The sequence below is a fragment of the Streptomyces sp. NPDC088097 genome (assembly GCF_044741845.1).
In the GTDB taxonomy this organism is placed as follows: domain Bacteria; phylum Actinomycetota; class Actinomycetes; order Streptomycetales; family Streptomycetaceae; genus Streptomyces.
The window spans coordinates 167,776-280,439 of the sequence record NZ_JBIUTJ010000003.1 but is presented as its reverse complement, the minus strand read 5'-3'; the positions used below and the strand labels follow the sequence as shown (position 1 = coordinate 280,439).

The window sequence follows — 112,664 nt, the reverse complement described above, 5'->3', positions numbered from 1 at the left end:
GCCCAGGCGCTGGTCACCTCCCGCTCCACCGCCCTGCGGTCGGCGGCGCTGACCGCCTCGGGCGTGCTCGCCAACTTCGGCGGGGTGCCGCTCGCCTTCGCGTTCATCGCCACCGCCGGGATCTCCGGGGTCGTCACCCAGCTCGCCGACCTCACCGACCTCGGCTGGGACCTGTACTCCTTCACCGGCCTCAGCGTGGTCTACCTCTACTTCCTGACCCCGCTGATGGTGCTCGTGATCGTCCCGGCCCTGGACGGACTGCGCCCCCAGTGGCGCGAGGCCGCCCAGAACAACGGCGCCACCACCTGGCAGTTCTGGCGCCACGTCGGCCTGCCGGTGCTCGCGCCCTCCCTCCTCGGCGGGTTCGTCCTGCTCTTCGGCACCGCCTTCGCCGCCCACGCGACCGCCGCGGCCCTCGTCGGCGGCTCCGTGCCGCTGGTCACGCTGAAGATCGCCGACGCCCTCTCGGGGAACGTGCTCACCGGCCAGGAGAACGTGGCCCTCGCCCTCGGCCTCGACATGATCGTGATCGCCGGCCTGGTCATGGCGGTCTACCTGCCCCTCCAGCGACGGAGCGCCCGATGGCTGCGATGACCCCCACCGCCCCCGAAGCGGACCTCGCCCGGGAGGCCGTCCCCGCTTCCCCGGTCAAGGCCCGCCGGCCCCGCCCCCGGGTGTGGCGCGGCGCCGTACTCGTCCTGGCCGGCGCGTACTTCCTGCTCCCGCTGCTCGCCTCCTTCGTCTTCACCGTGCACGTGCCCGGGCAGGGCGTCACCTTCGAGGCGTACACCGAACTCCTCGCCGCCGACGGGTTCACCCGCAGCCTGCTGCTCTCCCTCGGCCTGGCCGCCGCCACCATCGCGCTGTCCCTGCTGCTGGCCGTGCCCGCGCTGGTCGCCGTACGCGTCGGCTCGCCGAGGCTGCGCCCCGTGGTCGAGGTCATGTGCATGCTGCCGCTCGTGGTGCCGCCCATCGCCCTGGTCACCGGGATCACCACCGTGCTGCGCTGGGGCCCCGACCACCTGTCGCGGACCCCGCTCTACCAGACCTTCCTCGCCGTCCAGAACGAGGACCTCCCCATCGTCCTGGTCCTCGCGTACACGGTCCTCGCACTGCCCTTCGTCTACCGGTCCCTCGACGCGGGACTGCGCGCCGTCGACGTCCCCACCCTGGTCGAGGCGGCCCGCAGCTGCGGTGCGAGCTGGCCGTACGTGGTCCTGCGCGTCCTGCTCCCGAACCTGCGGGCCTCGCTCGCGGGCGCTGCCTTCCTCACGCTGGCGCTGGTGCTCGGCGAGTTCACCATCGCCTCCCTCCTCGGCTTCCAGCCCTTCGCCGTGTGGATCGTCTCCATCTCCGGCGCCCAGGCCCGCATGTCGGTGGCCGTCTCCATCCTCAGCCTGCTCATCACCTGGCTGCTGCTGCTCGTCCTCTCGCGGGCCGGGACCACGCCCTCCACCGTGTCCCCCGCCCCCGCCACCTCCCGCAAGGAGTCCTGACCCAGATGTCCACGACCCTTCCCGCGGCCCGGAAGCCGTCGGACCCCGAGGCTCCCGCGGGCGCGCGCGTCGAATTCCGCGGCCTGCGCCGGGCCTTCGGCTCCACCATCGCCCTCGACGGGCTCGACCTGACCGTCGAGCCCGGCGAACTCCTCGCCCTCCTCGGCCCGTCCGGCTGTGGCAAGACCACCGCCCTGCGCGTGGTGGCCGGCTTCGAGACGCCCGACGCCGGCGAGGTCCTGGTCGACGGCGAGGTCATCACCCGCGTCCCGGCCAACCGCCGCGACGCCGGCATGGTCTTCCAGTCGTACAGCCTCTTCCCCAACCTCAACGCCCGCGACAACGTCTCCTTCGGGCTGCGCGTGCGCAAGGTCGGGGCCGCGCAGCGTCGCGAACGCGCCGCGGAACTCCTCGACCTGGTCGGCCTGCCCGACCACGGGGACCGCTTCCCGCACCAGATGTCCGGCGGCCAGCAACAGCGCGTCGCCCTCGCCCGCGCGCTCGCCCTGCGCCCGCGCGTGCTCCTCCTCGACGAGCCGCTCTCCGCCCTCGACGCCAAGGTGCGGGCCAACCTCCGCGAGGAGATCCGCCGCCTCCAGCTCTCCCTGGGCATCACCACCGTCTTCGTCACCCACGACCAGGAGGAGGCCCTGTCCATGGCCGACCGGGTCGCCGTGCTGAACGCCGGAAAGCTGGAGCAGTGCGCCGCCCCCGCCGAGCTGTACGAGCGGCCCGCGACCCCCTTCGTCGCCGAGTTCGTCGGCACCATGAACCGGCTCCCCGGACGGCTCGCCGACTCCGGGCTCGTCGAGGTCGCCGGCAGCCGGCTGCCCATCGACGGCCCGGTCCCCTCCACCCCCGAGGTCGAGGTCCTGGTACGCCCCGAGAACCTCACCGTGGCCGCCGACGCGGAGGGCGCCGCCACCGTGGTGTCGGCTTCCTTCTTCGGCTCCGTCACCCGCCTCCACCTCGACCTGCCCGGCGGCACCCGGGTCAAGGCCGACCTGCCCTCGCGCGACGCCGGACCCCTCACCCCGGGCGCCCGGGCCACCGTCGGCCTCGCCGAGCGGCCCGTGCTCGTCGTGGCGAGGACCGCGTGAGCGCCCCCGCCGCCGGCCTCGGCGCCGTCCTCTTCGACATGGACGGCACCCTCGTCGACACCGAGACCCTGTGGTGGGAGGCCACCGCCGAGACCGCGGCCCGCCTCGGCCACGCCCTCGGTCCGGCCGACGCCCCCGAGGTCGTCGGCCGGGCCGTCCGCGACACCGCCGCCCACCTCGTACGGGTCACCGGGCGCGGGGAGCCCGCGGCGGTGGGCGCCGAACTCACCGAGGGCTTCCACCGCCGGGTCGCCCAGGGCGCCCCGATCCGCCCCGGAGCCCAGCTCCTGCTGACCGCCCTGGAGGCCGAGGGGGTCCCCTTCGCCCTGGTCAGCGCCTCGCCCCGGGTGATCGTGGACCAGGTGGTCGGGGGCGCCCTCGCGCACGTCCCCTTCGCCTTCACCCTGTCCGCCGACGACACCGTACGGACCAAGCCGCACCCCGACCCCTACCGCGAGGCCGCCGGCCGGCTCGGGTTCGCCCCCGAGCGGTGCGTCGCCGTGGAGGACTCCCCGGACGGCGCCGCCTCGGCCGAGGCCGCCGGCTGCGCGCTCCTCGTGGTGCCCTCGCTGCTGGACGTACCGCGCTCGCCGGCGCGCACCTTCGCCGCCTCCCTGGAGGACGTCACCCCGGAGTTCCTGCGCGACTGCCTGGACGCCGGGCAGGGGGCCGGCCCGGACCGCGATCAGGTCGACAGGACGAGCAGCTCCAGGATGCCCTCCGCGTAGGCGCCCGACACCGAGCCCGGCCCTGCCTCCAGCAACGACACCAGCAGCGGCAGGCCGCCCCGTACGTGGGCGGCGACCTGCCCGTACAGGCCGGCCCCGTACGCGTCCCCGTCGTCCTCGGCGCTGAGCAGCGACAGCAGCGTCCACAGCAGCGCCTCACGGGTCGCCAACCGGGGCGGCCCGGCCGACCACACGGCCATCAGCACCGCCCCGGCGGCCGGGGCGGGCGGCCACAACCGGGTCCCGGTGAACACGTGCCCCTGCAACGCGTGGAAGGCGGCCGGATGTCCCTCGGCCACGTCCCACACCATGTCGGCGAGATGCCCCGCCGAGCGCCCGCAGCCACACACGCCGGCCGCCCAGTCGTGCCGCGCGATCTCGGCGGCCACGGCGTCGGGCACCAGCGGGCTGCTGCGCGGTCTGTCCGTCCCTCTCATGGGGCCAAACTATGCGAGGCCGCGGACATCGGGTCCAGGCGGGCGTCCGACCGCCTCATCCGCATGGCAGGCTGGGCCCCGTGAACCAGCCACCAGCGGCCGGTCCACCGGCCCGGCCGCAGCGGCCGGCGGGCGGCCGGACCCCCCTCTACCTCGCGGTCGCGGCGGACCTGCGCACCGCCATCGGCGCGGGGGAGTACGGCTCCGGGGCCCGTCTCCCCGCCGAGGACGAACTCGCCCGCCGCTACACCGTCTCCCGGGGCACCGTCCGCCAGGCCCTCGCCGCGCTGCGCGCCGACGGCCTCGTCACCTCGCGCCGCGGCACCCGCAGGGTCGTCCTCGCGGGCCCCGGGGAGCGCCGGGACGCCACCGAGCTGCGGAGCTTCACCCGCTGGGCGCGCTCGCTCGGGGAGGACCCGGGCGGGCGCACCGTCCACGTCGAGCCGGGTGCGGCGGACCCCGAGGAGGCGGCGGAGCTGCGGATCGGGCCCGGCGCGCCCGTCTACCGGGTGCTGCGGGTGCGGACCCTGTCGGGCAGGCCCGTGATGGTCGAGCGGACCACCTATCCGGACGCGGTCGGCGCCCTGGTGGCGGCGATGCCGGCGGACACGGTCTCCTACTCCGAGGAACTGGCCCGGCACGGGGTCCTCTTCACCGACGCCCACCACACCATCGACATCGCCTTGGCCGACGCACGGGACGCGACCCTGCTCGGCTGCCCGCAGGGGGCGCCGCTGCTGCGGGAGCGCCGCCGCGCCACCGATCCGACGGGCAGCCCCGTGGAGTGGTCCCAGGACCGCTACCTGCCGGGGACGGTGGCCTTCACCGCCCACTCCACGGCGACCGGCGCGCTGGGCCGCCGCCTCGGACCGCCCGACCCGGCGGTCCGCTGAATCCGGCGGTCGGTTGACGCCGGCGGTCCGCCGATCCCAACCCGCCCGCACCCGCGCGCGGAGCGGTTGGCATACTCCGCCCCGTGGAGGGGACGTGAAGCGGATGACCATGGGGAACACCGGCCGGTGGACGCTGCGCCCGGCGGCGCCGGCGGACGTCGAGACGATCGCGGAGCTGCGCGCCACGGTCATGCGCGCCGATCTGGAACGCCTCGGGCGCTACGACGAGCACCGGGTGCGACAGCGGCTGCGGGACGCGTTCTCCCCGCGGCACACGTCGATCATCGAGGTCGACGGGGAGACCGCGGGATGCGTCACGGTCCGCCCCGCCGACGGCAGGCACTGGCTGGAGCACTTCTACCTCGCCCCGCGCCACCAGGGCCGAGGTCTCGGGTCCGCCGTCCTGCGCGCGGTGCTGGGACGGACCGACGAGCAGGGCGTGACCGTCGCCCTGAACGTCCTGCGGGGCAGTTCCGCCCGCCGGCTCTACGAACGCTACGGCTTCGTCATGGAGACCGAGGACCCCGTCGACGTCTTCATGGCGCGCCCGCCGGCCCGCTCGGAGCCCTGAGCAGGAGGCGCTCCAGCACCGGCCGGAAGTGCCCGAAATCCGGGGTCGTGAACTCCGGGTCCTTGGCCCGCTCGTCCCAACGCCGGACGGCCACCGCGTCGGCGGCCCCCGGCAGCCCCTCGAAGGCCCGCGCCTGCTCCGCCGTCATCGGGCCGCCCTGGACGCCCAGGGTGTGCACCGAGGCCTCGGACAGCAGGGCGAAGTAGCCGGGCTCGGCCGCGCACAGGTACCGCTTCGCGGCCACGTGCAGCCGGACGGGCCCGGTCACCGCCGGTCCGAACCAGCGCGCCAGCCAGTCGGCCCCCGTGTGGCTGTGCCGGTTGTCCAGGCCGCCCTCCATCAGGTCGCGGCCGGTCACCGTCCCGTGGAAGTGGCCGATGTCGTGCAGCAGGGCGGCGGCCACCAGGTGGTCGGGGGCGCCGGCCGCCTCGGCGAGGGCGCCCGCCTGGAGCATGTGCTCGGCCTGCGTGACGGCCTCGCCCAGGTACTCGGCGGAGCCCTCTCCCGCGAACAGCTCGGCGAGCAGGTCCAGGGGCCGAAGGTCGGCGTCGGCGCTCACGCCTGCGCCCCCTCGCCCCGCCCGGCGCGGCGCAGTACGGCGAGGGTGGAGGCCAGCCCGTCCAGGTCGGCGTACGCCCCCTGGAGGTGGCGGCCGCCGGACTCGGAGAAGGCCGTACGGGCGTGCAACAGCCGGGTGTTGTCGAAGACCAGGCAGTCACCGGGGGTCAGCCGGAAGTCCAGGCGCAGCTCGGGCCGCAGCAGCAGCTCGCCGAACGCCCGGTAGGCGGCGTAGAACTCCTCCACGACCGGGGCGCTCGCGCGCAGCGCGGCCAGGGAGCGGTTGTTGAACCGGATCCCGCGGATCCGTCCGAGCGGGTCGACCTCGATCAGCGGCCGTTCGGCGCGCAGCTCGGTCCGCGCGTCGCTGAAGGCGAACTCGACGGGGACACGGGTCAGGGTCTCGAAGGCCCGCCGGTCCTCGGAGCGCAGCAGGGCGGCCGCGTGGAAGCCGTCCACCAGCCCGGAGTCCCCGCCCACGGCCTCGTTGCGCAGGCAGTGCAGCAACTGCACGGTGGGCACCGGGTCCCGGTAGGGGTTGTCGGTGTGCGGGGTGATCAGGGCGCCGGTGAAGGCCAGGTTGTTCGGGTCGGCCTCGACCCGCACCTCGAACAGCTCCCCGTAGTTGGTGCGGCGCACGAAGCCGAAGGTCTCCGCGACGTCGAGCACCATCCGGTCCCGGCAGGGCACGTCGCGCAGCAGGAAGAAGCCGAGCGAGCCGACGGCCTCCAGGGCGCGGGCGCGCACCTCGCGATCCCCGATGTAGGCGTCCCAGCCGGCCTCCGGGAGCCGTCCGGCCAGGTCGGCGGCGGCCCACAACTCCTTCTCCGCCTCGGTGCGTCCGTCGCCTCCGGCCGCGTACGAGGTCGCGGGGGCGTGGGCGGCGAGCCAGGCGGCCGGGTAGAGCGAACGGTGCCCGTCGGGCTCCCAGCGCACCTCCCAGTGCGTCGCGGACCCCCCGTCGGCGGCGGGGACCTCGCGGACGGCGCCGAGCGTCAGGTCGGCCGGCAGGTCGGTGATCTGGAAGAGCTTCTGGCCGGTGCGCGGATCGCGGCACGCGGCGCAGGGACAGTTGTCGCGCAGCCAGGGCGCGGGCGAATCGGTGATCGCGGTCGAGGACATCGGTACCGGGGCTCCCGTCGTCGGGTGGGGCGGTGGGTGAGCGGGCCAGGAGGGGGATCGTCGAAGCAAGGTGTCAAAGTTGTATGTACAACTCTGCTCCGCCGGCATGCTGACAGCCCCGCGTGGCCGCGAGGTGACGCGGAGGTGACCGGAACCGGATCCCGCCCGTCCTCGTCTGACTCCCCGTGTCGACGAAGCCGAGAACGAACGTCCGCAGGATCTGGGCCCTGCTCTGCGCCCTGCTCGCCCTCCAACTGGGCTCCCTGATCAGCCCCGCGTACGCCTGTGGCTGCGGGGCGATGGTCCCCGACGGGACCTCCCGGATCGGAGTGGACCGGGAGGTGTCCGTGGTGCGCTGGGACGGCCGCAGCGAGGAGATCGTGATGCGGTTCACCGTCGGCGGTGACGCCCGGCGCGCCGCCTGGATCATGCCGGTGCCGAGCCGGGCGGACGTCAGCCTGGGCGACCCGGACCTCTTCCCCGAACTGGACGCCCTCACCCGGCCCGAGCACCGCACGGACACCCACTTCTGGCCCGGCGCCGGCGACTGGCCCTTCTCCTCCGGCGGCCGCGACAGCGTCGGCGCCGCCCTGCCCGGCGCGGGTGCGCCCCGGGTCGGCGTCATCGGTCGCGAACGCCTCGGCGACTTCGACGTGGCCCGACTGACGGCCACCGACCCCGACGCCCTGCGCACCTGGCTGGAGGCCAACGGCTTCAAGCTGCCCGAGCGGCTCGCCACCGAACTGGGGCCCTACGTGGACCGCGCGTGGGAGTACGTCGCCGTCCGGCTCGTTCCCCGGGAAGGGGGCGCGCCGCTGCGCGGCGAGCTGGAACCCCTGCGCATCCGCTTCGACAGCGCCCGGCTCGTCTACCCCATGCGCCTGTCCCGCCTGGCCCGCACCCCGCAGTCCCTCGGCCTCTACGTACTGGCCGACCACCGCATGGAGCCCGTCTCCCCGATCGGCGGGAACATTCCCGAGGTGACCTTCGCCGGCCGGGTGGAGCCCGAGGGGGCGACCGCCGAACTCGCAGGGGACCGCCCAGTGTTCCTGACCGCGATCGAGCAGCGCTTCCCCGAGCCGTCCCGCATCGACGGGGACCACGAGCTGCGCGCCGCCGCCGACACCCCCTACCGGCGGGTCATCCACCACCGGGAACTCCTCACCGTGGGCGGCGGCGTCCCCGTCTGGCTGCTGACGGTCGGCGGCGGCGCCCTGGTGGCCGTCGCCGCCGCCCTGGCCGTATGGGTCCCGCGCCGGCGCCGGCGCCGCACCGCGCACCCGGGTGTGGGCGGGGCGAGCCAGGTGGGCGGGGCGATCTAAAGGGTTGGGGCGAGCGCCCGACGGCTGAGAGGGTGCACCCATGCCCCACCTCACCGCCCACGACGGCACCACGCTCGCCTACCGCGACTCCGGCGGCGACGGCGCCCCGCTCCTCTGCCTCCCCGGCGGTCCGATGCAGGACTCCGCCTACCTCGGAGACCTCGGCGGGCTGGCCGCGCACCGGCGCCTGGTCACCCTCGACCTCCGGGGCACGGGTGCCTCGGCCGTGCCCCGGGACGGCGCCACCTACCGCTGCGACCGGCTCGTCGACGACGTGGAGGCCCTGCGCGAGCACCTGGGCCTGGACACGGTCGACCTGTTGGCGCACTCGGCCGGAGCCAACCTCGCGGTCCTGTACGCCGCCGCCCACCCGACTCGGGTGGGCAGCCTCGCGCTGATCACGCCGAGCGTGTTCGCCGTCGGCGTCGAGATCACCGGGCCGCTCCGGCTGGAGACCGTCCGGGCCCGACGGGACGAGCCGTGGTTCCCCGAGGCGTACGCGGCCCTGGAAGCGGTCGTCGCCGGCCGGGGCAGGCCGCAGGTGTGGGAGGCCGTCCTGCCCTTCACGTACGGGCGTTGGGACGACGCGGCGCGCGCCCACCAGGCCGCCTCGGCCGGACAGCGCAACCAGGAGGCCGCGGGTGCCTACGGCTCCGAGGGCGCCTTCGACCCGGAGGCCACCCGCGCGGCGCTCGCCACCCTGGAGGTCCCGGTCCTGCTCCTGGCGGGAGAGGTGGACGTGTCGGCCCCGCCGCGGGCGATGGCCACGTACGCGGGGCTCTTCCCGCACGCGGAACTCCTCGTGCAGCCCGGGGCCGGCCACTACCCCTGGCTCGACGACCCCACCCTCTTCACCGAAGCCCTCGCGAGCTTCCCGTCCCGCCCCGGGGGCGTGTCCGCGCGGTAGCGCCGCACGCCCGGACCGGGGGAGCCGTCACTCCCAGTCGTCCCACGGCGGCTCCGTCTCGTCCTCGTCGAACGGGGGCTCGTCGGCGTCGCGGGGGGCGGGGTGGGCCGACGGGGCCGGAGCGGCGGACGGGGCGGGGGCAGTGGACGGGGCGGAAGTGGCCGGGGCGGAAGTGGCCGGGGAATCGGCCGGGTCGCGGTTCGCCAGGGTGGCGAGGACGCCTTCGGCGTACTTGGTGAGCTTGGCCTCGCCCACTCCGCCGACGGTGCCCAGCTCCTCCACGGTGGTGGGCAGCCGGGTCGCGATCTCGCGCAGGGTGGCGTCGTGGAAGACGACGTACGCCGGTACGCCCTGCTCCCGCGCCGTCTCGGCCCGCCAGGCGCGCAGGGCCATGAAGATCGGCTCGGCCCCGGCCGGCAGGTCGACGGGCACGCGGGCGCCCTTGCCGGAGCGCGAGGAGGATTCCTTGCGCGCCGGACGGGCGGCGGCCTTCTCCTTGCGCATCGAGACGCTGCGGCCCCCTCCCAGGACCTCGCCGCTGGCCTCCGTCAGCACCAGGGTCCCGTACTCGCCCTCCACCGCCAGCAGTCGCTGGGCCAGCAGCTGGCGCACGATCCCGCGCCACTCGGCGGTGCTCAGGTCCGCGCCCACGCCGAACACCGAGAGCCCGTCGTGGTCGAACTGGATGACCTTCGCGGTCTTCTTGCCCTGGAGGATGTCGATGATCTGGCCGGCGCCGAACTTCTGGCGCCGTTCCTTCGCCAGCCTCCAGACGGTGGACAGCAGCTTCTGGGCGGCGACCGTCCCGTCCCAGGACTCGGCCGGGGTCAGGCACGTGTCGCAGTTGCCGCACGGCTCGCCCGACTGCCCGAAGTACTCCAGCAGTCGTACGCGCCGGCAGGTCACCGTCTCGCACAGGGCGAGCATGGCGTCCAGGTGCATGCCCAGGGAGCGGCGGTGCGCATCGTCGCCCTCGGAGCCGTCGATGAGCTTGCGCTGCTGCACCACGTCCTGGAGGCCGTACGCCAGCCACGCCGTGGCCGGCTCGCCGTCGCGGCCGGCGCGACCGGTCTCCTGGTAGTAGCCCTCCACGGACTTCGGCAGGTCGAGGTGGGCGACGAAGCGGACGTCCGGCTTGTCGATGCCCATGCCGAAGGCGATCGTGGCCACGACCACGACCGCGTCCTCCCGCAGGAACCGCGCCTGGTTCTCCGCACGCGTCCGGGCGTCCATGCCGGCGTGGTAGGCCACGGCGTCGATGCCCTGTTCCACCAGGAACGCCGCGGTCTTCTCCACGGAGGCGCGCGAGAGGCAGTAGACGACTCCCGCGTCCCCGTCGTGTTCGGTACGGATCAGCTCCAGCAGCTGCTTGAGCGGGCTGTCCTTGGGGACGACGCGGTACTGGATGTTCGGCCGGTCGAAGCCGGCGACGAAGTGGCGGGCTTCGTCCAGGCCGAGCCGGGTCGTGATCTCGGCGTGCGTGGCCGGGGTGGCCGTCGCCGTCAGCGCGATCCTGGGCACCTTCGGCCAGCGCTCGTGCAGCATGGACAGTGCGAGGTAGTCGGGGCGGAAGTCGTGCCCCCACTGGGCGACGCAGTGTGCCTCGTCGATCGCGAAGAGCGAGACCTTGCCCCGGTCGAGGAGCCGCTGCGTGCCCTCGCCGCGCAGCCGCTCGGGAGCCAGGTAGAGGAGGTCCAGCTCGTCGGCGAGGAAGGCCCGCTCGACGGCCTGGCGCTCGTGCCCCTCCTGCGTCGAATTGAGGAATCCGGCCCGCACCCCGAGCGCCGTCAGCGCGTTGACCTGGTCCTGCATCAGCGCGATGAGCGGCGAGATCACGACGCCCGTGCCTTCTCTGACGAGCGCCGGGATCTGGTAGCAGAGCGACTTGCCGCCGCCCGTCGGCATCAGGACGAGGGCGTCACCGCCCCCGACGACCTGCTCGATGATCTCCTGCTGCTCGCCGCGGAAGGAGTCGTAGCCGAAGACGCGGTGCAGCACCTGGAGGGCGGCAGGGGTATCGGGGGAAGTGTCCGGAAGTGCCATCCGGGCAGCCTAACGTCACCCGCCGACACCCCGGTCCCATCCCCGCGAACCTGTGGACGACCGTCCGGGCCGGCGGCCGTGGTCAGAACGCGTAGACCGCGTTGCCGTTCAGGGTCGCCGACATGGCGCACGCGTTGGAGAACGTGTGCTTCCAGGCGACGCGGCTGCCGCGCCAGGTGCCGTCCGCGGTGACGGTGACGGGGTCGTAGTGCATCGGGCAGGCCCGGTCCGGGTCGGGGGCGGCCAGCAGGCGGTTGAACTCGCCGCCCGTGGTGGCGAGGGCGGCGCACGCCGCCTCGGGGGACGGGTGGGTCCCCTGGGCGGTCGGGGCGCAGCTGAGGACGGAGGCCCGCAGGACGGTGCCGGTGGACACCTGGCCGCCCTGGGTGATGGTGAAGACCATCGCGGACGGGGCGTACAGGGTCGAGGGCCGGGCCTCCGCGATGCCCGTGGCACCGGCCACGCAGAGGAGGGCGGCGGAAGAGGCAGCGGCTAAGCGGTAACGCACGACGAGACTCGCTTTCGATTCAAAGGTCATTGAGGGCACAACATCTTTTATGTGGTGCCTGAACGAGGTCGAGTCTTGCTGATCCAAAGGTTCGACGCACATGCGTGGTCGATTTACGGACAGTCCGTTCGGATAGCGGACTTCGGGGGAGGGTTCGCGCAGCTCGCGCGGGGTGTCCGCCCCTGCCGGGGCGCTCCTTCGCCCGTCCCGACGACCGTCCCGACCCGCCCTCCCACACCTCCCGCCCTGGTGACGGCCGCTCGCGGTTCACCGAACGGTCATTCGGTCTGGCCGGATCGAGCGGTCCCGCGCCCCCGATCGGGAGCCCCACCCCGGAGCCCGCCCGGGCCCCGACCCGCTCAGCCGCGCGGCAGGATCACCGTCACCCCGCGCCCCGCCGCCGAGCCCATCGCGGCGAGGGCGGCCGGGGCGGCGTCCAACGGGATCGACGAGGTGACCAGCAGGTCCGGCCGCAGCGCCCCCGAGCGGACCAGCTCCAGCATCGGGGGATAGGCGTGGGCGGCCATCCCGTGGCTGCCCAGCACCTCCAGCTCCCAGCCGATCACCCGGTCCATCGGCAGCGCCGCGGGCCCGGCCGCCGCCGGGAGCAGCCCGACCTGTACGTGCCGCCCCAGGCGGCGGAGCCCCGACACCGAGGCGGCCGCCGTCACGGGGGAGCCCAGGGCGTCCAGCGAGAGGTGTGCGCCGCCGCCGGTCAGCTCCCGCACCGCGGCCTCCGTGCCCCCGGGGCCGGCCGCGGCGGGGTCCACTCCGTGCATCGCCCCGAAGGACCTCGCCAGTTCCAGCGCGGCCCGGGAGGTGTCCACGGCGACGACCCGCGCCCCCGCCGCGACGGCGATCATCACCGCGGACAGGCCGACCCCGCCGCAGCCGTGGACGGCCACCCATTCGCCCGCCGCGACCCGACCCCGGTCCACCACCGCCCGGAAGGCCGTAGCGAAGCGGCAGCCCAGCGAGGCGGCCGTCGCGTACGAGAGCTCCTCGGGCACCGCCACCAGGTTCACGTCGGCCCGGTCCAGGGCCACGTACTCGGCGAAGGAGCCCCAGTGGGTGAAGCCGGGCTGCGTCTGACGGGCGCACACCTGCTGCCGGCCCGCCGCGCAGTCGGCGCAGCGCCCGCACGCGCACACGAACGGCGCCGTCACCCGGTCCCCGACCCGCCAACCCCGTACGCCGGAGCCCACCGCCTCGACCACCCCGGCCAGTTCGTGCCCGGGGACGTGGGGGAGGACGATGTCGGGGTCGTGCCCCATCCAGCCGTGCCAGTCGCTGCGGCACAGTCCCGTCGCCTCGACGCGGACCACCACCCCGTCCGGGTCCGGTACCGGGTCCGGCACCTCCCGTACCTCGGCCCGCTCCCCGTACCGTTCGAAGACCACCGCGCGCACGGAATCCGCCCTCCACTCGACTTCCCCGCACGCTACCGGCCCGGGCCCGCCGGGATGCGGAGTCGGTGGTGGGCCGTGGGGCCGTGGGGCCGTGGGCCGTGGGAACGGGCGGCCGGGCGGAGCGGCTCAGCGCCGACCGCGCGCCAGGGCCAGGCCGGCGAGGGCCTCGGGCGCCCCGGCCTGGCCCCGGACGCCGGGGAAGGCGTTGACGTCGACGATGAGCGGGCCGGCGTCACCGGTGTCGATGAGGTCCACCCCGTAGACGTCGAGGTCGAAGACCTCGCCCACCCGCAGCGCCAACGCCGACCAGGCCTCGGGCAGTCCCGCCGAGGCGCGGGCCGATCCGCCTTCGGGGGCGGCCAGTTCGGAGCGGCGCAGCGCCGAGAAGACCCGGCCTGCGATCACCCACACCTTGTGGTCCCAGCCGTTGTTCGGCGCGAACTCCTGCACCACGACCGGCTCCCGCCCCCAACGCCCCGTCAGCCCCGCCAGTTCGGCGGGAGAGTCCAGGCGGGCCACCAGGTCCTCCTTGCGGCTGGCCCGGCTCTTGACCACCATCGGCCACGGCAGCCCGGCCGCGCCCTCCACCTCGGCGAGCGCCCGGAAGGTCCGACCGGCGGCGAAGGGCAGCCCGGCCCGCAGGGCGAGTTCGGCCATCCCGGTGCGGTCCTGGCACCGCCGCGTGGCCGCCGCGGAGTTGAGCACGGGCGCGCCCCGCCGCTCCAGCTCCCCCGCCAGGGCCAGCGCGGCCGGGGTGCGCGCCTTCAGAAGGTGTACGTCGGCCCGCGCGCCCGCCGCCGCCCCGGGGCCCGCCTCCGGGTCCAGTACGTCGACCACGTGCCCGGCGCCGGTGAGCAGCGCGGTGGTGGCCGCCAGCAGCGGGTGCCCGGGATCCCGGGTGATCAGCCCGACCCTCACGCGCCGTCCCCCGCCCCGGCCGCGACCTGCAGCGGGATCGGGACCGGCAGCGTGAGCGGGAGCGCGGGGGCCGGGATCACGGCCGGGGCGCGCCCGGAGCCGGCGCCACGGGCCAGGTCCAGTACGGCGCGCGCCACCCGGGCGGCGGCGTCGGGGACCTGACGGAAGCTCGGGAAGTCGTTGACGTCGACGACCACGGGCCCGTCGGGGCCCAGCAGCACGTCCACCCCGTACAGGTCCAGGGAGTAGACCTCGCCCACCCGGGCGGCGACGGCCGCGACCTCCGCCGGCAGCGGGACCCGCCGTTCGCGGACCCCGGCGTCGGGGTGCAGCGGCGAGCAGCGCTCGGTGGCGAACAACTCCCCGCCCACGCAGTACACCTTGATGTCGGTGCCCCCGTTCGGCACGTAGGGCTGCGCGATGAGCATCCCCTCGCCGGCCAGGAGGGGCAGCAGCGCGGCGAGGTCGCCCGGCGAACGCACCAGGTGCACGGCCCGCCCGGAGCTGCCGTCGGCGGGCTTGACGACGAGGGGGTAGTCCCGGTCCGGTATCTCCGCGAGGAGTTCGGGCCGGGCCACCGCGTACGTCACCGGCAGGGGCAACCCCTGGGCGCGCCCGATGGCGGCGGCCAGCGCCTTGTCCCGCACGCCCCGGATGGAGCGGGCGTCGTTGACCGTGGTCATGCCGCTCGCCGCGGCGGCTTCGAGCAGGGTCAGGCCGGGCCCGCCGGAGACCGTCTTGAGCACCCAGGCGTCGTGCGCGCCCGTGCGCGCGATGTCGGTCATGCGGAGCAGCGAACCGCCGGGACGGACCACGTCCACCCGGTGTCCCCACGCGGTCAGCTGCCCGATCACCTCGTTCGGCATGCCGTCGTGGCGGTAGTGCTCCTCCACCAGGAAGCAGAGCCTCATGGACCTTCCCCATATTCCGGACGTCCGCCGCCGATACCGTCCGGCGAGTTGTGACGTCACAGGATGCCACGCCATAGCCCCGAAACCGCTCCAGAAGCAGCCTTAGTGGGCGCTACTGAGCGTAATATTCGTCAATACCTTTCCTAAACGATCAGTAATCCTCTTATAGTTGTGCCTCGTTGCCACAGGAACCCTGTCTTCCATTTACGCCCGGTTTGAGGCTCTGACTAATGACGGCGTCGCCCTCCCCCCTTCGCCCCTCCGCGCTGGCCCTGTTCGTCACGGCGGCGGCCACGGGCACCCTCTCCACGGCGGCGGTGGCCGCCGCCCCGCTGAGCGTGCAGTCGCCCCTCGGCTGGTTCGCCGGATTCGGATCACTGCTGCTGTCCTGCGCGGCCTGCGCCGTGACCTGGCAGACGAGCACCACCCGCAACCTGCGCGCCCGCTCCGAAGCGCTCGCCGGTGAAGTCGGCGCCCGTGACGGGTACATCGCCCGCCTCACGGCCGACGCCAACCGCGACATCGCGGCCCGCACGGCCGAGCGCGACCGGCTCGCCACCGCCCACCGCGCCGAGACCGACCACCTCACCACCGCGCACGCCGCCGAACTGGACCGCCTCACCGCGACCCACGCCGCCGAGGTGCACGGGCTGACCGCGACCGGGAACGCCGCCCGCGAACAGCTCACCGAGGAACTGCGCCGCGCCCGCTCCGGGCGGGCCGCCGCCATGGCCGCCGCCGCCAACGCGGCCGGCCGGATGCAGGCCCTCGCCACCGGAATGCTCGCCGACCTGCGGGACATGGAGCACCGGCACGCCGACGAGGACGTCCTCACCGACCTCCTCCACCTCGACCACCGCACCGCCCAGGCGGGCCGACTCGCCGACTCCATCGCCGTCCTGACCGGCGCCCGCTCGGGCCGCCGCTGGGCCAGGCCGATCGTCATGGAGTCGATCCTGCGCGGGGCCATGGGCCGCATCGGCGGCTACCAGCGGGTCCGGCTGCACTCCACCAGCGAGGCGGCCGTCGCCGGACACGCCGCCGAGGGCGTCATGCACGCCCTCGCGGAACTCCTCGACAACGCCGCGAACTTCTCGCCGCCCACCGCCGAGGTCCACGTGTACGTGGAGGAGGTCCCGGCCGGGGTCATCATCACCGTCGAGGACAGCGGCCTCGTCATGAGCGAGGTGCAACTGCGGCGCGCCGAACAGGCCGTGACCGCCGAGTCGCTGGACCTCGCCGGACTCTCCGGAACCCGCCTCGGCCTGGCCGTCGTGGGCCGGCTGGCCCGCAAGCACGGGCTGACGGTCTCCTTCCGGCCCTCCGCGCGCGGGGGCACCGGTGCGCTCATGATGCTGCCGCAGGAACTGATCAGCCGCAGCGCGGCCGATCCCGTGCCCGCCCCGGCGCTCCTCCCCCCGCCCGCGCCCCTCTCGGCCCCCGCGAGGGTCCCCGCCCCGCGCGCCGAGGTCGAGCCCGCGCACACGGGTCCCGGCGAAGGGCCCGGAGTCGACGCGGCCGAAGCGCGGGACCCCGAGGACTCCGAATCCACCGGACGCAACCCGGTGCTCGGCGAGAGCGGACTGCCCCAGAGGAGGCGCGGCCGGACCCTGGCCGCGGCGCAGCTCCAACTGGACCAGGAGCCCGACGCCACCGACGCGGCGGCCCGCACCCCGGCCGCCCCCGGCAGCGCGTCCCGGTCCGCAGCCCGCTTCGGCAGCTTCCGCCAGGCCGTGCGCGGCACCTCGGCGCAGCAGCCCACGAACACCCCGCACCCGGAAGGCAACACGCGATGACCGGCTCCACCACCGACGAGACGCTCAGCTGGCTCCTGGAAGGACTCCTGGAGCGGACACCCGGCGCGCGGCACGCCCTCGTGCTGTCCCGCGACGGCCTCAAACTGTGCCGCACCCCCGAGCTGTCCGTCGACCAGGCCGACCAGCTCGCCGCGATCGCCGCGGGCATCCAGAGCCTGTCCCACGGCGCGTCCATCGAGTTCGGCGACGGCACCGGGGGAGTCCGCTCGGCCATGGCCGAGTTCTACGGGGGGATCCTGTTCATCGTCGAGGCCGGCGAGGGCGCGCACCTCGCACTCGTCGCCGCCGAGGACTCCGACGCGGGCCTGGTGGGCCACAACATGTCCGAACTGGTGGAGCAGCTGAGCGAGCATCTGATCGCCAGGCCCAGGGGTTGAGCCGCAGCAGGCCGGGCCGGGACGACTCCCCGGACCGGCTCTACACCCTCACGGGCGGTCGTACCCGGTCCGGATCCGACGCCTTCGACCTGGTGACCCTGATCGTCGCCGAGTGCGACCCGGTCCCCGGCATGCAGTCCGAGCACAGCGCGATCCTGCGCATGTGCCACTTCCCGACGGCCGTCGTCGAGATCGCCGCCGACCTCGGCCTGCCGGTGTCGATCGTACGGATCCTCCTCGCGGACCTCCTGGACACCGGACGCATCAGCGCACGGCACCCGCGCCCGTCGACGTACAGCCTTCCCGATCCCGACATCCTGGAGCAGGTGCTCGTTGGACTCCGCAACCTCTGAACGGGTCGAACCCCGCCAGACCCTCAGCAGCACCGCCGACAACGGCCTGAAGATCGTGATCGTCGGCGGCTTCGGCGTCGGCAAGACCACCATGGTCCGCTCGGTCAGCGAGATCCGTCCGCTGAACACCGAGGAGACGATGACCAAGGCGGGCGAGGCCGTCGACGACACCGACGCCGTCGCCTCCAAGACCGCCACCACCGTCGCCTTCGACTTCGGCCGCATCACCCTCGACGCCCACAACGTGCTCTACCTCTTCGGCGCCCCCGGCCAGGAACGCTTCTGGTTCCTGTGGGACCGGCTGTTCTCCGGCACCCTCGGCGCGGTCGTCCTCGTCGACACCCGCCGGCTCGCCGACTCCTGGTACGCCATCGACCGGCTCGAACACCACGGCACGCCCTTCGTCGTGGCCTGCAACGACTTCGGCGGACCGGCCCACACCCCGGACCAGATCCGCCAGGCCCTCGACCTGCCGCCCGAGGTGCCGCTGCTGCTGTGCGACGCGCGTTCGCGCGACTCCAGCAAGCAGGTGCTCATCTCCCTCGTCGAGCACCTCCAACACCTGATGAGCCACCAGCTCGTACCGACTTCCCGGCCCGGCCGGCCGGACGCCCCGCCGACGATTCCGGAGCACACCCCGTGACCACCCCCGAGCACCCGCCCGTCTACCTCGGCGGCCCCCGCTTCCAGACCGACCCCGTCGAGCTGTACCGGGAGATGCGCCGCGACCACGGCGCCGTGGCCCCGGTCGTCCTCGACGGCGACGTGCCGGCCTGGCTGGTCCTCGGCTACCGCGAACTGCACCAGGTCACCAGCGACCCCCAACTGTTCTCCCGGGACTCCGACCTGTGGAACCAGTGGGACCGCATCCCCGCGGACTGGCCCCTGCTCCCGATGATCGGCCGCAAGCAGCCGTCCATCCTCTACACCACGGGCGAGCGCCACCGCGAGCGCGCCGCCGTCATCTCCGCCGCCCTGGAAGCCGTCGACCCCTTCGAACTCAAGGGGCACGCCGAACGCTTCGCGGACGAGCTGATCGACGGGCTGTGCGGCAAGGGCGAGTGCGACATCGTCGGCGAGTACGCCATGCTCCTGCCCCTGCGCGTGCTCGCCCGCCTCTACGGCTTCTCCGACGCGCAGGGCCCCGGCCTCGTCACCGCCATGAACGACATGATCAACGGCCGTGAGGGGGCCCTGGAGGGCCAGCGCCACCTCGGCGAGTCCATGTACGGCCTGCTCGCCGCCAAGGGCGCGGAGCCCGGACCCGACGTCGCCTCGCGGATGCTCGCCAACACGGCGGGCTTCACCCTCGACGAGGTCGCCCAGGACCTGATGGTGATGATGGCCGCCGGCCACCAGCCCACCGCCGACTGGATCGGCAACTCGCTGCACCTGATGCTCACCGACGACCGCTTCGCCGCCTCGCTGGCCGGTGGCCGGCACAGCGTCGGCGAGGCCATGAACGAGGTGCTCTGGGAGGACACCCCCACCCAGAACGTCGCCGGACGTTGGACCACCCGGGACACCAAGCTGGGCGGACAGCAGATCGGCAGCGGCGACCTGGTCCTGCTGGGCCTGGCCGCCGCCAACGGGGACCCGCACGTACGCACCGACGCGGGAGCCCTGACCGGCGGGAACAACGCCTTCTTCTCCTTCGGACACGGAGAACACCGCTGCCCCTTCCCGGCCCAGGAGGTCGCCGAGGTCATCGCGCGGACCGGCATCGAGGTGCTCCTCGACCGGCTGCCCGACGTGGACCTCGCCGGCGCCGCCGCCGGACTGACCCGGCGCCCCTCGCCGTGGCTGCGCGGGCTGAGCGGCCTTCCCGTGACCTACACCCCGACACCCGCCCTTGGAGCCATCAGATGACCTGCCCGATCGACCACACCGGCCCCGCCCCGATCGTCCTCGACCCCTTCGTCGCCGACCTCGCCGCCGAGAGCGCCGCCCTGCGCGCCGCCGGCCCGCTCGTCCAGGTCGTCCTGCCGGGCGGGGTACCCGTGTACGCCGTCACGCGCCACGCCGAGGCGAGAAGACTCCTGACCGACCCCCGCGTCGTCAAGGACATCGACGTCTGGGGCGCCTGGCAGCGCGGCGAGATCCCCTCGGACTGGCCGCTCATCGGCCTTGCCAACCCGGGCCGCTCCATGCTCACCGTCGACGGTGACGACCACCGCCGGCTGCGCACCCTCGTCGCCCAGGCCCTCACCGTCCGCCGCGTCGAGAAGCTCCGCGCCGGCATCGAGGACCTCACCACCGGGATGCTCGACAAGCTCGCGGCCCTCCCCGCGGGCGAGACCGTCGACCTCAAGGCCGGTTTCGCCTACCCGCTGCCCATGAACGTGATCAGCGACCTGATGGGCGTCTCGGCCGCCGAACACCCGCGCCTCAAGGCCCTCTTCGAGAAGTTCTTCTCCAGCCAGACCCTCCCCGAGGAGGTCCCCCAGATGATGGCGGACCTCGGCGCCCTGTTCTCCCGGATCGTGGAGGACAAGCGCGCCAACCCCGGCGACGACCTCACCAGCGCGCTCATCGCGGCCTCCGAGGACGGCGACCACCTCAGCACCGAGGAGATCACCAACACCCTCCAGCTGATCGTCGCGGCCGGTCACGAGACCACCATCAGCCTGATCGTCAACGCCGTCGTCGCCCTGGAGACCCACCCCGAGCAGCGCGCCCTCGTCCTCGCGGGCGAGGTCCCCTGGGAGAACGTCATCGAGGAGACCCTGCGCTGGTCCAGCCCCACCTCGCACGTCCTGATCCGCTTCGCCACCGAGGACGTCGAGGTCGGCGACCGGATCCTGCCCAAGGGCGAGGGCCTCATCGTCTCCTTCGGAGCGCTCGGCCGTGACGAGGCCCAGTTCGGTCCGACGGCGGGCGAGTTCGATGCCACCCGCACCCCGAACCGGCACATCTCCTTCGGCCACGGCCCCCACATCTGCCCCGGCGCGGCCCTGTCGCGCCTGGAGGCCCTGGTGGCCCTCCCGGCGCTCTACGCCCGCTTCCCGCAGCTGAGCCTCGCCGTCACCCGCGAGGAGCTGCGCAACAAGCCGATCCTCACCCAGAACGACCTGTTCGACCTGCCGGTGAAGCTCGCGACCACCGGGGTCTGACGGCCGCCCGCGTTCCGGGCCGGCCCACGGCCGCGCGGCGGGGGCCCGGGAGCGACACGCGCTCCCGGGCCCCCGAGGTCGCCCCCTACACCGGTACGGCGACGAAGGTCCGGCCCGCTTCGTTCTCCACCCGGACCTCCCTCACCTGCGAGGGGTCCACGGCCGCCGAACCGTCCAGCGCCGCGCCCTTGCCCTCGCCGTGCTCGGCCGTGCCCACGACCCAGCCGCCCGCCGTGGTCCGCGTACCGTCCTTCGAGACCACCACCAGCCGGCACCGCTCGCCGGCGGGCACCCCGGTCACCGCCGCGTGCACGCGGATCCACCGGGGCGCCGGGGTCACCTGCACGGTCATCCGCGTGCCCGAGTCAGGGTCCGTCGCGGACGCCACCCGGACCCCCGGCACCGGCAGCGCCGTCGAGGCGCTCGGGGACGGCGGCGCGGGCTGCGCGCGGATCGCCCCGTCGGAGCCGCCCCACTGCGAACCGGACCAGAACACGGCCGCGAGCGCCGCCGCAGCGGCCAGCCCCACCAGGGCCGACCTGCGCCGGGCGCCCGACGCCCGTTCCCCGCGCACCTGGCGCAGGGTCCGCTGGAGCAGCAGGTCGCCGCCCTGCGGAGGCCCGTCGAGGAAGGCCTCCTCCGGCACCTCGCCCAGGACGCTCTCCATTTCACGCAACGCGGCCACCTCCTCCCGGCACCGCACACAGTCGCCGACGTGCTCCTCCACACGCCGTACGTCTTCCTCGTCCAGGACGCCGAGCACGTACGGGCCGAGCAGTTCCTCCTCGTGCCGCTGCCGGTTCACGCCACCACCTCCCGCAGTCCGCCGGGCTGCTGGGGCGGCCGGCCTGATCGTCTGTCCCCCACGGCATCCCTGCCGCCGTCCGTGAACGCCTCGCGCAGCGCCTTGAGCGCGTAGTGCGAGCGCGACTTCACCGTGCCCGCCGGAATGCCCAGTCGGTCGGCGGCCTCGGCGACGCTGCGCTGGCGGTAGTACAACTCCGTGAGCACGTCCCGGTGTTCCGGCGAAAGCCGGTCCAGGGCGCCCAGTACCGTCATCGCGTCCACCACCGAGTCCGCGTGGTCCCCCTCCACCGGGGGAGCCGCCGCCGAACCGGACACCTCCGGGGGCCGGGCCGCCTTCGCCCGGTACCGGTCGGTGATGATGTTGCGGGCCACCGTGAGCAGCCAACCGCGCACCGAACCCTTCCCGTTGACCAGCACCTCGGAATGCCGCCAGGCCCGGATCAACGTCTCCTGGACGACGTCCTCGGCGGCGGCGCGGTCCCCGGTCAGTCGGGTGGCGTACGCGAGCAGGGCGTTGCCGTGTTCCTCGTAGACCGCCCTGATCAGTGCCTCGTCCGTCGAGCCCCGCCGTGCGCGGGGCCACAGTGGTCCGGCCATCTCACCCTCTCCGTCCGCCTCGTATCGCGTGGTGCGGTCGGAACACGCCCTGGGCACACCCGTGGTTCATGTGAGCTGCGTCACTGGGGGTTGGATTCAGGTCCGGCACGCGCGTCCCTCGTTGAGGCAGGCCACCAGTGCGCCCATCTGGGCATCGGTCATCACGTCGACGAACATCGCGTGGTCCGTCGCGGGACTGTGCCGTTGTTCGGGGAAGGAGTCCAGCGCGATCGGCACGCCGGGCGCGACCGCGTAGGAGAGCGTCAGGCGCAGTTCGGGCACGGGGAAGGTGTCCCGGGGGCAGACCCCGCGGTCGGAGGGGAAGCGGAGGTGGGAACGGTGGTCGGGGGCCGTCGTGTCCAGTCCGTTCCAGCAGCTCGGGAAGACGAGCGTACGGGTGACGGCCTGGCCGGCCGGGCAGCGCGGGTACCGCGTGGTGAACCGGTCGGGTGAGCCCGAGCACCCCCAGCGGGCGCGCACGTCGGCGCCGCTGCCCGCCGTGTACGCGACCGCGTCGCCGGTCATCGCGCGCAGGAAGCGGGGCATCGGCACGACCTTGCCGACGGGATTGCCCCGGAACTCCACCGCCACCGACTCCTCCGGCAGGATCTCGCCGGTGTTGCCGTGCCCGGCCGCGCCCTCGTGGCCGCGGTCGCCGGGCCGGTCCGTGCGGCGCAGGACGGGCCAGTAGTAGGTGGAACGGTCGCCGCCCACGCAGCTCGTCGCGGAGGCGGACAGGGAGGCGTCGGTGGAGAGGGCGTCGGTGGACAGGTTTCCGACGTAGGCGTGGGTGTGGTGGGCGCCCGCCCGCAGCCCGGGCGAGACCACGAGGTTGTCCTCGTTCCAGTGGCCCTCCGCGTTGCGGCCGCAGGCCACGCTCACCCGCCCCGCGGAGGCGTCCGGCCCGGCCGGGGCGGTGGGCACGACCTCGCGCGGGTCGACGCGACCGCCCGACACGGAGCCCTGGCCCGCCCGGTCGGCCCGGGTGGCGCCCAGCGCGGCGGCGGCCAGCCCGGTGCCGAGCACCAGGAAGACCAGCAGCGCGAGAAGTCGGTGTTCGTTCCCCATGACGGTCACGCTCGCCGTTGCCCGGCACGGTCGTCAACCCGGCGTCCCTACGAGGGGCACGCCCGTGTCCTGTAGGTGTCGCGGGTGCGGCGGGGCGCGGGCTCCACAAGCCGTGTCCCCGCCGACCGCCGCAGGGCCCCGCCCTGCCCGCCCTGCCCCCCCGCCACGCCCCCGGCCCCCCCGCCACGGCCCGCCCCCCGGCCCCCCGCCACACCCCCGCCACGGCCCGCGCGGCGGCCGTGCGTTGGCCCGGACCGTGCTTGCCCGGGCCGCCCGCCACCGCGCAGAGTTCTCCGTATGACACCGGAAGATCTGCTGCGCTCCTTCGCCCGCACCCGCGTATCCCTCGACGGCTCCGAGGTCACCTACTGGTGGTCCGGCGACATCCACTCCTGGGCCCCCGGCGAGCCCTACCGGCGCCTCTTCGGCTTCGAAGGCGTCAACGTCGCCCGGCTGGAGGCCGGCGAGGAGGGCGGCGGCTACCGGATGCTGTCCCGCGAGGCGGCCTTCTACCTGGACCCCGGCAGCCGGGAGATCCTGGAGACCTGGCAGGGCAAGCCCGTCGTCCACGTCTGGAACGACCCGGCCAACCAGAAGTGGCGCCCCTTCCCCGTCCCCCGGACCGAACTCGGCGACCAGGTCTGCTTCAGCCTGGAGATCCCCCTGGCCTACCCCTCCCCGCTCCCCGTCGCCGACTACCCGGAGAACTCGGCCGACGACACCTACCGGGCCCTGGAGCTCTTCCAGTTCTTCACCCCCGCCGCCGCCCTCGCCGGCGACGCCCCCAGCGTCCCCGCCACCATGTCGTGGACCCGGATGTCCCCCTGGCTGCCGTGGATGGAACAGGGGCAGGCGCCGGGCGGCCTCACCTTCCACTGCCGGGGCGTGAAGCTGGGCTCCTACGCCGAGGTGCCCGAGCGCACCCGGGCTTACATCGCCCACCACCACCCGGAATTCGCCCACGCCCCCGAGAAGTGGACCGAGCCCAACGAGTCCAGCTGGACCTGGTTCCGCAAGCTCAACCCGAGGTAACCCCGGAGCGGAGGGAGGGGCGGCAGGGTCCGGACAAGGGTTTTCCCCGTATCGGGTTCACCGCCGCGTTGCCTACTGTCTGCCCACCGGCGATCTTCCGCTCCCCGAACGGCCCTCGTACCCACCCCACATGGTGCGAAGCCGTACGGGGCGCGGCGGTCTCCGGCACGCCGTCGCCCAGCCCCGCCGACGCGGCCGGGCGACGCGGCGCGCGGCGGTGGCCGGGGCGGGTCTGACCAGCCCGCCCCCGGCCCCGCGGCCGCCGGTACACCTCCCACACTGCACCGACCGGCCGCTCCGGCCCGCCCGGAAGCGGCCTTTGAAGGGGAACCACGTGCACGCATCCAGACGACGGCTCATATCAGTGGTGGCCATGTCCGTCACCCTGCTCGCCGGCTCGGCCACCGCCTCCGTGGCCGTGACCGCCTCCGGTGACCCGGCCACCTCCACCCTCCCCGCCGCAGCGGCCCCCGCGAGCCCCGCCGCGGCCCCGGTGGAGAAGCTCATCGTCGGATACAAGTCCTCCGCCTCCGAGGCCAGTTCCAACACCGCGGCCGCCGACGACGCCGCCGCGAAGGGCAAGAAGGCGGGCAAGAAGGCGACGTTCGACCGCCGCCTCGGCACCGGCGCGGCCCTCGTCAACCTCGGCGGATCAGTCGCCCCCTCCGAAGCGGCCGGCGTCATCGCCCAGTTCCGGGCCGACCCGGACGTCGCCTACGTCGAGCCGGACTCCCGCGCCTACGCGATGAGCACCCCCAACGACACCGAGTACACCAAGCAGTGGGACCTCTTCGAGCCCACCGCCGGCATGAACGTCCCCGCCGCCTGGGACAAGACCACCGGCTCGGGCGTCACCGTCGCCGTCATCGACACCGGCTACGTGACCCACTCCGACGTCGCGCCCAACATCGTCGCCGGCTACGACTTCATCTCCGACTCCGCCGCCGCCCGCGACAACAACGGCCGCGACAACAACCCGGCCGACCAGGGCGACTGGAGCGCCGCCGGCGAGTGCGGCACCGGCTCCAAGGCCAGTGACTCCTCCTGGCACGGCACCCACGTGGCCGGCACCATCGCCGCCGCCGCGAACAACGCCAAGGGCGTCGCGGGCATCGCCTACAACGCCAAGATCCAGCCCGTCCGCGTGCTCGGCAAGTGCGGCGGAGCCACCTCCGACATCGTCGACGCCATCACCTGGGCCTCCGGCGGCTCCGTCGCGGGCGTTCCGGCCAACGCCACCCCCGCCAAGGTCATCAACATGAGCCTCGGCGGTTCCGGCACCTGCACCGCCGGCTACCAGAACGCCATCAACGCGGCCGTCGGCCGCGGCACCACCGTCGTGGTCGCCGCCGGCAACAGCAACGCGGACGCGGCCGGCTTCACCCCGGCCAGCTGCAACAACGTCATCAACGTCGCCGCCACCAACCGTACGGGCGACCGCTCCTTCTACTCCAACTTCGGCACCATCATCGACGTCGCCGCCCCGGGCGGTGAGACCCGCCGCGCCACCGACACGCCCGGCACCGTCACCACCCCGGAGAACGGCATCCTCTCCTCGCTGAACGCGGGCACCACCACCGCCGGCGCCGAGATCTACAAGCCCTACCAGGGCACCAGCATGGCCGCCCCGCACGTCGCGGGCCTCGCCGCGCTCCTCGTCGCCGCCAAGCCCTCCCTGACCCCGGCCCAGGTCGAGTCCGCCATCAAGGCGAACGCCCGCCCCCTGGCCGGCACCTGCACCGGCGGCTGCGGCACCGGCCTCGCCGACGCGGCCGCGACCGTCGCCGCCGTGACCTCCACGACGCCCACCACCCCCGCCTTCGAGAACACGGCCGACTTCGCCATCGCCGACAACGCGACCGTGGAGAGCCCCCTCACCGTCAGTGGTGTGACCGGCAACGCCCCGGCCGCCCTCAAGGTCGCCGTGAACATCGTCCACACCTACATCGGTGACCTCAAGGTCGACCTCGTCGCCCCCGACGGCACCGTGTACACCCTGCACAACCGCGCCGGCGGCAGCGCCGACAACATCAACCAGACCTACACCGTCAACGCCTCCTCCGAGGTCGCCAACGGCACCTGGAAGCTCCGGGTCAACGACAACGCCGGCGGCGACACCGGCAAGATCGACTCCTGGAGCCTGACCTTCTAGCCCGGCCCCCGGTCCGGCCGACCCCGATCCGGTGGAGCCCCCCAACTCCCCCCTGACGGGCCGATAGTACGGACCAAGCGGCCCCGCGGACCTGCCGGTACCTCCCGTACCGGCAGGTCCGTCGTGCTTTCCGGTCGGGTGATTGAATTCTGCGTCACAATCCGGGTCTCTCCGGCGGTCGACCTCGTATTGTCGCGTCTCACAGGAAAGGCACAGAACTGGGGCGCGAAAGGCTGGTGGCTGTGCGTGGCGGCGACGGGGCACGCTGACACCAACGTCGGACACGGCGAACTCATCGCCGCGCTCGACCGGGCGCTGACCACACACGGCCGCGCCGTCCTCACCGGACCCGCCGGCTCGGGCAAGACCGAGCTGGCCCGCGCCGTCGCCGACGCCGCCCACGGACGGGGCGAGACCGTCCTGCGGCTCACCCCCGAAGCCGCCGACCGGTCCATACCCGAGGCCTCGGCCGCCGCCCTGCTCGCCTCCGTCCCCGCGCACGTCCTCGACCGCCTCGCCGGCCCCCAACGCACCGCCATCGCCCTGCTGCGCCGCGAGGCCGACACCCCCCGCGCCGGCCGCGACCACGTCGCCCTGCGCCTGGCCCTCGTCGAAGTGCTGCGCATCCTCGCCGACCCCGGCCCCGTCCTGCTCGTCCTCGACAACGCCCAGTGGCTCGACGCCGAGAGCACCGACCTGTTCCGCTTCGCCCTGCGCCTGACCCCGCCCCGGGTCCGCGTCCTGGCCGCCGAATGCGTCCAGGGCGGCGCCCCCGTCGCCGAACCCCTCTGCGGCCCCGGCACCCCCGCCATCCGCGTCCCCCCGCTCGGCGCCGACGAAGTCGCCGAACTGCTCATGCGCCACGGCCTGCCCGCCCGCCTGGCCGGCCGCATCCGCCAGGCCAGCGGCGGCAACCCACGCCTCGCCCTCGCCCTCGGACACTCCCTCGCCGAAGCCGCCGGCCACCGCGACGGCGCCGCCCACCACGCCGACCCGCTCCCCGTCTCCGGCCCGGCCCGCGAGGTCGCCCGGCGGCTGCTCGCCGAGGTCCCCGACGGCACCCGCCGGACCCTGCTGCTCGCCGCCCTCGCCGCCCGCCCCACCACCGCCCTGCTCCGCCGCGCGGGCCGCCCCGACGCCGAAGCGGAACTCGCCCGCGCCGAAGGGGCCGCGCTGGTCACCGTAGGAGAGGACGGGGCCGTCACCTTCACCGCCGGAGCCCTCCCCACGGCCCTCGCCGCCGACGCCGGCTGGCCCGAGCGGGCCGCCGGACACGCCGCGCTCGCCGGCGCCGTCGACGACCCCGTCCAAGCCGTGCGCCACCGCGCCCTGGCCGTGGACGCCCCCGACGCGCCGCTCGCCGCCGAGATCACCGCGGCCGCCGACGCGTGCCGCCGCCGGGGCCGCCGCGACCTCGCCGCCGAACTCGGCCTCCTCGCCGCCGAACGCACCCCCGCCGGCCGGCCGCAGGAGCAGCTCGCCCGGCTCGTCGAAGCCGCCGAGGACGCGGGCTGGGCCGGCCGGGCCGACCTCGCCCGCCGCGCCACCCGCGCCGTCCTCGCCCGCGACGCCTCGCCCGCCCAACGGGTACGGGCCCGCCTCGCCGTCATCGACGCCGCAGGCCAGGCCCTCGCCGACCTCGACGAGACCTTCGCCCACGCCGTCGCCGACGCCGCCGAGGACCCCTCCCTACGGGCCGCCGTCCAACTCCGCATCGCCTGGAAGCACAACCTCAGCGACGGCGATCCCGTCCGCTCCCGCGACGCCGCCGCCGGGGCCGGAACCCTCGCCAAGGCCGGCGGGGACCAGGTCGCCGAGGCCATGGCCCTCACCGTCCGGGCCCGGATGGGCCGCATCCTCGCGGACCCCGACGCCGAGGAGATCCTCGCCGAAGCCCTCGCCCTGCCCGTCCCCGACGTACCCCTGGGCATGCGCAACGCCCCCCAGTACCTCGCCGTCCGACACGCCCTCTTCGACGACCGGCTCGCCGACGCCCGCGCCCGCCTCCTCACCCTGCTGCCCGCCGTCCAGCGCACCGGATCCGCCGAGGACGTCTTCGAGGTGCTGCGCAGCCTCACCGAGGTCGAACTGCGCCGGGGCCGCTGCGCCGCCGGCTCCGCGCACGCCCGCCGCGCCCTGGAACTCACCATCGAGGCGGGCCTGTCACCCGGCCCCGCCTGGTACGTCGCCGCCACCGCCGAGGCGGCCGGCGGCAGTTTCGCCCGCGCCGCCGGCTACGCCCGACGCGGCATCCAGGCCTCCGAGGAGGAACACGACCAGGTCTTCCTGTCCCGGGCCCTGTACGCGCTCGGCACCGTCCAACTGGCCACGGGCGAGGCCGCGAAGGCCGTCGCCACCCTCCGTCGGGTCGCCGCCCTGGAGGAGGCCCAGCAGGTGGTGGACCCCTCGATCCTGCGCTGGCACGGCGAACTCGCCGAGGCCCTGGTCGCCGCGGACGCCCCCGGCGAGGCCCTGGACCTCCTCGACTCCGTCACCCCCGTGGCCCGCGCCCTCGGGCGCACCGGTGTCCTCGCCGCCCTCGACCGGGCCCGCGCCCTCGCCCTCGCGGCGCGCGGCGGGGCCCAGGAGGCGGTCGCCCTGCTGGAGGACACCTCCGCCCGGTTCGCCGCCCTCGGCCTCCCCCTGGAACACGGCCGTACGCTCCTCGCGCTGGCCCGGGTGGAGCGCCGCCGCAGACGCCGGGCGCCCGCCCGGGCCGCGCTGGGGGCCGCCGCCGAGGTCTTCGGCCGGGCCGGTGCCGGCCCCTGGCGGGACCTGGCCCGCGACACCGCCCCCGAGAGCGCCGCCCCGCATCCCGGTCTGGCCGCGCTCACCGAGGCCGAGGCGCGCCTCGCCCTCCTCGTCGGCGGGGGCGCCAGCAACCAGGAGGCCGCCGCGAAGCTCTTCCTCAGCGTCAAGACGGTCGAGGCCCGCCTCACCCGGATCTACCAGAAACTCGACGTCCGCTCCCGCGCCCAACTGGCCACCGCCCTGCGCGGCCACTGACCTCCGGCCCCCGCCCCCGAGCCGGTCAGTGCGGGAGTTCGACCGTCAGGTGCGGGGCGAGCGCGCGCAGGAAGTCGGCCGCGTCGAACATCGCCCCGGCCGAGGCCACGCCCGTGGTCCGCGCCCGCCCCGTCAGGACCCGCCCGACGGCCTCCACCACCAGCGGGGCGGTGATCGCGTAGATGTCCCGGCCGCGGGCCGTGGCCCGGCGCTCCACCCCACCGGCGCGGACCCGGACGTCGACGACGAACGTCTGGTCGGAGCGCCCGAGTTCGTCGACCGCCTCCGGGGCCGGCGTGTCCGGGCCGGCCAGGTCCCCCGCGGCCTCGACCGTCATGTGGGTGCGGACCTCGGGCACCTCCAGGTGGCTGGGCACGGTGACGACGTCGGCCATGGTGAACTCGGAGACCACGGCGCGCCGGCCCAGCGGCTCCGGGAAGGTCCACGTCCCGCGCGTGACCTCGTCGTCGTGGTAGCGCAGCTCGCCCCCGGTGAACCTCACCCGCCGTCCCCCGCGCCGCTCGTGCGACACCTCGCCGGCGACCCGGGTCCCCGGCGTCGGGTGCCAGCCGCTCAACCCGTACGCGACCTCCACCTCGTCCACCGCGCTCCACCCGCCCATCGCCGCGGTCACCAGGAGGTCGCCCAGCCCACCGTAGAAGGCCATCGCCGGCACCACCGGCAGCTCCGCCTTCCGGGCCGCCTCCGCGTGGTCGGCGAACATCGCGGCGTTCGCCTCGATCTCCGCGGCGACGTCGAGGTACGGGATCCCCGCGCGCAGCGCCGCCTCGACCACCGGCCCCGCCGTCACCGCGAACGGTCCCGCGCAGTTGATCACGGCCGCCGCTCCGGCGAGGGCGCGGTCCAGCGAACCCGCGTCGTCCACGGCGGCCGGACGTACGACCACCTCCGGCCACTCGACCGCCATCGCCTCCAACCGTCCCGCGTTCCGCCCCGAGACGACGGCGCCGAAGCCGCGCCTGCGCAGTTCCGCGACGACGAAGCGCCCCGTGTGTCCCGTCGCCCCGTAAACCACCACTGTCGCCGTCGTACCCATCGTTCTCCCCGTCCCCGTCCCCGTCGTCGTCCTCGTTGCCGCTGTGGGTCAAGTCTCGGCGGCGGGGGCGCGCGACCGTGATGGTCCGGAACGACATCACCCGTACACTTTCGGACATGCCCACCGTCGCGCTCCCGGCCGTCGGCCACCTGCTGCACTTCGAGCTGGGTGTCGCCTACGAGATCTTCGGCAATCCGCCGCTCGAAGCCACCGGGGGCTGGTACGACGTACAGCTCTGCGGGCCGGGGCCGGTACGCGTCGGGCCGTTCACCATCGAGCCCGACCACGGTCTGGAGCGTCTGGTCGAGGCCGACACCGTGATCGTCCCCGCCTGTGCGGACGTGGACGATCCGCTGCCGCCCGAGCTGGTCGAAGCCGTCCGCGCGGCCCACGAGGCCGGGGCCCGCGTCGCCTCCCTGTGCACCGGGGCGTTCGTGCTCGGAGCCGCGGGCCTGCTCGACGGCCGCCGGGCCACCACCCACTGGGCCCACGCCGCCGAACTGGGCGCGCGCCATCCGCTGGCCGTGGTCGACGCGGACGTGCTCTACACGGACAACGGGAGCGTGCTCACGGCCGCGGGCAAGGCCGCCGCCGTGGACCTCTGCCTCCACCTGGTCCACCTCGACCACGGCGCCGCCATCGCCAACTCCGTCGCCCGCCGGCTCGTCATGCCGCCCCACCGCCCGGGCGGCCAGGCCCAGTTCGTCTCCACGCCGATGCACGTCAGGGGCGACCACGCACTCGCCCAGCTGCTCGCCTGGGTCCAGGAACGGCTGGACCGGCCGTTGACCGTGACCGACATGGCGCGCAAGGCCAACACGAGCCCGCGCCACCTCGGCCGGCAGTTCCGGTCGGTGACCGGGCAGACCCCGCTCCAGTGGCTCCTGACCCAGCGGGTGCGCCGCGCGCAGGAGCTGCTGGAGTCCACCGATCTGGGCGTCGAGGCGGTCGCCGTCGCCACCGGCATGGGTACCGCCACGACGCTCCGGCGCCAGTTCAAGCGGATCGTGGGCGTCCCGCCGGACACCTACCGCCGCTCCTTCCGCAGCGCGAACCCCGCCTGACCTCAGGTTTCCCTCTGTCGGTCCATGCCGTCGGGCGCGTCCTGTTTGACATGCAGGTATTTGCCTGCATGATGGAGAGGTGACAACCGAGGGCAGTGACAGCGGTGAGAGCACCGACGTGGACAAGGTCTTCAAGGCCCTGGCCGACCCGACCCGCCGGCTCCTCCTCGACCGGCTGCACCGTGACAACGGGCAGACGTTGGGGGAGCTCTGTGAGGGGGTCGCCATGTCCCGCCAGTCCGCGACCCAGCACCTGGGTCTGTTGGAGGCCGCGCAGCTGATCAGCACGGTCAGGCGGGGGCGCGAAAAGCTCCACTACCTCAATCCCGTACCGCTCCACGAGATCCAGGAGCGGTGGATCGACAAGTTCGAGCGACCCCGACTGAGGGCGCTCGGCGCACTGAAGAGAAGAGCCGAGGAAGCCATGAACGACAGGCCCGGATTCGTCTACACCACCTACATCGAGGCCACCCCCGAGGTGGTCTGGCAGGCCCTGACCGACGCCGACGCCACGGCCGCCTACTGGGGTCACGCCAACGTCTCCGACTGGCAGGCGGGATCCTCCTGGGAGCACCGCCGTCTCGACGGCTCCGGCACCGCCGACGTCGTCGGAACCGTGGTGGAGTCGCTCCCGCCGCGCCGGCTGGTCGTCACCTGGGCCGAGCCGGGCGTGGAAGACCCGGGCGGCCCCTCGCGGGTGACGTTCGACCTCGCGCCCCACGGCGGGAGCGTCCGGCTGACCGTCACCCACGAGAGCCTGCGCGACGAGACCGCCCTGCGTCAGATCACGGGCGGTTGGTCCATGGTCCTGTCGAACCTCAAGACGTACGTGGAGACCGGCAAGCCCATGGCCCTGGCCCCGTGGTCGGGCCGCGAGAAGTGACCCGCGCCCCGGTCAGCAGCTCAGGTTGTTGCCCGGGGTGACCCCCAGCAGCTGGGTGAAGGTCTGGTAGGAGTTCACCCGGCTCTGGACCTGCCCGGGGTTGCCGCCGTTGCACTCCAGGGAGCCGTTGATCGAGCGGATCGTCTCGCCGAAGCCCGCGCCGTTGACCATGGCGGCGTGGGCGGTCATCGTGCCCGGACCGTTCTGGGTGTTCCAGTACCAGAGCGCCGTCTTCATGGCGACCGCCGGGTCCTGCTCGACGAGGTACGGGTTGGCGAGGAGGTTGATGCCCAGGGCGTCGCCCGCCGCCTTGTAGTTGAAGTTCCAGCTCAGCTGGATGGGGCCGCGGCCGTAGTACGCGGCCTGGCCGGCGGGACAGCCGTAGGGCTGGGTGGCATCGCAGTAGTGCGGGTAGTTCGCGGTGTTCTGCTCAACTATGTACACCAGCCCGCCGGTCTCGTGGGAGACGTTCGCGAGGAAAGCCGCGGCCTCGCGACGCTTGGTGGTGTCATCGCCGGTCTGGGCGAAGGCCGGGTACGCGGACAGCGCCGCGACGAGCCCGTTGTAGGTGTAGAAGGGGTTCCGGTTCGGGAACATCTGGTTGAACTGGGCCTCGCTGACCACGAAGCCGGACGGGTTGCCCGTGCCCGGGTCGGTGCCGCCGCCGCTCCCGCAGGCGCCCTGGTCGGCCCAGACGCCCCACTGGCCGGTGGAGCCGGGCGTCTCGCCCTGGGTCCACCACTTCGCCGACCAGTTGTGGCCGCCGTACGAGGCGTTCGCGCCGCCCGTGTAGACGGCGCCGGAAGTCCAGGCGCTCGCGCAGGCGGGGGCCGCGGCGGCGGGGGAGGCGGGGAGGGCCACGGCGAGACCGAGGGTCACGGCGGCAGCGGCGGCGAGGGAGAGGGTCCGGCGGCGGAGTGCGCGTATCACGTAACTGCTCCTCATATGGGGGGAATTGTCGTGTGGGTGTGGGGACGACAACTACCGCCACTGAAGGCGACTGGTCTGGACCTGTCAAGGTCTAGACCAACACTCGGGGTACTTCGCGCGGCCGTACGGAGTGGACCGCTCCGCCCGCGGCGAGGTCGCGAACAGCGGAAAACGCCGAACCGGCGTGACGGTCGACACCGTCACGCCGGTCGGAATCCCGCTGAGGTCAGCTGCCCGCGGAGAGGTTGCCCGAGAGGACCGGGATGTTGTCCAGGATGTGCGAGGCCGTCTCGTCACCCTTGGCCTGGGTGGAGTTCTCGGCGCACTGCTGGTTCTGCGGGTTGGACGCGATCGGGATGTCCTGGACGCCGACGTTGACCAGGGCGAGGACCGACTGCACATTGGCCTTGGCCGGCAGGCCGATGCAGAGCTTGTTGACCGAGCCCTGGATGGCGCTGAGCTGCGGGCTCATCGCGCCGTCGGTCTCCTGGTTGCCGTAGATCTGCGCGGAACCGTTGCCGTTGACGGTGCTGACGCCGTTGTCGTTGCCGATGGCCATCGCCGGGGAGGCCGCGAGGGCTCCCGTACCCAGGATGGAGGCGGTGACCGCAGCGGTGGCCATGAACTTCTTGAGCATTGAGGATCCTTCTGTCGCATGAGCTGTCCCCGGCGGGACGTCCTGATCAACTGCTGCGAGAGCCAGGAGTTATCGCGGGTCACCCATGCGGCCCAATGATCCGGTCGGGCCGGCCGGCGGCGCGAAGGCCGCCGGCCGGTGGCCGACGGCCGTCAGCCGGTCTTGCGGCGGACCTTCTTGTTCTTGCCCCCCGGGCCGCTGCTGGAGCCCTGGACCTTGGCCCGGCTCTGGTGCGACTCCTGGGAATGGGCCTTCGCCGCGTTGCGGTCCAGCGCCTCGCGGAACTTGCGCTTGGCGGCCTCGGCCGGGGACTCGTCCTGCGCGGCGTCCGTCTGCGGGTCGTCCGTGTTTTCAGCCATGTGCCTGCCTCCTCGTGATAGTCACCCCAGTCTGTCAGGCGTGGGGACCGGAAACGATCGGGTTCCGCTGCCGGCGTGTGACTCCGCTTCCCCGCCGGCCCGCCCGACGGGTCCGCGGGCGGGCCCGGCCGGCGTCAGCCGCGCGGGGTCGTGGGCGCCTCGGCCCCGCCACCGGCCCGGACCGCCGCCAGGGCAGCGGTGTGCAGGGCGTGCGCGTCTCCGTGGGCCACCGGGCTGCCGGTGAGCCGGTACCACTCGTCGGCGTCGGTGTACTGGATCTCGAACCGGACCTCGCCGTCGGCCCCGGCCGTGGTCCGCAGGGTCAGCGGGCCGGTGATCACCCCGACCTCGTCCGTCATGGCCCCACCGGGACCGGCCAGCACCTCGTCCTGCCACGAGGAGGGCCGCTCGGGGTGCGGATCGCCGGGCGCGGTCATGAGGCGCAGGTGTCGAGCATGGCGGTGATCTTGGCCCTCTCGGGTTCGGTGACGGTCAGCCCGTAGTGCGATTTGACGGTGGTCCAAGCACGGCCGTACTGGCACCAGCTCGACTTGTCCGTCGGCTGCCACAGGTCGGGGCTCTGGTCGCCCTTGGAACGGTTGGAGGAGGCCGAGACCGCCAGCAACTGGGGCCGGGTCAGGTCGTTGGCGAAGGCCTTGCGCTTCGCGGCGTCCCAGCCGGCCGCGCCGGAGCGCCAGGCCTCGGCCAGCGGGACCATGTGGTCGATGTCCAGCTTGGCCGCGTCCGTGACGACCGCGCCGTCGTACAGGCTCTTCCACTTGCCCGACTGGGCGCGGCACTCGCCGTCCTGCGTGACGTCGGCGCCGTCGCGCTTGAGGACGACCTCGCGGGTGTCGCACTTGTTGCCCTGCTCGGCCCAGTGCGTGAACTTGTCGCGGCTGTAGCCGGCCATCGTGGCGGCCTTGCCGACCGTCAGCGCGGCCAGTTGGGTCCGTGCGACGGACACGCTGACCATGCCCGGCAGCACGTCCCCCGCCTGAGCGCCGCCGGCGCCGGGCTGGGACGCGGCGGAAGACGCCGCGTCGGTGGGGGACTTGCCCCCGGTCTTGCCGTCGCCCGGCCCGACCGGGCTCCCGCATCCGCTCAACCCGACCAGCAGCGCCACGGCCACCACCGCACCGAGCGCACCTGACTGACGACCCATGACCCCACCCCGAGAAGATTCCGCAGACTGTTCCGGGAAGCCTACCCATAACCGGACAACCAACCCTGAGGCCTCCCCGGGGGCTCGTCATCAGTCGTCGATGGCCTGGTAGAGGGTGGCCCAGAAGTCGTGGATGAGCCGTGGTGGATCCGGGGTGGACATCCCGACCTGGGTGAGCAGGACGCCCGTGAGGCCGTTGTCCGGATCGGCGTAGGCGCTGGTGCCGGTACCGCCGTCCCAGCCGAACTGGCCGACAGGTGCGTGGCCGTCGCGGCCGGTGCGCACCGCCATGCCGAAGCCCCAGCCGCCGTGCGGTCCCTGCCCGGCCGTCATGTGGGCCATGTTCCGGTACATGGCGTCCCGGGCGGTTCGTTGCCCGGTCGTGAGGCGGTTCGTGGTCATCAGCTCGACTGCGGCTCGGGTCGGCGGGCACGGGGAAGGCGGTGTCGCCCATCCCCAGCGGATCGAGGACGCGTTCGCGCAGGAACGTCTCCAACGGGCGGCCCGTGACCCGGGCGACGAGCACTCCGACCACCTCGTTGCCGAGGTCGTACTGCCACCGTTCGCCGGGCTGGTACGAGAGCGGAAGCTCGCCGAGGCGGCGCATCCACTCGTCCGGCTCGGGCGCCGGACCGGATGCCACGCTGTAGTCGGTCCGCTCGAAGGTCGCGGCCCTGATCGGGGACCATCAACTCGAAATCCACTCCGAGCCCGAACGTGGAGGTGAGCAGGTCCCGCACGGTGATCGGCCGCCGCGCCGGCACGGTGTCCTCCAGCGGGCCGTCGGGTCGGTTCAGCACCCGCCGGTCGGCCGGCTCGGGCAGCCAGGGATCCACCGGGTCGTCCAGGCGCAGCCGACACTCGTCCAGCAGGACCATCGCCCTCGGCGGCGGGGGTGGAAGGGGCGCGGGCTACCCTCGCTCGTGTGATCGTCCGGAACCCTGCCGCGACGGTGTGTTCGAGACGGCGGCGGCCCCGATCCGGCCCGCGACCAGGAGGTGTGCCGAGCCGATGGCAGACGGGCTCACGATCGGGCAGGCGGCGGTGTTCGTCGGCGTCACCATCAAGACCGTGCTGCACTACCACCGGCTCGGCCTGGTCGCCGAGCCGGGGCGTGACGCGTCCGGCTACCGGCGCTACCGGTCGGCCGACCTGCTCCGGCTCGTCCGGGCCCGGACCCTGGCCTCGGCCGGCGTGCCCCTGGCCGAGATAGGCGAGTTGCTCGACGCCGACCCCGCGCGGTTCGCCGCAGCCCTGGACGACGTGCACCGTCGGCTCACCGAACGGATCGAGGACCTGACCGCTCGCCGCGACACGCTGGACCGACTCACCAACGGCGACCGGGTCCTCCTGCCCGACCGGGCCTGCGCGCTGCTGGAGCGACTCGTCGATCTCGGCTTCGACCCCGACTACGTGGACACCCAACGGGAAGCCCTGGTGCCGGCCCAGGCGCTGATTCCGGAACTCTTCGACGGCTTCGTGACCCGGCTCCGACACGCGCTCGACGACCCCGAGTACGTCGCGCTGACCAAACGGGGCGCCGAGGCGGCGTCCTGGGAGCCCGACGACCCGCGGATCGAGGAGCTGGCCGCGCTGTTGACCGACAGGCTCCTGGCCGACCGCGCGCTCTTGACCATGCCCACCGGGTCCCGGCGCTCCGACACCGCCTCCCGGTACGGAGTGGTCAACCACCACCGCGAGGACGGGGCGCCGGCCATCGCCCGGCTGAACGCGCTGGTCGAGGCGAACCTGCGAGCGGCCGGCATCGACGTCCCGTACCAGTGACGGCGTTCCGGCCGGTGCCGGGCCGGTGTCCTTTCGCGAGGTCGGGTGAGCCGGCCGTCGACCGCGCGCGGTCAGGGGGACGCCCAGGGTGCGGGTGGGTGGTGGGGCGTCGGGGTGTTGAGGGCGCGCCAGCCTGCGGCGGCCGCCGCGGCCAGGGCCGCGGATACGGCCAGTGGCCAGCCTCCGGCCGGGGCGCCCCAGGCGGCCGCCGCCGCCCCGGCGAGCGGGACCGCCGCCACCGCGGCGGCGACCGGACCCCGCCCGGCCCTCGGGAGCGTCCTGTCCACCGGGGCGGGCGGCCGGTCGTGCTGGTGGCCCTCGTACGGCATCGGGTTCCCCTCGTTCTCGGCGCGCTTGCCTCCGGGGACGAGTCTGGTCAGGGCGGGGGCCCCCGCGTGAGGAATCCCGGCCGAAGGCCCGACCGGTGGGCGGGAACCGGCCAGGCGGCCCGGCCCGCCGCATCCGGCCCCGTTGGTACGGGTGCTCCCGGGCGCCGGACGGGGCGCCCCGATCGGGGCGGAGGGCCCGACCGGGGCGGTGAACCGTTTCGGCCCCGTTTGTACTTGGCCGGAAATGCGCGGGAGGCGTACGCGCCGTCGCGCGCGGGCGCCGACCGTCAGACCGACAGGCCCGTCAGGCCGTCAGCACCAGGACGCCGCCACCAGTGAGCGTTGCGCCGCCCCGAGGTGCGCGGCTGCGGCGAGCCAGGCCCACGCGTACCCGTCGGCCGTGGCGTCGACGAGGCGGCCGAAGACGTCCCGGGGCCGCCGGTCGGCCTCCAGTACCAGCGCCGAGGCCAGGTCGGCCGCCGCCGCGAACCCGGCCCGGCGCAGCGGTCCGTACGCGGCCGGGGCCTCCGGCCCCCGAGCCGATTCCGCCACCGCCCGGCGGCCGCCCGCGACCCCCGTCTCCAGCAGCCGCCGCACCCGCCACAGCGGGGACTCCGCGAGCGGATCCGGCCCCGGCGCGGGGTGCGCGGGGGCGCCGCCCGGGGCCGCCCCGCCGGGGAAGTGCTCGCCCTGGAGGCGGTCGTAGCCCAGGTCGGCCCGGCCCCGCCACTCGGGCGGCAGCCGCAGCGTGTACGCCGCCCCCGGCACCGGGCCCACCGCGAGGGGGCTCAACGTGGCCGCCCGGTCCGGGTCCGGGCGGCCGAGCACCCGTACGGCCAGACCCGGATGCCCGGCCAGGCGGCGCAGGTTGGCGGTGTGCGCCAGCTCCGGGTGGGGGTGCGCCGCGCGCAGCCGCAGCAACGGGGCGTGCGCCGGTACGCCGGCGTCCCGCGAAAGCTCCCGCACCAAGAGGTGCTCCCCGGCCGCGCCGACCACCTCCACGTCACACCCCAGCAGGCCCGGCTCGGCGTCCGGGGCGAGCAGCGCCGACACGGCCTCCGCCGCCGGGCGGGCGAACAGCGCCGCCAAGGGCTGCTCGTCCCAACCCGCCCCGGGGGTCGCGGTGGCCCGCACCCCCCGACCGGCGCCGAGGCGCCCGCCGGCGGAGACGGTCGCGCCGACGACGCGCAGACCGGCGCGGGACAGCCCCGCGTGGTCGAGGACGCCGCCGCCGAGGGCGACCGACGCGGCCCCGGCCCCCCGTGCCCGCGCGAGCCCGCCCGGCCGGACGTCGGAGAGGGAGTACGCGAAGCCGTCCGCGCCGAGCAGGTGGGTGACCACGCCCCCGTACCCCGTCGCCGTCAGCACCGGCTCCCGGCACAGGCCGTGGACCAGGAGGCTGCCTTGGGCCGCGTACGCGCGGCGCGAGGTTCCGGCCGCCGCCGCGCCCCCCGTTCCCGCCGCCAACAGCGCGGCCGTGCGCAGCAGTTCGGTGAAGGCGGCGGTCAGGTCGGCGAGCCGGTGCCCGGCGCCCCGCTCCCGGGCGCCGCGCAGCCCGCGGACCACCCGCAGGGCCGCGGCCTCGGCGCGGGGGGCCCCGGCGAGGCGCGCGGTGTGGGCGGCCCGCAGCAGCTCGGCCTGGACCACCGCGCCGCCCGCGACCACCCCGGCGGCGAGCGCTTCGGCCCCGGCCCCCCACAGGGCGACCCCGGCCCGCGCCTGGGCGGGGGTGGCCGGCTCCGGCCCGGCCGGACCGGAGCCCCCCGCGCCGGCGCGGGCCGGGGCCGCCCCGGGGGAGGCGCCGGGCGCGGGGTCCGGGGCCGCGTCGGGACTCGCGCCCGGCGCCCGGTCCGCCGCGTCGGGACTCGGGTCCGGCCCGGGGTCCGCCGCGTCGGGCGTAGCCTCCGGCCCCCGGTCCGCCGGGTCGGCGAGCGGGCACGCCCCCAGGGCGGCGGCCCGGTGTAGGCAGCGCGGGGCCAACAGGCAGCCGCACAATGCCTCTTCGGCCCGCTCCACCACGCCCGAGGGGCCCGGCCGCAGGGTCACCGCGGCGTCCTCCCCGAACCGTACGCTCACGCTCCCGTCGGCCCCGGCGACCGCGTTCGCCCCGCAGGCCGAGGTGGCGGCGTCGAGCTTCTTGAGCAGCCGGGCGCTCAGGCTCCCGACCGCCTCGGCGAGGACCTCCGGGGCGACCGGCGGCAGCGCCCCGGAACCGGTGGCGCTGGTGCTCGTAGGGCTCATCGGGGTTCTCCACGGAGTCGGTCGCCCACCCAGCGGGCGAGGGCGAGGGGGCTGAGGGCGGCCACCGGCATCCCCGCCGCGACGAGTTGCCGGGCCACCGGCACCGAGTAGCGCGGGGCGCCCGCGTCGTCCAGCGCGGCGCAGCCCAACAGGTGGGCGCCGGACGAGGCCAGGGCGCGCACCTCGGAGAGCAGCCCGCCGACCGGCGCGCCCTCCTCGAAGTCGCTGACCACGACCACCAGGGTCCGGCTCGGCACGGTGATCAGGGTCCGGGCGTGGGCGAGGCCGGCCGCGATGTGCGTACCGCCGCCGACCCGCACCCCGAGGAGCAGCGAGAGCGGGTCGTCCACCCGGTCGGTGAGGTCGACGACCTGGGTGGAGAAGGCCAGGAAGTGCGTGGACAGGGTCGGAACCCCGCCCAGCACGGCCGCCGTCAGCGCCGACCAGATGACGGAGGCCTCCATCGAGCCGGAGACGTCGACCACGAGGATCAGCCGCCAGTCCGCCTCGCGGGAGGCGCGGGTGGCGAACACCGGCCGCTCCGGGACCACGACCACCCGGCCGTCGGGCAGCCTGCGGGTGTGCGCGAGGTTCGCGCGCAGGGTGCGGGCCAGGTCGAGCGGGCCGCCCGGACGGTGGGTCGGGCGCGGGGTGGCCAGGCCCGAGAGGGCCGGCCGCAGCCGGGTGGCGAGTTCCTTGGCCAGCTCGTCGACCAGCCGGCGCACGAGGGGCCGCAGCCGGGCGAGTTGCTGCTCGGGCATGCCGCCGGCCAGCGCGAGCACCGAGCCCAGCAGCTCGACGGAGGGGCGCACGGACGCCGGGTCCAGTTGGGCCAGGACGTCGGCGCGGCCCGCGCCCGCGGCGTCGGCCAGCACCTCCTCCCGTACGTCGGCGCCGAACAGGGCCTCCAGCTCGGCGGCCCATTCCCGGGCCGTGGGGAAGGAGGGCCCGTCGCCGCCGCCCGTCCCGCTCGCGCCGCCCCGGTCGAGGTCGCCGGAGCCCTCGCCCCGGCCCGCGCCGTACAGCTCGTCGAGGGCGCGGGCGTAGGCGCGCGCCCCCGCCGGGAGCCGGTCGCGCTCGCGGCCCAGGAGCAGTCGCCACCGGTCGGCGGGCGAGAGCCGGGGCGCGTCGGGAGCGCCCGTCGCGTCGGGTCCGGCGTGTGCCGTGTGTGCCGCGGGCGCGGCGGGCGCTTCGGGCCGGCTCCGGTCGGGGGCCTCGTCGGCCGGCTCGGCGTGAGGGGGCCCGCCGGCCTCGGACGCGCCCGTCGGCGCCTGCGTACGGTCGGGCGGCGTCAGTTCCTTCAGGGCGGCCAGCCCGGCGGCGTCCGCCGCCGCCCACAGGGCGAGCAGGGCGGGGGAGGCGTCCAGCGACAGGTCGACCCGGTCGCCGAGCCGCTCGGTCACGACCGCCAGCAGCCGGTCCCGCGCCGCCGGGGAGAGCGTGTCGAAGCCGCCGCGCAGCGCGGGCAGCCGCTCCAGGAACGCCGCGTCGGGCAGCTCGTCCACCCGGTCCATCAGCGGGGCAAGGGCCTGCGGGGAGGCGCCCAACAGGGGTCCGGCGGCGCTGAGCAGCCCCGTGAGCCGGCGGGCCAGGGCGCGCCGGGTGTCGGGGGCGGTGGCGCCGTCCACCCAGGCGGCGGCGCGCGCCCCGAGGGCGGCGGCGGGATCCAGGTCCAGCAGCACCCGTACGGCGAGACTCGCGCCCCGCATCAACGGGCTCCCATGTGACGCCAGTTCGGCCAGGGCGGTGTCCATCCGCAGCCCCAGCCGGCGGGTGGCGGCCCGGTCGGCGAGGGCCACCAGGGCGCCGGCGTCGGCGGGGTCGTCGCTCCCGGTGAGCCCGGGCAGGACCCGTACGGCGGTGTCCAGCAGCTCTCCGACGAGGGCGCCGGCCGCGGCCCGCGCATCCTCCCCGGCGCCGGGCAGGTGCCCGCGCCGCAGCGCGTCCAGCAGGTCGACGGCGTCGAGGAGTTCCGCCAGCCCAGCGGTCCGCGGAAGGACGGCCGCCGCCTCCTCCAGTCGTACGTCGACCAGTTCGGGCAGGTCGCAGCGCGCGGCGGCGGCCAAGCCGGCCAGCACCTGCGGCGCCGTCGGGCCGCCTTCGACCGCCTCCCGGCGCGCCACCTCGCGCAGCGTCCCGGCGGCCGCCTGGGCGGCGCTCACGCCGCGGACCCCCGCCAGGTCGAGGCGGGCCGGGACCGAAGGGGTCCACGACAGGCGCCACTTGCTGCCCAGGGCGGTGCCGTCGCCGGTGGCGGCGGTGTCGAGGGGCTCCCCGTAGGACGCTCCGCAGACCAGCAGCCGCCGCAACAGCACCTCGCGGCGGCCGTCCAGCGGGGAACGCAGCGGGTCGAGGCGCATCTCCCGGGACTCCGGGGCCTCGGGCGAGGGCAGTCGCAGCGCCACCAGCTCGGCCTCCACGGAGGGGCCGAGCCCGGAACGCGGGGCATGCGGGGTGGTCCGGCCGCGACCGGTGCCGACGAAGACGACCTCCAACGCCCGGGCCAAAGCCCGTCCCCGGCCCAGGGGTTCGCCCTGACCCAGCACCGTCGTGACGGCCTCCAGGATCTCGCCCCGACCGGGGGCGGGCAGCCCGCGCAGCGCCGCCAGGTCGCAGGCGAGCCGCAGGGTCTCGGCGGCCTCCCCGGTGCCGGCGGTGTGCCCGGCCCGGCGCAGCTCACGGCAGACCCCGGTGACGGCGACCGACGCCGCCTCCCGCAGCCGTACGGGGTCCCCGGCGGCGGTGTGCACGGCCTGCTGCCAGAGCGGGTCCCGGATGCCGGCGGGGTAGCCGGAGCGGGAGTCGAGCAGGTCGAAGGAGTACGCCACGAACGAGGTGACCACCTCCGCCCCGTCACCCTGACCGGCGCCGTTTCCTTCCCCCGACCCGTCGCGGGCCCGCGACCCTTCGGGGGCGCAGTCCGCTGCGCCCGGGGCGGTCTCACCGTCGAAGGGCGCGAGCAGCGCCGGGGCGTGGAAGGCCCCGATCAGCGCGGCCACCCGGCGGCCCCCGGCCGAGGCGTCGGCGATCACCCGCCGCATGTGGGCCTCGCGCGCCAGGTCCGTCGCCGGCACGGCCCCCGCGTCGGCGCGCAGCGCCCAGCCGACGCCGAGGGCGGCGCGGCGTACGGATTCGGGCGCGCACCCGGGGGCCAAGACCTCCACGGCCCGGTCCCAGAGGTCGTCGCCCTCGCGCCCGGTGCCGGAGGCGGCGAGCGCCTCCGCGTAGGCGTGCGGCGGCCCCGCACTCCCCGTGGCCCCGGCCTCCGTCCGGGGTTCCGGGACGGGCGGGGTCGGTGGGGGCGTCGGCGTGGGCGTCGGCCGGGACTCCGGCAGGGGCTCCGACTGGGACCAGGCCGGGTCGCGGAGGGGGAGGTCGCAGCAGACGACCTCCACGCCGCGTTCCCGCGCCCAGCGGATCGCCGCCAGTTCGGGGGAGAAGTCCGCGAACGGGTAGAAGGCGAGGCGCCCCTCCCCGCCCAGGCCCGCCAAGGCGACCGGGGCCACGGTCTCGGGGTCGGCCAGGTGTGCCAGCCACGGTTGGAAGTCGACCGGCAGCTCCACGCAGACCACCTGGGGGTCCGCCGCGTCCAGCAGCGCCGGCACCATCGCGGCCAGCGCGGGACTGTGGTGACGTACGCCGAGCAGGTAGGGCTCGCGCGAGGCGGCCAGCGCCTCCACGGCCGCCCGGGGCCCGACGGGTGCGGTGAGCGTCAACGCAGGCTCCCGCGCAGGTCCCAGAGGCGGCGCCACATCGCCGAGCCGTCCTCGGCCCGACGGCGGACCGGGCCGTCCCAGTACCCCAGCAGCCGCCCGTGGTCGGCCGGATCGTCCTTGCGCACCACGCCCAGGAGGTGCCCCGGAAGCAGGTCCAGGACGTCACCGCCGGGCAGGTACGCGGCCGCGACCCCGAGGGAGGCCGCCACCTGCACCGCCTCTGCGGTGGACATGACCGTACCGGGCCGCTCCACGTCCCAGCCCTCGGCGGAGCGCCCCGAGCGCAGGTCCCGGAAGACGGTGACGAGCGCGTCGAGCACCGCGTCGTCGACGCCGAAGGCGGCCCCGGCGCGCTGGACGGCGGCCACGGCCTGCCGTCGGATCAAGGTGGCCTCGGCGTCGGCGTCGGCGATCGGCGCGACCGTCTCGAAGTTGAAGCGGCGCTTGAGCGCGGCGGACATCTCCGAGACGCCCCGGTCGCGCAGGTTGGCGGTGGCGATGACGGTGAACCCGGGGGCCGCCGAGACGAGACCGTCCTCGGTGGAGGTCAGTTCGGGCACCATGACCCGCCGGTCGGACAGGATCGACACCAGCGCGTCCTGCACCTCGGGCAGGCAGCGGGTGATCTCCTCGACCCGCGCCACCCGGCCGGTGCGCATCGCGGAGAGGACGGGGGAGTCCACCAGCGCCTGCGGGGTGGGGCCCTGGGCGAGGAGCAGCGCGTAGTTCCATCCGTACCGGAACGCGTCCTCGGTGGTGCCCGCCGTGCCCTGCACGGTCAGCGCGCTGGTGCCGGACACGGCGGCGGCCAGCAGCTCGGACAGCATCGACTTGGCGGTTCCGGGCTCCCCGGTCAGCAGCAGCCCGCGCTCGCCGGCCAGGGTGACCACGCACCGCTCCACGAGGGCGCGTTCGCCGACGAACTTCGGGGCGATCACCAGCTTGGTCGGCAGCCCCGCCCGCCGCTTCGGGAGGGCCAGTTCGGCGCCCTCGCTACCGCACACGAAGGTGACGACCGCGCGCGGGGTCAGCGCCCAACCGGGCGGCCGTGGCCCGGTGTCGTGGGCGGCGAGGAAGGCGAGTTCGGCGGCGTGCCGTTCCTCGGCCGGCGTGACCTGTCGTGCGGGGGCGGGCTGTTCGGTGAGGGTCATCCTCGGGTCCTCGGATCCTTGTCGGTAGGGGGATGGGGAGAGGGCGTGCAACAGGTGGAACGGGGCGGGCGGGCGGGGGCCGGCGGGCGATGGCGGGCCCCCGCCCGGTGTGCGGTCAGCGCCTGCGCGCGGCCGTCCGCCTGACCTTCAACTGCTCGAACCGGGGGACGTCGCCCTCCCGGACCCGCGCCCACGCCCGCCGGTACAGGTCCGCTGCCGGCTCGGTGGGCACCAGGACGCCGAGCACCGGATGCCCGCCCGGCGCCACGCCGTACATCGGCAGCTTCCACTGCTCCACGGGCAGCGCCGGGGAGGACGGCTCGGCCCAGGCCCCGGGCAGGAACAGGCCGCGCCCGGCCCGGGCGCGGACCGCTTCGACCACCAGGTCGGTGGCGGCCAGCTCCGCGCGGGCCGCCTTCGCCCGGGCCGGCTTCCAGCCCGTCCAGCGCGCCGTGTTGCGGTCGGTGGGGTCGGGCATGGCGAGCAGCGCCAGGTACAGGGCCGCGGCGTCGGAGCCCAGCCCGTACGCGGCGGACACCTCCGCCACCAGCTCCGGCACCGAACGGCCCGGGTCCTGCGGCCACCAGGTCCCTGCGGCGTCGGTCCCGCCGGCCGCCGGCGCCCCCGGATCGGCGAGGAACGCGGCGAAGGCCGGGTCGTGGGCGAGCCGCAGCGCCGTCTCCGTGCTTCCGGGCCGCTGGTCGGCGTCGCGCAGCAACGGCAGGTACGGGTCGGAGCCGGTCGAGTCGAGCAGCGAGGTCCGTACGGCCGGGTAGGGCCGGGTGTCGTGGGTGGCGAGCACCACCGCGCCGAAGCGCTCGAAACCCTCCCCGGTCTCGGTCGGGGTGCCCGCCGCCTGCCGGAAACCGGAGGCGTCGAGGTGGTGCCCGATGCCCAGCAGCAGTCCGGGCGCGGCCAGGCGGCGGCGCACGGCGGTCAACGCGGTCGGCAGGCAGGCCCGTACGGGATCGCCGGCGGGCAGCCGGTGCGCGAGCCAGGCCGTGAAGGCCACCGCCCCCGCCAGCACCGTCGCGTCGAAGGGCCGCGCGGCCGGGGTCAGGGGCTCGACGTGGTCGCCCTTGACCGTCCAGGCGAGGTCGGTGGAGAGCACCTCGGCCGCTTCCGCGTCCAGCAGCGCGGGCAGGGCGCGCTGCGCGGTCCAGGCGGAGCGCACCTCCTTGGAGGCCTCGGCGAGCAGCCACTCGGGTACGGGCGTACGGCGGCCCACGCGCCGGTTCCACACCGTCGCGGCGGCGGCCGCGTCCGGGCCCTCGGTCCACAACCGGGCCGGTTCGGCGGGCAGCAGCGCCGCGACCAGTTCGCGCCGCACGGCCATGTCCAGGGTCCGGAGGTCGTCGCGGGCGTGCGCGGCGGCCGTGGCCGTGATCCCGAGGGTGGCGCGCAGCTCGGCGGGCAGGAAGTTGCGCTCCCACGAGTCCAGGCAGGGCAGGCCGGCCACCACCAGGGCGGCCACCGCGGCGCTCACCCCGGTCAGCCGGCCGAACTCCTCGGCGGCCGGGGCGATCCAGGGCGCGGGGCCCCGGCTCGCGGCCTCCTCCAGGAAGGTCGCGAGCCAACCGGCACCGCGCTCCCGGTCGCCGGGCGCGGGGGCGGGACCCTCCGAGGTGTAGGGCGCGGGGACCTCGAAGCGGCCCTCCGGGTCGTGCAGCAGCGCCCCGAACTCCCGCCCCAGGGGCTTGCCCTCGACGGTGTCGGTCAGGGCGAGCAGGGCGCCCCCGCCGAGCGGCAGGACGCATCGGTGGCTGTCGCCGCGGCCCCGCTCCTTGCCGTCCGCCCCGATGAGGTGCGCCTCCTCGATCCGGACGTGCACCCGGCGCCAGCGCCCGGCGGAGGCCTGCGTCGAGCCGAGCCCGAGGGCGTCCACCTCGCTCAGGATCCGGCGCAGCGCGACCCGCCGCTCGTCGGTGGAGCCGGTGACGACGGCGCGGTAGGCCACCGCCGCCGGGGCGTCCAGGAACAGCGCGGTCCACGGGAACACCGAGCGGGCCAGGCCGGCCACGTCGACGTGCAGCCGTCCGGGCACGCCCACGGCCTCCGTGTCCGCGACGCCGGCCCGCAGCGTGCGCAGCAGACGGTACGTCACGTCGGTCTCCCCGCCGTAGCGGTAGCGGTCGGAGCTGACCAGGCCGTTCATGGCGCCTTCGAGCACGGAGTCCGCCGGGCCCCGGTCGACGGGAGCGCGCTCGGCGCGCGGGGCGGGCAGGAGGGCTTGCGCCAGCCTGTCCAGGGCCTTGCGCTGGACCAGCGCGGCGCGGACCCGGTCGACGACCCCGGCCACCAGGACGGGCGCGGTGACGCCGGGCAGGTGGGCGCGGACCATCGCCGCCCGGTCGGTGTCCTTGTCGGCCTCGGCGGCCGCCGCGAGCAGCGCGCCGGCGACGGCCGTGTCGATCCCGCGCAGGACGGCCGAGCCCTCGGGGTCCCGGGGGCGCAGGCAGTACCAGTAGTCCGACGGCGGGAGCGCCGCGCCCTGGACGCCGTACACGTGGTACTGCTGGTCGCAGGAGATCCGGGCGGTGACGGCCCCCTCCGGGTCGGTCAGGGTCAGTGTCCGCCAGTCGTGGGACAGGGCCCGGGGCCGGTCGTCGCCGGGCAGGACGACGGCGCCGTGCGGCGCGTTCGCCCCTTCGGGCACGGTGACCCGACGGCCCGTGTTGTCGGAGCCGTGCCAGCCCTGACCGGGTACGGAGACGGCGCGCCAGCCGAGCACCCCGTCGACGGGGGCGCCGAGCACCGAGCCCTCGACGCTGGGCGTCGGGCGCAGCCGGTTCGGCACGACACCGTTGTGCAGGACGCTGCCCGGCGGGTGGTCGCGCAGGGCGTCGGCGAGGAAGGCGGGCAGGGAACGCCGGCCGCGGGCCCCGGTGGCGGGGTCGTACTCGGCCCAGCCGGCCACCCCTTCCGGCGGGGCGTCCTCCCAGACCCAGTACGAGGTGCCGTCGGAGATGACGGGGCGCTCGGTGGGCAGCACGGTGTCGCCCCGGTGCAGGACGCCGCCGCCGGTGGCGCGGCCGCCGCCCGGGAGCGGGAGGGTGACGTGGGAGGAGCGCAGCGACCAGACGTTCGCGGTGGTGGCCAGGGTGAGGATCTCGTCGGGCGCGCCGAGCCAGTACCCCCGCACCGGGGAGTCGTAGTCCGCCCAGAAGACCAGGAGATCGCCGTCGGCGTAGTGGAAGCCGTGGTGGACGCCGTGCCCGGTCCGGGTGTCCGCGGGGATGCGGAGGTCGTGGGTCAGCACGGTGGAGTCGGGGCCGAGGACGCGTACCTGGACGGAGTTGGCGACGATGACGTACGGCCAGGCGTCCATCACGGTCAGCCGCTGGCGGCCCTGCCGGGGCGCCATCTCGGCGACGACCTCCTCCCACAGCGGCCAGGTCAGTTCCTCGAACTGGCCGCCGCGCAGGGTGCGGGCGAGGATCGCGCCGAGGTCGGTGGAGGCGACCTCGGCCACCGCCTCGGGGGCCAGGGCCAGGGCCTCGGCGGGCAGCCAGGTCATCCGCCGGAGCGCGTCGGGCAGGTCGGGCAGGGCCGTCGCCGTGGAGCCGGCGGCCACGCGGCGGACCCACTGGGCCACCAGTGCGCTGCTGCCCGGCGAGGTGGCCAGCATCCGGACGGCGGTGCGGGCGTGCGAGCGGTTGCCGTCGTAGCCGTCGAGGGTGCGCAGGAAGACGGGCCGCATCCGCTCGTCGGCGCACAGCGCCCGCAGGTCCCTGGGCTCGGGGGAGTTCGCCCACTGCTCCAGGTCCATCGTGGCGCGGGTGTCCGCGGCGGGAGCGGCGACGGCGACGCCCAGCGAGAGGAGCAGGTCCAACAGGTTCACGTCCTGCAGGCCCAGGCGCAGCCCCTCCTCGCGTCCCGGCAGGGCCAGTTCGGTGCGCAACCGGTCGGCGCAACGGGTCACCAGCGCGACCAGGCCCGGCAGCGCCGGCCGGGTGCCCCAGCCGCTGTGGCGGGCGGTGTGGAAGCGCTCCAGCCAGCCCGCGACGCCGTCGGAGCAGCGTTCCTCGGCGGGCAGGTCGTCCCGGACCAGCCCGGCGGTGGCGCCCGATTCCTCCAGCACCTCCAGCCACAGCGCGGTCAGTTCGGCCGCCTCCCCGCCACCGCTGCCCGGCACCATCCCGAGCAGGGCGCCCCGTACGGAGGGCACGCGGCGGGCGAGGGCGACGAGGGTGGCGCGGTGTGCCTTCCACCAGCCCGCGGCGGCGCGCCCGGTGGCGGGCAGCGGCAGCAGCTCGGCGAGGTACTCCTGCTCGGGCTCGTTGCCCTTGTGCCCGGCGGCGCGGGCGAGCCGGCGCAGTTCGGTCGTGGCCTGCGCGGACGGGGCGAGGCCGCCCGCGGTGCGGCGTACGCACAGGCGGCGGAAGCGGTCGAAGGCCTCGGTGGGGGAGACCCGCAGGGCCAGCTCCTTGCCGTAGCCGGTGAGCACCTTCACGGGCAGGGCCCCGGCCAGGGCGAATTCGAGGAAGACGGCGTCGAGCCGGTCCTCGTCGACGCTCAGCCCGTAGCGGGCCTCGCTCGCGCGGGCCTTGCCGAACAACTGGGCCGCGTAGGTGGTGTTCTCGACGGCGAGGAAGACGCGGGCGGCCTGCTCGAAGAAGACGGGCAGGAAGTGCGGGACGGCGGCGGCGAGCCGCTCGGCCAGTTCGTTGCAGGCGTCGAGGGCGGCCTTCGGTTTGGTCTTGGCCTGCCGGGCGAGGCGGTCCAGCTCGGGGACGACGGCGAGCGCGTGGTGTCCGTCCTCGGGGTGGTGGACCAGCACCCACTCGGGGAAGCCGAGCTCCCGGCGCCGGCCGAGCCCGACCACGGCCGGCTCGCCGTCCGGTACGAGGCCCAGGAAGCCGGCGGCGAGGTCTTCGGCCGCGCCCAGTTCGGCGGCGGCGAGCCGGACCACGATCCGCTCGTCACCGAGCGCGGGGTGGCGGTAGGCGCGGGCGGTCAGCGGGACGGCGGCGGGGCCGGCGCCGTCGGCTCCGAGGGGCAGGACGGCGCCGGCGGCCAGCAGGGCCGCGTCCTCGGTGGTGTGCTTGACGTTGGTGGTGCTCATGACTTCCCGTCCTCCTCGATCGTGCGCCCGGCGTACAGTGCCGCGGCCATCCGCATTCCCTCGGACCAGGCCACCGGCCCGACCTCGCCCAGCCGTACGGCCCGACCGTCCCCGTCGTGCCAGTTGAGGGGGCCCGTGGTGGTCTGGTCGTCCCAGTACGGCTCGCCGATCCACACGGCCGCCTCGACGGCGCGGCCGGTGTCGCGGACCCCGCAGGTGGCGTAGCCGCCGGAGACCCGGTAGCCGAGTCCCGTGGCGCGGGCCGCGAGGCCGAACCGGGTGGGGAAGACCCCGCCCGCGTGGTCCCGGACCTCGGTGGCGCCGGGGACGGTGTCGGCGGGCTTCGTCCAGGTGGCGCGGTGGATCTGCTCGACCCGCTGGGTGATGCCCAGTTCGGCGGCGAAGTCCCGTACGTCCTCCAGGTCGGGCAGCAGCACCGGGTGCGGCAGGGTCACCGTGCGGGGAGCCAGGCGCACGGTCTCGCCGTCGAGGTCGACCACCTTCAGCTCGCCGGAGGCGGTGACGTCGCGCAGGAAGCCCACCTCGTCCGGGTCCTCGCCGACGACGGCGAGGTCGCGCAGGGCGGCCTGCCAGGCCCGGTCGGGCCAGACCCGGGCGATCAGCTCCGTCGGGACCGGCAGCGAGGACACCATCCAGGCGTCGACCTGCGCGGAGCAGGCGTCCTCGTGGCGGTCGAGCCACGCGCCGAGGCGGCGCAGCCGGTCCACCTCGGGATGGTCGCGCAGCGCCTTCGGGAGCGCCTTCAACTGCCGCCCCGCGGGCCGCCGTGCGGCGACCCGCCCTTCCACGAGGGCGACCTCGTACCCCTCGTCCAACGCCAGCCAAGCCATCAGCCGTGCCCCTCCGCCAGTCCTGTCCGAAACCGTTTCCGCGCAGCCGGGAACAAGGCGCCAACGCCCTCTGAGCTGCGGTATGCGGCGAGACTAGCCGGCGCCACTGACAACGCCCCCGGTCGCCTCGGCCTGGGCAACCGCCGCCGGCCGCAGCAGCGGTGACACGGGCTCGGAGAACGCGGCAGCCCCCGGCCGAGGGGCCGGGGGCTGCGGGTGTGGTGGGTGCGTGGGGGAGGAGGGTCAGACGGCGGCGGTGTCCCGGGCGTCCTTGACCTCGGCGGGGGTGGATCCCGGGGCGGCGGACGCGGCGGCCGGGCGGGGGCCGTGACCGGAGCGCAGGCCGAGCCAGCTGATGAGGGCGACCAGCGCGAAGGCGGCGGCCCCGATCCAGAAGGTCAGGGTGAACCCGGACTCGGCGGGCAACGCCGGGACGCCCGGCGGGAGGTGCTCGATGGTCTGCGAGGCCAGGATGGTGGTGACGATGGCACTGCCGATCGCGCTTCCGGTGGAGCGGGAGATCGAGTTGATGCCGTTGGCGATGCCGCTCTGGTGCGGCGGGACGCTGGACATGATGACGGCCGGCATGGCGGCGTAGCCGAAACTGACGGCCGCGCCGACGACCAGGCCCGCGCCGATCACCGAGAAGGTGTGGTCGTGGTCCAGGGCCAGCCAGGTGAAGCCGACGGCGCCGAGGACGGAGGCCATGGCGAGCGCGATGCGCGGGCCGCGGTGGCGGACCAGTTGGCCGCCGACGGGCGAGGCCAGCAGCGACACGATCGCCCCGGGCAGCAGGAACTGGACGGAGGCCCGCAGGATGGACGCGTCGAAGCCGTAGCCGGTGAGCTTCTGCGGCATCTGGACCAGGTAGGAGACGCCGAGGAAGTTCGCGAACATGCCGAAGCCGACGAGGATGCCGGCCAGGTTGGCCATCAGGACCGGCCGGTGCACGAACATCCGCATGTCGACGAGCGGTTCACGGACCTTGAGCTCGACGAGCACCCACACCGCGGTCATCACGGCGGCGCCGGCGAAGCTGCCCAGCGTACGGCCGGAGGCCCAGCCCCACTCGTGGCCCTGCGAGATCGGCAGCAGGAGCAGCAGCAGGGCGATGCCCAGGGTCAGCGCGCCGAGGAAGTCGGTGCGGCCGCCGGTCTTCTGGCGGGTCGCGGGGACGAGGAAGACGACGGCGAGCAGGGCGAGGGCGGCGAAGCCGGTCGCCATCCAGAAGGCGTTGCGGTAGTCGGCGTCGGCGCCCGAGGTGAGCAGGCCGGTGGCGACGAGCGCCAGGCCGCTGCCGAACGCGAGCGTGCCGCTGACCAGGGCCATCGCGCCGGGCAGCTTCTGCGGCCGAACCTCTTCGCGCAGGACGGACAGGGCCAGCGGGAAGATCGCGGTCGCGGCGCCCTGGAGGACGCGGCCGAGGATCAGCAGGGGCAGGGAGCTCGCGAGCGCGGCGATGACCGATCCCGCGACCATGACGACGAGGACGGCCACCAGGGTGGGCTTCTTGCCGTGCTGGTCGCCGAAGCGTCCGAGGAGCGGGGTGAACACGGCGGCCGAGAGCAGCGTGGCGGTGGTCACCCAGCTGACGTTCGCGGCGGAGGTCGCGAGGTCGTCGCGGATCAGGCCCAGGATCGGGATGGGCAGGGTCTGCATCATCGACACGACCATGGCGGCCAGGCTCAGGGCGAAGACGATGACCGTCTCGTTCCTGTGCCCGGCTGTGCTGGGGGCTGGTGCGGCGGAGCTCATGGCGGGGAGGACCTTCTCAGTGCGGTGCCGGCGTTCTGGTGCTTCAGAACGGAGATGTTTGATGTCATCAAGTGCTTCGCCGAAGGTAGGCGGAAATGCATGATGAGGTCAAGTAAACAATTGATAATGTCAAGGTTCCTGGAGTACGCTCCGGAGTCATGAGCGCCACCGAAACGCACCGCCCCACCAAGCTGGAGATGCTCGAACTGCTGGCCGCCATCGGCACCGCCCAGTGGCGCGACCTCGCCTCGGCGGCGGCCCGGTACGGCCTGACCTCCACCCAGGCCAAGGTCCTCGCCCAGCTCGACGGCCCCATCCCGATGCGCGGCCTCGCCTCGCTCCTGGTCTGCGACGCCTCGAACGTGACCGGGATCGTGGACCGACTGGAGGCGCGCGGCCTGGTGCGGCGCGAGCCCTCCGTGGCCGACCGCCGCGTCAAGAACGTCGTGGCCACCGATGAGGGCCGCGCGACGATCCTGCGGGTGCGCGAGGACATGCAGGCGACGGGTGGCGCGCTCGACACCCTCGACGAGGAGGAGAGCGCGACGCTCTACGCCCTCCTGTCACGGCTGCGCCCCGCCATGGAACGCGAGGTCCGCGGGCTCTGAGCCCTGGTCCGGGCGGCCCGCCACCGCCGGACGCCTCAGGCGTAGCGGTGGAGGAGGGCTTCGACGTACCCCTCCAACCGGCGGCCCAGCAGGCCGGCCGTGAGGTCGACCCGCCCCAGTTCACGCCACGGCACGGCGACCTTCTCCGCGTCCGGGGCGAAGCCCAGCGCGTCCAGCAGCCGCCAGTAGAGGTGGGCGCCGCCGTCTTCGGCGAGGGCTCCTCCCGCGGCGGTGTAGCGGTCGGCGAAGCGCATGCCGGCCGGGACCCCGTGCAGCAGGGCGAGGGCCATCGAGCAGTGGGCCACGTCGAGGTCGGTCGGCCCCCAGGAGGTCTCGACCCAGTCGACGACGCCACTGATCCGGAGGTCGTCGCCGGCGCCCGTGAAGAGGACGTTGCCCGGGTGGAAGTCCCGGTGCAGGAAGCGACCCGTGTGGGCCGGGGGGTCGCGGCGGATGACGTCGACAGCCCGTCGCCAGAGGTCGGGGCGGTCGGTGGTGGCGGGGAGGCGTACCCGCTCGGGGGAGGTCCAGGCCTGGTAGGCGCGAGGTCGGCGTGACGCCGGTACCGGCAGTCGGTGGATGCGCACCAGCTGCCGCGCGAGCAGCTCGGCGCGGTGTTCGGCTTCCGCGTCGGCCAGGCGCACGGTGCCCGGCAGCAAGGACATCAGCAGGGACGGGTGGTCGCAGTACCGGGCCGTCGCGTCCACCGCGACGAGCGCGGGCGCGGGCACGTCGGTGTCGGCGAGCAGGCTCAGGACGTCCGCCTCGCGGGTCAGCAGGCCGTCCGCGTGGCGGACGTAGAACGGGGTGACGAAGGACCGCAGGGCCAGCGAGCGCCGATCGTCCGGGCCGGCGACGTCCAGGCGTCGCATCGTCGAGGTCCAGCCACCGCGCAGCCGCACCACCCGCTCGATCCGCTCGGCGGCCCCGGACAGTCCCGCCTCCACCCAGGCGCGCGTGGCGGCCCACACTCCGTCGTCGTGATCCGCGTCGATGTCCCCGGTCCCTTCGTCGCACGTCTGTGGGCGGGCCGCCTACTCCTGCGGCGCGGCGGCGTCGAGGGCTGCCGTGAGGCGGCCCAGGCGGGCCTGGAGGTCACGGATCTCCGACAGGTCGAAGCCGGTCGCGGCGGCGATCCGCCGGGGGACCTCCACCGCGCGCCCGCGCAGCGCGGTCCCCTCGTCCGTCAGGACCGCGTGCACCGACCGCTCGTCGAGCGTGCTGCGCTCGCGCCGGATCAGACCGGCCGCCTCCAGCCGCTTGAGCAGGGGCGACAGGGTGCCCGAGTCCAGTCGCAGGCGCTGTCCGAGCTGCTTGACCGGGGTCGCGCCGTCCTCCCAGAGCACCAGCATCACCAGGTACTGGGGGTAGGTGATCCCCAGGTCCTTCAGGACGATCCGGTACAGCCCGCCGAAGGCGCGGGTGGCGGCGTTGAGCGCGAAGCAGATCTGCCCGTCGAGGCGGAGGAAGTCCTCCTCGCGGAGTTCCTCTTCGCGGGGTTCCCCGTCGGCGGGCTGTTCTGCGGGCTGCGCTGCGGTCATGCGACGAGTCTACCGGAGCAGCCTTGCGGACGATTGAGTTGTGCGCAATTTAATTGTGTGCTCTAGTTATGGTCGAGGGTCGGCCACCGGTCGCCCCGCCCCTCCGAAAGGACCCCCCATGGACGCGCTGTACACCGCTGTCGCCACTGCCAACGGCCGCGAGGGCCGCGCCGTCAGCTCCGACGGCCAGATCGACCTCGCGCTCGCCATGCCCCCGGCCCTCGGTGGCAACGGCCAGGGCACCAACCCCGAGCAGCTCTTCGCCGCCGGCTACGCCGCCTGCTTCGCCAGCGCCCTCGGGCTCGTCGGCCGCCAGGCCAAGGTGGACACCGGCGACATCTCCGTCACCGCCGAGACCTCGATCGGCCAGGACGGCGGCGGCTTCGCCCTCGCCGTCACCCTGCGCATCGAGCTCCCCGAGCACCTGGCGGGCGAGACCGGCGCCCAGCTGGTCAAGCAGGCCCACGAGGTCTGCCCCTACTCGAAGGCCACCCGCGGCAACATCCCCGTCGAGCTCGTCGTCGAATAGTCACCGCACGCCCCGGGGCCCCGCCCCGGACCCCGGGGGCCCGCACGCCCGCGGGTCCCGCCCGGGTGGCCGCGTCAGGCGGAGTGCCGCACGGCCACGGTCGCGCAGAGCGCCGCCAACGGCAGTTCCGCCGCGAGCGCCAGTACCAGCGCCATGCCCTGACCGCCGGTACCGGCCGAGGTGGTGACGTCGAACCAGGCGTCCACCACCAGCAGCGCGCCGGTCGCCGCCGCCACCAGCGAGACCCGCGGGTCCCCCCTGCGCAACAGCGCCCCCGTCCCCGCCAAGGCCACCGCCACCATCGCGTCGAGCCCGATCCACGCCGTGGCCCAATGTGACACCTCGGTCGTCTGCGGCAGCGTCCGCGCCAGCACCGCCATCCACGGCAGCAGCGCGATCCCGGCCCCCGTCAACGCCGTCGCGAGCCACGGCGCGCGGTGGCGGCGGACCTGGAACCGGGGGGCGGCGAGGGCCATGGCTGCGGGTCTCCTTCCGGCCCGGCGGTCCGTCCGCCCGGCACCCCACCACTCTGGTCGACCGCGGCGAGGGGATCAGTAGCGCCAGTTGCCGAACCGGGGGTGGTGCGGGGTACACCCCCCACCGGATGCCAGGGTGATGGCATGCCCCTGACCAGGCGCACTACCGTAGGGGCCATGGCAACCCACGGCGCCCTGAGGCGTACCTTCACCGCGGTCGTGGCGCACGCGCCCTGGTCGGCGTGGGCCCGGCGCAACACGGTCTACGCCGTCACCGCCATCCCGCCCGCGCTGCCCCTCCTGCTCTCCCTCGCCGTCCTGACGGCCACCCCCGGCCACGCCGTCCTTCCGCTGCTGGCCGTCCTCGCGCTCCGCCCGCTGCTCACGACGGTCCAGCGCAGCCGCCACCGCGCGCTCCTGGGACGGGAGTTGGTCCCCGTCGTCCACCCGCACCGCTGGATCACCCCGCGCGGGTTCACCGAACGGCTCCGGCACGAGTCGACCTGGCGCCAGTACGCCTACCACCTCGCGGTCAGCCCCCTCGCCGCCACCGCCGGCGCCCTCCTCGTCCTCACCTGGACCGCCGCCATCGCCTCCGCCACCGTCTACGGATGGTCCTGGGCGCTCCCGACCGAAGGCGCCCTCGCCGCGCCACAGTTGGCGAACTGGAGCGACCTGCTCACCCTCCTCGGGCTGCTCGCCCTGCCCCTCGCGCCCTGGTCGGCCGCCGCGCTCGCGCGGTTGGATTCCGCCGCGGCGGGCGCCCTCCTCGGCCCCAACCGGGCCCGCGAACTGGAGCGGCGCGTCGAGGACCTCGCCGAGAGCCGGGCCGGCGTGCTCGACGCCACCGACCTGGAGCGCCGCCGGATCGAACGCGACCTCCACGACGGAGCCCAACAGCGGCTGGTCTCACTCGCCATGAACCTCGGCATCGCCCGCGCCACCCTCCCCGACCTCCCGCCCGAGGCCAGGGCCGTCATCGACGAGGCCCACCGCGAGGCGAAGGAGGCCATCGAGGAACTCGGCAACCTCGTACGGGGCCTGCACCCGGCCGTCCTGGAGGACCGCGGCCTGGACGCCGCCCTCTCCGGCATCGCCGCCCGCGCCCCCCTGCCCGTCGAACTCACCGTGGACATCCCCGTACGACCGGACCCCACCGTCGAGGCCGTCGCCTACTTCGTCGTCTCCGAGGCACTCGCCAACGTCGCCAAACACGCCCGCGCCCGGCGCTGTTCGGTCCACCTCGCCCGGATACCCGGCCCCCGCGGCCACCGGCTGCGGATCGTCGTCACCGACGACGGCGCCGGCGGAGCGGACCCGTCCGCCGGTACCGGTCTGGTCGGCCTGCGCAAGCGCGTAGGGTCGGTCGACGGAACGCTACTGATCAACAGCCCCGTCGGGGGCCCGACCGTCGTCACCGTGGAGCTGCCGTGCGGGCTGTGATCGCCGAGGACTCCGTCCTGCTGCGCATAGGGCTTGTCAAAGTCCTCGAAATGGCCGGATTCGAGGTGGCCGCCGAGACCGGCGACGCCGAAAGCCTGCTCGCCGCCGTCGAGGAACACCGTCCTGAACTCGCCCTCGTGGACGTCCGGATGCCACCCGGTTTCACCGACGAGGGGGTACGTGCCGCGCTGGCGATCCGCAGCCAGAGCCCCGGCACGGCCGTGCTGCTCCTGTCCCAGTACGTGGAGGAGCGCTACGCCGCCGACCTGCTGGCCGCGCCCAACGGCGCCGGCATCGGCTACCTCCTCAAGCAACGCGTGGCCGATGTCGAGGAGTTCATCGACGCCCTGCGCCGGGTCGCGGCCGGCGGCACCGCCCTCGACCCGCAGGTCGTCGCCCAGCTGCTGCTGCGCCGCAGTGGCCCCGACCCGCTCGAACGGCTCACCCCGCGCGAGCGCGAGGTGCTCGCGCTGATGGCCGAGGGGCGCTCCAACACGGCCATCGCCGCCGGACTGGTGGTGAGCGAGAGCGCGGTCGCCAAACACATCAACAGCATCTTCGCCAAGCTCGACCTGCCCCCGGCCGCCGAGGCCCACCGCCGGGTCCTCGCCGTGCTGCGCTTCCTCGACGGCACGCCGTGACGTCCACCCGGCCCGGCGACGGCGCGCACGCGGGGGAGCGGCGGCTCTGGCGGCTCGCCGCGCTGCTGAGCGCGCTCCTCGTGGTCGTCGCCGCCGCGTGGCAGCTCCGGGCGGACGGCTCCGCGCACTCCGGGGTCATCCGGGGCGGCAGCGGCGGCCGGACGGTGGCGGCCGTCGAGATCGTGGGCGGGGAGGCGAAGGTCACCGTCACCGCGCGGGCGGACCACGAGGTCGGCTACCGGGCCGACATCGGTTGGGCGTTCACCCGTCCCACCGTCGAGGAGAGCTGGCTGGGGGACACCCTCAGACTGACCCCGCACTGCGGCGACGACACCGTCGTCCTGCGGGTCGGGCTCGGTTGCGCCGTGCGGCTGGCCGTGACCGTCCCCACCGGCATCCCGCTGAGGGTCGCGGGGAGTTCGGGACGGATCAGCGTGAGCGGGCTGGAGGGCACGGTGGACGCCGCCATGGACTCCGGCACCCTGACCCTGGCCGGACTGCGCGGCGCCCTGCGCGCGCACGTCGGCTCGGGCACCCTGATCGCCACCGGGCTGGCCTCGCGGCAGGCCGACATCCGCGCCGGCGCGGGCCGGGCCGAGGCGCGCTTCCTCACCCCGCCCGACGCGGTCACCGCCGCCGTCGGCGCTGGCCGGCTGGACCTCACCCTGCCCCCGGAGTCCCGCTACCGGGTCGACTGCCGGGCGGGGCTGGGCCGTTGCGACGCCGACGGTTCCCTGAGTGACCCGGCCTCCGCCTCGACCCTGGACCTCTCGGCGGGCGCCGGCCACGTCAAGGCCGTCCACGGCTCTTGAGCGGCGCCGGCTTCCGAGGGGTCCGGTTCGTGTACGGCGCCGGATCCTGAAGGGCCTCGGCCCGATGGCCGGTCAGACTACGTGGCGCCCGCCGTCCACGGTCAGGACGTCCCCCGTGGTGTAGCCGGCCCGCAGCAGGTACAGGGTGGCCTCGGCGACGTCCTCGGGAGTGCCCACCCGACGCAACGGGGTGTTGTTCGTGATCCACTCGCGCGAGCTATCCCAGACCTCCGCCTCCCCCTCGTACCAGGGGGTGTCGATCAGACCGGGCGCCACCGCGTTGACACGGATCTCGGGGCCCAACTGGGTCGCCAGCAGTCGGGTCATGTGGTTCACCGCGGCCTTGCTCACCGCGTAGGGGACCGAACTGCCCAGCGCCCGGGCGGCCGAGACGGAGGAGACGTTGACGATCGAGCCGGCGCCGGAGCGCCGCAGGTGCGGGACGGCCGCGGTGATGACCTGCCAGGCCCCGATCACGTTGACGTCGAAGATCCGGCGCCAGACGTCCGCGTCGGCCGCCTCCAGGTCGTCGAGCGGGATGAAGCGGGTGACGCCGGCGTTGTTGACGAGGACGTCGAGCCGCCCGTAGGCCTCGACGGCCTCCGCCACGATGCGTCGGGCGTCGGCGGCGTCGGACACGTCGCCCTGGACGTAGACCGCGTCCGCGAGCTCCGCCGCCAGCTTCCGGCCGGCGTCCACGCTGTGGGCGGAGTTGACGACCACGCGCAGGCCCTCGGCGGCGAGTCGGCGGGCGATGGCCTCCCCGATGCCGGATGACGAACCGGTGACCAGGGCGACCCGACTGTCGGTCATTGTCTTCTCTCCCACTGTTCGACGGCGCGTGGCCCGCGCGGACTGCCGCCGAGGCTAGCCTCCCGTATGGCGGAATTTCAATTCCGCCATACGGAAATCGGGCGGTCCGGTCGACTCGGGAAGGCTGGGGCGTCAGGGTTCGCGCCGTTGGACCACGCCCCTTGCGTACGCGGCCTGGCCCGCGTGTTGGAGGTCGTCCGAGAGGACGCTGACCAGGCGTGCGCCGAGGGTGACCGGGGGGTCCCAGCTCTCGTCGACCACCCGGTCGAGGTCGGCGGCGGTCAGGCTCCGGACGTAGGTCAGGGTCTGTTCGTGCACGGCGTCGTGGTACGCGAGCAGCAGCTCGCCGGACTCGACGCGCACCGCGCCGGCCTGGCCGGCGGTGTGCCCGTAGCCGGTGGCTCCCGCCGGCAGCCGCCGCAGCCCGAGTCGGTCGGCCCATCCCTCGGCCTCCCACACCTGGGTCAGCCCGGCGGCGTCGGCCACGTGGTCGTCCTGCACCCGGGTCAGGTGCCAGACCAGCCAGGCGATCGAGTTCGCCTCCGGGTCGATCCGGGCGTGGAGTTCCTCGATCGAGAGGCCCTCCACGGCCTCGTGGACCACGTCCCGGATCCGTTCGAAGCCGTCCACGAGTACTTCGGTGCCCTTCATGCGCGCTCCCAGCCGTGTGCGTCGCGATCCCCGGCGGCGACCGCCGCCAGGGACCACGATGCGGGCTGCCGGACCCGGCGGCCGGGGCGACACTCCGTCAGCGGCGCCTTCGGCGGCGCAGCAGGATCCCGGCGGCGGCGCCGGCCAGGGCGATCCCGGCCACGCCGGCGGTCGTCCACCAGCCGGTCGCGTCGGAGCCCTTCCCGGCCGGCTCCGGCGCGACCGAGGGGGCGGCGGAGGCCGGGAGGGCGCTCGTCACGGGCGCGGCCGTGCCGGGCCGCGAGGCGTCCGGGGTCGAGGGGCTCGTCGGGATCGACGGTGCCGGGTCCACCACTGGTACGGAGACCTCGTGCTCCGCATGGCCCAGCGCGGGGAAGCCGGCGTCGATGGTCACCGTCCAGGTGCCGGGCGGGAGCGCGCCGGCGGCCATCCACCCGGCGGGGCTGCCCGGTTGGCGCACCAGCGGCCAGGGTCCCTGGGTGCGGCTGCCGTCCGGGCTGACGGCGTTCACGGTGGCCGCGACGGTCTCCTCGACGGGGTCGCCGTCGTTCTCCCAGGTGATGTCGGCGGTGACGTGGCCGTCCCGCTGGCCGGTGATCACCACGGTGAGGTTGTCTCCGTGGGCCTGCGCGGAACCCGCCAGGGCCAGGACGACGATCAGGGCGAGGCCCTGGAGGAGCAGCAACAGGCCGAGGCCGATGACGGCCGGGCGGATCGCCGGGCGCAGTGCGGGGTGGCCCTGGTGGGCCGGGGAGGTCGCCGTGGTCATGGTGCTCCAGGGGGCGTGGTGTGCGGTGTGCGGGGAGGAAAGGGGCCCCGGAGAGCGGCCATTGGGGGGTGGCCGCCCTCCGGGGCGGGGCCGGGATCAGCCGACCTTGCGGGCCGTCCAGACCTGCGCGGGGCGGCCGTCGGCCCGCTGGAGCTCCAGCAGCCACGACCCGTAGTACGGCCGGTTGCCGACGGCGAGGGCGAAGCCGCCGCTCGGGTCGGAGACGGTCACCACCCCGTCGCGGCTGGTCAGCTTCCAGCGCTGCGCGGTGGAGTTCCCGCAGGGCTGCTGGGCGACCCACATCCCGGCGGCCGGGGCGCCGCCCGGCTGGAGGCACTTGCCGGACGCCGCGGAGCGGATGCGGACGAGCCCGCTGCCGGCGTCGTCGAAGAACCACTGCTGCTGCGCGTAGCCGTTGGTGGGGCCGGCGACCAGCACGGTGCCGTCGGCGGTGCGACCGTCCCACAATTCCGCGGCCAGGCCGCTGCTGCCGTTGCCGAGCACGTAGCGGGCGCCCGGGGTGGTGGCTCCGCCGCCCGTGTCGGCCGTACGGAAGGAAGTGGCCTTGCCGGGGCCGCTGTCGCGGCCCGCCGTGTCACGGACGGAGACGGCCGCCGTATGGGCGGTGCCGGGCCGCAGGTTGTACACGCGCAGCGAGGTGGACCGCACCCAGGTGAGGTGCTTGCCATCGAGCAGCACCTGGTACCAATCGGCGCCCGCGATCTTCGGCCAGCTCAGCACCACCGAGTCCGACTGGATCTGGCCGGCCGTCACCACGGGTCCGCCGCTGGGCTTCTTGGTGGGCGAGGGGGACGGCTTGGGGCTGGGCTTCGGCCCCGGGTTCGGATCGGTGCCGCCGCCCCCGCCGCCGCCCTCGGCACGCATCAGGAACTGGTTGTCGGCGATGTTCCAGTGGGTGGCGAGGTAACTGCCCGGCTTCGGGCTGGTGTGGAAGTAGTCGTCGTGGTTGCAGTCCAGGATGTTCTCGGCGGCCTGGTTCGTGCAGACGTTGCGCATCGCCGGGTAGTACGGCGTGTCCGAGTAGCACATGACGTCCCACTCGTCCGTGCAGTGCGCGCCGCGGCTGGTGTTGGGGGCGCTGTTGTTCACGGCGCCGAGGTTGTGGCCGAGTTCGTGCGCGGCGGTGTGACCGCCCCAACAGCCGGAGTCCGTACGGCCGTAGGAGGGGCCGAAGTTGCTCAGGTTGGTCTGTCCGGGCCGCTCGTCGCCGTTGAAGGTGCCGATGCCGCAGTAGACCTGGGTGTCCGCGAAGATCATGTACTTGCGGTCGCGGCGGTCGAGGCCCTTGCCGGCGAGGGCCGTGTTGGTGGCGTTGAACTCGGCGAGCGAGGAGGTCGGGAGCTCGATGCTGAGCACCACCGGGGTGCAGTCGCCGGCGGTCACGTAGCGGATGTGCCGGACGCCGCCGGTCTCTTTGGCGCTCGCCGCGTAGATGACGTCGGCGTCGGCGGCCCACTTGCGGAAGGACGCGAGGTACTCGGCGTAGCGGTCGGAGCCCGGCGGGTGGACGTACACGACCTGCACGCGGTTGCCGGAGGTGCCGTCGCCGTCGCACTGCACGGTCTGGCCGGCCGGGCCGGCGGCGGCGGAACCCTGGGAACCGGACGCGGCGGCGGGTGGGGCCGGGGTGGTGGAGGCGCGGGCGCCCTTCGCGTCGGCGGCGGGCGCGTCCTGAGGACGCCCGTCACCCTCGGAGGCGGCCGGGTCCGAGCCGGCGGGGGTGGCGGGATCGGCCGCGGAGGCCTTCGCCTGGACGGCGGGCCGCACGTCCTTCTTTATGTCGACGCCACCGGGGGGTGCGTCGGGCCCGTGGGTGCAGAGACCCGCTCCGGTGCGGTAGACGCCGGCGCAACGGTCGCCCTTGGGGGCGGCCTCCAGGCCGTCGTAGATCATGCCGCGGGTGTTCTCGTTCGCGGGCGCTCCCGCGAGGGGGGCGGGGTCCGCGTCCCGGGCCGGTGCGGCGGCCGGTTCGGCGGGGGCGGCCGGCCCCGAGGCCTGTACGGGGGTGCCGGCCTCTGCGTTGTCCCCGAGGCCCGAGTAGGCGATGCCCCCCGCGAGCACCGCCGCCGTGGCCATGGCGGCGGTGAGGAGTATGAGCCTGCGCGGTCTGCGGCGGTGTTCGCGGCGTCTGCGTCGGCCCGTGGGTCGTGCTGTCATGCGCACCTCAAGTCCTGATCAGGAGTATGGGTGCGGAAGCTTGCCAGAAGGGCGCCAAGGAGAATTCGGACAAACGGGAGGCCGGACCGAGAAATCGATCCGTTACCTTGTGGTGCGATTTGATGAACCGTCAATTCGCTTTAAAATTAGGTGAGTTACGCGCGTTGCATGGTAAAGGTCCAGGCCATTCAGAGAATCTCGTTATCAAATCGAGATAAGATGTGGAACCTTGTTGACAGGAATTCAGTCAGGTATTCATTCAAAAACTACCTCCCGAATTCCCCCCGTCACGAGCGGTGAGAGCGCGGGAGCCGGCGCGGAGGCGCAAGTCGTCCGCGGGTGCCCAGGCCGCCCGTCCGAAGCGGCGGCGGCAAGGGCACCCGTACGGTCTAGCGTGCGGCGTCCCGCTCCCAGCGGTAGAAGCGCTGGGCCATGGCGTCCTTCGGCCCGCGCCAGGTGTGCGGGTCGTGCGGGCTGATGAAGGCCGAGAGCCGGTCGCTGAGGTCGCGGAACTCCGGGTGCCCGGTGACCTGGGCGATGGCCGGGCCGGGGTCCTTCTCGGACTCGATCAGGTGCAGGTAGACGTCGCCGAACTGGAAGAGGCTGCGACGGCTCACACCGACCAGGGCCGGGAGTTCACCCGCGTCCGAAGTGGCGAACAGGTCGGCGATGTCGGGCGCCGAACCGGGGGCCATGCGGGCGACGATGAGGGCTTGGTGCATCGGGAGAGGTGCCTTTCGTCTCGGGGTTCAGGCGCGGTCGGCCGACGGCTTGCGCTTGGTCGCCGCCTGCTGCTCGATCTTCTTGCGGATCAGTTCCATCTGGATCCGCGAGTTCTGGTTGATGCGCTCGGTCATCCCCACGTCGTCGATGGGGGCGTCCGGCTTCATCGCGAAGTCCTGGACCCACCGCATGCGCGTGCCGCCACCGGGCACCGGGGCGTACTCCCAGTGGATGTTCATGTGCGCGAACGGACCGGTCTCCACTCGGCGGGCCTTCACCGTGAGGCCGTCGCGGTCCACCGTCCGCTCCGAAACCCAGCTCCACACCACGCCGTTCTCGTCCGGGTGCATGGCCAGGCGGAAGCGGGTGGTGTCCCCGGCCTCCTCCAGGATCTCGATCGAGGCGTACTCGCTGAACAGGTCCGGCCAGTTCGGCAGGTCGTTGGTGACCCTCCAGACCAGGTCGACGGGGGCGTTGACGGTGATCTCGTTGTCGGTGTGTCCAGGCATGTCAGGCTCCGGTCATGAGGCTGTTGTTGACGAGGTCGAGGAACTCGCGCGGGCTCTTGCAGCGGTCCGCGTCCGTGGGCAGGGCGCGGCCCCGCCGGTTCTCCAGCTCACCGACGATGCCGAGCAGGCCCAGGGAGTCGAGGCCGTAGTCGTCGAACTGGGAGTCCGGACGGTTCGCCATCTCGGTGGGGTCGACGGTGATGCCGGCGGTCTTCATGAGGGCCGCCAGCTCTTCGAGGGTCAGTCGGTCGGACATGGTGCCTTCTCTCTGTTTCCTGCTTCCTGGGGTCGCGCCGAAGAGCGCACGGCCCTGCCGAAGGGTCACGGTCCCCAGGCGCCGGACCCTGGCCCGGCACGGAGGACGAGTGCCGCGTTCGACCCCATTTGGCCCCGGCTCAGGACGAGCGCGGTCCGCAGGGGGGTGACACGGGCGCTGCCGGTGACCAGGTCGAGGTCGTGGCAGACGTCGAAGACGTTCGGCGTGGGCGGCACCACGCCGTGCTCCAGGGCCAGTACCGCGGCCGCCGTGTCCAGGGTCCCGGCGGCGCTGTACGCCCGCCCGGTGCCCGTCTTGGGAGCGGTGACGGGTACCTTCGCGGCCCGGGCCCCGAACACCTCGTGCAGGGCCCGCACCTCGGCCGCGTCCGCCTCCGGGACGCCCATGGCGTCCGCGAAGACCACGTCCACTTCCTCGGGAGCGCAACCGGCCTCCCGCAGGGCGCCGCGCACGGCGTGGACCAGGCCCTCGGCCGAGTCCGCCCAACGGCCCGGCCCCGTGAAGGTCGCCGCGTGCCCGGCCAGCAGGGCCCGTACGGGCGCGCCCCGCCGCTCGGCGGCCGCCAGGGCCTCGACGGTGAGCATCGCGCCGCCCTCGGCCGGGACGAACCCGCAGGCCTTGTCGGTGAAGGGCCGGTAGGCGCGCTCCGGGTCGTCGTGGGTGCTGAGCCCCTCGTACCCGAGCTGGCAGACCATCGAGTACGGCGCGAGCGGGGCCTCCGTCGCGCCGACCAGCATGACCCGGCTGCCCTGACGGATCGCCCGCGCGGCGTGCGCGAAGGCGTCCAGCCCGCCCGCCTCGTCGCTCGCCACGACCCCGCAGGGGCCCTTGAAGCCGCGCCGGATGGAGACCTGGCCGGTGCTGGCCGCGTAGAACCAGGCGATCGACTGGTACGGGCCGACGAAGCGGGGGCCGCGCCCCCACAGTCGCTGGAGCTCGCGCTGCCCGAACTCGCCGCCGCCCGAGCCGGCCGCCGTGACCACGCCCACCGCGTACGGGTCGTCCTCGTAGTCGCCCCGGCCGAGGCGGGCGTGCTCCAGCGCGAGGTCGGCCGCGGCCAGCGCGTAGTGGCTGAAGCGGTCGGTCTGCACCAGGAAGCGGTCCTCGACCAGACTGCCCGGCTCGAAGCCCCGCACCTCGCCCGCGACCCGCAGCGGCAGGTGCTCGCAGCCCTGCCGGGTGACCCGGTCCAGCACGCTGTCGCCGGACTGGGTCGCCTTCCAGAAGGCGTCGACGCCGATTCCGTTGGGCGCGACGACCCCGATGCCGGTGACCGCCACCGGCTGAGCGGCAGTACGGCCGTTCACGCGCGTACCTCCTTGGGCTGGGTCATGACCACGGCGGACTGGAAGCCGCCGAAGCCGCTGCCGACCGACAGCACGCCGCGCAGCTCGCGGCTGCGCGCGGTGCGCGGCACGTAGTCGAGGTCGCACTCCGGGTCGGGCGTCTCGTAGTTCGCCGTCGGCGGCACCACGTGGTGGGTCATCGCCAGCACGCAGGCCGCCAGCTCGATCGCCCCGATGGCGCCCAGGGAGTGCCCCACCATCGACTTGATGGAACTCATCGGCGTCTTGTACGCGTGGGCGCCGAGCACCCGCTTCACGGCCGCCGTCTCGTGACGGTCGTTCTGCTTGGTGCCCGAGCCGTGCGCGTTGACGTAGTCGATCCCGTCGGCGCCGATCCGGGCCTGGGCCAGCGCCGTCTCGATGGCGCGGGCCATCTCCAGGCCGTCGGGGGTCAGCCCCGTCATGTGGTGGGCGTTGCCGAAGGTGGCGTACCCGCCGATCTCGCAATAGACGGTCGCCCCGCGCGCCCGGGCGTGCTCCAGCTCCTCCAGGACCAGGACGGCCCCGCCCTCGCCGAGGACGAACCCGTCACGGTCGGCGTCGAAGGGCCGGGACGCGTGCGCGGGGTCGTCGTTGTTCGGGGAGGTTGCCTTGATGGCGTCGAAGCAGGCCACCGTGATGGGGGAGACCGGGGAGTCGGACGCGCCCGCGATGCACACGTCCATCCGGCCCTCCTGGATGGAGTGCACCGCGTACCCGATGGCGTCGAGCCCGGACGTGCAGCCCGTGGAGACGGTCTGCACGGGGCCCCGCGCACCCGTCTGCTCCGCGACCGCGGAGGAGAGGGTGGCGGGGGTGAAGGCGCGGTGCAGAAAGGGGGAGGCGAGGCGGTGGTCCACGTCCCACCACTCGCCCCGCTGGCTGACGTCGACGTAGTCGTGTTCCAGCCGGGTGGTCCCGCCGACCGCCGTCCCCAGGGAGACGCCCGTGCGCCAGGCGCTCTCGCCGGTGATCTCCAGGCCCGCGTCGGCCACCGCCTCGCGGGCGGCGACCAGGGCGAACTGGATGTAACGGTCCGCCCGGGCCGCCTCGTCGGGGCTCAGGCCGTGCTCGGCCGGGTCGAAGTCGACCTCGGCGGCTATCCGGGAGCGGAACCCGGCCGGGTCGAAGAGGGTGATGCCCCGTGTGGCCGTACGGCCGTTGGACAGCAGCTCCCAGAAGGCGCGGGTGCCGATGCCCCCGGGGGCGACGACTCCGACGCCCGTGACGGCCACCCGCCGGCGGGTCACGAGACCACCCCCGAACGCTCCGGCGGCCGCTCGGCCCACAGCGAGGCCTCCGGGTGCGGAGCCTCCTCGGTGTCCACGTGGCCCAGCTCCGGGCTCGGCGCCAGCGGGCCGAGGTGGAAGACCATGCGGGCCTCCGTGTCACCGACGTTGCGGAAGCGGTGGCGCACGTTCAGCGGGACCAGGAGCCCCTGGTCGACCCGGAGCGGGTGGGCCTCGCCGTCGAGGTCGACCTCCAGGCTGCCGGCCACCACGAACACGAACTCCTCGGAGTACGGGTGGTAGTGCTCGGCGATCGACTCCCCGGGCGCCATCACCGCCAGCCCCATGAACCCGCTGGTCGAGCCCACCGACGTCGGGGTGAGCACGGCACGCAGGTCACCGCCGCGCCTGCGGTTGGGCTGGGTCTCGCTGATGTCGACGATGCGCGGGTGATGTCTGGTCATGGGATGTCCTCCTGGCGGATGCGGAGCCTGGTCACGGGCTGCCGGGTGCGGTGGGGGGGAGCGGGGCCGGGGCGTCGTCGCCCCGGCCTGCCGGATCAGGGCTGCGCCGGGGCCCGGCGGTCGGTGATCAGGTCCATGGGGTGCGGGGCGGGGGAGCGGTCCGACGGCGGCGCGGTCAGCAGCCGCGCGAGCACCGCCGCCCTGCGGGGTCCCTCGATGCCGAAGCCCGCCGCGAAGCGGCCCTCGGCGGGCCCGGCCACGTCGAGCAGGCGCACCACGACGTCGTCGCGCTGGAAGATGCTGCTGCTCAGCACCGGGCTCGTGGAGAGCTTCGCGGCCGTCTCGTCCTGCCGCGCCAGGAAGCGGGCCACCAGCGGGCCGCAGCCGGGCTTCGCCGGGTAGTAGAGCGCGTGCCGCGTCACCTGCTCGGGCTGCGGACCGTGCGCGGCCACGTGGTGGACGGCCGGCAGGGCCGCCCGCATGAAGAACATCCGGGCGGACTCGGGGTCGGTCAGGTCCCGGTCGCGCTCCAGGTAGGGGTTGATGGCCTGCTCCACCGCGCGGACCTCGGGCTGCTCCGACACGTGGCGCAGGGCCGCCGTCAGGTCGCCCTGCACCTCCACGGCCCGGACCACCCGGTTGCCGTGCATGAACAGCGAGGTGCGGCACAGGCGGGTGTGGTCGTCGACGCGGGCCGAGGGGGAGTCGTAGGACGACAGCAGCTCGGCCACCTTGTCCTCGCTGCCCGGCTTCACGGTGAAGGTCAGCGCGTGCCGGACCACACCCGCGCCGAGGCGCGGGGAGGGCTGGAGCCGGGCGGCGACGGCCGTCTGGGGGGCCTCGTAGCGCCTGCCGGTCTCGCGCAGGACGGTGAACGTCAGCGGGCGCATGGCGCGGGCGCAGGCGCCCAGCGGCCGGACCTGCTCGGCGTGCTCCTCGCTGTTCACCCAGGCGAGGTACTGCGGCGCGCTCTCCCACTCGCTGGTGATCAGCCACTGCGAGGGGTTCGCGAAGGACTGGCACAGCTGGTCGCCGAGATGCCCGGGCACCGACGCGATGTCGTGGCGCAACTGCTCGTACGCGTCGAAGAACCGCTGTTGGGCCCCCTCGTGCAGGTCCATCAGCAGGACGACCCGGAGCATGGAGCCGTCGAAAGCGGACTGGGACACCCGTTCGGACAGGGTGGTTGTCATCTGCTCACTCCTTCGTGCGGGCACGGAGACCGGCGCGGTACGCGCTCACCGGCGTCGTCGGCGGTGACTGTCCCGGGGGACGCGGGGCCTCGGGGCCTGCGCGGTCGGGTACGTCGGGCGGTACGACCGGGACGGGCCGCCGCTGTCGCTCATCGTCGTCCGGCCGGGTACGTATCGCTACATCTCCGGATCAAGCGGGTGACAAGAGGCGACTCGCCAGGGCAAGAGCACTGATCCCGGGCATGAGGTGTGCACTGCCCCCCACACGAAACAGGAGCCCGCAGCTGATGGAAGAGCATGCCGACGTTCGCGTACCGGTCCTCGTCGTGGGCGGCTCCCTCGTGGGCCTGTCCACCTCGCTTTTCCTGAGCCGTCACGGCATCAGGCACCTGCTGGTCGAGAAGCACTCCGGTACCTCGGTCCACCCCCGCGGACGCGGGATCAACGCCCGGACGATGGAACTGTTCCGGGTCGCCGGCGCGGAGCCGGCCATCCGCGAGGAGGCCTCCGCCCTGGAGGCCAATCAGGGCATCCTGCAGACGGAGGCCCTGATCGGCGGAGAGCACAAGTGGCTGATCAAGGCCGTCGACCCCAGCGGTGCGCTGAAGAAGTTCAGCCCCACCGGCTGGTGCCTGTGCAGCCAGAACAACATCGAGCCCGTGCTCGCCGAGCAGAGCCGCGCCCAGGGCGCCGACGTGCGCTTCTCCACCGAACTGATGAGTTTCGACCAGGACGCCGACGGAGTGACGGCCCTGGTGAAGAACCGCGACACCGGTGAGCACCTCACCGTCCGCGCCGACTACCTCATCGCCGCCGACGGCCCCCGCAGCCCCGTCCGGGAAGCCCTCGGCATCCGCCAGACGGGCAACGGCGAGCTGTTCCACAACGTCAGCATCGTCTTCCGCTCGGAGCGGCTCGCCGAGCTCCTGGGAGACCTCCGCTTCATCGTCTGCTACCTGATGAAGCCCGGGGCCGACGGCGCCCTGCTGCCCGTGGACAACGAGACCCAGTGGGTCTTCCACGCCCCCTGGCACCCGGAGACGGGCGAGACCCTGGAGGACTTCACGGAAGAGCGCTGCGCGGCACAGATCCGCAACGCCATCGGCGTCCCCGACCTCGACGTGGAGATCGGCGGGAAGGCCCCCTGGCACGCCGCCGAACGGGTGGCGGAGCAGTACCGGGTCGGCCGGTCCTTCCTCGTCGGCGACGCCGCCCACGAGATGTCCCCGACCGGCGCGTTCGGCTCCAACACCGGCATCCAGGACGCGCACAACCTCGCCTGGAAGATCGCGGCGGTGCTGAACGGCTCCGCCGGGCCGGAACTCCTGGACACCTACCACGCCGAGCGCCTGCCGGTGGCCCAGGCCACCAGCCTGCGGGCGTCCGCCCGTTCGGCCGAGCACAGCCACCCCGGCTACGTGCCCCCGCCCACCATGGGCGGCGGCCCCGGCAGCGGGGTCCTCGTCACCGCCATGGGCTACGCCTACCCCCGGGGCGCGGTCCTCGGCGGCGACCCCGAGCGCCCGATCATCCCCGAGGGCATGCGCCTCAAGGGCGACGTCGGCACCCGCGCCCCGCACATGTGGCTCACCCGGGCCGGGCAGCGGATCTCCACGCTGGACCTGTACGAGACGTCCTTCGTGCTGCTCAGCGCCCAGGGCACGCCCTGGAACGAGGCGGCCGGGCGGGTCGCGCGGGAACTGGGCGCACGCCTGGACGCCTACGCGATCGGCTCCGCACCGGACGCGGACCTGGTCCAGCCGGCCGACGCCGACTGGGCGGAGCTGCACGAGCTCCCGGCCGACGGAGCGGTCCTCGTACGGCCGGACGGGTTCGTGGCCTGGCGCTCCGAGGGCGCCGCGGGCGATCCGCACGCGACGCTCCTGGAGGCGATGACGCGGCTCCTGCGCCGCGCCTGAACCGGCGGGCCCGCCGCCTCAGCGGCAGGCCCAGCAGCCCGACCAGCAGCCGTGGCCCGCGGGCCGCGGCTGCGGTCGGTGGTGCCGGCGCGCCCCGTCGGGGCGGGCCGCCGACCGCGCCCGCGCGGCCCGGCCCGCCAGGCAGGCCACCACGACCGCGACGGCGGCCAGTTCCTCGGGTTCGGCGTGGCCACGGTGGACCCGGAGCAGGCTGGCTATGGGCGCTTCGCTCGTCATCGGCACGGCCTCTCATCAGGAGAGTTCACCTGTCCGGGCCACCGGAGCCCGACGCTGACGACGCTACGAGCCGGCCGCGGGCCTGTCGTGCGGGGGAGCGCTGTCCACACCCATCCGTGCGACACGCCCGGGAACGGGGTCGGGTCCGCCGGGCATCCGCCGGGCCTGCGACGGGCCTGCGAAGGGCGCCCGCCGGTCACCTACCGGACGCCGAGCTTCACCCACCGCGCGACGCTCGGCACGCCCTTCCCGTCGATCAGGAACAGCATGTAGTAGCCGGGCGGGGCGTCCGCCGCCGTCGGCGGGGTCCGCAGGCCGACGACCTCGCCGCGCACCCCGGTCAGGGTCAGGTCCAGGTGGCGCTGGCTGGTGTTGACGGCGTGGGTGACCGTGGTCGGCGCGAGCAGCACGGCCCGCCGGACCGCCCCGGCCGTCGCGCTGCGGACCTCGAAGGCCGCGCCGTACGCCAGCTCCCCGCGCGGGACCCGGTCCAGGGCGGGCCGCGGACCCCGGTGGAGGTAGGCGGGCTCGTAGATCTCGATGCTGCCGTCCATGGAATCCCCGATGTCGGGGTCGTTGGCGATCTGCTGGAGCTCGTCCCCGGTGACCATCACCCGGCCGTCGGGCAGCACCAGGGCGTTGGAGTGGTAGCCCCGGGGGATCCGCTGGGCCGGCCCGAGCCGCCAGTGGCCCCGGGCGTCGCGCAGCTCCGTACGGCGGTACTTGAGGTCGGCCTTCGGGTTGAAGGGGCCGTTGCCGTAGTCGCGGGTGCTCAGGGCTCCGTTGACGGTGAGCAGGGTGGCGTCCGGCAGGATCAGGGTGTCGTCCTGGGTGCGCCCGAAGGCCCGGGGCCCGGCGGTGCTCCACCGGCCCGCCGACAGCACGTAGGTGTTGGGATCGTGCGGGTCGCCGCCGAGGACGAGGACCGAGTCCGGGCCGCGCAGCCCGGCCGGGAGGGGGACGGCGGATCCGTAGCCGCGGAAGTCGGCCGGACGGCGGGGGAGGTCCGCGCGGGTCTCGCGCACCGGGTCGAACAGCCACTGCTGGTCGGCGTCCCGGCCCAGGCCGTAGACCATCCCGTCGCGCAGCGAGAAGAGGTGCGGGTAGTCGTTGCGGAAGGGGGCGTCCGCCCCGAACCGCTCCGGGGCGATGTCCAGGGGGATGTCGTACGGCCGCCAGGGCACGGGCAGCCGCTTCGCCGGGAACCGCTCCACCACCGGGGTCGGGGTGCCCGTACCGCGCTCGGACTGGCCGGACATGACGAGCTGTCGGCCGTCGGCCCCCGTGACCACCGAGGGGTACCAGCGCCCCACCGACATGTCCCGGTTGCGGTACCAGGTCTCGGTCCACGGGTCGAACACGAAGGACAGCCGGGCGCCGCTGCCGCCCTTGCCGCCCGTGTTGCCGCCGAACACCGCGACCATCCCGTTGGGCAGGAAGGCGTGGCCGGCGCAGAAGAACGGGGCGGGGCGCGGGGTGTGCGTGCCGTCCGGCATCAGCACGGTCGGCGGGCGGACCTCCTTGAAGGCGCGGCGACCGGTCCCGGCACTCGGGTCCCACAGGAAGGCGCGGCCGGCGTTGGTGCGGCCGATCCGGTCGGTGGGGCCGGTCTCCTTGGTGGGGTTCACCTCGACCCGCTCGAAGGAGAAGAGGAGCACCTTGCCGGTCGGGAGCTGCGCGAGGTGCACCCCGAAGTCGGGGGAGGGGAAGAACTCCGCGAACCGACCGAACCGCGCCGCCGGGAAGGCTGCGTTGGCCCGCCCCTGGGACTCCGTCAGGGAGGCGAGCCCCGCCGTCCGCTTGGCCTGCGGATACTCCTCGGCGCCCCGCGCGGCACTGCGGCGGACGGCGTGCGCCCGGGCGTGCTCCTCGCCGATCAGGGCGGCCTCGGCCGGGTCCGCCGGCGCACCGGCGGGGTCGCCGGCGCGGGACGCGTCGTGGGCGGGGTCCCGGGCGGAGTCGTGGGGTGCCCGGAGCCGGGGCGTCGCGGGAGCGGCCGAGGCCGGGGCCGGGGCGAGCGGCAGGGCCCCGAGTGCCAGCGCGCAGAGGAGGGCGCCGGCCGACAGGGCGGCGGACCGCGGGGCGGACCGGTGGGCTCGGGACATGCGTCTCCTCGGGGTGCGACCGCCGCGACGGGACGCCCATGCTAGGAGAAATGCCGCGAACCGCCCCACAGGGCGCGACCGGACCTCCCCGGAAGGCCCCACCTCCGGACCGCCCCACCGCCGCACCGCCGCCCCGGCCGGGGGCCGCGATCAGGCGCCCACGTACTCCGCGAGGTGCTCCCCGGTGAGGGTGGACCGGGCGGCCACCAGCTCGGCGGGCGTGCCCTCGAAGACGATCCGGCCGCCGTCGTGACCGGCCCCCGGGCCGAGGTCGATGATCCAGTCGGCGTGCGCCATCACGGCCTGGTGGTGCTCGACGACGATGACCGACTTGCCGGAGTCCACGAGCCGGTCCAGCAGACCCAGCAACTGCTCGACGTCGGCGAGGTGGAGGCCGGCCGTCGGCTCGTCGAGCACGTACACCCCGCCCTTCTCCGCCATGTGCGTCGCCAGCTTCAACCGCTGGCGCTCGCCGCCGGACAGCGTGGTGAGCGGCTGCCCCAGACTCAGGTAGCCGAGCCCGACGTCCACGAGCCGCCGCAGGACGGCGTGCGCGGCCGGCGTCCGGGCCTCGCCGGCGCCGAAGAACTTCTCGGCCTCGGCCACCGACATCGCGAGCACCTCGCTGATGTCGCGCCCGCCGAAGTGGTAGTCGAGCACCGAAGCCTCGAACCGCTTGCCCTCGCAGTCCTCGCAGGTGCTGGTGACGCCCGCCATCATCCCGAGGTCGGTGTAGATGACCCCGGCGCCGTTGCAAGTGGGGCAGGCTCCCTCGGAGTTGGCGCTGAACAACGCGGGCTTGACCCCGTTGGCCTTCGCGAAGGCCTTGCGGATCGGGTCGAGCAGCCCGGTGTACGTCGCCGGGTTGCTGCGGCGCGAGCCGCGGATCGCGCTCTGGTCCACCGACACCACGTCCGCCCCGGGCGGGATCGACCCGTGCACGAGCGAGCTCTTGCCGGACCCCGCGACCCCGGTGACGACGACGAGGACCCCGAGCGGGACGTCCACGTCCACGTCGCGCAGGTTGTGCGCCTTCGCGCCGCGGATCTCCAGCGTGCCCGTGGGTTCGCGCACCTCCTCCTTGACCGCCGCCCGGTCGTCGAGGTGCCGCCCGGTGACGGTGTCGCCGCCCCGCAACCCCTCGACGGTCCCCTCGAAACAGACGCTGCCGCCCGCCGAACCGGCGCCGGGGCCGAGGTCCACCACGTGGTCGGCGATCGCGATCGTCTCCGGCTTGTGCTCCACCACGAGCACCGTGTTGCCCTTGTCCCGCAGTCGCAGCAGCAGGCCGTTCATCCGCCGGATGTCGTGGGGGTGCAGGCCGGTGGTCGGCTCGTCGAAGACGTAGGTGGTGTCGGTGAGGGAGGAGCCGAGGTGACGGATCATCTTGACGCGCTGCGCCTCGCCGCCCGACAGCGTCCCGGCCGGCCGGTCGAGCGACAGGTAGCCCAACCCGATTTCCACGAACGAGTCGAGGGTCTCGCCCAACGCCGTCAGCAACGGGGCCACCGAGGGCTCGTCGAGACCGCGGACCCAGTCGGCCAGGTCGCTGATCTGCATCGAGCACGCGTCGGCGATGTTGGTCCCGTCGATCCGCGAGGACCGGGCCCCCTCGCTCAGCCGGGTGCCGTCGCACTCGGGGCAGGTGGTGAAGGTGACCGCCCGGTCCACGAACGCCCGGATGTGCGGCTGGAGCGCGTCGCGGTCCTTGGCGAGGAAAGACTTCTGGATCTTGGGGACGAGGCCCTCGTAGGTGAGGTTGATGCCGTTGACCTTCACCTTCACCGGCTCGCGGTAGAGGAAGTCGTGCATCTCCTTCTTGGTGTACTTCCGGATCGGCTTGTCCGGGTCAAGGAAGCCCGACTCGGTGAAGATCCGTACGGTCCAGTGGCCGTCGACCGAGTAGCCGGGCACGGTGATCGCGCCCTCGGCGATCGACTTGGAGTCGTCGAAGAGCTGGGTGAGGTCGATGTCCGAGACCGCCCCGCGGCCCTCGCAGCGCGGACACATGCCGCCGGTGCGGTTGAAGGTCGCCTTCACCGTCTTCTTGTTGCCGCGCTCGACGGTGATCGCACCGCTGGCCCGCACCGAGGGGACGTTGAAGGCGAAGGCGCCGGGCGGGCCGATGTGCGGCAGGCCCAACCGGCTGAAGAGGATCCGCAGCATCGCGTTGGCGTCGGTGGCGGTGCCGACCGTCGAGCGGGGGTCGGCGCCCATCCGCTGCTGGTCGACGATGATCGCGGTGGTCAGCCCCTCCAACACGTCGACCTCGGGCCGCGCCAGCGTGGGCATGAAACCCTGCACGAAGGCGCTGTACGTCTCGTTGATCAGCCGCTGCGACTCCGCGGCGATCGTGCCGAACACCAGCGAGCTCTTGCCCGAACCGGAGACACCGGTGAACACCGTCAGCCGGCGCTTCGGGATCTCGATGCTGACGTCCTTGAGGTTGTTCACGCGCGCTCCGTGCACGCGGATCAGGTCGTGGCTGTCGGCGACGTGAAGCGCGGGCGCCTGCGTGTCCGTCCTCTTGGCCATGCTGGTGGTCTCTCCTTCTCGGTACGGGTCTACAGGTACGGATCCGCGGGCGCGGGTGTGGGTGGGCGCGGGTCTGCGCGGGCTCAGCGGACCTCGTTGAAGCGGACGTGATTGCCCGCGGGGTCGCGGAAGGCGCAGTCGCGCACGCCGTACGGCTGCTCGGTCGGCTCCTGGATGACCTCGGCCCCGCCGGCCACCAGCCGGTCGAAGGTGGCGTCCAGATCGGTGGTGGCCAAGATGATGCGGGCGTAGCTGCCCTTCGCCATCAGCTCGGCGATCGTGCGGCGCTCCTCCTCGTTGAGGCCGGGGTCCGCGGCCGGCGGCTCCAGGACGATGGACGTCCCGGGCTGGCCGGCGGGGCCGACGGTGAGCCAGCGCCGCCCGCCGAAGGCGACGTCGTTGCGCACCTCGAAGCCGAGGGTGTCGCGGTAGAAGGCCAGGGACGCGTCGGCGTCCTCGTGGGGGAGGAAGGCGGTGTGAATGGTGATGTCCATGAACATCACGCTAGCCGGGGCTCCCGGGCCGCGCTTCTCGATTCCTGATCGGTCTGGTCACCTGTTTCGCGACGCACGCGGGCATTTCCCCCGAGCCGCTCGCCGCCTCCTTCCGGTAGGCGCTGGGCGACATGCCGACCAATTCAGTGAAACGCGTGCTGAACGTGCCCAGGGACGAGCAACCGACCTCGAAGCAGACCTCCGTGACGCTGAGGTCGCCGCGGCGCAACAACGCCATCGCGCGCTCGATCCGCCGTGTCATCAGGTAGCCGTACGGAGCTTCCCCGTAGGCGAGCTTGAACTCACGGCTGAGGTGTCCCGCGGACATGTGCACGCCGCGCGCCAGCGCCTCGACGTCCAGGGGTCGCGCGTACTCACGGTCCATCCGGTCGCGGACGCGGCGCAGGAGCGCGAGGTCGCGCAGGCGCTGCGCGGGGTCAGGTCTGCTGGTCACTCCGCGATCGTACGCCGGGCCTCCGACACCCGCCCCGGAGCACGCAGAACGCACAGAGAACGCAGAACGTCCGGAAAACGAAAAACGCCCCGGACGAATTGACGTCAGAGGCGCGCAGAAGAGTATATTTGATGTTTCACGTCTGCATTTGAAATGCGGCGTGGTCAAGCTTTACAGGGGCATCGTATCGCGCGGGGAGCGGAATTGTCAAATACGGAATTTCAGATCGAGCAGCAATTCATCACCGATCTGTACGCGCGTCTCGAAGACCTCCGCGGCGAGGCCGAGCGGGCGGTCCGGGGAGCCCTCGGCGTGGCGGCGACCGGAGCGCAGACGCGCCTGGAGCGGGACGTGCTCGTCGCCGAGCAGTCCGGGCTGCTCTCCGCCCTGGACTCGGCCGAGCACGGCCTCTGCTTCGGCCGGCTGGAGTTCTCCGACGGCCGCGACCACCACATCGGCCGCATCGGGATCCGCCGCGACGACCCCGAATGGACCCCCCTCGTCGTCGACTGGCGGGCCGAGGTCGCGCGCCCCTTCTACCTCGCCACCGGCCACGTCCCCATGGGACTGCGCCGCCGCCGGCACCTCACCACCCGGGGACGCCGGGTCACCGCACTCCACGACGAGATCCTCGACCTCTCCGACACCGAGCGCACCGGCCTGGAGGGCGCCGACGCGGACGCCGTGCTGCTCGCCGCCCTCGACGAGGCCCGCACCGGCCGCATGCACGACATCGTGCGGACGATCCAGGCAGAGCAGGACCGCATCATCCGCTCGCCGCACCGGGGGATCCTCGTGGTGGAGGGCGGCCCCGGCACCGGGAAGACCGCCGTCGCGCTGCACCGGGCCGCCTTCCTCCTCTACGCGCACCGCGAGCTGCTCGCCCGGCGCGGGGTGCTGATCGTCGGCCCGAACCCGGCCTTCCTCGGCTACGTCGGCGAGGTGCTGCCCGCTCTCGGTGAGACCGGGGTCCTCCTCGCCGCCCCCGGAGACCTGTTCCCCGGCGTCCACGCCACCGGGACCGACCGCCCCGGCGCCGCCGCCGTCAAGGGCCGCGCCGACATGGCCGAGGTCCTCGCCCGGGTCGTCGCGGACCGCCAGACCCTGCCCGAGGAACTCCCCGCGGGCAGCGGCGAGGACAGCGCCGTCGTCCCCGAACCGGCCCTGGAGATCGACCACGACGACTACGGCACCCTCCTCCTGGACCGGACCATGGCCCACCGGGCCCGCGACCGGGCCCGCGCATCCGGCGTGCCGCACAATCTGGCCCGCCCCTACTTCGCCTTCGCCGTCATCGACTCCCTCACCGCCCAGCTCGCCGACCGGCTCGGCGCCGACCCCTACGGCGGCCCGAACCTCCTCGGCCCCGACGACATCGCGCAGCTCGGCAAGGAGATCGCCACCAGCGCCGAGGTGCACGCGGCCATCGACAGCCTGTGGCCGCCGCTGACCCCCACCCGACTCGTCGCCGAGTTCCTGGCCGACCCCACCCACCTGCCGGCCGCGGACGCCGAGCTGATCCGGCGCTCCGGCGGCGAGTGGACCCCCGCCGACGTACCGCTCCTGGACGAGGCCGCCGAACTCCTCGGCGTGGACGACACCGCCGAGCGGGCCGCCGCCGAACGCGACCGGCTCGAACGCGTCGCCTACGCCCAGGGGGTGCTCGACCTCTCGCAGGGCTCGGACTCCTACGAGTTCGAGGACGCGGAGAACGAGTACCTCGCCGCACACGACGTGATCGACGCCGAGCGCATGGCGGAACGCCACGAGGAGGCCGACCACCGCACCACCGCCGAACGCGCCGCCGCCGACCGCACCTGGGCCTTCGGGCACGTCATCGTCGACGAGGCGCAGGAGTTGTCCGCCATGGCCTGGCGACTGCTGATGCGCCGCTGCCCCACCCGCTCCATGACCCTGGTCGGCGATCCGGCCCAGACCGGGGACGAGGCGGGCGTCGGCTCTTGGCGGCGGATCCTGGAGCCCTACGCGGGCGAGCGCTGGGAGCGGGTCCGGCTCGACGTCAACTACCGCACCCCCGCCGAGATCATGGAGGTCGCGGCCGCCGTGCTCCGCGCCCGCCACCCCGGCTTCGAACCGCCCCGCTCCGTCCGCTCCACCGGCGCCCGGCCCTGGCTGCGGGAGACCGGCGACCTCCCGGCCGCCGTCGCCGAGGCCGTCCGCGAGGCGGCCCCCGTGGAGGGACGGCTCGCGGTGATCGCCCCGCGCGACCTGCACCCGGCGCTCGCCGAGGCCCTGCCCGGCGTACGGGCGGGGGCCGCTCCGGACCTCACCCGTCCCGTGGTCCTCCTCGACCCGAGGCAGGCCAAGGGGCTGGAGTTCGACACGGTGCTCGTCGTCGAGCCCGCCGACCTCACCCCGAGCGACCTCTACGTGGCCCTCACCCGCGCCACCCAGAACCTCGGCGTCCTGCACACGGGCAGACTCCCCGCGGGGCTGTCGGGCTGAGCGCCGGGAACCGGTCAGGAGGACACGACACCTGGCCGGTTTCGGGCCCCGCCGCGGGGGCGCGAACGACGTACCGTGTGCGGATGGCCGTGGTCGACATCACCTCCGGCGCCGCGAACTTCGCCGCCGACCCCTACTCCTTCTACGCGGCGCTGCGCGCGGCCGGTCCCGTCCACCGGGTCGGTGACACCGGCCCCCTCGACCCACCGCACTGGATCGTCGTCGGCTACGAGGAGTCCCGGCAGGCCCTCAACCACCCGGATCTGCTGAAGGACCTGCGCAACGCCGGGCTGCTCCAGGGGCTGGAGGCGACCGCCGCCAACGCCAACATGCTGGAGTCGGACGCTCCCCACCACACGCGGCTGCGCCGGCTGGTGTCCCGCGAGTTCACCGCCCGCCGCGTGGAGGCGCTGCGCCCGCGCGTCCAGCAGATCACCGACGACCTCCTCGACGCCATGGCCGCCCGCCCCGAGCGCGCCGGTGACCTGATCGCGGAGCTGGCGTTCCCCCTGCCCATGACGGTCATCTGCGAACTCCTCGGCGTCCCCGACCTCGACCGTGAACGCTTCCGGCGCTGGTCGAACGCGGTCGTCACCCCCGATCCGGGCACCGTCGACAACGAAGCCCACCGCCTGCTGAGCGCCTACCTCGCCGAACTCGTCGCGGACAAGGTCGACAAGCCGGGGGAGGACCTGCTCAGCGCCCTGATCCGGACCCGCGACGAAGACGGCGACTCGCTCTCCTCCGACGAACTGATCGGCATGGCCTTCCTGCTGCTCATCGCCGGCCACGAGACCACCGTGAACCTCATCTCCAACGGCGTACGGGCCCTGCTCGCGCACCCCGAACAGCTCGCCGCGCTGCGCGCCGACCCCGAGGGCCTCCTCGACGGCGCCGTGGAGGAGATGCTCCGCTACGACGGGCCCGTCCAGAACGCCACCTTCCGCTACGCCGCCAAGGACGTGGAGATCGGTGGCACGACCATCCCCGCCGGCTCCGTGGTCCTCGCCTCGCTCGCCGGCGCCGACCGGGACCCCGAGCGCTTCGCCGAGCCGGACGCCTTCGACATCCTGCGCGCTCCGCAGGGCCACCTGGCCTTCGGGCACGGCCTGCACTTCTGCATCGGGGCCCCGCTGGCCCGGATGGAGGGCCGCATCGCGATCCGCGCGCTGCTGGAGCGCTTCCCCGACCTCGCCGAGGACCCGGAGGCAGGCCCTCCGCAGTGGCTCCCCGGCAGCCTGATGCGGGGCGTGCGCCGGTTGCCCGTGCGCTGGTAGTCGCTCGCCCCACGGGCGGCGGCCGGGCGCGCACCCGGGTGGCGTGCGCCGAACGGCGCACGCCCCGGCCCGTTTTGGTTCGGTGACGGATCCTCAATACGATCCGGCGATGATCACAAGAAAACGGCTGGCGGCCGGGGCCTGCGGCCTGTTCGTCGCCTTGACCGCGGGGCTCCTCCCGACCACCGCAGCCGCTGCCGACGGACCCGCGAAGGAACCGCCCAAGGTCGAGCTGGTCCTCGACGTCAGCGGCTCGATGCGGGCGACCGACATCGACGGACAGTCCCGGATGGCCGCCGCCAAGCAGGCCTTCAACGAGGTCCTGGACGCCGTCCCCGACGAAGTCCGCCTGGGCATAAGGACCCTGGGCGCGACCTATCCGGGCGACGACCGCAACCTCGGCTGCAAGGACACCAAGCAGCTCTACCCGGTCGGCGCGGTCGACCGTACCGAGGCCAAGACGGCCGTGGCCACCCTCGCCCCCACCGGCTGGACCCCCATCGGCCCCGCTCTGCTCGGCGCCGCGCAGGACCTGGAGGGCGGCAACGCGACCCGCCGGATCGTCCTGATCACCGACGGCGAGGACACCTGCGCCCCGCTCGACCCCTGCGAGGTGGCCCGTGACATCGCCGCCAAGGGCATCCACCTCGTCATCGACACCCTCGGGCTCGTCCCCGACGCCAAGACCCGCGCCCAGCTGACCTGCATCGCCGAGGCCACCGGAGGCACCTACACCTCCGTGCAGCACACCGCCGAGCTCTCCGGCAGGGTCAAACAGCTCGTCGACCGCGCCGCCGACCCCGTGGCCACCCCCGTCGCCACCGCGGGCGCCAAGCAGTGCGAGGGCGCTCCGAAGCTCGGCGCGGGCCTCTACAGCGACCGCGAGTCCTTCGGCGAACACCGCTGGTACCAGGTCGAGGTCCGACCGGGTCAGGAACTGCGCGCCTCCGTCAGCATCGGCTCCGACCGGGCCGTCAACAACGACTACGGCGTCCTCCTGCGCGCCGTCACCGTCCACGGGCGGGAGATCGTCCGCGGCTCCGAGGCCGGTGACGGCCGGACCGACGTGATCTCCACCGGACTGCGCTACCCGAAGGCCGAACTGGACGGGGTCGACGGCGACGCCGCCGAGGCCCCCGAGACGGTCTGCCTCCAGGTGAGCAACTCCTTCGCCGCCGGGCCCGCCGTCAAGACGGCCCCCGGCATGCCCGTGGAGTTGACCGTCGACCTCGTCGACGGCCCCGACTCCGGCTCCGACGTGGCCTCCTTCGGTCTCGGCCGCGGCTGGTGGCTGTTGGGCCTGCTGGTCCTCAGCGGCCTGCTCGCGGGTCTCGTCTGGGGCTGGATCTCGCGCTGGCGCATCTCCGTCTGGAGGACCAACTGATGTACGCCGTACGCACCCTGACCGCCGCCCTGCTCGCCGGAGCGGCCCTCCTCGCGCCCGCCGCCGCCGCGTCGGCCGCGCCCACTCCGACCCCGAGCAAGACCCAGGACGGGTCCGGGCCCACCGAGGCCGGGACCGATTTCCGCACCGCGACCGTCTTCCGCCCCGGCCAGAAGGCCGTCGCCGCCGCCTCGACCGGCGACTACCTGTACTGGGCGTTGCCCGTCGACACCGGCCAACGGGTCACCGTACGGGCCGCGGTCACCCTCCCCGAACCGGCCGCCCGACACGGCGCGCAGACCTGGCAGCTCGACGTCTACGACGGCCTGCGCCGCCGTCAGGCCTGCACCTACGGCTCCCAGAGCGTCGCCGCCGGCCGCGAGGCCGCCACCGCCGAGCTGTCCTGCACCCTGCGCACCGTCCGTTCGGGGGCCGAGCCCTGGGCCAACGACCCGCTGCCCGGCACCTACTACGTACGCCTGACGGTCGTCGGGCTGCCCGAGGAGGACCTCGGCCAGCCCGTGAAGGCGCGGCTGGAGGCCGACGTCCGGGAAGCGGGCGGAGCGCAGGCCGTGGACGCGGCGCTCGCCGAACCGCTGGTGCCCGGGGTCGCGGGCGCCTCCGAGCAGCAGCGGGCCGCGCGCGCCCCCGAGGACGGCTGGTCCGGTGGCTGGTGGTCCGACCGCTGGCTCTGGACGGCCGCCGGTGGGATCCTCGGGGCCCTCGCGGGCATCTGGGGCTACACCCTGACTCGCGGTCCGGGCCGCCCCGGCCGCCCGACGTCCGAGGCCTGAGAGGGCTGCCGCCGCGCCCCTCGGGCGCGGCGGCACCACGGGGCGATGATCATCCGGACACGGAGCGTGGGCTATGTTGGAACCAGAGTGACGTGAGAAGGAGGCCCTCCGGTGTCATCGGGGCAGCAGGCACGAGCGCAGGCGGCCGCGATCACGCCCGGCGACAGCGCGCCGCAGCGGGACCGGCCGCCGGCCGACCGCCTCCTCGCGCTCTTCGACGGCCACCGCCTCTCCCCGGGCCAACGGCGAATCGCCCAGTACCTGATCGACCACCTCACCGAGGCCGCCTTCCTGTCGATCACGGACCTCGCCGACCGCGTCGGCGTCAGCCAGCCCTCGGTCACCCGGTTCGCCGCCTCCCTGGGCTTCAGCGGCTACCCCGCCCTGCGGGAGGTCCTCCAGCCGATCGCGCTCAGCGCCGTCGCCGCCACCCCCGACAGTCGCGAGCAGTTCCGTCACAACGAGTTGCAGGCCGCCGTGGACGCCGAGATCGAGAACCTGGAGAACGTCCGCCGGCTCCTCTCCGACACCAACCGGATCCTCGACATCGGCCGCGACCTGGCCCGCTCGGTGCCCCTGACCGTGCTGGGCCTGCGCATCTCGGTCTCACTCGCCGAGTACTTCGCGTACGCGGCCCGCCGCATCCACCCCGACGTCCGCCTCGTGACCCGGGGCGGCAGCGTGGCCTACGACGCGCTGCTCCAGTCCCGGGCGGCCGGCGGCAGCTGGGTGTTGGCCTTCGCCATGCCCCGGCACGCCAACGAGACCCTGGCGGCGCTCAGGGCCGCCCGCAGTACCGGCCTGCGCGTGGTGCTCATCACCGACCCCACCGTGGGGCCCCTGGTCGACGAGGCGGACGTGACGCTGACCGCCGGCACCGGCTCCCGGCTGGTCTTCGACTCCTACGCCGCCCCCGGAATGCTCTCCGCCGCCCTGCTCCAGGCGATGGCGGACGCCGATCCCGAGCGGACCCAGGCCCGGCTGGAACAGTACGAGCAGGTCGCCGACCAGCACGGATTCTTCATGTAGCGCAAGGGCTGCCCCCTCGATCCGCACGCGGATATTCATGACCGAGGGGTGCATGAATTTTTTCATACCCTTGCGTACTCGACGGTATATATGTTTACTGGCGGCGGCGCTCGGATCCATCAGATGCCAAGGAGGGCGTCCCCACGTCCTCCTGAACAGACACCCGGTACGCCGCTCCTCCTCACGGCGCGACCGGGTGCCGAGTCAGGGCTTTCGGATCCCTTAGCAGCGCCCCCGGCGGCCTCGGTCAACCCCTGGGCCGAGGCCGCCCCCCACACCCCAGCAGTGTCTCGATCAGAGTTCGACACCCCTCGGAAGTGACGAGAATGCCCCAGACGGCCACCCTCACGCGCAGCCCGGACTGGCCCCTCCAGGTCAAGGCGCCCGGCACGCACGACTGGGAGCGCACCGCCACCCGCTGGCTGCGCGACCTCCTCCCGGCCCGCTACGGCGGCTACCTGACGCTGACCCGTCACCACGCCCTCCTCGCCCGACACGTACAGCTCCAGCTCCAGCACGAGATGCGCGCCGTCGGCGTGGCCCTGCACACCAGCCGGGCCGATCTGCCGAACATGGGCGTCGCCGAGTCCGTCATCGAGAACACGATCAGGATGTACGCCGTCGAGCTGGAGCAGTTGGGGCGCCTCGCCCGCGGCGCGCGCCTGGTCTCGGAGGCGCTCGTCGCGCACGCTCCGGGCCCGCGCGGACGCTGACCCGGAGCGGTAGCCGGGGCCTCAGCCCTGGCACAGGCCCCGGGTGTAGTCGTAGGTGGCGGTGGCGCGCGAGTACGTCCACTGCGGGTCCAGCAGGTCGCTCTTGAGCCGGCCGGCCGCTGCCGCGTCCTCGACGACGTAGCCGAAGTCCTGGAGCCAGGACGGATACAGGTTCTTCGAGCCGATGTAGAAGGCGGAGCCGTCCACCGAGATCAGCTTGTGGTGCTGGGCGTACGGCTTGCCGTCCGCCCACGTCGCCCGGTCCGAGGCGCGGAACGTCGCCAGCTGGAGCCCCTCGCACATCGCGGCCCGGGCTTTCGCGCCGTCCCCGGTCAACGCCGTCAGCCGGCCGCGCAGGGCGTCGCTCACCTCGGACAACGACCTGATCTGCGAGTAGCCTCCGCTGCCGATCGCGCCCCGGTTCGCCGGGTCGCCGACGACGATGCGCACCTTCACCCCGGACGCCAGCTTCGCGGCGAGCGCGTCGTAGAGGCGGACGTCGTAGCGGGGGAGCGGCGGGCAGGTCGCGTGGACGTCCTGCTGGGAGATCTCGATGTGCGAGCCGGCCCCGGCGACCAGTGCGCGCAGGGCGCTCTCCTCCGGGTTGACCGTGTCGTAGTCCCGGTCGGCGTTGGTGTGGTCGGTGAGGCCGATCCCGCACCTGGTGTCGCCCGCCGTCGGCAGGACCGGACGGAACGCCGAGGTCGGGTCGCTCTGGCGGATGCCCACGCCGAGGCCGCCGACGGCGAGGACCGGTACGTCACCACCACCGCCGGCCGGAGCGGCCGGGCGGGGGAGGGCGGACATGCAGTCCGCGCCTGCCGAGGCGGCGAACCAGACGGCGCTCCAACTCCCCTTGTTGCGGCAGGTCCAGTCCCACAGCACGTCCAGGTAGCGGCCGGCGGAACCGGCGGCCGGCCCGGACAGGGCGAGGTCGACGTCGTTCACCGGGTGGGCGGTGTCGAGGTAGTCGTCCTTCCAGCTGTTGACACCGCCGGTGATCACCGAACTCCCGTCCACCACCACGAGTTTGGAGTGATTCCAGGAGAACGCCGTCTTCGAGGTGGTCATCGAGGCCACGTTGAGGGTGATGTGCGCGGCGTCCGGCCCCAGTGCGCCGAGCAGCTCGTCGCGGAAGGCGGACGGGAGCACGTTGGCGTGATAGACGGGCGCGGCGCCCACCAACACGCGCACCCGCAGCCGATTGCCCTTCCCCACCGACTCCTTGAGGCCGGCCACGATCGCGTCGCGGAAGCCGCCGTTGGGGAAGGGGGCCAGCGTGGATATGTCCACCGTCTGTCGGGCGGCGGCGATGTCCTGACGGGTCTTGTCGAGGAGGCGGCGCGATCCCGGCCGGTCGGCGCAGCCGGCGTCGCCCCAGCAACCGGGCGTCTGGAGCAGCCAGTCGGCGCCGCCGGGGGCGGTGGAGCCCAGGCGGTTGCCGGCGGTCCGCTCCCATACCGAACCCTCCAGGCCGGGCGACACCCGACGCAGGGCCTGCTCGACCGCATCCAGGTGCGGGGTGGGTGGGTCGGCGTACGCGGGGGAGGCCGCGAGCAGGGCGAGGGAGAGCGCGAGGGCGGACGCGGAGGTGAGGGCCGTCGTGCGGACGCTGCGTGCCAATGTGGTTCCTTGACTGGGGGGTGGCTCCGTCCGGGAGGTCCGAGGAGCCGACCCCCGGGCGTTGTCGACCCGCGCAAGTTACCAACGCGTAGCTTCCCGTTCACCCCACCCCGTCGACTTCCGGACACCGGTCGTACGGGGCGTCGCGCCGGGCTCCGTACCGGCGCTTCGCAGGGGCCTGAGGGTCCGGGAGCGGGGGTCGTGCGGCGGGGGTGCGGGCGGGAGCGGGGCAATCGGCGCGAACTGGTCCATTCGGTTGGGACTCGGGGGCGCGCGGAACGGTTCCGGGACTCGGAGCCCTCGCACCCCTACGTTCAGTGACTGTTCTTCCCCCTCCCGAAAGGTGGATCCATGCGATCTGTCCGCTCCGTCTTCGCTGTCCTCGCCGCCGGTGCCATCATCCTGGGCGGTGCCAGCGCCGCGAGCGCCGACGTGACCGTGACGGTTCCGGAAGGCAGCAGCTACAACCTCGTCTTCGGTGACTGGCTCCAGTTCGCCGCCGACGACGTCTTCAACGCGGGCCACGACAACACCGTCGGTTCGAACAACTGACACCGACCGCCGCCGCCCCCGGGAATCCCCGGGGGCGGCGGCGTCGGACCCGTCAGAGCCAGGGGATCTCGTCGGCCCCGTACCGGTAGGCGCGGAACACCGAGTTCTGGGCGCCGCGCGAGGACTCCAGGCCCGTTCCCGCGTCGAAGGAACCGAACTCCGGGACCACGAACTCCCACACCACGTCCCCGTCGGGCGTCACCTCGAAGAGCCGCCCGAAGGAACCCTCGGCGATGAAGGTGTTCCCGTTCGCCAGCCGCTGGGCGCTGGACATGTAAGGGCTGAAGAAGTTCTGCGGCGGGTTGTCCTCGTACGACCACACCTCCTTGCCCGTGACCGGGTCCAGCTCCAACACCCGCGAGTACGGCACCGACGTGGTGTCTCGGTAGGTGCCGTTGTCGAAGACCAGGATGGTGCCCCCCGCCAGCTCGTGCGGGTGGTGCTGCTGGGCGAGGACGTCCGGGCCGATCCGCCAGCGCACCGAGCCGTCGGTCCGGTCGACCCCCACCGTCGTCGAGGCACTGCGGAAACCGATCACGATCCCGCCGTCGGCCAGCTCGTTGACCGTGTTGGCCATCGGCCAGTGCTCCCGGGCGAAGTGCGGGTTGAGCGGGACCTCCTCGGGGTCCAGGTGCTCGATCGCCGCCCAGCGCCACACGACCTCGCCCTCCCAGGTCAGCTCGTAGACCACGTCCCCGTAGACCACCCCGCCGGCCGCCTCCGAGCCGGGGATCCCGCCGCGGATTCGGGCGGCGTCCTCGGGGGAGAGCGGTTCCACCGCGGAGACGAGCAGGTTGCCGTTGCGCAGGATCGAGGCGTCGTGGTGGTGGAAGGGGTGGCGGACCTCGCGCAGCACCGTGGAGTCCGGGGCCAACAGCTGGAAGATGCCGCCGTGGTAGACGTCCCAGATCGGGAAGAGGGTCGGCCCCGAGGTGTCCTTGGCCGCGTAGAAGAGGGTGCCGTCCGGAAGGAGCTGCGCCTGGCGGCCCGGCGGGTGCGGGGAGTCCCAGGTGTGGGCGGTCCGCCCCTCGATGTCGACGAGGTGGATCCGGCCGGAACCGGTGATCGGGGTGTAGAGGGTGTAGCCGCCGTGGCTGCGCTCGGGGTCGTGGGCGCGCAGTCCGGTGCCCCGGCGGCGCAGGGTGTTCTGGTCGACGGTCATCGGGGTGCTCCTGGGGTGGGTTCGGATGTGGGTCGGGGGTGGAGGGGGCTCGGTCGTCAGCCGACGGTGACGGCGGCCGGGTCGGCGGCCTTCAGCGGGCCGGGGCGCAGCCAGCCCGGTACGGCGGCGCGGTCGGCGGAGCCGGTCAGGGACTGGGCGGCCTTGGCCCAGGCGCCCTCGTCGGCCAACTGGGTGAGCAGCTCGGGCGACAGGGTCGCCCCGTACGCGTAGCGGGGCTGGAAGGCCTCGACGTAGCCGGCCTGGAGCGCGCCCTTGGACTGGGCCACCACGGCCGCCCGGGCGGCCGCCGGATCGGCTTCGGCGGCCTTCTGTGCGCGCAGCAGCGTACGCAGGACCGCGGTGGCGGTGGCGTCGTCGGCCTTGGCGCCCGCGACGAGGAGGGTGCGCGCGGTGTAACCGGAGAAGGGCAGCTCGGCGTACCGGTCGGCGAGGGCGGTGCGCGCGGCGTCGTAGAAGCTGGGGAAGGTGACCCCGGCGTCCACGTCACCGCGGGCGAGGGCCGCCGTGACCTGGTTCGGAGCCAGGTTGACCACCGTGATGTCGGCCGCCGTCAACTGCGCGGAGGCGAGCATCCGGGACAGGGCGTACTCGACGTTCGTGCCCTGCGGAACACCGACCTTGCGGCCCTTGAGGGCCCCGAACCCGGTGATGCCCCGGTCGGTGCGGGTGAGCAGGCGCCAGTCGGAGAACCGCGACAGGTCGGCCACGATGCGCACGTCGCGCCCGCTCAGCGCGGCCGTCACGGCCGGCAGGTCGCCGACGACGCCGAAGGCGGCCTGCCCGCCCAACACCGCGTTGAGCGCGTCCCGGCCGGTGGGCAGGGTGGTCACCGTGGCGTCCAGGCCGTCGGCGGCCCACAGCGACCGCTCCTGGGCCACGTGGACGGGCGCGCCGCCGAGCTGGTCGCTGGCGGCCACGGTCACCGAGCGTCGGCCGGACGGGTCGCCGGCCCCGCCGCTTCCGCTCGCGCCGCCGCCGCAGGCGGTGACGAGGAGGCAGAACACGGCGGTCAGTACGGCGGCGGTCGCGGCGCGGGGTCTCGATCGGTCCTGGCGGTCCTGGTTCACGGGGTGGGTCCTTTCGGGGAGGGGGAGAGGGAGGGGGCTGGTGGGGCGGGGGGTGTCGGTGGGGGCGGGGGTGTCGGCGGGCTCAGGCGCCGAGGTGGCCCGCGATCAGGGCGCGCAGGTCCGGGTCGGCGGGTCCGTCCGGCACGGCGTGGTCGGCGAGCACCTTTCCCGGGGCGCCGCCCATGACCACCACCCGCCCGGCCAGCGCCAGCGCCTCGTCGATGTCGTGGGTGACGAAGAGGACGGTGGTGCCGCTGCGCTGCCACAGCCCCCGCAGCAGGTTCTGCATCCGGGTCCGGGTCAGCGCGTCCAGCGCGCCGAACGGCTCGTCCATCAGGAGGACTTCGGGCCGCGCGGCCAGCGCCCGGGCGAGGGCCACCCGCTGCTGCATTCCGCCCGACAGCTGGGCCGGGTACTTCTCGGCCCCGTCGGCGAGGCCGACCTCCGCGAGCGCGGCCAAGGCCCTCGCGCGGCGTTCCGCGCGGGGCAGCCCGAACCGCTTGAGCGCGAACTCGACGTTGCCCCGGGCCGTGCGCCAGGGGAAGAGGGCGTAGTGCTGGAAGACCACGCCGCGGTCCGGCCCCGGGGCCCGTACGATCTGCGGCCCGGCGCTCACCCGGCCCGAGGTCGGTCGTACGAATCCGGCCACCGCGCCCAGCACGGTGGACTTGCCGCAGCCGCTCGGCCCCAGCAGGGCCGTGAACGAACCGGCGGGGAGCACCAGGTCGGTGGGTTCCAGGACGGCGGTGCCGCCGTAGTGCACGGAGAGCCCCTCGATGCGCACTTCGAGGCTCATGACGCGCTCCAGTGGGCGAAGCGGCGGCCGACGGACGCCAGCAGGAGGTCGGCGACCACTCCGAGCAGCCCGAGCACGATCAGCCCCGCGAACATCCGGTCCACCCGCAGGAACTGCCCGTCCACCTGGAGTCTGTACGCCAACCCGGCGTCCGCGCCGCCCAGTTCGGCGGCGACCAGGGCGAGCAGCGCCACCGAGGCCCCGTAGCGCAGCGCGGCGAGCAGCGCCGGCGCGGCGGCGGGGAGCAGGACCTCGGTGAACCGCCGGTGCGCGGGCGCCCCCAGGGAGCGGGCGGCCCGCAGGTGGGAGACCGGGATCCGGGACACCCCGTCGTGCACGTACAGCCATACGGCGAGGAGGACGGCGTAGGCGATCAGCAGGCGCTTGGCGCCCTCGCCGATGCCGAACCAGGCGGTGGCCAGGGGGACCAGGGCGATGGCCGGAACCGGTCGCAGGAAGGAGATCACCGGAGTGACCGCCGCGGACAGGGCCGGCAGGTATCCCGTCGCGAACCCGAGGGCGCCGCCGGCCAGGGCGCCGAGGGCGAAGCCCTGCCCGGCGCGGGTCAGGCTGGCCGCGAGGTCGGTCGCGAGGGAACCGTCGCGGACGCTCGCGGCGAGGGCGGCGGCCGTCTCGGCGGGCGTGGGCAGCAGTCCCGGCGCCACCGCCCCGGACCAGGCGAGCAGCGACCAGAGGGCCAGTACGGCCCCGGCCGCGCCGAGGGCGGGACCGAGACGGCGGCCCGGGGCGCGTCCGTCGGGGTGGGGCATGGCCGGCATGGCGGAACTCCTCGTTCACTTGATAAGTGAGATCAATAATTGACCACGCTTATCAACGGCGTGTTGCGGCGGTGTGAAACCGTCCGGGCCCACCCGGCCCCACCGGGGCGATGGGGTACGTTCACCAGCGTGTCTCGACCCGAACCCACGCCCGAAGCGCTCGAAGTCGGTCGCGCGATCCGGGGCTGCCGCACGGCCCGCCGCGTCTCCATGGCCGTCCTGGCATCCCGCTCGGGCCTCTCGCAGCCCTTCCTCAGCCAGCTGGAACGCGGGCTGGCCACGCCGAGCCTCAGCTCGATCTACCGCATCGCCGAAGCCCTCGATGTCGCGCCGGGCACCTTCCTGCGTCCGCCGAACCGCCCCGGGGTCGTCAGCCACGAGAGCGACCCGCAGGTGATCCGGGTCAGCGAGACCGCCGGCCAGGTGGCGCACGTGTTGATCCCGGGCGGGCGCAGCGGCCTGATGGAGGCCTACGAGCATCACTTCGAGCCCGGGCGCGGAGAGCGAGGTTGGTTCGAACACCCCGGTGAGGACTTCCTCTACGTCCTGGAGGGGGAGGTCCTCCTGGAGGTCGAGGGGGAGGAGCCGCTCCTGCTGCGCGCCGGGCAGAGCGCCCACCACCGCGGCGAGGTCCCGCACCGCTGCGCCCTGCCGGAGGGGGGCTCGGCCGCCCGTACTCTGCTCGTCATCGCGGGTGGGTAGGGGTGCGGGGTAAACTAGGGTGGTTTGCCCGGGTTCAGGCTGTGTGGCCTGCGTGGTGTGTGTGACGTGTGAGCTGGTGGTGTGACATGAGGAAGTCCCGTACCCGCGCCGCCCGTCGACGTATGGCCGTACTGGCCCCCTGCGCCGCCCTGCTGGCAGTGGCCTGCGCCCTGCCCGCAGGAGCGGCCTCCGCCGAACTCGCCGTCGCTCCCGTCGCCGGGGGCGCGCCGGCGGTCACGGCCCGTGCGGCGGACCCCACCCCGCCCGGCCCGCCCGCCGCCACGTCGTCGGCGCTGAAGACCATCGATCCGGCCGCGCTGCGATCGGCCGTGGAGCGCATGACCAAGGAACTCGGCGTGCCCGGCGCGATCGTCCTGCTGCGCACCCCCCAAGGGACCTTCCGGACGGCGGTCGGCACCACCGAGCGGGAGAAGGCCGTGGCCCCCACCACCGCCGACCACTTCCGGATCGCCTCCAACACCAAGACCATGACCGCGGCGCTGATCGAGCTCCTCGCCCAGGACGGCCGGCTCCGGTTGACCGACCCGGTGTCCGACTACGTCACGGGCGTTCCGAACGGCGAACACATCACCCTCGCCCAGCTGTTGACGATGCGCAGCGGGCTCTACAACTACACCTCGGCCCCCGAACTCGCGACCTCCCTCGACGCCGAGCCGGGCAGGGCACGCACTCCGCGCGAGATGCTGGACATCGCCTTCCGGCGCCCGCCGAACTTCGCGCCCGACGCGTCCTACGAGTACAGCAACACCAACTACGCGCTGTTGGGCCTCGTCGCGGAGAAGGCGGGAGGGCGACCGCTGGCCCGACAGCTCCGGGAGCGGTTGTTCGCCCCGCTCGGCCTGGCGGGAACATCACTGCCGGGCACGCGGGACGTGTCCCTGCCCGCCCCCTTCGCACACGGCTACATGTACGGCGGATCGTCCCACGCGCTGGTCGACGACCCCTACCCCGCCGACGTGCGGGCCGCCGGTCGCTCGGGCAAGCTCGCACCGCTGGACTACACCCACCAGAACCCCTCCTACGCCACCGCCGCCGGGGGCGTCATCTCCACGGCCGACGACCTGGCGACCTGGATCCGGGCCCTGGTGACGGGCAAGGTCCTCGACCCCGCCCACCAGCCGCAGTGGCTCGACAGCCCACGGGCCGAGGACCCGGCCGCGCCCGACGGGCAGAAGTACGGCTACGGGATCGCCTACCAGCGCTTCGCGCCGCACGCCGCGATGTACTACCACGGCGGTGAACTCCCGGGCTACAACTCCTTCATGGGGTACGACCCGGACAACGACGTCACGCTCGTCATCTGGACGAACCTGACCCTCTCGCTCGACGGGCGCACCACCGCCCAGGCCCTCCTCCCCACCGTCCTGGACCAGATCTACACCGGCCTCGACCTGACCTCGCCGAAGCCCCCGGCAGGCTGACGCCCCTCGGAGTGCCCGCTGCCGTGCCGGATCCCAGGTCAGGACAGGTGGATCGGACGTGCGGGTCAGGAGAGGCGGGTCACGCGGGCGGTGAAGGACGGGGTGGACAGCTCCGATCCCACGGCGACCGGGATGCTCCTCGCCCCGACCCCGTCGCCCACGGTGAGCACACCGACCTCGGTGCCCGCCTTCGCCTCGTGCGGGACCGGCTTCGCCCCGGGGCTGAGGGTGAGCTTCATCCGCTGGCCCGGTACGCCCACCGCCGGCAGGTCGCGGGTGGCGACGAGCGGCGTGCGTCCGCCGAGCCCGTCGGAGACGTAGCCCACCGTCTGGCCCTTGCGGACGGCCGGGGCCGCGGCGGGACCGAGCGCCGCGCGAACCGCCTCGATCACCTTGCGGCTGTTCTCCTTCACGAGCTCCAGGCTCCGCCTGGCGTTGGGGTCCGCGCCTTCCGCGCGCTGCTCCATCATCGTGCCGAGGATCAACTCGTCCTTGTTCCCGACGGACTTGTACGCGGCCCACATCAGCGCGCCGCCGGCGGGGGTGCTCGACCCGGTCTTGATGCCCTTGATGCTGAGGCCCGGGGCGAGGAGCAGGTTGTCGTTGTTGTTGTTGATCGCGTCCGGCAGGCCGTCGATCCGGGCGTTCGGCATGGCCACCACCGCGCGGAAGGCCTCCTCCTTCATCACCGCCTCGGCGAGCTTGAGTTGATCGACGGCGGTGCTGACGGTGCCGGCGTCCAGGCCGCTCGGGTCCGTGTAGGTGGTGTCGTCCATCCCGAGTTCCTCGGCAGCCGCGTTCATCTTCGTGACGAAGGCATCCGTGGAGTCCGTGCCGGTGTCCCAACGGGCCAGTAGGCGGGCGATGTTGTTGCCGGACGGGATCATCAGCATCTTGATCATGTCCTGCTGGGTGAACGTGGTGCCGGCCTTCAGGCCCTCGATCCGGGACTCGTCCTCCGAGGTCCCGTCGGCCACGGCCTGGGCGTCCACCTCGATCCGGGGCCCGGTCTCGCTCTTGCGGAGCGGGTGGTTCTTGAGGATGACGTACGCCGTCATCACCTTCGCCACGCTGGCGGTGGGCACCGGCTTCTGTTCGCCGAAGACGCCGATGTCCCCGGACCCGGGGACCCGGACCGCGGCCTGGCCCTTGGCCGGCCAGGGGATGTTCGTCGCGCCGTCCATGAGGTACGAGGACTGCGTGCCGACCAACTGCGTGGCCGGCAGCGGGCGCAGCCACTGCCCCCCGGCGACGGCGGCGCCGAGCAGCAGCACGAGCGGGGTCCACACCTTGACGCGACGGGCCAGGGTGCGGCGGGGGGTCTCCGGCGGGGGAGCGGTGTTGGTCAGCTCGGCGAGCAGTTCGAGCGGAGGCAGCGGGGCCTGCCGCGTGACCTCCGGCCCGGTGGGCTCGGGCGCGGTGGGCTCGGGCTCGGCGGCGGGGCGGGGGTGGGGGGTGGTGCGGGGGTCGGTGCGGGTGAGGGGCTCAGGGGCGGGGGCGGGGGCGGGCTTCGGGGCACGGGCGGGGGTGGGCTTGGGGGCGGACCCGGGTCCGTCGAGGTCCTTGAGCGCGAGGAACTTGCTCGTCCGCTCGGCGTCGGACTCCGGGGGAGCGGCTTCCTCGGCGGGGGCGGCGCTGGTGGTGGCGGTGGGCGCCGGGGTGGCGGGCTCGTCGGAGGGTTCGGCCTCCGGGGGAGCGGCGTCGGCCTTGTCGTTCGCCTCGGTGTCCGGCTCGGTGTCGGCCTGTGTGGTGGAGTCGTCGGGGTCGTCGGAGTCGTCGCCGTCCGACTCGTCCGGCTCGGCCTCGGCGGACGGTTCCGGCTCGTCCCGCTCTCGCACCGACTCACCGTCGCCGGCCTCGTCCCCCTCCTCGGGGTCGGCCTGCTCGGCCTGACGCTCGGCGTCTGCCTCCGCGTGGGCGTCTGCCTCCGCGTCGGCGTCTGCCTCCGCGTCGGCCCCTGTCTCGGCTTCCGCTTCCGCTTCCGCTTCGGCCCGCTCGGTCGGAGTGTCCGCGTCGGCTTCCCCGCCCGTGGTGGCGCCCGCCTCCGCCTCGGCCCCCTCGGCCGGACCCCCCGTGCCCGCGTCGCCCTCAGGGGTCGCGGTTGCCTCCGAGTCCCGCCCCGCTTCCGCTTCCGCTTCCGCTTCCGCCGCCGCGACGGCAGGGGCGGGCGTCGGGCTGTCCTCGGCCGGGGAGGTGGCCGGTTCCGGCTCCGTTTCCCGCTCGACCCGCTCCTCGGTGGCGGCGGACCGCGCCGGGCCCTCGGCGGGGGAGTCCTGGTGTTGCTCGGGGGGCGCGGTCGGCTCGGCCGACCCGGCGGTGGTCCCCTCCGTCAGGGGCTTCGCCTCCTGTCGGGCCCCGGAGTCCGCCGGCGAGGTGGTGTCCCCGTCGTTGAGCTCCCGGTTGTCGGCCCGCTCCGCCACCGATTCCGCCTTCATGCCGCGCCCCACCTTGCCGTTCACGCCGTCATCAACCGCGAGGCCGTCACCCGGCCCCGTCGGTCACCTAGATGTCCGACCCGGCCGACCCGTTCCATCCGCCGGGGGCTGTGACGGTTCGGTCATACTCCGCCGGTTTGACGGACCCTGACCATCGCCCAGGACCCGCGCCTGGACTTTCTGCCCGACCGCCACTTCGACGTGGTGCGCGCACAGCGTGCCCTCTTCCTGGCCTCCCGGGATCATCGACGCGCGCGCTTCTTGCTCAAAACTGCTTGGTAGTCGACGATTTCAAGCAGGTTCCTTCAAATGTGGGGCCCGGGTCCGCTATCTTGCCGGGTGCATGCCAATGAGGTGTGTCCGCGATCCGGACCGCACGAGGAGCTGCCCGATGAGACCGATTCCGAGGCGCGAACGGCACGAACCCCCGCCCACGTACGGAACCGGGGGGCCGCGCAGGCCCTCCCACGGACGCCGGATCCCGCTCGCGGCCCTCTTGGCGGCCGTCCTCGCGGTCATAGGGCTCGCCGCCGCGGGGCCGGCCACCGCCCGCGCTGCGACGGGCGGACCCTCCACGGCCGCGGCCCCGCCCACCGCCGCGGCCGCGCCCACCACGACGGCCGGTTCCGCCACCGGTGTGTCGCAGTCGGGCGGCACCTTCACCGTCGGCACGTCGAGCGGGGCCAAGGTCCGCGTCGTGGTCGCCCGCGCCGACATCTTCCGTCTCTGGCTCTCCCCGGACGGCGGCTTCACCGACGACCCCGCCGGCTCGGATCTCGCACCCACCACGAACTTCGGCCCCGTGGTGGCGAGTTACAGCGACGCGGGTACCTACTACCGGATCACCACCGGCTCCCTCTCCATCCGGGTCAACAAGTCACCGCTGCGGTTCTCCGTCTACCGCGCCGACAACTCCACCCTCGTCTGGGAGGAGGTCCAACCCACCGCCTGGGGCGGTGGGCACACCACCCAGTACCTGGCCCGGGCCGCCGACGAGCAGTTCTACGGAACCGGCCTGCGTCTGGGCGAGTGGGCCCTGCGCGGCAAGACCGTGCCCGTGGCCGTCGACAACAAGTGGCGCGAGAACGACAACGCCAGCCCCGCCCCCTTCTACATGTCCACCAACGACTACGGCGTCATGCGCAACACCTGGGCCCCCGGCTCGTACGCCTTCGACGCCCCGACCGCCCTGACCCACGACGAGAACCGGTTCGACGCCTGGTATTTCACCGGTGATTCGCTCAAGTCGGTGCTCGACGCCTACACCGATGTCAGCGGAAAGCCCTTCATGGCGCCGATGTGGGGCTTCGAACTCGGCAACGCCGACTGCTTCAACGCCTCCAACCCCGCCTACCAGGGCGCCCACGACCGGCTCCGCCACCAGACCACACCGGACGTCGTCGGCTACGCGGCGGACGCCCGCGCCGCCGACATGCCCTCGGGGTGGTTCCTGCCCAACGACGGCTACGGGTGCGGCTACACCGCCCCCCTGAAATCCACCGTCGACGCCCTCAAGGCGAAGGGCTTCCAGACCGGTCTGTGGACCTCCACCGGCCTCGGTTCCATCGCCGACGAGGTGGGCACGGCCGGCAGCCGCGGGGTCAAGACCGACGTGGCGTGGATCGGCGGCGGCTACAAGTACGCCTTCGACGGGGTCCAACAGGCGGTCGACGGCATCGAGAAGAACTCCGACGCCCGCCGCTACGTGTGGACCGTCGACGGGTGGGCCGGCACCCAGCGCAACGCCGTCGTCTGGACCGGCGACACCAGCGGCACCTGGGACGCCATGCGGTGGCACGTCCCCGCCGTCACCGGCGCCGGACTGTCCGCCCTCAACTACGCCTCCGGCGACGTCGACGGCATCTTCGGCGGCAGCCCCAAGACGTATGCCCGCGACCTCCAGTGGAAGGCCTTCACCCCCGCCTTCATGACCATGTCCGGCTGGGGCGCGACCAATCCGTCGGCCGGCTACCAGGACAAGCAGCCCTGGCGCTTCGCCGAGCCGTACCTGTCGATCAACCGCAAGTACCTCCAGCTCAAGATGCGGCTGATGCCCTACCTCTACACGATGAGCCGCACCGCCCACGAGAGCGGAGTGCCCAGCACGCGCGCGATGGTCCTCGAATACCCCGACGACCCGGTGGCGCGGGGCAACGACACCAGTGGACAGTTCATGGCCGGCGACTCCTTCCTCGTCGCACCCGTGGTCTCCGACACCTCCGTCCGTGACGGCATCTACCTGCCCGCCGGTACCTGGACGGACTACTGGACGGGGAAGACGTACGCCGGCCCCGGCCGCCTCGACAACTACCAGGCACCGCTCGACACCCTCCCGCTGTTCGTCAAGGGCGGCGCCATCGTCCCGATGTGGCCGCAGATGAACTACACCGGCGAGAAGCCCCTCTCCACCCTCACCTACGACATCCACCCGCGCGGCGACTCGACCTTCAACCTCTACGAGGACGACGGGCGCACCCGCGCCCACGAGTCCGGCGCCTACGCCCGCCAGCGCGTGGACGTCACCGCACCGGCCGCCGGAACCGGCACGGTCACCGTCTCCGTCGGCGCCCCCACCGGCAGCTACTCCGGACAACAGGCCACCCGGGGATACGAGTTCAGCCTGCACGTGGCCTCCGCCCCCTCCGCCCTGACCGTGGACGGCGCGGCGCTGCCCCGCCTCGCCACCAAGGCGGCCTACGACTCCGCCGCCACCGGCTGGTTCCACGACCCGGCCGACCGCGCCGGGATCCTGTGGGTCAAGACCGGCACGAAGAGCGGGGCCTTCACCCTCACCGCGACCGGCACCACCCTCCCCGCCGCCGAACCGGTGCCGGCCGGATCCGCCGCCATCCCCCAGACGGGCTGGAAGCTGGTCTCCGCCGACAGCCAGGAGAGCGCCTCCGAGAACGGCGCTGCCCGCAACGCCTTCGACGGGAACCCGGCCACCCTCTGGCACACCGCCTGGTCCTCCGGCACCCCGGCCGCGCTGCCGCACGAGATCGTCATCGACCTCGGCGCGCGCCAGGCGGTCGACGGCCTCGGCTACCTCCCCCGCCAGGACGGCGGGGCCAACGGCCGGATCGGCGGCTACGAGGTCTACGTGTCCGACACCACCACCGACTGGGGCGCCCCGGCCGCCTCCGGCACCTTCGCCGACACCCCGGCGGTCAAGCCGGTGACCTTCGCCCCCAAGGCGGGCCGCTACCTGCGCCTCAAGGCCCTGACGGAGGCGGGCGGTCGAGGCCCCTGGACCAGCGCCGCCGAAATCACCCTCACCGGCAGACCGGCGCCGCTCCCCACCGACGCCACCCTCGTCAACGCGGCCTCCGCGCGCTGCGTCGACCTCCCGTACAGCGCCACCACCCCCGGTACCGAGCCCACCCTGTACTCCTGCCACGGCGGCCCCAACCAGCGCTGGACCCTCCAGCCGGACGGCCGCCTCACGGGCCTCACCGGGGTCTGCCTCGACGGGTCGAACCCCGCGAAGGTCACCATCCAGGCCTGCACGGGAGGGTCCGGGCAACTGTGGCAGGCCGGCCCGGACGGCAGCCTCCGCACAGCCGGCCAGTGCCTCACCCCGGCGGGCTCCGGCACCGCCAACGGCACCCGCCTGACCCGAGCCACCTGCGCCGGTACCTCCGCCCAACGCTGGACCCTCACCCCCTGACCCCGGCCCGGAGTCAGACCCTCACCCCCTGACCGCCGGTCCGGACACCTCCCCCACGGGTGTCCGGCCCGGCAGCAGGCGCGCCGCGGCCAACCCGAGGGCGGCCAACACGGCCAGGGCGATGAGGGTGCGGCCGGCCGAACCCCAGCCCCCGGCGCCCGCCGCCACCGCGATCCCCAGCGTCGGGCCCACGTTCATCGCGGTCTGCTTGAGCCCGCTCACCACCCCCGCGTGTCCGGCCGGGGCGTCACCGACCACGGTCCCGGTGGCGGTGACCATCACTGCCGCGAACCCGGCGCCGAGCACCCCGAAGGCCACCGGCCCGCCCCGCTCCAGCCCCGCGATGCCCAGCACCACCAGGACCGTTCCCGCCGGCGCCGTCCGCCGGGCCCCGTACCGGCGCAGCGCGGCTGCGGCCACCGGGGCTCCGACCACCATCAGCGCGGTCAGTGGCAACACCCGTACGGCGGTGGCCAGGGGCCCGAGGCCCTGTACGTCCTGGAGCAGGAACGTGGCTGTGAACAGGGCCCCGAACATCCCGGCCGAGACCGCGAGCAGCAGCCCCATCGAAGCCGTCACGGCCGTGGTCCGCGCCACGGCGGCCGGCACCAGCGGCCACGTCGCCCGCCGCTCCCCCCGTACGAACAGCGTCCCGAACCCCGCCGCGACCCCGAAGGCGACGAGGGTCCGCCCCGCCGTCCACCCGTACTCCGCCGCCCCGGACAGGGCGTACACCGCCGAGGCCAAGGCGCCGGAGAGCAGGATCGGCGCGACCGGCCCCAGCGGGGTCCGCGTCGAGACGGAGGGCGCGGGGGCCCGTACGAACAGGGTCAGGACGCCGATGGCCACCGCCACCGGCACGTTGAGGACGAACACGGCCCGCCAGCCCGGGTGCGCGGCCAGCAGTCCGCCCGCCAGCGGGCCCGCGGCGGTGGCCACCCCGATCGCGGCGGTCCGGAAGGCGATGGCCCCGGCCAGCCGCTCGGGCGGGTACGCCAGCCGCAGCAGGGCGAGCGTCGCGGGCTGGAGCAGTGCCCCGAACAGGCCCTGAACGGCGCGCAGGACGATCACCCCACCTATGTCGGGGGCGAGCGCGACGCCGGCCGACGCGGCGGCGAAGCCCAGCGAGCCGACGGCCAGCAGTCGGGAGTGCCCGTACCGGTCGCCGAGGCGCCCGGCGATGACCAGGAAGGCAGCGACGGTCAGGAGGTAGGCGGTACTGGTCCACTGCACCTGGGTCAGGCTCGCGCCGAGATCGCGCCGCAGGCTCGGCTGGACCACGAACAGGACGGTGCCGTCGAAAGCGACGAGCGCCGCCCCGCCCACGCTGACGGCGAGCGCGATTCGCTCCCTCACGCCGGTCCCCCGCCGGGGGGACCGAGGTGCGCCGTCACGGCGGCGTCCACCAGCCGCGTCAGATCCTCGGAGGTGCCCCCGCCGAGGGCGAGCGGCAGACTGCCCCGGCCCCAGAGCTGGGCCACGCCGTGCAGGTTCGCCCACAGCGCGGCGGCGGTCACCTCGGGATCCGGGACACCGCACCGGGCGATCAGCGCGACGAACGTCCCGAGCAACGGCAGCGTCGACTCGCGCAGTCGCGGACCGGCGTCGGGGTCGGCGTCCCCGCTGTCGAGGAGGTCGTGGCGGAACATCAGCTCGAACATGCCGGGTCGCTCCACCGCGTGGGCCACGTACGCCGCTCCGAGCGCCCGGACCTGCTCGCGGGGGCCGGCGCCGGTCGGGGAGGCGACCTCGAAGCGGGTGACGAGGTCGGCGAAGCCCCGGCGGGCGATGGCCGACAACAGGGCCCGGTGGGTGGGGAAGTGGCGCCGGGGTGCGCCGTGCGAGACACCGGCCCGGCGGGCGATCTCCCGTAGCCCGAGCGCCCCCGGCCCCTCGCTCAGCACCAGCTCCACGCCGGCGTCGATCAGCCGCTCGCGCAGCGGGCTCTCGGTGTCCATGGGCCTTGTCTACCAGAGGGCGTAGACACTGTCTACGTCGTGCCGGTGTCGGCACCGGCGCCGACGTCGGGGCCCGATCCCGCGCCCAGGAGGGACTCGCCCGCCGTGGTACGGGCGTACAGCACCGACCGGCCGGCCCGGTGCGCGCTGACCAGGCCCGCGTCGCGCAGGGCGGTGAGGTACTGCGACACCCCGGACGCGGACAGGCCGGTGCGGGCGGCCAGTTCCGTGGTGGAGGCGGGGGAGCCCAGCTCCGCCAGCAGTCGGGAGCGGGAGCGGCCGAGCACCGCCGCGAGGGCCTCCGTCGGCGCCGCGGCCCTCGGCTCCCACAGGGTTCCGGTGCCCCGCGCCGGATAGGCCACCTGCGGCGGCTCGGGCGGCGCGACCCGGGTGAGCGGGAACGGCCCGGCGAACGCAGAGGGCAGCAGCACCAACCCCGGCCCCGCCGTCCCGCGCGACAGGGCGCCGCGCCGCAGGGCGAACCGCACACCGTTGTCGGACCAGCTCAACGAAGCGTGCAGGTCGTTGAACAGGTGCGCCACGCCCTGCTCGGCGACCCGCCGGGAGCGGTGGAGGACGTCCGCGTCGAGCACGGCCCGGATCCGCGCCCAGTAGGGGGCGAGCGCCGACTCCCAGTACAGCTCGATCTCCTCCGCGACCCGGGGCAGGTGCGCCCGTGGATCGGCGTACAGGGCGCGCGAGCGGGGTCCGAGTCCGCCCTGCTCCTCCTCCAGCCGGTCCAGGTCCCGGCGTACCGCGGCGGCGGACGAGGCCACGATCCGGGCCAACTCGCGCTCCAGGGTGGGGGCGGGCCCGTCCGGCGCCGGATTGAGGAAGTCGGGTACGAAGCCCCGCCGGGGCACCAGCTCCGCCAGCCGGCCCCGGTCGAGTCCCGAGGCCGCCAGCCGCGGCCTGACCTGCTCGACCCACCGCCCGTGCACGGCGTGCGAGGCCCCCGAGGCGCCCGAGGCGAGCAGCCGCAGGCTCGTCCCCACCTCCCACATCGGCGAGACGGCGAACCGCATCTGCGCCAGATCGCGCGCCGAGAACGCCAGCTCCGCCGCTCCCACCGACCGCACCGGTCGCGCCGAACGACTCGCGCCCACGACCCCCACCCCCCACCGTCATGGATTCACGCATGTGTGAATCAATGGCGAGGAGCCTACCGGCCGGGAGATCATCCCGACATGACGAACGAAACGATCACCGCAGCCGCCTCGGGCACCTGGAAACTCGGAGACATGGAGGTCAACCGCATCGGCTTCGGCTCGATGCGCCTCCCGCAGAACGGCAAGGCCCTCATCGCCGACGCCGTCTCCGGTGACCGGGACCGTGCCGTCGCCGTCCTGCGCCGCGCCGTCGAACTCGGCGTGAACCACATCGACACCGCCGCGTTCTACTTCTCCCCCCTGCGCTCCGCCAACGAGCTGATCAACAGCGCGCTGGGCGGCCCCTACCCGGACGACCTCGTCATCGCCACGAAGGTCGGTCCGGGCCGCGACCTCACGGGGGAGTGGATCGAGCACGCGCACAGCGCCTCCCAACTGCGCGGACAGGTCGAGGAGAACCTGCGCCAGCTCGGCCGCGACCACCTCGACCTGGTGAACCTGCGCATCCTCGGAACCGACTCCGTGGCGGAACGGTTCGGCGCCCTGGCGCGGTTGCGCGAGGCCGGACTCATCCGCCACCTCGGCGTCTCCAACGTCACCCCCGAACAGCTCGCCGAGGCCCGCACCATCGCGCCGGTCGTGTGCGTGCAGAACCCGTACGGCATCGGGATGCGGCCCGACCAGGACGCGTTCGTCCGCTCCTGCGGCGAACAGGGCATCGCCTTCGTCCCCTTCTACTCCATCGCCGCCGCCGGACGGGAGTCCGGCGCCACGGGCGCCGAGAGCGAGGAACTCCTCACCGTCGCCCGGACGCACGGCGCGAGCCCCGCACAGATCCGGCTGGCCTGGTCCCTGCACCGCGGCCCCCACGTCCTGGCGATCCCCGGCACCGGCAACCCGCACCACCTGGAGGCCAACGTGGCCGCCGGCGCCCTGCGGCTGTCCGACGAGGACCTGGCCCTCCTGGAGCGCGCCCACCACAACGCGGCGTAGGCCGTCCCCTCCGCCCCCGCGTCCGGCACAATCGGCGGATGAGCGACGAAGACCTCCGCACCACCGACCCCGCCCTCGACCCCCACCTCTGGCTGGAGGACGTGTCCGGCGAGGAAGCCCTGGCCTGGGTGCGGGAGCGCAACGCCGAGACCGTGGCCGCCCTGACCGGATCGAGTCTCTTCAAGGTGGCGGAGCGCGAGGTGTTGGAGGCGCTGGACGACGACGGACGCATCCCGTACGTCGTCCGGCGCGGCCCGCACCTCTACAACTTCTGGCAGGACGCCGACCAGGTGCGCGGTGTCTGGCGCCGCACCACCCTGGAGGAGTACCGCACCGAGCGGCCCGCCTGGGAGATCCTCCTCGACCTGGACGCACTGGCCGCGCGCGAGGGCGAGAAGTGGGCCTGGGCCGGCAGCCGTGTTCTGGGGCCCGCCCACCGCCACGCCCTGATCCTGCTCTCGCGGGACGGCGCCGACGCCTGTGTGGTGCGCGAGTTCGACCTGGAGGCCGGGGAGTTCGTCGGCGGGGGCTTCGCCGTCGAGGAGGCGAGGACCCGGGTCGGCTGGATCGACGCCGACGAGGTCTGGATCGGCACCGACTTCGGGCCCGGGTCCATGTCCACGTCCGGCTATCCGCTCCAGGTCCGCCGCTGGCGCCGCGGCACCCCCCTGACCGAGGCCCGCCTCGTCTACGAGGGGCAGGCCGGGGACATCTCGGCCTCGGGCTGGCACGACGACACCCCGGGCTTCGAGAGGGACTTCCTCTCCCGCCAGATCGACTTCTGGAACGCGGAGATGTTCCTCCTCCCGGCGGGCTCCCCCTCCGCGGACTCCCTCTCGGCGGGCCCCGAGGCGGGCGCCGCCGCTCCCGTGAAGATCGACGTACCGGACGACGCCGTCGCCTCCGTGCACCGCGAATGGCTCCTCGTCCGCCCCCGGTCCCCGTGGCTCGGCCACCCGGCGGGCAGCCTGCTCGCCTTCGACTTCGAGGCGTTCCTGGCCGGGGAGCGCATCCCCGAGCCGCTCTTCACCCCCGACGCCCGTACCTCCCTCGGCGGCTACAGCTGGACCCGCGGGCACCTCCTGCTCAGCACCCGCGCCGACGTCTGCACCCGGATGGAACTGCTCACCCCCGGCCCCGACGGCTGGCGCCGCGCACCACTGGCCGGCGTACCGCCCCTGTCCACCGCCTCCGTCGTCGACACCGACCCCGACGAGAGCGACGAGTACTTCCTCGACGTCACCGGCTTCCTCCAGCCCTCCACCCTCCACCGGGGCACCGCCGGCAGCGGGGACGAGGGCGAGACCCTCAAGCAGGCCCCCGCCCTCTTCGACACCGCCGGCCTCGCCGTCAACCAGTACTTCGCCACCTCCGCCGACGGCACCCGGGTGCCCTACTTCGTCGTCGGCCCCGAGGACCGCCCGGGCCCCGGACCCACCCTGCTCTACGGGTACGGCGGCTTCGAAATCTCCCTGACGCCCCACTACAGCGCCGTCACCGGCCGCACCTGGCTCGCGCACGGAGGCACGTACGTCGTCGCGAACATCCGCGGCGGCGGCGAGTACGGCCCCGAGTGGCACCAGGCCGCCTTCGGCGCGAACCGGGTCCGCGCCTACGACGACTTCGCCGCCGTGGCCCGCGACCTCACCGCCCGGGGCATCACCACCCCCGCGCAACTCGGCATCGAGGGCGGCAGCAACGGCGGCCTCCTGATGGGCGCCATGCTCACCCGCCACCCCGAGCTGTTCGGCGCCGTCGTCATCCACGTCCCCCTGCTGGACATGCTCCGCTTCCACAAGCTCCTCGCCGGAGCCAGCTGGATCGCCGAGTACGGGGACCCCGACGACCCCGCCGACCGCCCCCACCTGGAGGCGCTCTCCCCCTACCACCGCATCCGCGCCGAGGGCCCCCCGTACCCGCCGACGCTGCTGCTCACCTCCACCCGCGACGACCGCGTCCACCCCGGCCACGCCCGCAAGGCGGCTGCCAGGCTGCGCGAGCTCGGACACCCCGTCCTCTTCCACGAGCACCTCGGCGGCGGCCACTCCGGAGCCACCGATCACAAGCAGACCGCCTTCAACGAGGCACTCGTGCAGACCTTCCTCCTGGAGCGCCTGACCCCGCCGAGGTGACGCGGCTGGTGCAATGGTCCGATCGGCGGCCCGCACGGGGCCGCCCGTCGGGGCGGAGGCACGGGGAACGGTGTCGCCAGGCACGCACGGCTTCGACGACGTACCGCAGGGGTCCGGTGGGGTGCCGCGCCGGTTCGACGACGCCTTGGAGGCGATCGGCACCACCGACGACGAGCACACCACCTGCCGGGAACTCGTCTCCTTCCTCTTCCGCACCCTGTGCGACGCGGCGGCCGTCGACCTGACGGTGGAGGGCCGCGTCCGGCGGGTGGCCGCCGCCGGGGCCACCGACCTGCTGCGCCCCCCGGCCGCCGGGGTGCCGGCCTCCGTCCGGGCCGTGGACGAGGGGCATCCCCTGCGCAGCTGGGCCCTGCGACCCGGCGCCGCCCCGGTGCACGGCCTGTCCGTCGCGCTCAGCCGGCAGGGGACCTCGTACGGCACCCTCGTGGCCGTCCGCGGCGGCGCCCCCTTCACCGACCGCGACGCCGCGGCCGTGCACTTCGCGGCGCGGGTCGCCGCCGTCCACATCCGCCACGCCCGGCGCCTCGCCGCCACCGAGAGCGTCGCGCTGAACCTCCAGCGGGCCCTGGTCGCGGACCCGGGCCGACCGCACCCGAACCTGCTGATCGCCGGCCGCTACCTGCCGATGGGATCGAGCGCCCTCGTCGGGGGCGACTGGTTCGAGACCGTACGCCTCCACTTCGGCCGGACCCTCCTCGTCGTCGGCGACGTCATGGGCCACGGGCTCGAAGCCGCCGTCGACATGAACGCCTACCGCTCCACCCTGCGCGAGATCGCCTCCACCGACCTCGCCCCCCACCGGGTGCTGCGCCAGCTCGACGCCCTGGTGTCCGAGGACGATGCCCGCCGCCCGGCGACCTGCCTGTTGGTCCGCGTCGACCCGGCCCGCCGGACCGCCGTCTACGCCGCCGCCGGCCACCTCCCGCCCGCCGTGTTCGCCGCGGACGGCACCGGCCGGCTCCTCGACGTCCCCGTGGGCCCACCGCTCGGCACCGGCTTCGGTGGCTACGAGTCGGCGGTCCACCCCCTCGGTGAGGAGGAGACCCTCCTGCTCTACACCGACGGCCTCGTCGAGCGGCGAGGCGAGGACATCGACACCTCGCTGGCCCGCCTGACGGCCCTGCGGGTGCCGGTCGGCGCGAGCCCCGCCGAGACCGCCGACGCCGTCGTCGAGGGCCTCGACGCCCTGCACGCGGAGGACGACGTCGCCGTCCTCGCGGCCCGCATCCGCGCCCGCCCCGCACACCCGTGACGGACGTCTCAGGAGGGCAGGGCGCGGGCGATCAGCAGGGCCACGTCGTCGTGGGTGTCAGGACGGCGCAGGGCCGACAGCAGCAGGTCGCAGGTCTCCTCGATCGGATGGTGGGGACCGGCCAGGAGATCGGTCAGGATCAGCAGACGGGTGTCGATGTCCGTGTCCCGGGTCTCGATCAGCCCGTCGGTGTAGAGGATCAGCTCGTCGCCCGGATGCAGGACGAGGGCCGTCGTGCTGAAGGGGATCCCGCCGACCCCCAGCGGGACCGCCGTCGTCAGCCGCAACAGCCTCGGGTGCCGCCCCTCGCGCAGGTGCACCGGGGGCAGGTGACCGGCCGTGGAGATGAGGCACTGCCGGGTGTGCGGATCGTAGACCGCGTAGACACAGGTGGCGATGGATTCGCCCAGGTCGGCGGTGGCCGCGTCGAGGTGGGTGAGGACGGTGGCCGGCTCCAGGTCCAGGCGGCCCAGTGCCCGCGCGGTCGCCCGCAGCTGGCCCATCGTGGCGGCCGCGTTGATCCCGCTGCCCATCACGTCTCCGACGACCAGGGCCGTCCGGTCCCCGGAGAGCGAGATCACGTCGAACCAGTCGCCGCCCGTCTCGTCGGCCGCCCCGGCGGGCTGGTACCGGTAGGCGATGTCCAGCCCGGGAGCCGCCGGCGGGTGCTGCGGCAGCAGGTGGCGCTGGAGGGCGAGGGCGGCGTGGCGCTGGCGCTGGAACCAGCGGGCGTTGTCGATGGAGACCGCCGCGTGCGCGGCCAGCTCGGAGGCCAGCAGGACGTCGTCCTGCCCGAACGGCACCGGGTTGCGGGCCCGCTTCAGATCGAGAGCGCCCAGCACCTGCCCCCGGGCGATCAGCGGCACCGCCAGGTACGAGTGCACGCCCGCCTCGCCGAGCAGCCGGGCGGAATCCGGGTCCCGGGCGATGCGCGGCAGGTCCTCCGGGCGCACCCGGGGCACGAGCACGGGCCGCCCGGTGAGCGCGCAGCGCGACACCAGCCGGGCCGGGCCGTACATCGCCACCGCCCCGACGGGATCGGCCGCCTCCTCGGCGGGACTGCGGTAGGCGGCCTTCACGGCGAGCGCCCGGAACCGCAACGCCCCCACCTCGGCGTCCTCGCCCGGCCGCACCCCGGTCAGGATCGTGTCGAGGACGTCGACCGCGGCGATGTCGGCGACCTCCGGAACGGCGACGTCGGCCAGCTCCCGCGCGGTGATGTCCAGGTCGAGGGTGGTGCCTATGCGCACCGAGGCGTCCGCGATCAGCGACAGGCGCCGCCGGGCGTGCGCGGCCGAGACGGCCGTACGGTGCTGTTCGGTGACGTCCACGACGGACACGGCGACCCCGATGACCTGCGCGGCCTGGTCCTCCAGCCGGTAGAACGACACCAGCCAGGCGTGCTCCCCCTCCGTCTCCGTGTCGGCGGCCGTCCGGCCGGTGGTGAACTGGTCCAGCAGGGGCACCCCCGTCTTGAGGACCGTGCGCATCCTGGTTTCCAGGGCCTCCGTGTCCAGGGACGGCAGGATCTCCCCGATTCGCTGTCCCAGGTGGTGGCCTGCCGACATCCCGTTGATCCGCTCCAGGGCCGGGTTGACCAGCACGTACCGCAGGTCGGTGTCGAAGACGGCCAGGCCGATGGGGGACTGGTCGACCAGGCGCAGGGACAGGGCCAGGTCCCGTTCCACCCGGCGCAGCGTGTCCCGCTCGGAGGCCAGTCCCAGCGCGTACTGGCGGCCGTGCCCGGCGTCCAGGCGCATGTTGCGGAACTCCACCATCACGGTGCGGCCGTCCCGGTGCCGGACGGGGAACGAGCCCGCCCACGCGCCCCCGCCCGTCAGGACCTGGGCGAACAGCCCGAGGACCTCGTCGCGGTGCGGCTCGTCCACCAGCAGCTGCGCGGCGTGGCGCCCGAGCGCCTCGGGGGCGGTGTAGCCGAAGAGCCGGTCGGCCTGGGGGCTCCACAGCGTGATCCGGCCCTCGGCGTCCAGGACGACGGCCGCCACCCCGAGGACGTCCAAGAGGCCGCCCGCCGTCGGGCTCGCCACCCCGACGCCGTCGGCCGTGGGGGTGGCCTGCGCATCGGCCCCGACGCCGTCGGCCGTGGGAGTGGGCTGCGCATCGGCCATGGGGGCATCGGCCATGGGCGGACTCCCTCCTCCCCCGGACCTCCCCCGGACGGACTCCCTCCATGCTGCGGCCCAGCCCCTCGGCCTGCGACCCGGCCGGGGGCCTGCGGGCTCGATGTCGGCGGCCGCGTTGCCCGGATCAGGCCAATGTGTGATGTGCGCATGACATTTCAAGGTCTCCGTGACACGCTCCGTGGCGCACTCCGGAGTCGACCTCGCACCGCACCCCCACAAGGACGTGTCAAGGAGGAGCGACATGCTGCTGCACCTCGCCAGGCCCGCCGCCGTCGCGGCGCTTGCCCTCACGAGCGCTTTCGCGGGCGCCACGAGCGCCGCCGCGAACGGACCGGCCGCCGACCAGAAGGCCGACGGCGTCATCGTCGTCGCCGGCAACACCTGCACCTGGACCGGCGCCCGCACCACAGCCGTTCCGCCCGCCGCCCTCGTCATCGACCGGACCGGCGTCAACAAGCCCGGCGGCAACCTCACCTGCGGGGGCGGCATCACCGCCTCCCTCAACAACGACCCGGCCTTCGCCTTCGACGACGCCGCCGGCACCGCGCGCACCGACCTGATCGACATCACCGGCCGGCAGAGCTTCGTCACCTGCCGCTACAAGGCCGTGAACCTCGTCTGGGACCGGGACGGGACCACCCGGAAGTACGTCAACCGGGAGTTCAACGCCACCAGGACCTCGGGGGGCTTCCTGTGCCCGGCCTCCGTCACCACGGCGGCGGGCGGGGCCTCCGTACTGTTCCACTGAGCCAATGGGAGGCGAGCCCGCCCGGTTCGGGTCGGCCCGGTCAGGGGACGTCGGTGTCCGTCGGCTCCGCCTCGTACGCGTGCGGGGCGTCGCCCTGCCACTCGACGAGCGGGGAATCGGAACCGAGGACCAGCTCGTCCGGGTCCGGGACCTCGGCGCGGCGCAGGAACTCGATCACATCGGCGTCCGTGTGCGCGACCCCCAGGGTCGACTCCCGGTCCCGCAGTCGCAGACTCACCCGGCGCCCGCCGGTGGGGGAGATGCGGTGGACGACGATCGGCGCGTGCTCCATGCCTCCACCCTGGCGCCGTGGCGTCGTGGCCGCATCCGGGCGCCGGGGGGACACCCCCTACCACCTGGCGGCGGCGTACTACCTGGGGAGTACGCGGCAGACGCTACGACGGGGTGACGCGGGTGAGGGGGGCCCCGGTCTAGCGTTGCTCGTATGGACAAGCAGCGCGAACGGCCGGGGCCTCCCTGGCACAAGTGGGTGGAGCGGGCCGGTCGGGGGCCGGCCTGGCGGTCCGCGCTGCTCGTCGCCGTCATCGCCCAGGTCGGCTCCGAATGGGCCGGGCAGGGCCAGAGCGGACGGGTCGCGCCGGACCTCCTGGCCCGACTCCTGCTGCTGATCGGCCCCGCCCTGCTTGTGGTCCGCCACCGCCACCCCGTCGCCGTCGTCTACGGGGTCAGCGCCGTCACCCTGGTCTACCTCGGCGCCGGATACCCGCACGGCCCCGTCTTCCTCGCCCTCGTGGTGGCCTGCTTCGCCGCCGTCATCGCCGGTCACCGGCGGGCCGCCTGGGGGGCGGTCGGGCTGCTCTGGGCCGGACACCTGCTCATCGGTCACTGGCTCTACCGATACCTCCCGCCCGGTGGGGACGGCCCGGCACCCTGGGCGCGCGAGCTGGGCGTCGCCGCCTGGGTCCTCGCGGTCCTCGCCGTCTGCGAGCTGGTCCGGCTGCGTCGCGAGCAGTGGTCCCGGGAGCGGGTCGAGCGGGCGGCGGCCGAGCGGCGCCGGGCCGATGAGGAGCGGCTGCGCATCGCGCGCGAACTCCACGACGTCCTCGCCCACAGCATCTCGGTGATCAACGTCCAGGCCGGCGTCGGGCTGGCCCTGCTGGACTCGGACCCCGAGCAGGCCCGCACGGCGCTCACCACCATCAAGGCCGCCGGCAAGGAGGCGCTCGGCGAGGTCCGGCAGGTCCTCGAAACCCTGCGCGCACCCGGCGCCGCCCCCCGCGCCCCGGCGCCCGGGCTGGACCGCCTCCCCGAACTCGTCGAGCAGGCGGCCGCCGCCGGGCTGACCGTCGAGACCGCCGTCGACGGCCGGGCCCGGCACCTTCCGCCGGGCACCGACCTGGCGGCCTTCCGGATCCTCCAGGAGGCCCTGACCAACGTCGTGAGGCACTCCGGCTCCCGCACCGCCCGGATCTGGCTCGGCTGGCGGCCCGGCTCGCTCGTACTGCGCGTGGACGACGACGGTCCGGCCGCCGACAGCGCCGCCGGCGGCAGCGGCAACGGGCTGGCCGGGATGCGTGAGCGGGCCGGCGCCCTCGGCGGCACCGTCGAGGCCGGTCCGCGCCCGGACGGAGGATTTCGGGTGACCGCCACCCTTCCGCTCCGGGCCCCCGCCCCGCCCCAGGAGGACCCGTGATCCGCGTACTGCTCGCCGACGACCAACTGCTCGTGCGGGCCGGGTTCCGGGCGCTGCTCGACGCCCAGCCCGACATCGAGGTCGTCGGCGAGGCCGGCGACGGGGAGGAGGCGGCCCGCCTGACGCGGGAGCTGCGCCCCGACGTCGTCCTCATGGACATCCGGATGCCCGGTCTCGACGGACTGGCCGCCACGCGGCGGATCACCGCGCCAGGAGCGGGAACCGAGGCGCGGGTGGTCATGCTCACCACCTTCGAGCTCGACGAGTACGTCTTCGAGGCGATCCGCTCCGGTGCCTCCGGGTTCCTCGTCAAGGACACCGAACCGGCCGAACTGTTGCGCGCGGTCAGGGCCGTCGTCGCGGGTGACGCCCTGCTCTCCCCGGGTGTCACCCGCCGCCTCATCGCCGAGTTCGCCGCCCGCTCCCGGGGCCCCGGCATCGACACCGGACTCGACGCGCTCACCGACCGGGAGCGGGAGGTGATGGCTCTGGTCGGCATGGGCCTGTCCAACCAGGAGATCGCCCGGCGCCTGGTCGTCAGCCCGCTCACCGCGAAGACCCACGTCAGCCGGACCATGGTCAAGCTCGGTGCCCGAGACCGCGCGCAACTCGTCGTGATGGCCTACGAGTCCGGGCTGGTCCGGCCCGGCTGGCTCGACTGACCCCGGGCCGCCGCTCCCGCTCCCGTACTCCCGGGGGAGCAGCCGCGGTGCAGCCGGCCGTACGACGACCGGCGCCCCCTCCCGGAGGGAGTCTCGTAGTCGAGACGCACACCCACCCTCCCGAGGAGTCGAACCGACATGAACAGCCTCACCACCCTCGCCTACGACGGACCCGGTCCCTGGATCCTGTTCTTCCCGCTCGTCTGGGCGGCCGTCGTGATCACGGTCGTCACCCTCCTGCGCCGCGCCCGACGGGGTGGCGGCCTTTACGGCCCTTGGCGCGGCGCGCCCGCCGCGTACGGCGAGCGCTCGCCGATCGCGATCCTGGGCCGTCGCTTCGCCACCGGAGAGATCGACGAGGAGGAGTACTGGCGCCGGCTGTCGGTCCTGGACGAGCAGTTCGGCCGCGCCCTCAAGGACACCACCCCATGATCGACGTGACCCGCGCCCGGCCGCCCGCCGACCGGGCGGCCGTGGGATGGTCGCGGCAGCCCGGCGGACCGGCCGCGCGGGAGGAAGCAGACGGGGGCGGGCCGTGGACACCGAGGCGTTCGAGGAGATCACCACCGAGGACGAGCTGCGCGAGATGCTCGGCGAGCCCACCCCCGTGGCCGTGGCCAAGGAACGGCGGACCCTCCACGAACACCACCGACAGTGGCTCGCGCGGTCCCCGCTCTGCCTGATCGCCACCTCCGCCGCCGACGGCACCTGCGACGTCTCGCCCAAGGGCGACCCGGCCGGCTTCACCAAGGTCCTCGACGACACGACCCTCGTGATCCCGGACCGCCCGGGCAACCGCCGGGCGGACAGCTACCGCAACGTCCTCACCAACCCCCACGTCGGGCCGCTCTTCGTCATTCCGGGCCGGGGCGACACCCTCCGGATCAACGGCCGGGCCCGGCTGCTCCGCGAGGCGCCGTTCTTCGACGAGCTGACCGTCAAGGGACACCGCCCCACGCCGGCGCTCCTCGTGGACGTCGAGCAGGCCTACTTCCACTGCTCCCGGGCCTTCGTACGCTCCGCCCTCTGGAAGCCGCAGACCTGGAACCCCGAGGCCGCCCCCTCCCGGGCGCGGATCTCCAAGAGCCTGGAGCGAACCCACGAGTCCCTGGAACGGTTGGAGGACTACTACGGGCCCTCGTACGAGCAGCGGGACCTGTACATCTGAGTGGTCACGGCACCTGAGTGGTCACGCATCTGAGCGGCCACGCCATCCGAGCGGTCCCGTACATCTGCATCCGAGCGGTCCCGTACCTCTGCGCGGACACGCCCCGTCGGCGCGGTCCGAGTGCCGCCGGCCGTCATCCGGCCTGCGGCGTGGCAGGCTGGAGGCATGTGCGGCCGATACGTCTCCACCCGAGGCCCCGAGGACCTCTCCGGCCTGTTCGGGGCCTCGGCCCCCGCCGCGGACGCCTGGCTCCCCCCGAGCTGGAACGTGGCCCCCACCGATCCGGTGTGGGCCGTACTGGAACGCGCCGACCGCGAGAGCGGGGTCGTCGAACGGCGACTGCGGCCCCTGCGTTGGGGACTCGTGCCGTCCTGGTCCAAGGACCCCGGCGGCGCGGCCAGGATGATCAACGCCCGGGTCGAGACGGCCGCCGAGAAGCCCGCCTACCGCCGCGCTTTCGCCAAGCGCCGCTGCCTGCTGCCCGCCGACGGCTTCTACGAGTGGGATCCGGTCGCGGCCACCGCCACGGCCAAGGCCTACAAGCAGCCGTACTTCATCAGTCCGCAGGACGGTGGCCCGATGGCGATGGCGGGCCTCTACGAGTTCTGGCGGGACCCGTCGATCGCCGACGACGACGACCCGGCGGCCTGGTGGGGCACCTGCACCGTCATCACCACCGAGGCCACCGACGACGCCGGCCGTGTCCACCCCCGGATGCCGCTGGCCCTCGCCCCGGCCGACTACGAGGCATGGCTC

At 74.2% G+C, this 112,664-nt stretch carries 100 protein-coding genes and 2 pseudogenes (2 of these 102 only partly in view); 45 read left to right on the top strand and 57 right to left on the bottom strand.

Translation table 11 applies throughout. From position 1 onward, the window contains the following. The 4 genes in view from ACIOD1_RS11280 to ACIOD1_RS11265 are tightly spaced (at most 5 nt apart) and all read left to right on the top strand, a layout consistent with a single transcriptional unit that may run on beyond the window. Window positions 1–594, top strand: partial view of an ABC transporter permease gene (locus ACIOD1_RS11280; protein ID WP_401901651.1) — the 3' portion only. It extends 312 nt beyond the left edge of the window; 594 of the gene's 906 nt are visible here — the last part of the coding sequence; its start codon lies off the left edge, out of view; it ends in the stop codon at window positions 592–594. Then, window positions 582–1,496 carry an ABC transporter permease gene (locus ACIOD1_RS11275; RefSeq protein ID WP_401901649.1) on the top strand — a complete coding sequence of 305 codons (915 nt, stop codon included), beginning with the start codon at window positions 582–584 and terminating at the stop codon, window positions 1,494–1,496. Before ACIOD1_RS11280 ends, ACIOD1_RS11275 begins: the two co-directional genes overlap by 13 nt. A gap of 5 nt (window positions 1,497–1,501) precedes the next feature. After that, window positions 1,502–2,596 carry an ABC transporter ATP-binding protein gene (locus tag ACIOD1_RS11270; protein ID WP_401901647.1) on the top strand — a complete coding sequence of 365 codons (1,095 nt, stop codon included), beginning with the start codon at window positions 1,502–1,504 and terminating at the stop codon, window positions 2,594–2,596. Continuing rightward, on the top strand, window positions 2,593–3,324 hold the full coding sequence (locus ACIOD1_RS11265) for an HAD family phosphatase (RefSeq protein WP_365612191.1): 732 nt from the start codon (window positions 2,593–2,595) through the stop codon (window positions 3,322–3,324). The genes ACIOD1_RS11270 and ACIOD1_RS11265 overlap by 4 nt, the downstream gene beginning before the upstream one ends. Here ACIOD1_RS11265 and ACIOD1_RS11260 read toward each other — a convergent pair. Beyond that, entirely contained in the window at window positions 3,282–3,761 is a 480-nt protein-coding gene (locus ACIOD1_RS11260) for a hypothetical protein (RefSeq protein ID WP_401901645.1), read from the bottom strand. The two genes, ACIOD1_RS11265 and ACIOD1_RS11260, sit on opposite strands and share 43 nt — an antisense overlap. An 80-nt stretch (window positions 3,762–3,841) precedes the next feature. On the opposite strand from ACIOD1_RS11260, the gene ACIOD1_RS11255 reads away from it, so the two are divergent. Together ACIOD1_RS11255 and ACIOD1_RS11250 are read left to right on the top strand one after the other, a co-directional pair. Further along, window positions 3,842–4,654, top strand: coding sequence for a GntR family transcriptional regulator (locus tag ACIOD1_RS11255; protein WP_401901643.1), 813 nt, complete (start codon window positions 3,842–3,844; stop codon window positions 4,652–4,654). A gap of 103 nt (window positions 4,655–4,757) precedes the next feature. After that, window positions 4,758–5,225 carry a GNAT family N-acetyltransferase gene (locus tag ACIOD1_RS11250; protein WP_401902329.1) on the top strand — a complete coding sequence of 156 codons (468 nt, stop codon included), beginning with the start codon at window positions 4,758–4,760 and terminating at the stop codon, window positions 5,223–5,225. On the opposite strand, the gene ACIOD1_RS11245 is transcribed toward ACIOD1_RS11250, so the two are convergent. Together ACIOD1_RS11245 and ACIOD1_RS11240 are read right to left on the bottom strand one after the other, a co-directional pair. Further along, window positions 5,191–5,784: a phosphonate degradation HD-domain oxygenase gene (locus ACIOD1_RS11245; protein WP_401901641.1), complete on the bottom strand. Its 594-nt coding sequence runs from the start codon at window positions 5,782–5,784 to the stop codon at window positions 5,191–5,193. The genes ACIOD1_RS11250 and ACIOD1_RS11245 overlap by 35 nt on opposite strands. Further along, window positions 5,781–6,905, bottom strand: a complete 1,125-nt coding sequence (locus ACIOD1_RS11240; RefSeq protein WP_401901639.1) for a TauD/TfdA family dioxygenase — start codon at window positions 6,903–6,905, stop codon at window positions 5,781–5,783. Before ACIOD1_RS11240 ends, ACIOD1_RS11245 begins: the two co-directional genes overlap by 4 nt. Before the next feature lie 185 nt (window positions 6,906–7,090). On the opposite strand from ACIOD1_RS11240, the gene ACIOD1_RS11235 reads away from it, so the two are divergent. Further along, complete coding sequence (locus ACIOD1_RS11235) at window positions 7,091–8,227, top strand: DUF2330 domain-containing protein (protein ID WP_401901637.1); 1,137 nt, start codon at window positions 7,091–7,093, stop codon at window positions 8,225–8,227. A gap of 40 nt (window positions 8,228–8,267) precedes the next feature. Next, on the top strand, window positions 8,268–9,134 hold the full coding sequence (locus tag ACIOD1_RS11230; RefSeq protein WP_401901636.1) for an alpha/beta fold hydrolase: 867 nt from the start codon (window positions 8,268–8,270) through the stop codon (window positions 9,132–9,134). Window positions 9,135–9,161: 27 nt separating this feature from the next. On the opposite strand, the gene recQ is transcribed toward ACIOD1_RS11230, so the two are convergent. The 5 genes from recQ to ACIOD1_RS11205 all read right to left on the bottom strand — a co-directional run bounded on the left by recQ (window position 9,162) and on the right by ACIOD1_RS11205 (window position 14,923). Beyond that, the gene (gene recQ / locus ACIOD1_RS11225) at window positions 9,162–11,177 is read right to left on the bottom strand and encodes a DNA helicase RecQ (RefSeq protein WP_401901634.1); all 2,016 of its coding nucleotides are present in this window, start codon (window positions 11,175–11,177) and stop codon (window positions 9,162–9,164) included. 82 nt (window positions 11,178–11,259) lie between these two features. Continuing rightward, a complete protein-coding gene (locus ACIOD1_RS11220; RefSeq protein WP_401901632.1) occupies window positions 11,260–11,640 on the bottom strand; it encodes a subtilase-type protease inhibitor in 381 nt (126 codons plus the stop codon). Window positions 11,641–12,044: 404 nt separating this feature from the next. Continuing rightward, the gene (locus ACIOD1_RS11215; protein WP_401901630.1) at window positions 12,045–13,094 is read right to left on the bottom strand and encodes a zinc-dependent alcohol dehydrogenase family protein; all 1,050 of its coding nucleotides are present in this window, start codon (window positions 13,092–13,094) and stop codon (window positions 12,045–12,047) included. Window positions 13,095–13,220: 126 nt separating this feature from the next. Further along, entirely contained in the window at window positions 13,221–14,012 is a 792-nt protein-coding gene (locus ACIOD1_RS11210; protein ID WP_401901629.1) for a RimK family alpha-L-glutamate ligase, read from the bottom strand. After that, window positions 14,009–14,923, bottom strand: a complete 915-nt coding sequence (locus ACIOD1_RS11205) for a hypothetical protein (RefSeq protein ID WP_365612223.1) — start codon at window positions 14,921–14,923, stop codon at window positions 14,009–14,011. Before ACIOD1_RS11205 ends, ACIOD1_RS11210 begins: the two co-directional genes overlap by 4 nt. A gap of 230 nt (window positions 14,924–15,153) precedes the next feature. Here ACIOD1_RS11205 and ACIOD1_RS11200 point away from each other — a divergent pair, with 230 nt between their 5' ends. The 6 genes from ACIOD1_RS11200 to ACIOD1_RS11175 are packed head-to-tail and all read left to right on the top strand — an operon-like array spanning window position 15,154 to window position 20,583. Next, window positions 15,154–16,719, top strand: coding sequence for an ATP-binding protein (locus tag ACIOD1_RS11200; protein ID WP_365612226.1), 1,566 nt, complete (start codon window positions 15,154–15,156; stop codon window positions 16,717–16,719). Then, complete coding sequence (locus ACIOD1_RS11195; protein ID WP_365612228.1) at window positions 16,716–17,117, top strand: roadblock/LC7 domain-containing protein; 402 nt, start codon at window positions 16,716–16,718, stop codon at window positions 17,115–17,117. The genes ACIOD1_RS11200 and ACIOD1_RS11195 overlap by 4 nt, the downstream gene beginning before the upstream one ends. After that, window positions 17,114–17,470: a DUF742 domain-containing protein gene (locus ACIOD1_RS11190; protein ID WP_365612231.1), complete on the top strand. Its 357-nt coding sequence runs from the start codon at window positions 17,114–17,116 to the stop codon at window positions 17,468–17,470. Before ACIOD1_RS11195 ends, ACIOD1_RS11190 begins: the two co-directional genes overlap by 4 nt. Further along, complete coding sequence (locus ACIOD1_RS11185) at window positions 17,451–18,113, top strand: ATP/GTP-binding protein (RefSeq protein WP_365612233.1); 663 nt, start codon at window positions 17,451–17,453, stop codon at window positions 18,111–18,113. The genes ACIOD1_RS11190 and ACIOD1_RS11185 overlap by 20 nt, the downstream gene beginning before the upstream one ends. Then, entirely contained in the window at window positions 18,110–19,339 is a 1,230-nt protein-coding gene (locus ACIOD1_RS11180; RefSeq protein WP_365612236.1) for a cytochrome P450, read from the top strand. Before ACIOD1_RS11185 ends, ACIOD1_RS11180 begins: the two co-directional genes overlap by 4 nt. Next, a complete protein-coding gene (locus tag ACIOD1_RS11175; RefSeq protein WP_365612239.1) occupies window positions 19,336–20,583 on the top strand; it encodes a cytochrome P450 in 1,248 nt (415 codons plus the stop codon). Before ACIOD1_RS11180 ends, ACIOD1_RS11175 begins: the two co-directional genes overlap by 4 nt. A gap of 85 nt (window positions 20,584–20,668) precedes the next feature. Here ACIOD1_RS11175 and ACIOD1_RS11170 read toward each other — a convergent pair whose 3' ends face one another. From ACIOD1_RS11170 to ACIOD1_RS11160, 3 genes are all read right to left on the bottom strand, one after another. Further along, window positions 20,669–21,388, bottom strand: a complete 720-nt coding sequence (locus ACIOD1_RS11170) for a zf-HC2 domain-containing protein (RefSeq protein WP_365612242.1) — start codon at window positions 21,386–21,388, stop codon at window positions 20,669–20,671. After that, window positions 21,385–21,987: a sigma-70 family RNA polymerase sigma factor gene (locus tag ACIOD1_RS11165; protein WP_365612245.1), complete on the bottom strand. Its 603-nt coding sequence runs from the start codon at window positions 21,985–21,987 to the stop codon at window positions 21,385–21,387. The genes ACIOD1_RS11170 and ACIOD1_RS11165 overlap by 4 nt, the downstream gene beginning before the upstream one ends. A gap of 96 nt (window positions 21,988–22,083) precedes the next feature. Beyond that, complete coding sequence (locus ACIOD1_RS11160) at window positions 22,084–23,055, bottom strand: DUF1996 domain-containing protein (RefSeq protein ID WP_401901625.1); 972 nt, start codon at window positions 23,053–23,055, stop codon at window positions 22,084–22,086. Between the two features lie 297 nt (window positions 23,056–23,352). On the opposite strand from ACIOD1_RS11160, the gene ACIOD1_RS11155 reads away from it, so the two are divergent. The 3 genes from ACIOD1_RS11155 to ACIOD1_RS11145 all read left to right on the top strand — a co-directional run bounded on the left by ACIOD1_RS11155 (window position 23,353) and on the right by ACIOD1_RS11145 (window position 29,245). Beyond that, window positions 23,353–24,087 carry a DUF1838 family protein gene (locus ACIOD1_RS11155; protein ID WP_401901623.1) on the top strand — a complete coding sequence of 245 codons (735 nt, stop codon included), beginning with the start codon at window positions 23,353–23,355 and terminating at the stop codon, window positions 24,085–24,087. A gap of 373 nt (window positions 24,088–24,460) precedes the next feature. Continuing rightward, entirely contained in the window at window positions 24,461–26,239 is a 1,779-nt protein-coding gene (locus ACIOD1_RS11150; RefSeq protein ID WP_401901621.1) for a S8 family peptidase, read from the top strand. A gap of 246 nt (window positions 26,240–26,485) precedes the next feature. Next, window positions 26,486–29,245, top strand: coding sequence for an AAA family ATPase (locus ACIOD1_RS11145; RefSeq protein ID WP_401901619.1), 2,760 nt, complete (start codon window positions 26,486–26,488; stop codon window positions 29,243–29,245). Between the two features lie 25 nt (window positions 29,246–29,270). Here ACIOD1_RS11145 and ACIOD1_RS11140 read toward each other — a convergent pair whose 3' ends face one another. Then, complete coding sequence (locus ACIOD1_RS11140) at window positions 29,271–30,302, bottom strand: saccharopine dehydrogenase family protein (protein WP_401901617.1); 1,032 nt, start codon at window positions 30,300–30,302, stop codon at window positions 29,271–29,273. A gap of 116 nt (window positions 30,303–30,418) precedes the next feature. On the opposite strand from ACIOD1_RS11140, the gene ACIOD1_RS11135 reads away from it, so the two are divergent. After that, window positions 30,419–31,366, top strand: coding sequence for a helix-turn-helix domain-containing protein (locus tag ACIOD1_RS11135; protein WP_401901615.1), 948 nt, complete (start codon window positions 30,419–30,421; stop codon window positions 31,364–31,366). A gap of 118 nt (window positions 31,367–31,484) precedes the next feature. After that, on the top strand, window positions 31,485–32,249 hold the full coding sequence (locus tag ACIOD1_RS11130) for a metalloregulator ArsR/SmtB family transcription factor (protein ID WP_365613374.1): 765 nt from the start codon (window positions 31,485–31,487) through the stop codon (window positions 32,247–32,249). Between the two features lie 12 nt (window positions 32,250–32,261). On the opposite strand, the gene ACIOD1_RS11125 is transcribed toward ACIOD1_RS11130, so the two are convergent. The 8 genes and pseudogenes from ACIOD1_RS11125 to ACIOD1_RS11090 all read right to left on the bottom strand — a co-directional run. Then, entirely contained in the window at window positions 32,262–33,194 is a 933-nt protein-coding gene (locus ACIOD1_RS11125) for a glycoside hydrolase family 19 protein (RefSeq protein WP_401901613.1), read from the bottom strand. Window positions 33,195–33,405: 211 nt separating this feature from the next. Next, window positions 33,406–33,816 carry a rodlin gene (locus tag ACIOD1_RS11120; RefSeq protein ID WP_365612266.1) on the bottom strand — a complete coding sequence of 137 codons (411 nt, stop codon included), beginning with the start codon at window positions 33,814–33,816 and terminating at the stop codon, window positions 33,406–33,408. Window positions 33,817–33,968: 152 nt separating this feature from the next. Continuing rightward, window positions 33,969–34,175: a DUF5302 domain-containing protein gene (locus ACIOD1_RS11115; RefSeq protein ID WP_365612269.1), complete on the bottom strand. Its 207-nt coding sequence runs from the start codon at window positions 34,173–34,175 to the stop codon at window positions 33,969–33,971. A 134-nt stretch (window positions 34,176–34,309) separates the two neighbouring features. Further along, entirely contained in the window at window positions 34,310–34,612 is a 303-nt protein-coding gene (locus tag ACIOD1_RS11110) for a hypothetical protein (RefSeq protein ID WP_365613438.1), read from the bottom strand. Then, on the bottom strand, window positions 34,609–35,340 hold the full coding sequence (locus ACIOD1_RS11105; RefSeq protein ID WP_401901610.1) for a DUF1524 domain-containing protein: 732 nt from the start codon (window positions 35,338–35,340) through the stop codon (window positions 34,609–34,611). The genes ACIOD1_RS11110 and ACIOD1_RS11105 overlap by 4 nt, the downstream gene beginning before the upstream one ends. Before the next feature lie 90 nt (window positions 35,341–35,430). Beyond that, entirely contained in the window at window positions 35,431–35,742 is a 312-nt protein-coding gene (locus ACIOD1_RS11100) for a serine hydrolase (RefSeq protein WP_401901608.1), read from the bottom strand. Next, window positions 35,699–35,947: pseudogene (locus ACIOD1_RS11095) on the bottom strand (serine hydrolase); the annotation flags it as partial. The gene ACIOD1_RS11100 and the pseudogene ACIOD1_RS11095, both read right to left, overlap by 44 nt. 124 nt (window positions 35,948–36,071) lie before the next feature. Further along, a pseudogene (locus ACIOD1_RS11090) lies at window positions 36,072–36,218 on the bottom strand (serine hydrolase); the annotation flags it as partial. A 133-nt stretch (window positions 36,219–36,351) separates the two neighbouring features. On the opposite strand from ACIOD1_RS11090, the gene ACIOD1_RS11085 reads away from it, so the two are divergent. Beyond that, window positions 36,352–37,125: a MerR family transcriptional regulator gene (locus ACIOD1_RS11085; protein WP_401901606.1), complete on the top strand. Its 774-nt coding sequence runs from the start codon at window positions 36,352–36,354 to the stop codon at window positions 37,123–37,125. A 71-nt stretch (window positions 37,126–37,196) separates the two neighbouring features. Here the strand turns inward: ACIOD1_RS11085 and ACIOD1_RS11080 are convergent, their stop codons facing one another. The 7 genes from ACIOD1_RS11080 to ACIOD1_RS11050 all read right to left on the bottom strand — a co-directional run bounded on the left by ACIOD1_RS11080 (window position 37,197) and on the right by ACIOD1_RS11050 (window position 52,233). After that, a complete protein-coding gene (locus tag ACIOD1_RS11080) occupies window positions 37,197–37,454 on the bottom strand; it encodes a hypothetical protein (RefSeq protein WP_401901604.1) in 258 nt (85 codons plus the stop codon). Window positions 37,455–37,766: 312 nt separating this feature from the next. Continuing rightward, a complete protein-coding gene (locus ACIOD1_RS11075) occupies window positions 37,767–39,695 on the bottom strand; it encodes a hypothetical protein (RefSeq protein ID WP_401901602.1) in 1,929 nt (642 codons plus the stop codon). Further along, window positions 39,692–43,411, bottom strand: a complete 3,720-nt coding sequence (locus tag ACIOD1_RS11070) for a DUF5682 family protein (protein WP_401901600.1) — start codon at window positions 43,409–43,411, stop codon at window positions 39,692–39,694. The genes ACIOD1_RS11075 and ACIOD1_RS11070 overlap by 4 nt, the downstream gene beginning before the upstream one ends. After that, the gene (locus ACIOD1_RS11065) at window positions 43,408–44,562 is read right to left on the bottom strand and encodes an AAA family ATPase (protein WP_401901598.1); all 1,155 of its coding nucleotides are present in this window, start codon (window positions 44,560–44,562) and stop codon (window positions 43,408–43,410) included. Before ACIOD1_RS11065 ends, ACIOD1_RS11070 begins: the two co-directional genes overlap by 4 nt. A 115-nt stretch (window positions 44,563–44,677) precedes the next feature. Then, window positions 44,678–49,627: a DNA-binding protein gene (locus ACIOD1_RS11060; protein ID WP_401901596.1), complete on the bottom strand. Its 4,950-nt coding sequence runs from the start codon at window positions 49,625–49,627 to the stop codon at window positions 44,678–44,680. Continuing rightward, window positions 49,624–50,478 (bottom strand): DUF4132 domain-containing protein, encoded by an 855-nt coding sequence (locus ACIOD1_RS11055; protein ID WP_365612296.1) that lies wholly within the window; start codon window positions 50,476–50,478, stop codon window positions 49,624–49,626. The genes ACIOD1_RS11060 and ACIOD1_RS11055 overlap by 4 nt, the downstream gene beginning before the upstream one ends. A 243-nt stretch (window positions 50,479–50,721) precedes the next feature. Continuing rightward, on the bottom strand, window positions 50,722–52,233 hold the full coding sequence (locus tag ACIOD1_RS11050; RefSeq protein WP_365612299.1) for an MFS transporter: 1,512 nt from the start codon (window positions 52,231–52,233) through the stop codon (window positions 50,722–50,724). Between the two features lie 158 nt (window positions 52,234–52,391). Here ACIOD1_RS11050 and ACIOD1_RS11045 point away from each other — a divergent pair, with 158 nt between their 5' ends. Beyond that, window positions 52,392–52,841, top strand: coding sequence for a MarR family transcriptional regulator (locus ACIOD1_RS11045; RefSeq protein ID WP_365612302.1), 450 nt, complete (start codon window positions 52,392–52,394; stop codon window positions 52,839–52,841). Window positions 52,842–52,876: 35 nt separating this feature from the next. Here ACIOD1_RS11045 and ACIOD1_RS11040 read toward each other — a convergent pair whose 3' ends face one another. Beyond that, entirely contained in the window at window positions 52,877–53,812 is a 936-nt protein-coding gene (locus ACIOD1_RS11040; RefSeq protein WP_401901594.1) for a phosphotransferase family protein, read from the bottom strand. 63 nt (window positions 53,813–53,875) lie between these two features. Continuing rightward, window positions 53,876–54,382 (bottom strand): MarR family winged helix-turn-helix transcriptional regulator, encoded by a 507-nt coding sequence (locus ACIOD1_RS11035; RefSeq protein ID WP_401901592.1) that lies wholly within the window; start codon window positions 54,380–54,382, stop codon window positions 53,876–53,878. A gap of 118 nt (window positions 54,383–54,500) precedes the next feature. Between ACIOD1_RS11035 and ACIOD1_RS11030 the strand changes: the two genes are divergently transcribed. Next, window positions 54,501–54,911, top strand: coding sequence for an organic hydroperoxide resistance protein (locus ACIOD1_RS11030; RefSeq protein WP_401901590.1), 411 nt, complete (start codon window positions 54,501–54,503; stop codon window positions 54,909–54,911). A gap of 74 nt (window positions 54,912–54,985) precedes the next feature. Here ACIOD1_RS11030 and ACIOD1_RS11025 read toward each other — a convergent pair whose 3' ends face one another. Beyond that, window positions 54,986–55,387 (bottom strand): hypothetical protein, encoded by a 402-nt coding sequence (locus tag ACIOD1_RS11025; RefSeq protein ID WP_401901588.1) that lies wholly within the window; start codon window positions 55,385–55,387, stop codon window positions 54,986–54,988. Window positions 55,388–55,564: 177 nt separating this feature from the next. On the opposite strand from ACIOD1_RS11025, the gene ACIOD1_RS11020 reads away from it, so the two are divergent. From ACIOD1_RS11020 to ACIOD1_RS11010, 3 genes are read left to right on the top strand one after another with little or no spacing between them, the layout of a single operon-like run. After that, window positions 55,565–56,830: a histidine kinase gene (locus tag ACIOD1_RS11020; RefSeq protein ID WP_365612314.1), complete on the top strand. Its 1,266-nt coding sequence runs from the start codon at window positions 55,565–55,567 to the stop codon at window positions 56,828–56,830. Beyond that, window positions 56,818–57,471, top strand: a complete 654-nt coding sequence (locus ACIOD1_RS11015) for a response regulator transcription factor (RefSeq protein ID WP_365612317.1) — start codon at window positions 56,818–56,820, stop codon at window positions 57,469–57,471. Before ACIOD1_RS11020 ends, ACIOD1_RS11015 begins: the two co-directional genes overlap by 13 nt. Then, window positions 57,468–58,283, top strand: coding sequence for a hypothetical protein (locus tag ACIOD1_RS11010; protein ID WP_401901586.1), 816 nt, complete (start codon window positions 57,468–57,470; stop codon window positions 58,281–58,283). The genes ACIOD1_RS11015 and ACIOD1_RS11010 overlap by 4 nt, the downstream gene beginning before the upstream one ends. 72 nt (window positions 58,284–58,355) lie before the next feature. Here the strand turns inward: ACIOD1_RS11010 and ACIOD1_RS11005 are convergent, their stop codons facing one another. The 11 genes from ACIOD1_RS11005 to ACIOD1_RS10955 all read right to left on the bottom strand — a co-directional run bounded on the left by ACIOD1_RS11005 (window position 58,356) and on the right by ACIOD1_RS10955 (window position 68,414). Continuing rightward, window positions 58,356–59,096 (bottom strand): SDR family oxidoreductase, encoded by a 741-nt coding sequence (locus ACIOD1_RS11005; protein WP_365612323.1) that lies wholly within the window; start codon window positions 59,094–59,096, stop codon window positions 58,356–58,358. 132 nt (window positions 59,097–59,228) lie between these two features. Continuing rightward, window positions 59,229–59,747 (bottom strand): DinB family protein, encoded by a 519-nt coding sequence (locus tag ACIOD1_RS11000; protein ID WP_401901584.1) that lies wholly within the window; start codon window positions 59,745–59,747, stop codon window positions 59,229–59,231. 97 nt (window positions 59,748–59,844) lie between these two features. Continuing rightward, window positions 59,845–60,516, bottom strand: coding sequence for an LPXTG cell wall anchor domain-containing protein (locus tag ACIOD1_RS10995; RefSeq protein WP_401901583.1), 672 nt, complete (start codon window positions 60,514–60,516; stop codon window positions 59,845–59,847). A gap of 96 nt (window positions 60,517–60,612) precedes the next feature. Continuing rightward, window positions 60,613–62,694 (bottom strand): RICIN domain-containing protein, encoded by a 2,082-nt coding sequence (locus ACIOD1_RS10990; RefSeq protein WP_365612332.1) that lies wholly within the window; start codon window positions 62,692–62,694, stop codon window positions 60,613–60,615. 389 nt (window positions 62,695–63,083) lie between these two features. Beyond that, complete coding sequence (locus tag ACIOD1_RS10985) at window positions 63,084–63,416, bottom strand: TcmI family type II polyketide cyclase (protein WP_365612335.1); 333 nt, start codon at window positions 63,414–63,416, stop codon at window positions 63,084–63,086. Between the two features lie 27 nt (window positions 63,417–63,443). Then, the gene (locus ACIOD1_RS10980; protein WP_365612338.1) at window positions 63,444–63,926 is read right to left on the bottom strand and encodes an SRPBCC family protein; all 483 of its coding nucleotides are present in this window, start codon (window positions 63,924–63,926) and stop codon (window positions 63,444–63,446) included. A 1-nt stretch (window position 63,927) separates the two neighbouring features. Continuing rightward, the gene (locus tag ACIOD1_RS10975; protein WP_365612341.1) at window positions 63,928–64,182 is read right to left on the bottom strand and encodes an acyl carrier protein; all 255 of its coding nucleotides are present in this window, start codon (window positions 64,180–64,182) and stop codon (window positions 63,928–63,930) included. 65 nt (window positions 64,183–64,247) lie between these two features. Then, window positions 64,248–65,510 carry a ketosynthase chain-length factor gene (locus tag ACIOD1_RS10970; protein WP_365612344.1) on the bottom strand — a complete coding sequence of 421 codons (1,263 nt, stop codon included), beginning with the start codon at window positions 65,508–65,510 and terminating at the stop codon, window positions 64,248–64,250. Then, window positions 65,507–66,778 carry a beta-ketoacyl-[acyl-carrier-protein] synthase family protein gene (locus ACIOD1_RS10965; RefSeq protein WP_365612347.1) on the bottom strand — a complete coding sequence of 424 codons (1,272 nt, stop codon included), beginning with the start codon at window positions 66,776–66,778 and terminating at the stop codon, window positions 65,507–65,509. The genes ACIOD1_RS10970 and ACIOD1_RS10965 overlap by 4 nt, the downstream gene beginning before the upstream one ends. Further along, window positions 66,775–67,221 carry a cupin domain-containing protein gene (locus tag ACIOD1_RS10960; protein WP_365612350.1) on the bottom strand — a complete coding sequence of 149 codons (447 nt, stop codon included), beginning with the start codon at window positions 67,219–67,221 and terminating at the stop codon, window positions 66,775–66,777. Before ACIOD1_RS10960 ends, ACIOD1_RS10965 begins: the two co-directional genes overlap by 4 nt. A 95-nt stretch (window positions 67,222–67,316) precedes the next feature. Next, window positions 67,317–68,414 (bottom strand): SchA/CurD-like domain-containing protein, encoded by a 1,098-nt coding sequence (locus tag ACIOD1_RS10955; RefSeq protein ID WP_365612353.1) that lies wholly within the window; start codon window positions 68,412–68,414, stop codon window positions 67,317–67,319. A gap of 287 nt (window positions 68,415–68,701) precedes the next feature. Between ACIOD1_RS10955 and ACIOD1_RS10950 the strand changes: the two genes are divergently transcribed. Next, window positions 68,702–70,333, top strand: coding sequence for an FAD-dependent monooxygenase (locus ACIOD1_RS10950; RefSeq protein ID WP_365612356.1), 1,632 nt, complete (start codon window positions 68,702–68,704; stop codon window positions 70,331–70,333). Between the two features lie 18 nt (window positions 70,334–70,351). On the opposite strand, the gene ACIOD1_RS10945 is transcribed toward ACIOD1_RS10950, so the two are convergent. From ACIOD1_RS10945 to ACIOD1_RS10925, 5 genes are all read right to left on the bottom strand, one after another. Beyond that, the gene (locus ACIOD1_RS10945; protein ID WP_365612359.1) at window positions 70,352–70,570 is read right to left on the bottom strand and encodes an acyl-CoA carboxylase epsilon subunit; all 219 of its coding nucleotides are present in this window, start codon (window positions 70,568–70,570) and stop codon (window positions 70,352–70,354) included. 200 nt (window positions 70,571–70,770) lie between these two features. Then, window positions 70,771–72,675 (bottom strand): galactose oxidase-like domain-containing protein, encoded by a 1,905-nt coding sequence (locus ACIOD1_RS10940; RefSeq protein ID WP_401901579.1) that lies wholly within the window; start codon window positions 72,673–72,675, stop codon window positions 70,771–70,773. Window positions 72,676–72,825: 150 nt separating this feature from the next. Beyond that, the gene (locus ACIOD1_RS10935; protein ID WP_401901577.1) at window positions 72,826–75,210 is read right to left on the bottom strand and encodes an ATP-binding cassette domain-containing protein; all 2,385 of its coding nucleotides are present in this window, start codon (window positions 75,208–75,210) and stop codon (window positions 72,826–72,828) included. An 83-nt stretch (window positions 75,211–75,293) separates the two neighbouring features. After that, window positions 75,294–75,704 (bottom strand): VOC family protein, encoded by a 411-nt coding sequence (locus ACIOD1_RS10930; RefSeq protein WP_365612368.1) that lies wholly within the window; start codon window positions 75,702–75,704, stop codon window positions 75,294–75,296. Between the two features lie 10 nt (window positions 75,705–75,714). Beyond that, a complete protein-coding gene (locus ACIOD1_RS10925) occupies window positions 75,715–76,158 on the bottom strand; it encodes a helix-turn-helix transcriptional regulator (RefSeq protein ID WP_365612371.1) in 444 nt (147 codons plus the stop codon). Between the two features lie 204 nt (window positions 76,159–76,362). On the opposite strand from ACIOD1_RS10925, the gene ACIOD1_RS10920 reads away from it, so the two are divergent. The 6 genes from ACIOD1_RS10920 (at window position 76,363) to ACIOD1_RS10895 (ending at window position 83,821) form a co-directional block, all read left to right on the top strand. After that, window positions 76,363–78,624, top strand: coding sequence for a HelD family protein (locus ACIOD1_RS10920; RefSeq protein ID WP_401901574.1), 2,262 nt, complete (start codon window positions 76,363–76,365; stop codon window positions 78,622–78,624). An 83-nt stretch (window positions 78,625–78,707) separates the two neighbouring features. Next, on the top strand, window positions 78,708–79,901 hold the full coding sequence (locus ACIOD1_RS10915; protein WP_365612377.1) for a cytochrome P450: 1,194 nt from the start codon (window positions 78,708–78,710) through the stop codon (window positions 79,899–79,901). Between the two features lie 109 nt (window positions 79,902–80,010). Beyond that, window positions 80,011–81,285: a VWA domain-containing protein gene (locus tag ACIOD1_RS10910; RefSeq protein ID WP_365612379.1), complete on the top strand. Its 1,275-nt coding sequence runs from the start codon at window positions 80,011–80,013 to the stop codon at window positions 81,283–81,285. Continuing rightward, entirely contained in the window at window positions 81,285–82,079 is a 795-nt protein-coding gene (locus ACIOD1_RS10905) for a hypothetical protein (RefSeq protein ID WP_401901571.1), read from the top strand. The genes ACIOD1_RS10910 and ACIOD1_RS10905 overlap by 1 nt, the downstream gene beginning before the upstream one ends. A gap of 111 nt (window positions 82,080–82,190) precedes the next feature. Further along, entirely contained in the window at window positions 82,191–83,108 is a 918-nt protein-coding gene (locus ACIOD1_RS10900) for a MurR/RpiR family transcriptional regulator (protein WP_365612384.1), read from the top strand. Between the two features lie 326 nt (window positions 83,109–83,434). After that, a complete protein-coding gene (locus ACIOD1_RS10895) occupies window positions 83,435–83,821 on the top strand; it encodes a hypothetical protein (RefSeq protein WP_365612386.1) in 387 nt (128 codons plus the stop codon). Window positions 83,822–83,842: 21 nt separating this feature from the next. On the opposite strand, the gene ACIOD1_RS10890 is transcribed toward ACIOD1_RS10895, so the two are convergent. Continuing rightward, window positions 83,843–85,444 (bottom strand): phospholipase, encoded by a 1,602-nt coding sequence (locus ACIOD1_RS10890; protein WP_401901569.1) that lies wholly within the window; start codon window positions 85,442–85,444, stop codon window positions 83,843–83,845. A 351-nt stretch (window positions 85,445–85,795) separates the two neighbouring features. Between ACIOD1_RS10890 and ACIOD1_RS10885 the strand changes: the two genes are divergently transcribed. Beyond that, window positions 85,796–85,996, top strand: a complete 201-nt coding sequence (locus ACIOD1_RS10885; RefSeq protein WP_365612390.1) for a hypothetical protein — start codon at window positions 85,796–85,798, stop codon at window positions 85,994–85,996. Between the two features lie 52 nt (window positions 85,997–86,048). On the opposite strand, the gene ACIOD1_RS10880 is transcribed toward ACIOD1_RS10885, so the two are convergent. The 4 genes from ACIOD1_RS10880 to ACIOD1_RS10865 form a co-directional block, all read right to left on the bottom strand. Next, a complete protein-coding gene (locus ACIOD1_RS10880; RefSeq protein ID WP_365612393.1) occupies window positions 86,049–87,158 on the bottom strand; it encodes an aryl-sulfate sulfotransferase in 1,110 nt (369 codons plus the stop codon). A gap of 56 nt (window positions 87,159–87,214) precedes the next feature. Continuing rightward, the gene (locus ACIOD1_RS10875) at window positions 87,215–88,246 is read right to left on the bottom strand and encodes an ABC transporter substrate-binding protein (RefSeq protein ID WP_401901566.1); all 1,032 of its coding nucleotides are present in this window, start codon (window positions 88,244–88,246) and stop codon (window positions 87,215–87,217) included. Window positions 88,247–88,328: 82 nt separating this feature from the next. Continuing rightward, complete coding sequence (locus ACIOD1_RS10870) at window positions 88,329–89,042, bottom strand: ABC transporter ATP-binding protein (protein WP_401901564.1); 714 nt, start codon at window positions 89,040–89,042, stop codon at window positions 88,329–88,331. Then, window positions 89,039–89,821 carry an ABC transporter permease subunit gene (locus ACIOD1_RS10865; protein ID WP_365612400.1) on the bottom strand — a complete coding sequence of 261 codons (783 nt, stop codon included), beginning with the start codon at window positions 89,819–89,821 and terminating at the stop codon, window positions 89,039–89,041. Before ACIOD1_RS10865 ends, ACIOD1_RS10870 begins: the two co-directional genes overlap by 4 nt. A 129-nt stretch (window positions 89,822–89,950) precedes the next feature. Between ACIOD1_RS10865 and ACIOD1_RS10860 the strand changes: the two genes are divergently transcribed. Continuing rightward, complete coding sequence (locus ACIOD1_RS10860; protein WP_365612403.1) at window positions 89,951–90,523, top strand: XRE family transcriptional regulator; 573 nt, start codon at window positions 89,951–89,953, stop codon at window positions 90,521–90,523. Window positions 90,524–90,609: 86 nt separating this feature from the next. After that, on the top strand, window positions 90,610–91,965 hold the full coding sequence (locus ACIOD1_RS10855) for a serine hydrolase domain-containing protein (RefSeq protein WP_401901561.1): 1,356 nt from the start codon (window positions 90,610–90,612) through the stop codon (window positions 91,963–91,965). A 65-nt stretch (window positions 91,966–92,030) separates the two neighbouring features. On the opposite strand, the gene ACIOD1_RS10850 is transcribed toward ACIOD1_RS10855, so the two are convergent. Beyond that, window positions 92,031–94,424, bottom strand: a complete 2,394-nt coding sequence (locus ACIOD1_RS10850; RefSeq protein ID WP_401901559.1) for a D-alanyl-D-alanine carboxypeptidase family protein — start codon at window positions 94,422–94,424, stop codon at window positions 92,031–92,033. 367 nt (window positions 94,425–94,791) lie between these two features. Between ACIOD1_RS10850 and ACIOD1_RS10845 the strand changes: the two genes are divergently transcribed. Beyond that, complete coding sequence (locus ACIOD1_RS10845) at window positions 94,792–98,067, top strand: TIM-barrel domain-containing protein (RefSeq protein ID WP_401901557.1); 3,276 nt, start codon at window positions 94,792–94,794, stop codon at window positions 98,065–98,067. Window positions 98,068–98,088: 21 nt separating this feature from the next. Here ACIOD1_RS10845 and ACIOD1_RS10840 read toward each other — a convergent pair whose 3' ends face one another. The 3 genes from ACIOD1_RS10840 to ACIOD1_RS10830 are packed head-to-tail and all read right to left on the bottom strand — an operon-like array spanning window position 98,089 to window position 101,050. After that, the gene (locus ACIOD1_RS10840) at window positions 98,089–99,423 is read right to left on the bottom strand and encodes an MFS transporter (RefSeq protein WP_401901555.1); all 1,335 of its coding nucleotides are present in this window, start codon (window positions 99,421–99,423) and stop codon (window positions 98,089–98,091) included. Then, the gene (locus tag ACIOD1_RS10835; protein ID WP_365612419.1) at window positions 99,420–100,025 is read right to left on the bottom strand and encodes a TetR/AcrR family transcriptional regulator; all 606 of its coding nucleotides are present in this window, start codon (window positions 100,023–100,025) and stop codon (window positions 99,420–99,422) included. Before ACIOD1_RS10835 ends, ACIOD1_RS10840 begins: the two co-directional genes overlap by 4 nt. A gap of 32 nt (window positions 100,026–100,057) precedes the next feature. Further along, window positions 100,058–101,050, bottom strand: a complete 993-nt coding sequence (locus ACIOD1_RS10830) for a DUF5937 family protein (RefSeq protein WP_401902326.1) — start codon at window positions 101,048–101,050, stop codon at window positions 100,058–100,060. Between the two features lie 162 nt (window positions 101,051–101,212). Between ACIOD1_RS10830 and ACIOD1_RS10825 the strand changes: the two genes are divergently transcribed. The 3 genes from ACIOD1_RS10825 to ACIOD1_RS10815 all read left to right on the top strand — a co-directional run bounded on the left by ACIOD1_RS10825 (window position 101,213) and on the right by ACIOD1_RS10815 (window position 105,532). After that, complete coding sequence (locus ACIOD1_RS10825; protein WP_365612422.1) at window positions 101,213–102,127, top strand: aldo/keto reductase; 915 nt, start codon at window positions 101,213–101,215, stop codon at window positions 102,125–102,127. A 38-nt stretch (window positions 102,128–102,165) separates the two neighbouring features. Then, window positions 102,166–104,259 (top strand): prolyl oligopeptidase family protein, encoded by a 2,094-nt coding sequence (locus ACIOD1_RS10820; RefSeq protein WP_401901553.1) that lies wholly within the window; start codon window positions 102,166–102,168, stop codon window positions 104,257–104,259. A gap of 70 nt (window positions 104,260–104,329) precedes the next feature. Next, complete coding sequence (locus ACIOD1_RS10815; RefSeq protein WP_401901551.1) at window positions 104,330–105,532, top strand: PP2C family protein-serine/threonine phosphatase; 1,203 nt, start codon at window positions 104,330–104,332, stop codon at window positions 105,530–105,532. Window positions 105,533–105,540: 8 nt separating this feature from the next. On the opposite strand, the gene ACIOD1_RS10810 is transcribed toward ACIOD1_RS10815, so the two are convergent. Further along, complete coding sequence (locus ACIOD1_RS10810) at window positions 105,541–107,676, bottom strand: SpoIIE family protein phosphatase (RefSeq protein ID WP_401901549.1); 2,136 nt, start codon at window positions 107,674–107,676, stop codon at window positions 105,541–105,543. 241 nt (window positions 107,677–107,917) lie between these two features. Between ACIOD1_RS10810 and ACIOD1_RS10805 the strand changes: the two genes are divergently transcribed. After that, on the top strand, window positions 107,918–108,424 hold the full coding sequence (locus tag ACIOD1_RS10805) for a hypothetical protein (protein ID WP_401901547.1): 507 nt from the start codon (window positions 107,918–107,920) through the stop codon (window positions 108,422–108,424). Between the two features lie 40 nt (window positions 108,425–108,464). Here the strand turns inward: ACIOD1_RS10805 and ACIOD1_RS10800 are convergent, their stop codons facing one another. Further along, window positions 108,465–108,716 (bottom strand): hypothetical protein, encoded by a 252-nt coding sequence (locus ACIOD1_RS10800; RefSeq protein ID WP_365612435.1) that lies wholly within the window; start codon window positions 108,714–108,716, stop codon window positions 108,465–108,467. 153 nt (window positions 108,717–108,869) lie between these two features. Here ACIOD1_RS10800 and ACIOD1_RS10795 point away from each other — a divergent pair, with 153 nt between their 5' ends. The 5 genes from ACIOD1_RS10795 to ACIOD1_RS10775 form a co-directional block, all read left to right on the top strand. Next, the gene (locus ACIOD1_RS10795) at window positions 108,870–110,078 is read left to right on the top strand and encodes a sensor histidine kinase (RefSeq protein ID WP_401901545.1); all 1,209 of its coding nucleotides are present in this window, start codon (window positions 108,870–108,872) and stop codon (window positions 110,076–110,078) included. Continuing rightward, entirely contained in the window at window positions 110,075–110,740 is a 666-nt protein-coding gene (locus ACIOD1_RS10790) for a response regulator (protein ID WP_401901542.1), read from the top strand. Before ACIOD1_RS10795 ends, ACIOD1_RS10790 begins: the two co-directional genes overlap by 4 nt. A gap of 138 nt (window positions 110,741–110,878) precedes the next feature. Next, the gene (locus ACIOD1_RS10785) at window positions 110,879–111,172 is read left to right on the top strand and encodes an SHOCT domain-containing protein (protein WP_365612443.1); all 294 of its coding nucleotides are present in this window, start codon (window positions 110,879–110,881) and stop codon (window positions 111,170–111,172) included. Between the two features lie 103 nt (window positions 111,173–111,275). Further along, window positions 111,276–111,908 (top strand): pyridoxamine 5'-phosphate oxidase family protein, encoded by a 633-nt coding sequence (locus ACIOD1_RS10780; RefSeq protein ID WP_401901540.1) that lies wholly within the window; start codon window positions 111,276–111,278, stop codon window positions 111,906–111,908. 165 nt (window positions 111,909–112,073) lie between these two features. Further along, a protein-coding gene (locus ACIOD1_RS10775; RefSeq protein WP_365612449.1) for an SOS response-associated peptidase crosses the window boundary here: on the top strand, window positions 112,074–112,664 show its 5' portion. 141 nt of this gene lie beyond the right edge of the window; the window shows 591 of its 732 coding nt (coding positions 1–591); it begins with the start codon at window positions 112,074–112,076; the stop codon falls past the right edge of the window.

Excerpts from the sequence above, each read along its gene's own strand:
- ACIOD1_RS11275 (WP_401901649.1), top strand. The coding sequence starts at position 582 with ATGGCTGCGATGACCCCCACCGCCCCCGAAGCGGACCTCGCCCGGGAG.
- ACIOD1_RS11270 (WP_401901647.1), top strand. The coding sequence starts at position 1,502 with ATGTCCACGACCCTTCCCGCGGCCCGGAAGCCGTCGGACCCCGAGGCT.
- ACIOD1_RS11260 (WP_401901645.1), bottom strand. The coding sequence starts at position 3,761 with ATGAGAGGGACGGACAGACCGCGCAGCAGCCCGCTGGTGCCCGACGCC.
- ACIOD1_RS11250 (WP_401902329.1), top strand. The coding sequence starts at position 4,758 with ATGACCATGGGGAACACCGGCCGGTGGACGCTGCGCCCGGCGGCGCCG.
- ACIOD1_RS11240 (WP_401901639.1), bottom strand. The coding sequence starts at position 6,905 with ATGTCCTCGACCGCGATCACCGATTCGCCCGCGCCCTGGCTGCGCGAC.
- ACIOD1_RS11230 (WP_401901636.1), top strand. The coding sequence starts at position 8,268 with ATGCCCCACCTCACCGCCCACGACGGCACCACGCTCGCCTACCGCGAC.
- recQ (WP_401901634.1), bottom strand. The coding sequence starts at position 11,177 with ATGGCACTTCCGGACACTTCCCCCGATACCCCTGCCGCCCTCCAGGTG.
- ACIOD1_RS11205 (WP_365612223.1), bottom strand. The coding sequence starts at position 14,923 with ATGAGGCTCTGCTTCCTGGTGGAGGAGCACTACCGCCACGACGGCATG.
- ACIOD1_RS11200 (WP_365612226.1), top strand. The coding sequence starts at position 15,154 with ATGACGGCGTCGCCCTCCCCCCTTCGCCCCTCCGCGCTGGCCCTGTTC.
- ACIOD1_RS11195 (WP_365612228.1), top strand. The coding sequence starts at position 16,716 with ATGACCGGCTCCACCACCGACGAGACGCTCAGCTGGCTCCTGGAAGGA.
- ACIOD1_RS11175 (WP_365612239.1), top strand. The coding sequence starts at position 19,336 with ATGACCTGCCCGATCGACCACACCGGCCCCGCCCCGATCGTCCTCGAC.
- ACIOD1_RS11165 (WP_365612245.1), bottom strand. The coding sequence starts at position 21,987 with ATGGCCGGACCACTGTGGCCCCGCGCACGGCGGGGCTCGACGGACGAG.
- ACIOD1_RS11160 (WP_401901625.1), bottom strand. The coding sequence starts at position 23,055 with ATGGGGAACGAACACCGACTTCTCGCGCTGCTGGTCTTCCTGGTGCTC.
- ACIOD1_RS11155 (WP_401901623.1), top strand. The coding sequence starts at position 23,353 with ATGACACCGGAAGATCTGCTGCGCTCCTTCGCCCGCACCCGCGTATCC.
- ACIOD1_RS11150 (WP_401901621.1), top strand. The coding sequence starts at position 24,461 with ATGTCCGTCACCCTGCTCGCCGGCTCGGCCACCGCCTCCGTGGCCGTG.
- ACIOD1_RS11140 (WP_401901617.1), bottom strand. The coding sequence starts at position 30,302 with ATGGGTACGACGGCGACAGTGGTGGTTTACGGGGCGACGGGACACACG.
- ACIOD1_RS11135 (WP_401901615.1), top strand. The coding sequence starts at position 30,419 with ATGCCCACCGTCGCGCTCCCGGCCGTCGGCCACCTGCTGCACTTCGAG.
- ACIOD1_RS11125 (WP_401901613.1), bottom strand. The coding sequence starts at position 33,194 with ATGAGGAGCAGTTACGTGATACGCGCACTCCGCCGCCGGACCCTCTCC.
- ACIOD1_RS11120 (WP_365612266.1), bottom strand. The coding sequence starts at position 33,816 with ATGCTCAAGAAGTTCATGGCCACCGCTGCGGTCACCGCCTCCATCCTG.
- ACIOD1_RS11115 (WP_365612269.1), bottom strand. The coding sequence starts at position 34,175 with ATGGCTGAAAACACGGACGACCCGCAGACGGACGCCGCGCAGGACGAG.
- ACIOD1_RS11110 (WP_365613438.1), bottom strand. The coding sequence starts at position 34,612 with ATGACCGCGCCCGGCGATCCGCACCCCGAGCGGCCCTCCTCGTGGCAG.
- ACIOD1_RS11105 (WP_401901610.1), bottom strand. The coding sequence starts at position 35,340 with ATGGGTCGTCAGTCAGGTGCGCTCGGTGCGGTGGTGGCCGTGGCGCTG.
- ACIOD1_RS11100 (WP_401901608.1), bottom strand. The coding sequence starts at position 35,742 with ATGACCACGAACCGCCTCACGACCGGGCAACGAACCGCCCGGGACGCC.
- ACIOD1_RS11085 (WP_401901606.1), top strand. The coding sequence starts at position 36,352 with ATGGCAGACGGGCTCACGATCGGGCAGGCGGCGGTGTTCGTCGGCGTC.
- ACIOD1_RS11080 (WP_401901604.1), bottom strand. The coding sequence starts at position 37,454 with ATGCCGTACGAGGGCCACCAGCACGACCGGCCGCCCGCCCCGGTGGAC.
- ACIOD1_RS11075 (WP_401901602.1), bottom strand. The coding sequence starts at position 39,695 with ATGAGCCCTACGAGCACCAGCGCCACCGGTTCCGGGGCGCTGCCGCCG.
- ACIOD1_RS11065 (WP_401901598.1), bottom strand. The coding sequence starts at position 44,562 with ATGACCCTCACCGAACAGCCCGCCCCCGCACGACAGGTCACGCCGGCC.
- ACIOD1_RS11060 (WP_401901596.1), bottom strand. The coding sequence starts at position 49,627 with ATGAGCACCACCAACGTCAAGCACACCACCGAGGACGCGGCCCTGCTG.
- ACIOD1_RS11055 (WP_365612296.1), bottom strand. The coding sequence starts at position 50,478 with ATGGCTTGGCTGGCGTTGGACGAGGGGTACGAGGTCGCCCTCGTGGAA.
- ACIOD1_RS11050 (WP_365612299.1), bottom strand. The coding sequence starts at position 52,233 with ATGAGCTCCGCCGCACCAGCCCCCAGCACAGCCGGGCACAGGAACGAG.
- ACIOD1_RS11045 (WP_365612302.1), top strand. The coding sequence starts at position 52,392 with ATGAGCGCCACCGAAACGCACCGCCCCACCAAGCTGGAGATGCTCGAA.
- ACIOD1_RS11035 (WP_401901592.1), bottom strand. The coding sequence starts at position 54,382 with ATGACCGCAGCGCAGCCCGCAGAACAGCCCGCCGACGGGGAACCCCGC.
- ACIOD1_RS11030 (WP_401901590.1), top strand. The coding sequence starts at position 54,501 with ATGGACGCGCTGTACACCGCTGTCGCCACTGCCAACGGCCGCGAGGGC.
- ACIOD1_RS11025 (WP_401901588.1), bottom strand. The coding sequence starts at position 55,387 with ATGGCCCTCGCCGCCCCCCGGTTCCAGGTCCGCCGCCACCGCGCGCCG.
- ACIOD1_RS11020 (WP_365612314.1), top strand. The coding sequence starts at position 55,565 with ATGGCAACCCACGGCGCCCTGAGGCGTACCTTCACCGCGGTCGTGGCG.
- ACIOD1_RS11005 (WP_365612323.1), bottom strand. The coding sequence starts at position 59,096 with ATGACCGACAGTCGGGTCGCCCTGGTCACCGGTTCGTCATCCGGCATC.
- ACIOD1_RS11000 (WP_401901584.1), bottom strand. The coding sequence starts at position 59,747 with ATGAAGGGCACCGAAGTACTCGTGGACGGCTTCGAACGGATCCGGGAC.
- ACIOD1_RS10995 (WP_401901583.1), bottom strand. The coding sequence starts at position 60,516 with ATGACCACGGCGACCTCCCCGGCCCACCAGGGCCACCCCGCACTGCGC.
- ACIOD1_RS10990 (WP_365612332.1), bottom strand. The coding sequence starts at position 62,694 with ATGACAGCACGACCCACGGGCCGACGCAGACGCCGCGAACACCGCCGC.
- ACIOD1_RS10985 (WP_365612335.1), bottom strand. The coding sequence starts at position 63,416 with ATGCACCAAGCCCTCATCGTCGCCCGCATGGCCCCCGGTTCGGCGCCC.
- ACIOD1_RS10980 (WP_365612338.1), bottom strand. The coding sequence starts at position 63,926 with ATGCCTGGACACACCGACAACGAGATCACCGTCAACGCCCCCGTCGAC.
- ACIOD1_RS10975 (WP_365612341.1), bottom strand. The coding sequence starts at position 64,182 with ATGTCCGACCGACTGACCCTCGAAGAGCTGGCGGCCCTCATGAAGACC.
- ACIOD1_RS10960 (WP_365612350.1), bottom strand. The coding sequence starts at position 67,221 with ATGACCAGACATCACCCGCGCATCGTCGACATCAGCGAGACCCAGCCC.
- ACIOD1_RS10955 (WP_365612353.1), bottom strand. The coding sequence starts at position 68,414 with ATGACAACCACCCTGTCCGAACGGGTGTCCCAGTCCGCTTTCGACGGC.
- ACIOD1_RS10950 (WP_365612356.1), top strand. The coding sequence starts at position 68,702 with ATGGAAGAGCATGCCGACGTTCGCGTACCGGTCCTCGTCGTGGGCGGC.
- ACIOD1_RS10945 (WP_365612359.1), bottom strand. The coding sequence starts at position 70,570 with ATGACGAGCGAAGCGCCCATAGCCAGCCTGCTCCGGGTCCACCGTGGC.
- ACIOD1_RS10940 (WP_401901579.1), bottom strand. The coding sequence starts at position 72,675 with ATGTCCCGAGCCCACCGGTCCGCCCCGCGGTCCGCCGCCCTGTCGGCC.
- ACIOD1_RS10935 (WP_401901577.1), bottom strand. The coding sequence starts at position 75,210 with ATGGCCAAGAGGACGGACACGCAGGCGCCCGCGCTTCACGTCGCCGAC.
- ACIOD1_RS10930 (WP_365612368.1), bottom strand. The coding sequence starts at position 75,704 with ATGGACATCACCATTCACACCGCCTTCCTCCCCCACGAGGACGCCGAC.
- ACIOD1_RS10915 (WP_365612377.1), top strand. The coding sequence starts at position 78,708 with ATGGCCGTGGTCGACATCACCTCCGGCGCCGCGAACTTCGCCGCCGAC.
- ACIOD1_RS10910 (WP_365612379.1), top strand. The coding sequence starts at position 80,011 with ATGATCACAAGAAAACGGCTGGCGGCCGGGGCCTGCGGCCTGTTCGTC.
- ACIOD1_RS10905 (WP_401901571.1), top strand. The coding sequence starts at position 81,285 with ATGTACGCCGTACGCACCCTGACCGCCGCCCTGCTCGCCGGAGCGGCC.
- ACIOD1_RS10895 (WP_365612386.1), top strand. The coding sequence starts at position 83,435 with ATGCCCCAGACGGCCACCCTCACGCGCAGCCCGGACTGGCCCCTCCAG.
- ACIOD1_RS10885 (WP_365612390.1), top strand. The coding sequence starts at position 85,796 with ATGCGATCTGTCCGCTCCGTCTTCGCTGTCCTCGCCGCCGGTGCCATC.
- ACIOD1_RS10880 (WP_365612393.1), bottom strand. The coding sequence starts at position 87,158 with ATGACCGTCGACCAGAACACCCTGCGCCGCCGGGGCACCGGACTGCGC.
- ACIOD1_RS10870 (WP_401901564.1), bottom strand. The coding sequence starts at position 89,042 with ATGAGCCTCGAAGTGCGCATCGAGGGGCTCTCCGTGCACTACGGCGGC.
- ACIOD1_RS10865 (WP_365612400.1), bottom strand. The coding sequence starts at position 89,821 with ATGCCGGCCATGCCCCACCCCGACGGACGCGCCCCGGGCCGCCGTCTC.
- ACIOD1_RS10855 (WP_401901561.1), top strand. The coding sequence starts at position 90,610 with ATGAGGAAGTCCCGTACCCGCGCCGCCCGTCGACGTATGGCCGTACTG.
- ACIOD1_RS10845 (WP_401901557.1), top strand. The coding sequence starts at position 94,792 with ATGAGACCGATTCCGAGGCGCGAACGGCACGAACCCCCGCCCACGTAC.
- ACIOD1_RS10835 (WP_365612419.1), bottom strand. The coding sequence starts at position 100,025 with ATGGACACCGAGAGCCCGCTGCGCGAGCGGCTGATCGACGCCGGCGTG.
- ACIOD1_RS10830 (WP_401902326.1), bottom strand. The coding sequence starts at position 101,050 with ATGCGGTTCGCCGTCTCGCCGATGTGGGAGGTGGGGACGAGCCTGCGG.
- ACIOD1_RS10825 (WP_365612422.1), top strand. The coding sequence starts at position 101,213 with ATGACGAACGAAACGATCACCGCAGCCGCCTCGGGCACCTGGAAACTC.
- ACIOD1_RS10820 (WP_401901553.1), top strand. The coding sequence starts at position 102,166 with ATGAGCGACGAAGACCTCCGCACCACCGACCCCGCCCTCGACCCCCAC.
- ACIOD1_RS10810 (WP_401901549.1), bottom strand. The coding sequence starts at position 107,676 with ATGGCCGATGCCCCCATGGCCGATGCGCAGCCCACTCCCACGGCCGAC.
- ACIOD1_RS10805 (WP_401901547.1), top strand. The coding sequence starts at position 107,918 with ATGCTGCTGCACCTCGCCAGGCCCGCCGCCGTCGCGGCGCTTGCCCTC.
- ACIOD1_RS10800 (WP_365612435.1), bottom strand. The coding sequence starts at position 108,716 with ATGGAGCACGCGCCGATCGTCGTCCACCGCATCTCCCCCACCGGCGGG.
- ACIOD1_RS10795 (WP_401901545.1), top strand. The coding sequence starts at position 108,870 with ATGGACAAGCAGCGCGAACGGCCGGGGCCTCCCTGGCACAAGTGGGTG.
- ACIOD1_RS10785 (WP_365612443.1), top strand. The coding sequence starts at position 110,879 with ATGAACAGCCTCACCACCCTCGCCTACGACGGACCCGGTCCCTGGATC.